Source organism: Ruegeria sp. AD9 (genome assembly GCF_056542305.1).
On the sequence record NZ_JBQFZP010000006.1, the window covers coordinates 112,778 to 223,893 of the forward strand.

Here is a 111,116-nt window from a genome sequence, read left to right on the forward strand (position 1 = left end):
TTTTCACCAGGCGGACGAGGTTTTCATGTCCGGCAATATGAGCAAGATCTCACCGGTGACTGCGCTAGAAGACACACAGTTTCAGGTTGGTCCAATTGCCCGCCGTGCCCGCGCACTTTACTGGGACTGGGCTGCAAGCGAACGCTAGTAATCGACATGAACGTGTCCGAGTTGCCAGCACGCAAACGCTCGGGCATGATCTCTTAAAATTGAAGAGGACACCCATGCGTAAGTTCTTAGTTGTTCTGGATGACAGCCGTGAATGCCTGAACGCAATGCGGTTCGCCGCGATGCGTGCCGCGCATACAGGTGGCGGCGTGACGATCTTGTCGGTTATTCCGCCGGACGAGTTCAATCACTGGATCGGTGTTGCCGAAACCATGCGCGAAGAAGCCCGGGAACGTATCCATGCCCATTTCGAAGTCTTCGCCAAATGGATGCGCGACAAACAGAATGTAGAACCTGAACTGGCCATTCGCGAAGGTGATCCGGTGCCGCAGATCATCGAACATGTTCAGTCTGACCCTGAGATCGGCGTTCTCGTTCTTGGGGCGGGAACTGACAAGAAAGGCCCCGGCCCGCTGGTGACCCAGCTCACAAAGAACTCTGGCAGCCTGCCGATCCCGATAACGATTGTTCCCGGTGATCTGAGCAAGGAAAAGCTGGAAGAAATCACCTGAGGATCGAACGTGGCGAAGACGTTGCAGTTCTGGTTCGACTTCGCCTCGACTTATTCCTATCTCAGCGCGATGCGAATCGAACAGGCCGCACGGGGCACAGGTGTCTCGGTCGACTGGCAACCTTTTCTATTGGGGCCGATTTTCGCGGATCAGGGATGGCGCACATCGCCGTTCAACCTGTATCCGGCCAAAGGGCGCTATATGTGGCGTGACATGGAACGTCTTTGCAGCGCACGCGGGCTGCCGTTAGTTCGGCCTGACCCGTTCCCGCAAAACTCCCTCACCGCAGCGCGCCTGACTCTGGCCCTTGCGCATGGTGAGGAACGGGTTGCCTTCGCAAAGGCTGTCTTCAGCGCTGAATTCGGGGACGGACGGGACATCTCCGACGAAGACGTGCTTGAGGATTGCCTGAGGATGGCAGGTCTGCCTGCGGCAGTTGTGAAGCGCGCAAAAGATGCGAGCATCAAAGCTGCGCTGTTTGAGCAATCCGCGCGCGCAAAAGCACTTGGCCTGTTCGGCGCACCGAGTTTTGTGGCGGGGGCAGAGCTGTTTTGGGGAGATGACCGGCTGGATGAGGCGATTCGTTACTCGCTCACGATTTAGAATCGTTCCAAATATTGACTTCTCCGACCCCTGAGCGCATATCAGAAACACCTCAGACGGAGCTGCCTCATGTTCATCCAGACCGAATCCACCCCAAACCCGGCCACATTGAAATTTCTGCCCGGCCAAACGGTGCTTGAGACTGGAACCGCGGATTTCCCGACAGCTGAGGCTGGTGATAAGTCCCCACTGGCCAAACGAATCTTTGCGGTAAACGGTGTGACCGGTGTGTTTTTTGGAAACGACTTTGTCACTGTGACCAAATCCGACGAAGTTCAGTGGGATCACATCAAACCTGCAATTCTTGGCGCAGTGATGGAGCATTATCAATCCGGCCAGCCAGTCATGGGTGCCGACGCGGCAGCGGCCTCGGGTCATGCCGAACATACCGGAGAAGATGCGGAAATCGTCAATCAGATCAAAGATCTGCTGGACAGCCGCGTGCGCCCGGCCGTGGCACAGGATGGTGGCGACATTACCTTTCATGGCTTTGATCGCGGCGTGGTCTATCTGCACATGCAAGGTGCCTGCGCGGGGTGCCCGTCATCGACCCTGACACTGAAGATGGGTATCGAAAACCTGCTGCGCCACTACATCCCTGAAGTGACCGAGGTTCGACCAGTTGCCGTCTGACCCGACGATCCTGGCATTTGATACATCGGCCGCGCATTGCGCGGCCGCTTTGTTGCGTGGCGGTGTGATCGCAATGTCCCGTGTCGAAGACATGGCACGCGGCCAGGCCGAACGGTTGATGCCCTTGTTGCAAGAAGTACTGACCGAAGCCGGTTGCGTATGGGCCGATCTGGACGCAATCGGTGTTGGGATTGGGCCCGGCAATTTCACGGGTATACGCATTTCGGTCTCTGCCGCCCGGGGCCTTGCCTTGGGCCTTGGCGTCCCCGCGGTGGGTGTTTCTGGATTCGATGCTCTGATTGAACTGGCAGAAGAGAGCCAACGTCCAGCCATCCCTGCGCCGCGCGAACAGGTGTATGTACAACTTCCCGGAACCGGCCCTTGCCTGTTGCCTTTGGGCGAGGCCGAACAGCATGGGCCTTTGTATGTCTGCCCCGACCCCGCATTGCAGGTACAAGCCGTTGCCAGACTTGCCGCAAGACGATGGCACAGCGTCAGTGCGCCTCCAGCCCCGCTATATGTCAGACCTGCGGACGCGGCCCCGTCCCGAGATGTGCCGCCTGTGTTGCTGGACCAATGACGCCTTACGAGATGGCAGCGACACATGCAGCGGCGTTCACCCAGTCACGCCCATGGACTGCCGATGAGTTCGCCAGCCTTTTGGAGAACCGGTTCACTGATTACGTCGGGGATGACCGTTGCTTTGTCCTGTTTCAGGTGATCGCGGGTGAGGCAGAGTTGCTGACGATTGCGACTCACCCAGCGTTTCAAAGACAAGGGCTCGGGTCACAGGCGATGCACGACTGGCACGACCGGGCAGTCACTTTGCAGGCAAACCGCGCTTTTCTGGACGTCGCTGCCGACAATGTTGCAGCAATCGCTTTGTACTGGCGATGCGGGTATCGCCAGTGCGGTCAGCGCAAGGGTTATTATTCCAGAAAAACAGGCCCAAATATCGATGCTCTCGTGATGGAACGCCGACTGCCCTAACGGCAACCAAAGATTTTTTAGACCATTTGGTCAGAAATCAATTGACCATCACGGTTGCAAACGTCCTTAATTCCCGCCATCACAACACTTATGCTCGCTAAAAGTGGGTAAACGGGGCTAAACTTACCTCGTGCCAACAAAAAAAATGGGAGACTTAAATGACCCTGATGAAATCCTTGATGGGTGCTGCCGCTGCTGTCGCTCTGACCGCAGGTGCAACTTTCGCCGAACCGGCGCTGATCTTTGACCTGGGCGGCAAGTTCGACAAATCTTTCAACGAAGCCGCGTATAATGGCGCGCAGCGTTGGGCCGATGAGACCGGCGGCGAGTACCGCGAGATCGAGATCCAGTCGGAAGCACAGCGCGAACAGGCTCTGCGCCGTTTCGCAGAATCAGGTGCCAATCCGATCATCACCATGGGCTTTGGTATGGCCGATCCGTTGTCGGCCGTTGCAGGCGATTATCCTGAAACCAAATTCGTGGCTGTCGACGTGAACTGGCTGGACATCCCCAACATCCGCCAGATCGGCTTTGCCGAGCATGAAGGATCGTACCTGGTTGGCATGATGGCAGCGATGGCATCGAAATCGGGAACCGTTGGCTTTATCGGCGGTATGGACATTCCGCTGATCCGCCACTTTGGTTGCGGATACGCACAAGGCGCCAAAGCCGTGAACCCGGACATCAATGTTGTCGCCAACATGACCGGCACCACCCCTGCGGCATGGAACGACCCGGTAAAAGGTTCGGAACTTACAAAAGCACAGATCAGCCAGGGTGCTGACGTGATCTATGCCGCGGCTGGCGGTACAGGTGTTGGCGTTCTGCAAACGGCAGCCGACGAAGGCATCCTGTCGATCGGCGTGGACAGCAACCAGAACCACCTGCATCCGGGCAAGGTCCTGACGTCGATGCTGAAACGTGTGGACGTCGCGGTGTATGACGCGATGAAAGCAGGTGACGCCGTAGAAACCGGCGTGTTCACCATGGGATTGGCCGAAGAAGGTGTAGGCGTCGCCATGGACGATAACAACAAAGAGCTTGTTTCGGTCCAAATGAACGATGCGGTGGAAGAAGCCCGCAAAGCCATCATCAACGGCGATATCACCGTTGTCAGCTATTACGAGAACGACAGCTGCCCCGCACTGCAGTTCTGATATCGCGCGGGGCGGAAGGAACCCTTCCGCCCCGCCATCCACTCTGCCATCCGTGCCACCTGCCGGATGGGCTTTTCGGCAGTTGAGGGTAAGACATGACCGTCCCCGCCATTGAGCTCAAAGGGATCTCCAAATCCTTTGGGCCGGTTCAGGCCAACAAAGACATCTCAATCAGCGTCGCCCCCGGTACGATCCATGGGATCATCGGTGAAAACGGTGCGGGCAAATCCACGCTGATGAGCATCCTCTACGGCTTTTACAAAGCCGACAAAGGTGAAATTTGGATCAACGGGACAAAGACCGAAATCCCTGACAGCCAGGCGGCTATCGCCTCGGGCATCGGGATGGTGTTTCAGCACTTCAAGCTGGTGGAGAATTTCACTGTTCTGGAAAACATCGTTCTGGGTGCCGAAGATGGCGGCCTTCTGGCTCCGTCTCTGGCCAAGGCCCGCAAAGAACTGAAAGAACTGGAAGAAGAATACGAACTGTTCGTTGACCCCGACAAACGCATTGATGAGATCGGTGTGGGGATGCAGCAGCGTGTCGAAATTTTGAAGGCATTGTATCGCAAGGCCGAGATTCTGATTCTGGATGAACCGACTGGCGTTCTGACCCCGGCAGAGGCTGACCAGCTGTTCCGTATCCTGGATCGTCTGCGAGCCGAAGGGAAAACGATCATCGTGATCACCCACAAGCTGCGCGAAATCATGGAAAACACCGATACCGTTTCGGTCATGCGCCGTGGGCAGATGACGGCTACGGTGAAAACTTCAGACACCAGCCCTGAAGAACTGGCCGAACTGATGGTAGGCCGTAAGGTTTTGCTGCAAGTCGACAAGGTGCCTGCTACGCCGGGCAAACCCATCCTTGAGATCGAAAAGCTGAGCGTTTTTGATTCCGCTGGTGTTGAACGGGTTAAAGGTATCGACCTGACCGTTCGTGCCGGTGAGATCGTTGGCATTGCCGGTGTGGCGGGCAATGGACAGTCGGAGTTGCTAGAGGTTCTGGGCGGGATGCGTCCGGGACAAGGCTCGATCAAGCTGAATGGCGAACCGCTGGCACTAAGCGGTGCCGGATCAGACGGTCAGGCGCGTCGTGCACAGCGCATCGCGCATGTGCCCGAAGACCGTCAGCGCGAAGGCCTGATTATGGATTTCCACGCGTGGGAGAACGTGGCCTTTGGCTATCACCGGGACCCCGCTTATCAGCGTGGCCTGTTCATGGACAATTCCGCGCTGCGCGCTGATACCGAAGCCAAGATCGAGAAATTCGATGTTCGGCCACCGGATCCTTGGCTTGCCGCCAAGAGCTTTTCGGGCGGGAACCAGCAGAAAATCGTCGTTGCCCGCGAAATCGAGCGAAACCCTGACCTGCTGCTGGTCGGCCAGCCGACACGTGGCGTTGATATTGGTGCGATCGAGTTCATTCACAAGCAGATCGTTGCCCTGCGCGACCAAGGCAAGGCGATCCTGCTGGTTTCGGTTGAGTTGGAAGAGATCTTCTCGCTGTCCGACCGGATCGCAGTGATGTTCGACGGGCATATCATGGGCGAACGCCTGCCCAGCGAAACAGATGAAAAAGAACTTGGCCTGCTGATGGCCGGTGTTGCAGGAGAGGCCGCGTAGGATGGAAAAAATGCCTAAATGGGCCGATGTCGTTCTGATCCCGCTGATCAGTCTGTTGCTGGCCGCTTTCCTGTCTGCGCTAGTCATCCTCGCCATCGGAGAAAACCCCGTCGAAGCTGTTAAGCTGATGGTTACAGGCGCGTTGGGGTCAACCTATGGCTGGGGCTATACGCTCTATTACGCGACAAACTTCATGTTTACCGGCCTTGCGGTCGCCGTCGCATTCCACGCCCGCTTGTTCAACATTGGTGGCGAAGGTCAGGCGATGTTGGGCGGTCTTGGGGTGGCCATGGTTTGCCTGTACGTCGACTGGCCGCATTGGAGCATTGCATTGCTTGCGGCCTGCGCGGCATCAATGCTGTTCGGTGCGTTTTGGGCCGCTATCCCAGCCTATCTTCAGGCCAAGCGCGGCAGCCATATCGTGATTACCACGATCATGTTCAATTTCATTGCCGCTGCCTTTCTGAACTACATGTTGGTCAACATCATGCGCCCGCAAGGGTCGCAGGACCCGGCAACCGCGCGATTCCCCGAAACCGTCCATCTGCCAACTTTCCAGTCAATGTTCTCGACCGCAGAAAACGTGGTGTTCCGGGGGGCTCCGGTAAACATTACATTCTTCATCGCGTTGCTGGCCTGTGTCGTCGTCTGGGCGCTGATCTGGCGGACCCGGCTGGGATATGAAATCCGAGCTTATGGCCACTCTGAAACCGGCGCGGTCTATGCCGGTATCTCACCGGTTCGCATTACTATTGTTGCGATGCTGATCTCGGGTGCGCTGGCAGGTTTGATGGCCATCAATAACGTCATGGGCGAGGCGGAGCGCCTTGTCCTGAACTCGACCGAAGGCGCTGGGTTCATCGGAATTGCCGTGGCCCTTATGGGGCGCTCACATCCTTTCGGCGTATTGCTGGCCGCGCTTTTGTTCGGGTTCCTGTATCAGGGCGGGGCCGAGCTGGCACTGTGGGCATCGATCCCGCGCGAGCTGATCGTGGTCATTCAGGCGCTGGTGATCCTGTTCACCGGTGCGCTGGACAACATGGTACGGATGCCGCTTGAGAAACTGTTCCTTGGTATGCGGAAGAGGGCAGAGTAATGGACTTCTTTGTAACCCTCATCCAGGTTCTGGATTCGACCATCCGCCTATCCACGCCTCTTTTGCTGGCCTGTTTGGCCGGTCTGTATTCGGAACGGGCTGGCATTTTCGACATCGGGCTGGAAGGCAAAATGCTGGTGGCCGCGTTCTTTTCTGCGGCCGTCGCGGCGGTTACGGGTTCAGTCTGGCTGGGCTTGCTGGCTGGCATCGGATCCTCATTGGCGCTGTCAGGGCTGCACGGGTTGGCATCGATAACCTTCCGGGGCAACCAGCTGATTTCGGGTGTTGCAATAAACTTTCTCGCCTCGGGCCTGACAGTGCTTGTCGCCCAAAGCTGGTTCCAACAGGGCGGTCGTACGCCCTCGCTCTTTGGTGGCGGCCGGTTCGAGTCTATCAACTTTCCATTTGCCGATGCGCTTGGAGGGGTTCCGATTGTCGGCCCTATCTATTCCGAACTGCTCTCGGGCCATTCGATCCTTGTTTATGTGGCATTCCTGATGGTTCCAGCAACGTGGTGGGTGCTTTTCCGCACACGGTTCGGCCTGCGCCTGCGGGCTGTGGGTGAAAACCCGGCAGCCGTCGACACGGCAGGTGTATCCGTGGTTGGCCTGCGCTTCGCAGCCGTCGCGATCTGTGGCGTACTTTGTGGTATCGCGGGCGCTTATCTGGCGACGGCTTTGCAGGCGGGGTTCGTCAAGGAAATGACCGCTGGTCGTGGCTTTATTGCGCTGGCCGCCTTGATCTTTGCCAAATGGCGCCCGTGGCACGCCATGTGGGCCTGTTTGCTGTTTGGCCTGCTTCAGGCGGTAGCACTTCGGTTCCAAAACATCGATCTTGGTGGTGTAGTGATTCCGGTCCAGGTGATGGACGCCCTGCCCTATATCCTGACAGTTGTTATTCTGGCCGGTTTTGTCGGCAAGGCCGTGCCACCACGGGCAGGCGGAGAGCCCTACATCAAAGAGCGCTGATAAGGCCAGTTCCGAATGGAGTTTCAGTCCTGTTCGCTGCAAGGCGGCATGCAGAGTTGATTTTGCATGCCGCAACCGTTCTAAGAGGGTATGCACGTATACCTTCCCATAGCCGAAGTTTCTGTCAGCCCATTCCTGCTGTTGGGGATCGGTGGGGTCGTCGGTGTTTTATCTGGCATGTTCGGTGTCGGCGGAGGATTTTTGATCACTCCGCTACTGTTTTTTATCGGCATTCCCCCGGCGGTTGCCGTTGCGACATCAGCCAATCAGGTTGTCGCTTCTTCCATTTCGGGATTGTTGGCGCATCTCAGGCGCAAGACCGTGGACCTGAAAATGGGAAGCGTTCTGCTGACCGGAGGGTTGTTTGGCGCGGCCCTGGGTATGGTGGTTTTCAATTTTCTCAAGCATCTCGGACAGGTCGATCTGGCTGTACAGATTTGCTATGTCGTATTTCTGGGGGCCATCGGAACCCTGATGTTCATCGAAAGCCTTGCCGCCATCCGAAAAGCCAGAAAGTCCGGGTATCAACCTGCCCCCAAGCGACGCCAGCGTACATGGGTTCACGCACTGCCCTTCAAGATGCGGTTTCGGGCATCAAGCCTTTACATCTCGGTCATACCACCTGCACTGGTCGGGTTTGGTGTTGGCATCCTGTCGGCGATCATGGGTGTCGGCGGCGGGTTCATCATGGTACCCGCGATGATCTATGTTCTTGGCATTCCGACCAAAGTGGTTATCGGGACATCCCTGTTCCAGATCATTTTCGTCGCCGGTTTCACAACCATGATACATGCGTCGACAAATTTCAGCGTCGACATAGTGCTTGCCCTGTTCTTGTTGCTTGGCGGCGTTCTGGGCGCGCAATTGGGGACGCAGATCGGTGCACGTCTGAAAGCCGAACAGCTGCGCATTTTGTTGGCGTTGCTGGTCATGGGCGTTGCCGGAAAGATCGGATTTGACCTTCTATTGCCGCCGTTGGAGATCTTTTCTCTGGCAGAGCCTGGAGGGGTATGATGTTGTTTTCCCCGTACCACGCGACAATAACCGGTCTTGAATTCGAGTTTGATAGAAGGCAAGCAAAGACCCAGCGCAAAGTGACGGTATCATGCATATTTACCTGCCCATAGCCGAAGTCTCGGTAAATGCATTTCTACTCCTTGGTCTGGGTGGAATGGTTGGAATTCTGTCGGGGATGTTCGGGGTCGGCGGCGGGTTTCTCATGACGCCGCTGCTGTTTTTCATTGGCATACCACCGGCTGTTGCGGTTGCGACAGAGGCCAATCAGATTGTTGCATCGTCCTTTTCCGGGGTGCTGGCCCATTTTCGACGAAAGACCGTTGACCTCAAGATGGGTACGGTTTTGTTGACAGGCGGTCTAGTCGGGGCTGCATTGGGCGTTGTTGTCTTTAACTATCTAAAAAGCCTAGGCCAGGTCGACCTTCTGGTAACCCTTTGTTACGTGGTCTTCCTTGGTATCATTGGCAGCCTGATGTTCATCGAAAGCCTGAGGGCGCTGCGCAAAGCCAAGAAAGGCGGGGCAGCGCCAGCCAAGCGCCGCCAACGTGGCTGGGTTCATTCGATGCCCTTCAAGATGCGCTTTCGCACATCAGGTCTTTATATCTCGGTCATTCCACCGGTTGTAGTTGGTCTAAGCGTCGGGGTCTTGTCCGCGATTATGGGGGTCGGTGGCGGCTTCATCATGGTCCCGGCGATGATTTACCTGCTGGGAATGCCCACGAAAGTCGTTGTCGGCACATCGTTGTTTCAGATAATCTTCGTAACCGCATTTACCACGATGCTGCACGCGACCACCAACTATACAGTGGACATTGTCCTGGCGGTATTGCTGCTGGTCGGGGGCGTCATTGGCGCCCAGATCGGAACCGTAATCGGTTCGCGCATGCCGGCAGAACAACTACGCGTTCTGTTGGCGGCGCTGGTTCTGGTCGTCTGCGGCAAGCTGGCCCTTGATTTGCTTCTTGAACCATCCGAGCTTTATTCGCTTGGCAACAGCGGGGGGCATTAAGAATGCTGCGCTATGTCTTTGCCGCTTTGTGCCTGTTCTGCCTGCCCGCCGCAGCCGATGAAGAGCAGGTCGTCCTGGGCCTCAGCCAGGATCGTGTTGCGATCACTGCCGACTTTGACGGGTCTGAGATCCTCATTTTCGGGGCCATCAAACGGGAATCACCCATTCCGCCAGGCCCACCAGTCGCGGTTATTGTAGCGGTTGCAGGCCCGTCCGAGCCCGTAACGGTTCGCCGCAAAGAGCGAAAGCTTGGGATTTGGGTAAACACCGATAGCGTTCTGGTCGACCTGGCACCAAGTTTCTACGCAGTTGCCACCAGCGAACCGTTGGATCAAATTCTGACCGATACCGAAGACCTGCGTCACCGCATTTCGATCGAACGCGCGATCCGGTCGGTCGGAGCGGCGATGCACATCCGTGGTGCTCAGGATTTTGCAGATGCCGTGATCCGTATCCGTGAATCTGAACAGCTGTATTCCATCCGCGAGAACACTGTGGCCGTGGACGAACAAACCTTGTTCCGGACGTCAATTGACATGCCTGCGGACCTGACCGAAGGGGATTACTCAGCTCGGATCTTCCTGACCCGCGGAGGAGAGGTTGTATCGCAATACGAAACCAAAATCGACGTCCGCAAAGTCGGGTTGGAGCGGTTTCTGTACAATATGTCCCGTCAGCAACCCGTTTGGTACGGGCTGATGTCATTGGTTATCGCGATTGCCGCAGGTTGGGGCGCGTCGACAGCGTTCCGACTGTTGCGGGAAAACTGACACTCACCCCCTGCCGATATAGGGCATGGTCGTGGCCATGACCGTCATGAACTGCACATTCGCCTCGGGCGGCAGGGTGGCCATATGCAGAACGGAACGCGCGGCATCTTCAACCGCCATGGTTGGGTCCGGCGTCTGGCCTGCCGCCTGCGCCGCATCCACCAGATCCTGAACCATCTGCGTGCGTGCGTTGCCGATATCGATCTGACCACATGCAATTCCAAAGGATCGTCCATCCAGTGAAAGGCTGCGCGTCAGCCCCGTAATGGCATGTTTGGTCGCCGAATAATGTACAGAATTCGGACGCGGAACATGCGCTGCAATCGAGCCGTTATTGATGATCCGCCCGCCCTGCGGGCTTTGATGACGCATGATCCCAAAGGCCTCACGCGCGCATAGAAACATACCGTTCAAGTTGACGTTGACGGTTTGATACCAATCGTCCAACGCGATTTCGTCGATTGTGCCCCCGCGGGCAAAAATACCAGCGTTGTTAAACAGAACATCAAGTCGCCCTGTCCGATCCATGAAGGCGTGGAACGCTTGTTTGACTGCGTCCGGGTCGGTCACATCGGCGGGCATTGCTATGGCCGCCGGGTATTCTTGCGCGAGGGCATTCAGCTTGTCCGCGCTGCGCGCCAGCAGCCCGACCGTCCAGCCCTGCGCCAGAAAAAGCTCGGCGGTGGCCCGACCGATGCCAGAGCTTGCACCAGTTACGATTATGGAACCCATGTCTCTTCTGCCTCCAGTGCGAGTGAAACTGCAGGGACCGCGCGCAAATCATCTATCTGCAACGGGTGGGTGGGTTTTGACAATCGATTGCGAACCACCCAGATCAAACGCTCCTGTGCGCGGGTGATCGCGACATAAGCCAAACGCTTCCACAAAGGCTGCCCGGCCTCAGTACGGCCCATCCGGGCGGCGGCGTAAATGTCAGGGGCAAACACCTGAACCGTGTCCCACTGTGATCCTTGTGCCTTGTGTATCGTCACCGCAGCCCCGTGCAAAAACGTCGCCCCCATACGGGCGGCAAAAGGAATGAAGGGCTCTTCCTCATCCGGTTTTTCGATCTGGACAATCGACGCGGCGCTGACCTGTGGGTCTTCGGCCCCGATCACATGCAAGCGAGAAAACCCCGGCTTGCGACCGGGACCAAGATAGACAACCTGGGCCCCCTTGATCAGGCCGCGCGCCTCAAGATCCAACCGCTTTTTGCGGTGCTTCAACGGCAACTCGATCCCGTCGCAGATCAGCGGCTCACCTTCCAAAAGCTCCGTATCCGGTGCGCCATGAACTTGCCTGAACGCCTGTATCAAACGAATGCGCGTGGCGTTGCGCCAGACCAGAACCGGGCTGCGCGCCATCAGATCAACTTCGACCCGCTGCCCCCAAACGACCCTGTCATCCCGGCGGGCGGTGTCTTCGACCAAACGCTCAAATTCTTCAAATCCCATCGACGGATTGGCAAGAGCGTGCGCCAGATCCAGGATCGGGTTATCCGCGTCTTGCCGATGTACCCGCTGAAGCGTCAGCTTTCGTGGTTCGGGCAAGGCTTCAAACACCATGCTGCCGGACTGATTGACCGGAGCCAGCTGTGCGGGATCACCGAACAGCAGAAGGGTCGGGAATATCTCTTTCAGGTCTTCGAACTGACGATCATCCAGCATCGACGCCTCGTCGACAAACCCGATGTCCAGCGGTTCCTCGCGGCGTTTCCAACCTGTAATGAAGTCAGATCCGCGCAATCCGGCAGCGGCCAGCGCTCCGGGAATCGATTTGTTGTTACGATAAAACGCAGCAGCACGGTCCAAAGCTTCGTCTGTCAGACCTTCGATCTCGGGGCGCTCGTCATTTCCGGCCAGCCATTCGGCGATACGCTCGTATTCCGGGTCATAGACCGGCGTATAAAGGATGCGGTGAATTGTGGTTGCCGGAACACCTCGAAGGCGCAGAACACTTGCGGCTTTGTTCGTAGGGGCCAGAATAGCAAGGCTGCGCTTGTCTCTGGATTTACGACTTTCGTAGTCGCCGGACACGACCTGAACACCGGTCTCAGCCAGCGCTTTGTAAAGTTTGGCCAACAGCAACGTCTTGCCGGACCCGGCCTTGCCGATCACAGCCATCACGCCAGACTTCCCTGCCCCCGGCAGTTTCAGAAGGGCATCGTCCTCCAGGTCGACACCGGCTGAGCGCAGCATCTCGGCGATGCTGTCATACGCGGCGGCCTGATCATCTGAGAAGGTCACATTCGGCAAAGACATGGCGCGACCCTACAGGGCCGCGCCAACCATCACCAGATGCGGATTTGCGTTTTCCGGTCCTTAGGCAGACAGGGCAAATCGGTGCAGTTTGGATCGCCCGAAAGCTGCATTGAACCACATGCGCGAAAGCTCACGCGGGATGCCCGCCCGTTCGGCCACGCGGTTGCAATCATCCGCTGAATAGGGCCATAGCCCGACCGAGATCTGGTCACGCCCTGTGCCTTGGGTTCCAAGAACCTCGGGGGACGACCCGATCAGACGATAGATCCGGATCATGCGGGCATCAAATACACCGGCAATATGCGTCAGGCCAAAGCCCTCCATCATCTCACCGCCGCTGAGCATGATGGCCCCGGCAGTGTGCGGGCTGGCTGTGCGGGACAGGCAGAACCGGGTCACCTCCCAGATCAGAGGGCTGCAAATCGGCTTTCCACCGTTGAGATGCCCAAACACCTCATTGATCATTACCCGGCCGGTTGTCGGCAATACCCGCATTGACCCACCATGGCTGCCATCCGGTTCTTCCCAGATGACATAAAGCGGGTTGAGGTCGTCGTACTCATCCCGCTCTTCTCCTTTTTTGTTGACATGGACGTCCCACCCCAACCGGGTTTTGAACTGATCTGCGCGATCCTTGAACATCCCCTCAGCCAGAGTCGGAAATCTGTGTAACTCATCGGCATATAGATAACGCAACATGACTTTTCCCCTTGTCGTCCTGTGCAGGAACGAAGGGGGTACAGAGTCGTGGTTAATATTGCGTTTTGAGGACGCTTTGCCCTTAAACGACTATTAATCCCCGGCTGAGTGCCGTTGCGATTGCGTGGGTCGTGTTAAGGGCTCCGAGTTTCGATCGGGCGCTTTCAATGTAAACGCGTAACGTGTGTTCGGAAATCGACAGGGAATGCGCCACCTGAGCGCGGCTGTAACCCAGTGCCAAAAGGGTAATGGCGTCGATTTCACGGGGCGACAGGCTGCGCGTTGCATCCGGTTGCCTGTCTTTTTCAAACTCCAGCGCTTTGCGATTGATATAGTGCGCAACAAGAATCAACTCGCGCCCAAAGGTCGAGATGAAGGTCTGCCAAGTTTGATCGTCGCAACTATGGTTAACGGTAAAAAGAGCGAACTGGCCGTTTGGCCCTCGGATCGGGATCGAGTATCCCTGATTGCCGACCCCATGGTCGTGGGCATCCTGAAGGAATGATTTGGCCACCTTGCTGGACCAGTCCAGAGACTTCCAGTCAACCGGGTGAAATCGCTGGAAACACCCCAGAATTACAGGATCAATACGATGATAGTTTTTTTCCCTGTATCGTTCGTCCCAGGCGTCTGAGTAGGTCGTATAGCCGTATTGGTCCCCCGCGCCGTCAACCCAGTGATATGTCAGATGTGCGACCTTCAAAGTGTCTCGCAGACATTCGGCAACGGTACTGAGCTCTTCAAGCGTGCTGGTGTTTTCCAAATCCTGAAGGATTTGACCCAAATCGGTTTTCGTTCCCATCCGCGGGCGCCCGTGCCTCGTTCTTTAGGGACGCGATCTCGGCCGCCGCAATCAGCCTTGTATCATCAAGCTGTTCTGCAAGCGCGCTCAACCCATTCGCAACGGCAAAAGCGTTGAGGTCCGATAGTACGTCCAATATCCACTCATTTTGCGCCATCAGGGTCTCTCTGAAACAGTTAACGAAGCGTTAACACAACCATAACATGTATGATCTTTTTCGACCTATTCACCGGTTTCTACTCCCCAAAAATAGCGGGAGTAATAATCGCAAGCATTTGAAACCATGAAAAAGGTCTGCAAACAGCAAACCACCCGCGAACCGGCAGTGCGATTCGCGGGTGGTTTTTGTCTAAGGTCCTGAACTGTTTCAGCCTGCGTCCAAAACTTCTTCGAGTGTGCGCAGCCCGGTACGCGGCGCCTGAACAAGCACAGACATGTTGCCCGGCTTGTGTTCATTCCGCAGCATTTTCATATGTGCTTCCGGAAGGTCGTTCCAGGCAAACACCTCGGACATACAGGGGTCCAGGCGGCGCTCGACCATCAGCTTGTTCGCCGCTGCCGCTTGTTTCAGATGGGCAAAATGCGAACCCTGCAGGCGTTTCTGGTGCATCCACATGTAACGTACGTCGAATGTGCAGTTAAACCCGGACGTCCCCGCACAAATCACAACCATGCCGCCTTTTTTCACCACGAAGGTCGAGACCGGGAAGGTGCTTTCGCCCGGATGCTCGAACACCATGTCGACATTGTTGCCCTTGCCGGTGATATCCCAGATCGCCTTGCCGAACTTGCGGGCCTCTTTGAACCACTCGGCGTATTCGGGCGTATTGACCGTGGGCAGTTGGCCCCAGCAATTGAAGTCGCGGCGGTTCAAAACCCCTTTTGCGCCCAGACCCATGACGAAATCGCGCTTGCTTTCGTCCGAAATCACCCCGATCGCGTTTGCCCCGGCTGTGTTGATCAACTGGATAGCATAAGAGCCCAGACCGCCCGAGGCACCCCAGACCAGAACGTTCTGACCCGGTTTCAGGTCGTGCGGTTCGTGACCAAACAGCATACGATAAGCTGTCGCGAGTGTCAGCGTGTAGCACGCCGCTTCTTCCCAGGTCAGGTGCTTGGGGCGCGGCATCAACTGTTGAGCCTGCACACGTGTGAACTGGCTGAACGAGCCGTCAGGTGTTTCATAGCCCCAGATCCGCTGGCTGGTCGAGTACATTGGGTCGCCGCCGTTGCATTCTTCGTCATCTCCATCGTCCTGGTTGCAGTGGATGACAACTTCATCGCCAACCTTCCAGCGCTTGACCTTGTCACCAACAGCCCAGACGATACCCGATGCATCAGAGCCTGCGACATGGTACGGTGCCTTGTGGCCATCGAAGGGGCTGATCGGCTGGCCCAGTGCAGCCCAGACACCGTTGTAGTTAACGCCTGCTGCCATCACCAGAACAAGTACCTCATTGCTGTCCAGCGTGGGTACATCGACCACTTCCTGCTGCATCGCAGTGTTTGGCTCGCCATGGCGTTCCTTTCGGATGGCCCATGCGTACATTTGTTTCGGGACATATCCCATCGGAGGGATCTCACCCATTTCATAGAGGTCTTTTTCAGGTGCCTCATACGACGCGATACCGGTTTCGGTGTCCAAAGCCATGCTGGCCTCCTTTTTCAATACTTTTGCCGCGACGCAGAATCGCGTGCTTTATCAGATGAAATATTGGCCATCGCGAAATATTGCAACCGTTTTTGATGCTAAATTGTAATTTTATGACCCAGCGGTCGCAGAAATTATTTTGCATACGCAGAAACAGAAGGGCGCGCGGAAACCGGTACAGACGCTGCATAATACTCCAGCAAATCACCGCGTTGGCCAGATTCGGAAAGAACATGCCCCTGCCGCTTGAGTATCCGTCGTTCAATCAACTGATCCAAAGCGCTTGATATGGCCGACGCATTGTCTTGGGTCTGCTTACCGTCACGTTCCATCATCGCCTGAATACAGGACCGCAGATCCTGTTCCGCCATCGGCCCATTGTCACGTATCAGCAAACAAGCCGCAGGGGCCGGGACCAACGGGATCGCGTTCTGGATACGCTGCATCAATGTGCGCGCCAGATCGGTCATCATGTCGTCACTGCCCTCGGCCCGGAACTCTTTCAGAGAAATCGGGATTCCGTACCGGACCGATGCCAGCCCGAACCGCTTGTAGCGCCCGATCACTCGCCGCCAGAACTGTTTGAGAATCCAACGCGTGATGACCCCGATCCGGGCCCGAAAACGACGTTCTGTTCCTAACGCTGCGCGGGTCAGAATGGTGTCTTCAAGCACGCGGTCATAATTCAAAGCGACAGGAACGAATACGACATCACGCCCCTGCGACGTCGTCCCATCCATTATATACTTGAGCAATCCAAGCTTTGGGCGGGCGAGCGCTCCTGTCAGGCTTAAACCACCTTCTGGAAACATGGCTTGCGTAACACCGGCTTCGGTCGCATGGCGCACATAGGTGGACAAAACCTGCCGGTAGAGCTCGCTGCCTGACTTGCGCCGGATAAAGTAGGCCCCCATTGCCCGGATCAACCGGCTCAGCGGCCAAACCCGCGCCCATTCTCCTACTGCGTAGGATAAAGCAGAGTGCGGGGCCGCCAGATATGTAACCAACACGTAGTCCATATTGCTTCTGTGGTTCATCACAAAAACAACGGTTGCATCAGGGTCGATTGTCCTGACCGCGTCTTCGTCCTCGTAGCTAAGCCGCACCTCGTAGAACGTGTTGCTTAACAGCCGGGCTAGCCGGATCGCAAAACTGAAATAGGCGAAGGCGGAAAAGGACGGCACGATCTCGCGGGCATAGCGGCGTGCCTGTTCGGACGCAACGGCTTCGGGTATTCCAGTTTCGAGGGCGTGATGCTGAACCGCTTTACCAACCTGCGGATCATAAATCAGCCGTTGAATCATGTCGTGCCGACGGGCCAGCTTGAACGGTTGGATCGGACGTTGCAGGCGCTGGTTCAAACGCGCCACGGCACGTTCCAACCGGCGGCGGAAAAACCATCGGACTGACGGGAACAGAAAATGTGAAGCGAAAGTAACCATGGCAAAGACCACGATCAGCACAAAAAGCCAAAGCGGAAGTTCCACGGTTTGCGTCATGGCCGCACCTTGCCACCAATCGCAGCTGCTCACAATCTGAACAATTGCGGGATGCCGCAACGCAGCGAATTGACATGTCCCGAAAATTGCGCTTTAGAACCTCAGGACGTAATTTTATTGCCCACCGAAACGCGAGGCCCCTTCATGACGCAGATGCAGAAAGATCGCCCCTGGCTCATCCGGACCTATGCCGGTCATTCTACCGCCAAGGCCTCGAACGCGCTTTATCGTGGCAACCTCGCCAAAGGGCAAACCGGTCTTTCAGTTGCCTTCGATCTGCCCACCCAGACCGGATATGACAGTGACCACACGTTGGCACGTGGCGAAGTTGGCAAGGTCGGGGTGCCCGTCTGCCATCTGGGCGATATGCGGGTTTTGTTCGATCAGATTCCGCTGGAACAGATGAACACGTCAATGACGATCAACGCGACCGCCCCTTGGTTGCTAGCCCTTTACATCGCCGCGGCCGAGGAACAAGGCGCTGACGTTTCCAAATTGCAGGGCACGGTCCAGAACGACCTGATCAAGGAATATCTGAGCCGGGGCACTTATGTTTGCCCGCCAAAACCGTCGCTGAAGATGATCGCAGACGTGGCTGAGTATTGCTATTCCAACGTCCCCAAGTGGAACCCGATGAATGTGTGTTCCTATCACCTGCAAGAGGCAGGCGCGACACCGGAACAAGAACTTGCTTATGCGCTGGCAACAGCCATTGCCGTGCTGGACGAGCTGCGCCCCCGTGTTCCGGTCGAAGATTTTCCGGCACTGTGTGGTCGGATTTCGTTTTTCGTGAATGCAGGAATCCGTTTTGTTACCGAAATGTGCAAAATGCGCGCGTTTGTTGATCTTTGGGATGAAATTCTGCAACAGCGGTATAGTGTTGAGAACCCAAAGTTCCGCCGCTTCCGCTATGGTGTGCAGGTAAACTCACTGGGCCTGACCGAACAGCAGCCAGAGAACAACGTATACCGCATCCTTATTGAAATGCTGGCCGTGACGCTGTCGAAAAGCGCGCGCGCCCGCGCGGTGCAGTTGCCTGCATGGAACGAGGCACTTGGCCTGCCACGCCCCTGGGACCAGCAATGGTCCATGCGGATGCAGCAAATTCTGGCCTATGAAACTGATCTGTTGGAATTCGATGACCTGTTCGATGGCAACCCGGCTGTTGATGCCAAGGTCGAAGAATTGAAAGCAGGCGCGCGGGCAGAGCTGGCAAACCTAGATTCGATGGGCGGTGCGGTTGCGTCTATTGAGTATATGAAATCCCGCCTTGTGGATTCCAACGCCGAACGTCTGAACCGGATCGAACGCAACGAAACCGTCGTTGTCGGCGTGAACAAATGGATGGAAGGCGAGGCTTCCCCCCTTCAGACTGAAGATGGCGGCATCATGGTCGTTGATCCTGCCGTGGAACAGGAACAGATCGACCGCTTGAATGCGTGGCGGGCTGAGCGGGACGAAGCGGCTGTTGCAGCGACCTTGGCCGCGTTGCGCCAAGCGGCTCAGACAGGAGCAAACGTCATGGAGCCGTCCATTGCCGCTGCCAAGGCGGGTGTGACCACCGGCGAATGGGCCGAAGAGATGCGCAAGGTCTTCGGCACTTATCGTGGTCCGACCGGCGTTTCCGGATCGGTCTCGAACAAAACCGAAGGGTTGGATGACCTGCGCGCGGCGGTTGATGCCGTCAGCGACAAACTGGGGCGACGCCTGAAATTTCTGGTTGGAAAACCGGGATTGGACGGCCATTCCAACGGCGCCGAACAAATCGCGTTCCGTGCCCGCGACTGCGGCATGGATATCAGCTATGAGGGTATCCGGCTGACCCCGGAAGAAATTGTCACCTCAGCCCGCGACGATGACGCACATGTCATCGGGTTGTCGATCCTGTCCGGTAGCCATCTGCCTTTGGTCGAAGATGTGATGGATCGGCTGCAGAAGGCTGGCTTGTCTCACATTCCCGTGGTTGTCGGCGGAATTATTCCGGATGACGATGCCGCAAAATTGAAAGCCATGGGTGTAGCCAAGGTTTACACCCCCAAAAACTTTGAACTTAATGCGATCATGAGCGATATCGTAACACTGGTTGACCCCAAAAACCTCGCAGCCGAGTAACTGAGGTTTTAGACCCTTAATTCCCCGTTTCTTCCCTTTTGATATTTGGGATGGAATAAACCATTCGTTAGAATTACGGTGCGCACTCAAGTGCACCGTAAATAATATCCTTCGGAGATGAATGATGGGGATCAATCTTGAACAGATGTCGTGTAAAGACCTTTTGGCATTGCGTCACGATGTCGAAAAAGCCTTGGTAGGAGCCGAAAAACGCGAGCGCCGTGAGGCTTTGAAAGCCGCAGAAAAGGCTGCCGCGGAATTCGGATACTCGCTGTCCGAGCTTTCAGGCGACGCACCCCGCGCATCCAAGAACACGAAAACAAAAGAAAAATACCGCAACCCTGCCAATCCGGAACAAACCTGGACAGGTCGTGGCCGCAAGCCGAAATGGGTGCATGACGCGTTGCAGGCGGGTGCCGATATTTCCGATCTTGAAATCTGATCGGAGCGGAACAAACAATGACAATTCATATCGGCGCTGAAAAAGGCGAAATTGCAGAAACTGTTCTATTACCCGGAGATCCTTATCGGGCGAAATGGGCGGCCGAGACTTTTTTGGACGATGTGAAGCAAGTCAATAACGTTCGGGGGATGCTTGGGTTTACCGGAAATTGGAAGGGAAATCCTGTAACGATACAGGGTAGCGGCATGGGAATGCCCTCGCTCTCCATTTACGTAAACGAGTTAATTCGCGATTACGGCGCAAAAACCCTGATCCGAATTGGGTCGTGTGGCGGAATGCAGGACAGCGTAAAAATACGAGACGTCATTCTGGCAATGACGTCAACAACGCTGAGTACGCCGTCACGCGGTATCATGAAAGAACTGAACTTTGCACCCTGCGCCGATTGGAGTTTGTTGCAGGCGGCCGCAAAGGCGGCGGCTGCCAAAGCAACCCCTACCCATGTCGGCGGGATTTATTCTTCGGACGTTTTCTATGATGAGCGCCCGGACCTGAATGAACAGATGGTGCGCCACGGGATTCTCGGCGTCGAAATGGAGGCGGCCGAGCTCTATATCCTTGCAGCGCGCCACAAATGCCGTGCTCTGGCAGTTCTCACCGTTTCCGATCACCTTCTAACGGGAGAGGCTCTGCCATCCTCGGAACGTGAAAGCAGCTTTGGAGACATGGTGGAAATCGCGCTACAGGCCGCATTTCCGAGCAGCTGACAATGATGTAGTTGCCCGCTGAACCTAGCGCCCGTGCGTGCGATCATAGCCATTGCGCGCCGGGCTTTCCCAGCCATCCAGGTCTGTGACCGTCGCGGCAAATGTTTCGACCAACAAGGGAAAACACGCGGCTGTGTCCGAGGAATGTTCGGAGGAACAATCCCCACCCGGACAAGCGCTGAGATTGCCCAGCAGATCGATCTCAGCAAAGAACTCCAGATAGTCGCCGGGGCGAACGGGCGATGCTTTCATGAAATACTGACCTGTATCCCGAGTGAAACCGGTACACATGAAGACGTTCAGAACGTCGTGTACCACAGGTTCGGCCTCATCCATCGGAATACTCAGATGATCCGCCAGCGCGCGGGTCAGGTTGGAATGACAACAGTGGTGATACTGCGTGCCGGACAGCAAATTGCCCGTATATGGATCACAACGCGTGCCGATTACGTCATGAACCGATCCCCCGTATGCATCGATCCCGTACCATTCCAGTGTATCCGCTATGATCGTGGCCATCGGGCGCAGATGTGGGAAACTGGACCACATCCGCTCTCCGGTGGTCAGGTGCGTGCCATGCAAAGCCCGCGTTTTTCCGGAATAAAAGCGCTCGGATAAATCATTGCGGTTCCACAGGTTCAAATCGCCAACCTGCGGGCCTTCAACCGATGTGATGCGAAAGAAATGCCCGGCAGGTACATCAAAACAGCACGCCTCACGCGGAGGAACCAGGACTTCGCCGGTTTTGACTGCCCGTTGGCGTACAGATCTCATCCAGGGCAAATCTGGTCGCGGCAAGGCATCGTTCGGATAACAAATAACAGGGGCGACCGAACGACGGGCTTCGGCATCTTCGGGGGGGCGGGCAGTATTCTCAGAACCAGTCATGGCGTGCAGAGTGGCGGATTCTCTGGCTCGCGAAAAGCCCTATTCTCAACCATCACTTGCCTTCAGGCATCGCATAGGTTGGTCCGTCGCAGCGATTTCCGCTCCACAATAGTTGCACCGCCAGATGCCATGACGTCTGTCCTGTCGCCAGCGACAATCACGTGTCAGCGTTGAATGGCGCGAGCGCCAGAAAAAATAGGCGAACACTCCGGCGACCAACAAAAGCAGAAGAACAGGCATTCCTCTGCTTTGCCGATTGACCGAAGTTTTTCAAGGGCTGTCGTATTGGATCAGGCCGCGTTTGCGTATTCGAACAGCTCGGGCTCTTTGTCGGCTTTAACCGGTTCCGGCGTGTAGTAGGCCCATGCCTGCTCCAGCAGTTTCAGCGCCTCTTTAGCGTCGATTTTTTGGTTCGGTGTGTTTGTATTCATTGGAGTGATCCTGACTCGAACTCATCACTCCTCCCTGACCAAAAAATAAGGCAATGCGGCCTGGGCTGCATCGCCTTATTTTGCAAGATCGACATGCGCTTACCGCAATTCAGCGCAGGTGCTTATACCGCGCGTTCGACCATCATCTTTTTAATCTCGGCAATCGCCTTGGCCGGGTTCAAACCTTTGGGGCAGGTCTTGGCGCAGTTCATGATTGTGTGGCAGCGATAGAGCTTGAACGGATCTTCCAACTCGTCCAGACGCTCACCTGTGGCCTCATCCCGGCTGTCGATGATCCAGCGATATGCGTGCAGCAGAGCAGCGGGGCCAAGATACCGGTCGCCGTTCCACCAGTAGCTCGGGCACGAGGTCGAGCAGCTGGCGCACATCACACACTCATAGAGACCATCCAGCTTTTTCCGATCTTCGATCGACTGCTTCCATTCCTTTGCAGGACGGTTGGTCTTGGTTTCCAGCCACGGCATGATCGACGCATGCTGGGCATAGAAATGGGTCAGATCAGGGATAAGGTCCTTGACCACAGGCATATGCGGCAGCGGATAGATTTTCACGTCGCCCTTGATCTCATCCATGCCATAGATACAAGCCAGCGTGTTGATCCCGTCAATATTCATCGCGCACGAGCCGCAGATGCCTTCACGGCATGACCGGCGAAATGTCAGGGTCGGGTCGATTTCGTTCTTGATCTTGATCAGCGCGTCCAAAACCATCGGCCCGCACGTGTCCATATCGACAAAGTAGGTATCGACACGGGGGTTCTGTCCGTCATCCGGGTTCCAGCGATAGATCTGGAACTTTCGCACATTGGTCGCGCCATCCGGCTTTGGCCAAGTCTTGCCGGTGATAATCCGGGAATTTTTGGGCAGGGTCAGTTGAACCATGTCAATTCTCCATTCAGCACAAGGCCGCCTTTCAGCCTGTCCGGGCGCGCTGAGACGCCCCTCGGTTATAATGCCCCCAATGGGCGATGTTCACGTCAAAATCCGACGCGAGCCAGTCCGCAACGCGTTGCGGATCGTCACAGTCGATATCAAAGCGCAGGAAGCGCGGGTTGCCGTCGAAATAGGCTTCTACTTCGGCATGGTGCACATCATACATATGTGCCCAGCCGTGTTTCACTTCATCGGCCGTTTGTCCATTGGCCTTGCAGCATCGCTCAAGGTACCTACCGCCGGAATGGTTGGCACGGGATGCGATCCAGTCATCGCGATTGCGCGTGTTCAGCAAGAAAAAGGCGTCCGGGTAAGCCGCGTGCAATTCACGGAAGAAACGCGCCCCGTCCAGCATGAAGCGTGAGCTGACGAAAGCGATGTCGGTGAAGGCCCGCACCGCTCCGAACCCGTCCAGTGGTCGTCGCCCCATGGCTATGTTGGTCAACATGCGGTGCGCAAGGTTTCGGCCCTGGTCATCTTCCCAATGAACTGACGGTATCCCGCTGTTCTGGAACAGCCTGTGAAACGAGGTCGTTGCACAGCGGTTCAGCCCGATCAGGATGATCTTGGGATAGCCTGAACCGGATTGCAGGACCTCGACCGTCATGACAAGCACCGGACGCGGACCGACCACTGGCCAATGGCCATTGCGGTTTTCGTGGGTATTTGGCGCTTGCTCACCATTGCCTGCTGTCCGAGCCTTTTAGAACGTACGTGCCTTGGGTGCGATTTTCTTCAGGCTGATGCCACCTTCGTCTTCGGTCGTCAGCGGATCGACGATCACGGGACGATAGCTGAGCTCAACCTTGTTGCCTTCGACCCGACTAACCGTGTGAACACGCCAGTTTTCGTCATCACGTGCAGAGAAATCCTCATGCGCGTGGGCACCACGGGATTCCTTGCGCGCCTCTGCGCCGACGATCGTGGCCAGCGCGTTAGGCATCAGGTTGGTCAGTTCCAGCGTTTCCATCAGGTCACTGTTCCAGACCAGCGACCGGTCGGTGACTTTCAGATCGTCCATCTTCGCAGCGATTGCCGTCATCTTCTCGACGCCTTCGGCCATGGTCTTGGCGGTACGGAACACGGCAGCATCCGCCTGCATGGTTTTCTGCATCTCAAGCCGCAACTCGGCGGTCGGGATGGAACCGCTAGCGTTGCGCACCGCGTCGAACCGGTCAAAGGCCTTATCGACCGATGCCTGGTTCAGAACCGGGTTCGCAGCTTCAGGATTCACGACTTTGCCTGCCCGGATCGCCGCCGCGCGGCCAAAGACCACAAGGTCAATCAGCGAGTTCGAGCCCAAGCGGTTCGCGCCGTGGACCGAGGCGCAACCGGCTTCGCCCACTGCCATGAGGCCCGGAACCACAGCTGTCGGGTTCTCGGCCGTTGGGTTCAGAACTTCACCCCAATAGTTTGTGGGGATACCGCCCATGTTATAGTGCACGGTTGGCAGAACCGGGATCGGTTCCTTGGTGACATCCACGCCGGCAAAGATCTTGGCGCTTTCCGAGATGCCGGGCAGACGTTCTGCCAAAGCTTCGGCTGGGAGGTGACTGAGGTTCAGGTGAATATGATCCCCTTCCGCACCGACACCACGGCCTTCGCGGATTTCCAAGGTCATCGAGCGCGAGACGTAATCGCGCGGTGCGAGGTCCTTGTACTGGGGGGCGTAACGCTCCATGAACCGTTCACCTTCCGAGTTGGTCAGGTAACCGCCCTCGCCACGCGCGCCTTCGGTGATCAGGCAGCCCGATCCGTAGATGCCGGTCGGGTGGAACTGAACGAACTCCATATCCTGCAGCGCCAAGCCCGCGCGGGCCACCATACCGCCACCGTCACCGGTGCAGGTATGGGCCGAGGTCGCGCTGAAATAGGCGCGGCCATACCCGCCGGTCGCCAGCACAACCATCTTGGCATTGAAGACATGCATCGTGCCATCGTCCAGCTTCCAGCAGACAACACCCTGACACTGGCCGTCATCGGACATGATCAGGTCGATGGCGAAGTATTCGATATAAAACTCGGCATTGTTCTTCAGCGACTGGCCATACAGCGTATGAAGGATCGCGTGGCCGGTCCTGTCCGCAGCGGCACAGGTGCGCTGGACTGCCGGGCCTTCGCCGAATTCAGTGGTGTGACCACCAAACGGGCGTTGATAGATCTTACCCTCTTCGGTTCGGCTGAACGGAACGCCATAGTGCTCCAGTTCGTAAACAGCCTTGGGCGCTTCCCGAGCTAGGTATTCCATCGCATCGGTATCGCCCAGCCAATCCGAGCCTTTCACAGTGTCGTACATGTGCCACTGCCAGTGGTCGGGCCCCATGTTTGACAACGACGCGGCGATACCGCCCTGAGCGGCCACAGTATGCGAACGGGTTGGGAAAACCTTGGTTACGCAAGCCGTGCGAAGACCCTGTTCCGCCATACCCAGTGTTGCCCGCAGACCGGCCCCACCGGCACCGACAACGACCACGTCATATTCATGCGTTTCGTATTCGTATGCAGCCATTTCTTTCAGCTCCGGGAATTAAAGGGCAATGCGAGCGACGGCAAAGATGCCAGCCGCAGCCGCGCCATAAGACAAGCAGGTCAACAGAATGATCAGGACCTTTTCAAGCGTGCCGTGAACATAATCTTCAAGCATCACCTGCGCACCGTCCGCGAAGTGTTTGAAGCCAACCGCCAGCATCAGTGCTGCCACGATGGCAGGGAAAGGTCGCGAGTAGTAGTCGAGAACGACCTCGAATGGCTGGCCCAGGATCGGGCCAAAGGTGAATACAAACAACGGCACAAGGATCAGCAAAGCAACCGAGCTGACTTTCATCGCCCAGAAATGGGCAGTACCGGATTTCGCCGAGCCAAGTCCAGCGGCGCGTTTGCGGTCGGTCAGATAACGCATGTCAGGCCTCCAATCACGCGACGAGGACAAGGGTCAGAAGGGTCAAGACGACCGATCCGATAACAACAGCCCAACCCATTTTGGTCGCTGTCGGAATATCCAGACCAACTGCATTGTCCCAGATCAGATGCCGCACACCGGCCAGCGTGTGATACCAAAGCCCCCAAACGGACAGCGCCATCACAAGGTCTCCAAGCATCGAGGTTATTACCCCATTCGCTACGGCAAAGGCCTCGGGCGAGGTTGCAGCGGCCAGAAACCACCAGACGATCAACAGAGCTGCGAGCAGAAGGGCGTTACCGGTGATGCGCGTCAGGATGGACGTGATCGACGTCAGCTGCGGGCGATAAATCGACAGATGCGGCGAAAGTGGGCGATTGCCCCGATTTACATCGGCCATGGCGGCTCCTTTTCGGTTGGCTACCGAACGTTTTACTGGTTTTTGCGACACTGTCACGTGCTGCGAGTGCAAAAACCATCAAATTGCGCTCAATTATACGGATAATTCAATTATGTGATCACACAAAATAATCTCGTGATCACATATCACATTCCGCACTGTCAATGTTAGCGTTTTCAAGGCCGAAGAGATGTGATCACGAATCTCTCAAGCCGTCATTTCAGGTCTGCCGTTTGCTGCGTCACTTCGCGCAGCAGTTTTCGACGAATTCGTTCCGGGTAATCCGCGAACCCGGTGGCAGAAACGACAAAGGCACCTTCGCCCACGATGACATTCTCAAAGAAATATGCCGTCAGGTCCGGTTCGCTTTCCTCAATAGCCAGCGCGTTGACAACGATTCCCTCGGCGCGCAGGGCCGCATGTACCCGTGTAGGTTCAATCCCTTCATTGGACACACCGTCCCCTGACAGGTCAATCAGACGCCGTCGGCAGTCGGAAACCGAATCGAATGAACTCAGAGTCATTTGAAGCGCCTCGCCGATTGCCGTCGAAAAATTCCGCCAGATGCGCGGATCGGCGGCAACCTGGTCTGCAAACTGATCCAGCGAGGCAAAGCTATCAATACGGGTCCAAGGGATAGTGATCCGCTGGCGCGATGAGCCGGTCCACTGCACCAGCATCAGCCGCGCCTGCCCCCGCACCAGTGCCTCGGACACGATCGGGTCGCGCAAACCTGCGGCCAACCCATCCATCTGGATGCGATATTCGCTGCTATCGACCGAACCAGAAACGTCCACAGCCAAAGCCAAGGCCAGATCGCAGGCCTGAGCCGCCGGAGCCAGAGTGACGCTGGCCAATATCGCGCGTAGCAGGTTCATTGTGCAAACCTATCACGCCTTGCAAGCCGTGGCGTCACATATCCGTCAGATCACTTATTTGGGCATCAATGCCCAAAAGTCGAGATCCAGCAGAACGCCTGGCAGGTACCGCCCTTCTTCGTTCTTCAGCTTGAACGGATCACCGCCCTTGGTCGCGACCAGACGCAATCGCACAGCGCCTATGCCGGGAACCCCGGTTTCCGCTTTGCCCAGAACTTCGGACCATGCCTTGATCGTATCACCCGCAAAACAAGGGTTAGCATGGGCGCCACCATTCAAGCCGACAATCATCTGCGCATTTGCAAGGCCATTGAAGGACAATGCCCGCGCCATCGAGATTACATGCCCACCGTAAATGAGCCGTCCTTCCGGACGGAACGTCAGGTCGTAATGCACCTTGGCGGTGTTCTGCCACAAACGTGTGGCCAGCATATGCTCGGCCTCTTCCACGGTGACACCGTCCACATGATCGATGGTTTCACCGACCTCATAATCGCCCCAGCGGTGCGCCTCGCCCGCGAGGGCAAAATCGTAGTTTGCAAAATCGAGCCCTTCCGGCACGATCAGGTCCTGCGGATCAAGCACAGCCTTCAAATCGGGAACAACCGTCTCGGGCGCGGGTGCATCCATGTTTGCCTTGCGCACCATGACCCAGCGCACATATTCAAGAACCACCTCGTCCAACTGGTTCAACCCGCGGGTACGAACCCAGACAACACCAGTTTTTCCGTTGGAATTCTGCTTCAGGCCGATAACCTCTGATACGGATCTCAGCGTATCGCCGGCAAAAACAGGTTTCAGCCAACGACCTTCGGCATAGCCCAGATTGGCAACCGCGTTCAGAGAAACATCAGGCACGGTCTTGCCGAACACGATGTGGAACGCGGCCAGATCATCTATCGGGCTTTCCGGCAACCCACAGTCCCGGGCAAATTCATCCGAGGAGTAAAGCGCGTGACGTGCGGGATAGAGCGCGTGATACAAGCCGCGCTCTCCCTCGGTCACGGTGCGAGGTACTGCATGCTGCAACACCTGCCCGACAGAATAGTCCTCGAAAAATCGGCCCGGATTTGTTTTTGCCATTACTGCTGTCCCAGTTTCATGTCGGGGGAATAGTCGGCCTCGACCTCTTTGGTCACGGCCTGCGCGCAACGCATTACGTTGCCGTTGGCATCAAAGGCGTAAGCCGGGTCGCCATACAGCTCCCATCCCTTTGACAGGGCGTCGGACACCTTGTGACAGAAGGCCGAAGTGTCTTCTTCGGTCAGCAAGCGATAAAGCTTCGACATCAAATCAAATCCTTATGAGCCGAACGGAGATGGGCCAACCAGCCCATGGATGTACCCGATAATTCCCATCAGAACGATCGAAGCCACAACGAACATCGCATCCTTGCCGTAAGTGCCAGGCTCTGCCGGGGTCCACTCAGGTTCAGACTTGTTGATTACAATGACTTCGACCACCGCCCAGGCCAGAAGGCCACCAAACAGGATGATCGAGGCCAGATCGCCGTTCACCAACAGGTGCGCAAAAGCCCACAGTTTGAACCCGCCGAGCATCGGGTGGCGCAGCTTGTTCAGAAGCCGGCCTTTTGTGCCCGCAGGACTCATCAAATAAATCGCGATCAAAACCAACAGGTTGTTGACGTGAATCAGAAAGGTCGGCGGCGCCCAAACGTGGATGAAGTCGGTCATGCGATACCCGAAGATCATCAGAAGGATCGACGCGACCAAAGCCAGGGCAACAGCGCCTTTACCCGCGTCACCCATTGCGGCACGGCGTTCAGGTGCCACACGTTTGAACAGATGCGCCCCCCACCACAGCGCCACACCCAAGATCAGAAGAACAAAGCCCATGCTGGCCTACCCCGCTTGCAAAGCTAATATCGCCTCTGCTTTTGCCAGAATTTCGCGGGCAGTTACAACGTGCAGATTTTCGACAATCTTGCCATCGACAACGGCGACCCCTTGGCCAAGGGCCTCGGTCTCTTCAAAGGCCGAGATCTGGCGGCGAGCCAGGTCGATCTCATCATCCGATGGCGCGAAGGCGGTATTTGCCACTTCGACCTGGGCCGGGTGGATCAGCGTTTTGCCATCAAAGCCCATATCGCGGCCTTGCGCACATTCGAACGCCAGACCTTCGACATCCTTGAAGGCGTTGTAAACACCGTCGATGATGATCAGCCCTTCGGCCTTGGCAGCCAACAAGCACAGCCCTAACGAGGTCATCATCGGCAGGCGATCTGGGCGGAAGCGGGTTTGCAGCTCTTTCGCCAGATCATTTGTTCCCATCACGAATCCGGCCATCAGCGGATGCGCGGCGATTTCTGCTGCGTTCAGCATTCCACGCGGGGTTTCCATCATAGCCCAGATCGGCAAATCTCCGGTGATCGCAGCCAGCGCGTCTACGTCAGCCGCCGAATTCACTTTAGGCAACAGGACAACGTCGGCATCCATTTCGCGCACAGCCTCGGCATCCGCACGGCCCCATTCGGTGTCAAACCCGTTGATCCGAACAATCTTGACGCGTGATCCGTACCCTCCGGCAGCCAAAGCCGCCTTGAGCGTTTCGCGCGCATTGTCCTTTTCGTCGGCTGCGACCGCATCTTCCAGATCAAATATGATTGCATCTACCGGCAGAGTGCGGGCCTTTTCCAAAGCCCGATCCCGGGACCCGGGGATATAGAGAACCGAACGATAGGGGCGCTGACGAGGATCCATGGACCACTCCCATTGAAATAAAGTTGCGCGGAATGGGGCATTTTTTACCGGAAAGTTCAAGCCCAAAATTGCCGCACCGCAGCAAACACGACGCAACGTGCTTTGCCTTAATTGAATTTCGGCCCCTGCGCGGCACCCTGACCGGCAGAGGGAACCGAAAGGATTCGGGATGCGAAAGACAATGTTCAAGATGACGATGGGACTTGGGATCATGGTTCTGGCGGCACAACAGGTACAGGCCCAGGGACAAAACTGCGCACCGCGAGAGGATGTGCTGGAAAGGTTGACCGACACTTATGGCGAAACGCGCAGGGGCTTTGGTCTGGCCCAGCAAGGCGCGGTCATGGAACTTTTCGCCTCAACTCAAAGCGGCAGCTGGACCATCACGGTGACCTTGCCCAACGGGGTCACCTGCCTCGTCGCTTCGGGGCAAGCTTTTGAGGCTGTAGCCGAAGCGCTGCCCCCGAACGCCTGATCAGGTAAGTGCGTCCCAGATCAGCTTACCGCCGGTGAGGGTCAGCAGCACATAGGCAATTCCAAAGAACAGGCGTTCGGACAACATGAAATGTGCACGGACGCCCAGCCAGGCACCGAGAACAGCAAACGGTGTTAACAGAATATCGGCCCATGCCGTCTGCCACGTGAACATGCCAAGATAAGCGTAGGGTACAAACTTCGCGATATTAATCACCCAGAAAACCAACACTGTACTGGCTTGAAACTCGGTCTTTGTCAGCCGTTGGGACAAAAGATAAACGGCAGCCGGAGGGCCTCCGGCATGGCTGACAAAGCTGGTGAATCCCGCGACCAGCCCTGCAAACAGGCCAGCGGAGGGCGGCAACCGTCTGGCAAACCCGCGCACCCAGCCTTTTGACTGTGCGATGTGCCAGATCACGAACCCGACCGAGATGCCGCCTATCAGCAGGCGCAGCAGGTCATCATCCGTTGAACGGTAGAGCCATGCCCCCATTGCCACACCGGGTACAGCACCCAGGATCAGCAGGCGCGCATCCCCCCAGTTCCACCGCTTCCAATAAGGGCCCAAAGTGGCCACATCGATCACCATCAGAATCGGCAGCATCAGGGCCAGGGCCTGCCCAGGTGTTAGGATCAAGGCCAGAATCGACGATGACGCAAAGGCCACGCCCGAGCCGAAACCACCCTTCGAGATACCCGCAAAAATCACCGCCGGGATCGCCACTGCAAAAAACATCAGGTTCAATTCAAACATGCACCGGTCCCGGTTTTGGCTTGTCTCAAAGGCCCTTTAGCGCAACCACATAGGGTCTCGCAAACGGTATGCGGTTGTATGCCACGTCGCAGAACTCTTGCCTAATGCCGTTTTAGCGACTAGCACAGCCGCGATTTCAAAACCGACCGGAGATATTCCAAATGGCCAGACCCAAGATTGCGCTAATCGGCGCGGGGAACATCGGCGGCACGCTTGCGCATCTTGCAGCTGTCAAAGAACTGGGTGACGTTGTCCTGTTTGACATCGCTGACGGGTTGCCACAGGGCAAGGCGCTCGACATCGCCGAATCCGGCCCGTCCGAAGGCTTTGACGCCTCGATGAAAGGCACCAGCGATTATGCCGATATCGCCGGCGCGGATGTCTGCATCGTGACCGCAGGCGTAGCCCGCAAACCGGGCATGAGCCGCGATGACCTGCTGGGCATCAACCTGAAAGTCATGAAGTCGGTCGGCGAAGGTATCGCAGCACATGCGCCCGATGCGTTCGTGATCTGCATCACCAACCCACTGGACGCCATGGTCTGGGCGCTGCGCGAATTCTCGGGCCTGCCGCATAACAAAGTCTGCGGCATGGCTGGCGTGCTGGATTCGGCACGTTTCGCGCATTTCCTGTCGGAAGAGTTCAACGTCTCGATGCGCGATGTCACCGCGTTCGTATTGGGCGGCCATGGCGACACCATGGTGCCGTCGGTTCGTTATTCGACCGTTGCCGGTATCCCGCTGCCTGATCTGGTTGAAATGGGCTGGACCTCGCAAGAAAAGCTGGACGCCATCGTACAGCGCACCCGGGATGGTGGCGCCGAAATCGTAGGCCTGCTGAAAACCGGATCGGCTTATTACGCGCCCGCCACCTCGGCGATCGAAATGGCCGAAGCCTATCTGAAAGACCAAAAGCGTGTTCTGCCTTGTGCGGCGTACTGCAGCGGTGAGTTGGGCGTTAACGGCCTTTATGTCGGGGTGCCGACAGTCATTGGCGCAGGCGGCGTCGAGCGCATCGTTAACATCAAGCTGAACGAAGACGAGCAAGCCGGTTTCGACAATTCGGTCAACGCCGTGAAAGGCCTGATCGAGGCGTGCAAAGGCATCGACAGCTCGTTGGCGTAAAACTGCCAGACAATCCGAATTTGAGGCCGGCCCAATTATGGGCCGGTTTTCATTTTCCACCGCGGACCCCGGCCACATATGTTGGCGCAAACGTCGCAAATCCCTTTTTTCGAATGTGATTTCAAAAAACTGTGCAGGAATATCGAATCAATCGATGACACTTGAATTTTTGTGATCACACCCTAAAAACCCGTGATCACAAATGTTGAAAATCTTCGGCAATTTCCCGTCTCAGGTCAAAAAACCCTTTAAATTTGCCCGCTAGACACGCCTATAACGGTTAAACGCAGTCAGACGGGACAATTTCGATGAACATTCACGAATATCAGGCCAAGGCTCTTCTTCGCAGCTACGGCGCTCCGGTCTCCGATGGTCGCGCCGTGCTGCGCGCCGAGGAAGCCAAAACCGCAGCCGGTGAACTGGATGGGCCGCTTTGGGTCGTCAAGGCGCAGATACACGCGGGCGGCCGCGGCAAAGGATCCTTCAAAGAGGCCGATGCAGGTGAAAAGGGCGGTGTCCGTCTGACGAAATCGGTCGAAGAAGCGGCCGAAGAAGCCAAGAAGATGCTGGGTCGCACTCTGGTCACCCATCAGACGGGTCCGGCAGGCAAGCAGGTCAACCGCATCTATATCGAAGCCGGTTCCGGCATCGAGCGTGAACTGTACCTGGCTCTGCTGGTGGATCGTCAGACCAGCCGTATCTCGTTTGTCTGCTCGACCGAAGGCGGTATGGACATCGAAGAGGTTGCCGCCGCGACACCCGAGAAAATCCTGTCCTTCTCGGTTGACCCGGCCACCGGCTACCAACCCTACCACGGTCGTCGCATCGCGTTTTCGCTGGGTTTGGAGGGCGCGCAGGTCAAGCAGTGTGTCAAGCTCATGGGCATCCTCTACAAAGCCTTCGTCGAGAAGGATATGGAGATGCTGGAGATCAACCCACTGATCGTATCCGACAGTGGCGACCTGAAAGTGCTGGATGCCAAGGTTGGCTTTGACGGCAATGCGGTCTACCGCCACCCGGATATCGCCGAACTGCGCGACACGACCGAGGAAGATCCCAAGGAACTGGAAGCCAGCAAATACGACCTGAACTACATCGCACTGGATGGTGAGATTGGCTGCATGGTGAACGGTGCCGGTCTGGCGATGGCTACGATGGACATCATCAAACTGTATGGTGCCGAACCTGCCAACTTCCTCGACGTGGGTGGCGGTGCAACCAAAGAGAAGGTGACCGAAGCGTTCAAGATCATCACCTCGGACCCGCAGGTCAAAGGCATTCTGGTCAATATCTTCGGCGGCATCATGCGCTGTGACGTCATCGCCGAGGGCGTGGTGGCTGCGGTGAAAGAGGTCGGTCTGCAGGTTCCGCTTGTCGTGCGACTGGAAGGCACCAATGTCGAGAAAGGCAAAGAAATCATCAACAACTCGGGTCTGGACGTGATCGCGGCGGACAACCTGAAAGACGGTGCCGAGAAGATCGTCAAGGCGGTTAAGGGGTAAGCAAGTTGCTGTGGAGTGGGCTACAGGCCGACCCCACGGCAACTACAATCCAACTTTATCCATTTCACGCGGGAAATCGAAAGAAACAATCGATCTGATGTCCATCCCCATCTTCCTCATAGGTCTTGAATGCGCCACCGGGCGGGCGCGTTTGATGGCGCAGGAGCTGCAAAAGGCAGGCCTGTCGGCGACGCGCGTCAACGCTGTTGATTGCGACGCCGCCACCCGTGAGGATTTTCTGCGTGAATGCCGGTCCGAGGGACCTTGGGGTTATTTCCATACCAAGGACATGGCCTGCACCCTAAGCCATGCCAAAGCGTGGGAGGACGTTGTCGCCTCTGGCGCGGAACAGGCCTTGATACTTGAGGATGATGTTTTCCTGTCGCCAGAACTGGCGGATTGGTTGAACGATGCATCCTGGTGGCCAGAGGATGCCGATATCGTGCGGTTCGAACGCTGGCGCAGCACAAAGCTTTACCTCGCACTTGAGTGCAAAAGCTCATCCCATCTGGGTCGGGAACTGCGCCTGATGCACTCACGCCACCCCGGCGGTGCCGCATATGTGTTGACCCGAAATGCGGCAGAACATTTCCTGGCGCAAAAGCCCTATGACATCACGCTGGATGGCCTGTTGTTCAACCCGTCAGCCTCGGCTGCGGCGCGTCGGGTCAATGTCTATCAGGTGGTCCCTGCGATGGTCGAGCAAGGCAACGAAGCGCCGGGCGAAATCCAGATGGGTGCCTCCCGCGCACGCCCTACGGGCTGGCCGCTGGTCCGACAAAAAATCAGGCGCGCTATCGCCGAAATCAGCAGCGGCCTGCGCACGATGGCCAACCTGGTCCTTGGTCGCGCCACGCTTCAGAAAATTACCTATGCGCCGCAGGTTCTTCCAGCGGCAGAACCCCATCAATCCAACACCGCCTAGAGAAAGGGACAAAATGGCAGTCCTCATCGACGAAAACACCAAAGTGATCTGTCAGGGCTTTACCGGCTCGCAAGGTACATTCCACAGCGAACAGGCCATTGCCTATGGCACCAAGATGGTTGGCGGCGTAACCCCCGGCAAAGGCGGGATGGAGCATTTGGGCCTGCCCGTGTTCAACTCGGTCCACGAGGCCAAGCACGTGACCGAAGCCAACGCATCGGTGATCTACGTACCGCCCCCATTCGCGGCGGACTCGATCCTCGAAGCGATTGATGCCGAGATGGAAGTGATTGTCTGCATCACCGAAGGTATCCCGGTTCTGGACATGATGAAGGTAAAACGCGCGCTGGAAGGCAGCAAGTCGCGCCTGATCGGCCCGAACTGCCCCGGTGTCATCACGCCTGACGCCTGCAAGATCGGCATCATGCCCGGCCACATTCACAAACGCGGGAGCGTGGGTGTCGTTTCCCGCTCGGGTACGCTTACTTATGAAGCCGTGAAACAGACAACGGATGTAGGACTGGGCCAGTCCACCTGTGTGGGCATTGGCGGCGACCCGATCAAAGGGACTGAGCATATCGACGTGCTGGAATGGTTCCTGGCAGATGACGAGACCACTTCGATCATCATGATTGGCGAAATCGGCGGCTCGGCCGAGGAAGAGGCTGCGCAGTTCCTGGCCGATGAGGCCAAGAAAGGCCGCAAAAAGCCGGTTGCAGGCTTCATCGCAGGCCGCACAGCCCCTCCGGGCCGCCGCATGGGCCACGCGGGTGCGATTGTCGCCGGTGGCAAGGGCGGTGCCGAGGACAAGATCGAAGCCATGCGCTCGGCCGGTATCGTCGTGGCCGAAAGCCCGGCGCAGCTGGGAGAGGCTGTGTTGGAAGCGATTGGGTAAGTGATGGCTGCCGGTCGCACATGTGTGCAGAGGGCAGCGCCCGACTGCGGGTGGGTGCAACGCACCCGCCCATGGGGCGGTCGGGCGCTGCCCCGGCAGTGCCGCCGAGTAAGTGAGTGTTAATGGGGCCGAAACAAGCCATATCGACTGGTATTCGAAAAGCACTCGTCTTTTCAGGCAGGGCTACGCGAGCCGAGTTTTGGTGGTTCGGACCATTGGCGGCTATGCTGCCAATAATTGTAACTCTGCATCTTGACTGGCGTGTTTCCTTCGGCTGGGGAATCGGGCGGTTAATAGTAGTGATGGCAACCTCTATCCCTTTGCTCGCGGCTATGAGCCGACGGTTACAAGATACTGGAGAAGATGGTCATCAGGCCCTGTATCCTTTCATGCCAATTATACTCATCTGGATTGGGCACCAGGTCTTCTTGTTGTTCAGTTTATTGATAGGTGGGCCAATTTTGTGGCTGATCTTGGCATTCCTGACCCTTGGGCCGATGTTTCTAGTGGCACTCGTCGCGAGTGTGATGGTAACAGCAAATATCATCGGAATGATGCTTGTCGCGTCTGAGCCGGGGAGCAACCGGTTTGGTGTGCCAAATGGAGAAGTGACCGCATGACCTTCTCCGACGCCATACGCACCTGCTTCTCCAAGTTCTTCACCTTTTCGGGCCGTGCTTCGCGGCCCGAATACTGGTTCTTTTTTCTGTTCATCGTGATCTGGAACATCATCGCTGGGATCATCGACTGGCAGTTCTTCACGCAGGTCGCGGTGACGGAAACCGAAACCTCGAAATCCGTGTCAGCCACGTCCTCGCAACCGGTGCAGGGCATCGTCGGCCTGATTGTATTCTTTCCTCATTTGACGGTCGCTTTCCGGCGGATGCACGATACCGGTCGCAGCGGGCTGTATGCTCTGCTGCCGATCCTGTTGATCCTTGGCGCCGGAGCTGTGCTCGTTTTTGGTATCGGCCTGGCCTCTCATTTCCAGCATGGTGGCAGGCTGGATATCCTGTTCACCCGCGCCACGTTGCTCATCGTTCTTCCGACACTACTGGTACTGGTGGTGTCGCCCCTCCTGGTTCTATGGTGGCTGACACGCCCCAGCCAGCCAGGCACCAATCAATACGGTCCCAACCCAACAGAGGTAGCCCTATGACCGAACATTCGCCCAATTCCGCCTTTCATGCCTCAAGCTTCATGCAGGGGCATAATGCCGAATATCTGGAGCAGCTTTACGCGCAATACACAAAGAACCCCGGGGCGGTGGATGCCGCATGGGGCGCGTTCTTTGATGCCATGGGCGATGATGCCCCCGATGTTCAACGCGAAGCCGACGGTCCGTCCTGGGCGCGCACCGACTGGCCGCCGATGCCAGCAGACGACCTGACTGGTGCGCTGACTGGTGAATGGGCCGAGATTGACGCCAAAGCGGCGGGCAAGAAGATCAAAGACAAGGCGGCTGAAAAAGGGGCTGAGGTCAGCGACGATCAGATCAAACGCGCCGTGCTGGACAGTTTGCGAGCACTGATGCTGATCCGGGCCTATCGCATCCGGGGCCATCTGGCCGCGGATCTGGACCCGCTGGGCATGCGCGCTGCCAGCACGCATCCTGAGCTGGACCCGAAGACTTACGGTTTCACCGATGCCGACATGGATCGCCCGATCTTTATCGACAACGTGCTGGGATTGCAGGTCGCTTCGATGCGGCAGATCGTTGAGATCGTGAAACGCACATATTGCGGCACCTTTGCGCTGCAATACATGCATATCTCGAACCCGGAAGAGGCCGCGTGGCTGAAGGAGCGGATCGAGGGCTATGGCAAGGAAATCGCGTTCACCAAGGAAGGCCGCAAGGCGATCCTGAACAAGATGGTCGAGGCCGAGGGCTTTGAGAAGTTCTTGCACGTCAAGTACATGGGCACCAAGCGGTTCGGTCTGGACGGTGGCGAGGCGCTAATCCCGGCGATGGAACAGATCATCAAGCGCGGTGGCGCGCTTGGCCTCAGTGACATCGTCATCGGGATGCCGCACCGGGGTCGCCTGAACATTCTGGCCAACGTGATGGGCAAGCCTTATCGCGCGATTTTCAACGAATTCCAGGGCGGTAGCTTCAAGCCAGAGGACGTGGACGGCTCTGGCGATGTGAAATATCACCTCGGCGCCTCAAGCGATCGCGAATTCGATGGCAACAGTGTGCACCTGTCATTGACCGCCAACCCCTCTCACCTTGAGGCGGTAAACCCGGTAGTTCTGGGTAAGGTTCGCGCCAAGCAAGACCAACTGGGCGACACGGACCGTACCAGGGTCATGGCGATATTGCTGCACGGTGACGCGGCCTTTGCCGGTCAGGGTGTTGTGGCCGAGGGCTTTGGCCTGTCCGGCCTGAAAGGGCACAGAACCGGCGGCACCATGCACATCGTGGTCAACAACCAGATCGGGTTCACTACCGCGCCGCATTTCAGCCGCTCGAGCCCCTATCCCACCGATATCGCGCTGATGGTCGAGGCCCCGATCTTCCATGTGAACGGCGACGACCCCGAGGCGGTAGTTCACGCCGCGAAGGTGGCGACCGAGTTCCGCCAGAAGTTCCATAAAGACGTGGTTCTGGACATCTTCTGCTATCGCCGGTTTGGCCATAACGAGGGCGATGAGCCCATGTTCACCAACCCGATCATGTACAAGAAGATCAAAACCCATAAGACAACGCTTTCCTTGTATACCGAGCGGCTGGTCAAGGACGGGCTGATCCCCGAGGGTGAGATCGAAGATATGAAGGCCGCCTTTCAGGCCCATCTGAACGACGAATTCGAGGCCGGGAAGGACTATAAACCCAACAAGGCCGACTGGCTGGATGGGCGCTGGTCGCATCTGGACAGGAACAAGGATGATTATGTCCGGGGTGAAACAGCGATCTCGGCAGAGACACTCGCGGAAATCGGAGCCGCGCTGACCAAGGCTCCTGACGATTTCGCAATGCACAAAACCGTTGAGCGGTTGCTGGAACATAAGAAACAAATGTTCGAGACCGGTGCAGGCTTCGACTGGGCCACGGGCGAGGCACTGGCGTTTGGCTCGTTACTGACCGAAGGATATCCCGTGCGTCTGGCCGGACAGGATGCAACACGGGGCACGTTCAGCCAGCGTCACTCTGGGTTTGTTCATCAGGAAACCGAAGAACGGTATTACCCGCTCAACAACATCCGTGCCGGGCAATCCCAATACGATGTCATTGATTCGATGCTGTCCGAATACGCGGTGCTGGGTTTCGAATACGGCTATTCGCTTGCAGAACCGAACGCTCTGGTTCTGTGGGAGGCGCAGTTCGGCGACTTTGCCAACGGTGCGCAGATCATGTTCGATCAGTTCATCAGCTCGGGTGAAAGCAAGTGGCTGCGGATGTCCGGTCTGGTCACACTGCTGCCGCATGGCTTTGAAGGGCAAGGCCCAGAACACTCGTCAGCGCGTTTGGAACGGTTCCTGCAAATGTGCGGTCAGGACAACTGGATCGTGGCGAATTGTACGACACCCGCGAACTATTTCCACATCCTGCGCCGTCAGTTGCACCGGACCTTCCGGAAACCACTGATCCTAGTGACGCCGAAGTCGCTGTTGCGTCACAAGCTGGCCGTCAGCACGGCGGATGACTTCACCACAGGCTCCAGCTTCCACCGGGTGCTGTGGGATGACGCGCAAAAAGGCAACTCTGACACCAAGCTGGTGGCCGATGACAAGATCAAGCGCGTCGTCATGTGTTCCGGCAAAGTCTATTTCGACCTGTTGGAGGAACGCGATGCGCGTGGCATCGACGACATCTACCTGATGCGGATCGAACAATTCTATCCATTCCCGGCACATTCACTGATCAACGAACTCGAACGGTTCAAGAATGCCGAGATGGTCTGGTGTCAGGAAGAGCCCAAGAACCAGGGTGCGTGGACCTTTATTGAACCCAACATTGAATGGGTCCTGTCCCGTATCGATGCAAAACACACGCGCCCGACCTATGCCGGTCGCGCCACATCGGCCTCGCCCGCAACGGGGCTGGCCAGCCAACACAAAGCCCAACAAGAAGCGCTGGTAAACGAAGCGCTGAGCATTGAAGGAAAGTAAGCGATGACGATTGAAGTTCGTGTTCCCACGCTTGGCGAATCGGTCACCGAAGCCACAGTTGCAACCTGGTTCAAAAAGCCCGGTGATGCGGTCGCCATGGATGAGATGCTGTGTGAGCTGGAGACAGACAAGGTCACCGTTGAGGTTCCTTCACCCGCAGCGGGTGTAATGGGTGAAATCGTGGCAGCCGAAGGCGAAACCGTCGGTGTTGACGCCTTGCTGGCAACGATTGCGGCTGGCGAAGGCGCAGCCCCGGCACCAGCTGCAGCTCCGGTAGCGGCACCTGCCGCATCGGCCGGGTCGGTTGACGTGATGGTGCCGACACTTGGTGAATCTGTGACAGAAGCAACCGTTTCGACCTGGTTCAAAAAGGTTGGCGACAACGTCGCGCAGGACGAGATGCTGTGCGAATTGGAAACCGATAAAGTCTCGGTTGAAGTTCCCGCACCGACTTCGGGTGTTCTTGCAGAAATCGTTGCTCCAGAAGGTTCGACCGTGGATGCGGCTGCTAAGCTGGCTGTCATCTCCGGAGCAGCCGCTGGTGCAGCAGCCGCGCCGGCCCAGGCAGCGGCGGCTGCGCCCGCAGTAACCAGCACCGGAAAAGACGTCGCAAACGCGCCGTCAGCCCAGAAGGCAATGGCCGAAGCCGGACTGTCAGCTGATCAGGTCACCGGAACAGGCCGCGACGGTCGCATCATGAAGGAGGACGTGGCCAAAGCCGTTGCAGCAGTTTCGGCCCCGGCACCTGTGGCGGCTGCCCCCACCCCTGTGGCCCAAGCCCCGCGCGCCCCTGTGGCTGCCGAGGACGAGGCACGCGAAGAACGCGTGCGGATGACCCGCCTGCGTCAGACAATCGCCAAGCGTCTGAAAGATGCACAGAACACAGCCGCGATCCTGACCACCTACAACGAGGTGGACATGACCGAGGTCATGGCCCTGCGCAATCAGTACAAGGACCAGTTCGAGAAGAAGCACGGCGTAAGGCTGGGCTTTATGTCCTTCTTCACCAAGGCCTGCTGCCATGCCCTGAAAGAAGTGCCCGAGGTCAATGCCGAGATTGATGGGACCGACATCGTCTACAAGAACTTCGTGCATATGGGCGTCGCCGCCGGTACGCCGCAGGGTCTGGTCGTGCCTGTCATCCGCGATGCGGACAGCATGTCCTTTGCCGCGATCGAAAAAGCCATCGCCGAAAAGGGCAAGCGCGCCCGTGACGGCAAGCTGAGCATGGCTGAGATGCAGGGTGGCACCTTCACCATCTCGAATGGTGGTGTCTATGGCTCGCTGATGTCCTCGCCGATCCTGAACCCCCCGCAGTCGGGTATTCTGGGCATGCACAAGATCCAGGACCGTCCGATGGTCATCAATGGTGAGATCAAGATCCGCCCGATGATGTATCTGGCCCTGTCCTATGACCACCGGATCGTCGATGGCAAAGGTGCCGTGACCTTCCTCGTCCGTGTGAAAGAGGCGCTGGAAGACCCGCGCCGCCTGCTGATGGACCTGTAAGCATGGCAACGCATGTCCTCTGGCAGGCCGATGTGGCCGATTTCAATGCTTGGCTGAAAGTGTTCCGCGAGGACAAACCGATGCGCAAGGCCGCGGGTATCCGCGACCTTCATGTCTGGCGCGACCCCGACCAAAAGGACCACGCCATCGCGATGTTCGAGGTTACAAACCTGGACAAGGCCAAAGCCTTCTTTGGTTCCGAAGAATTGGCGATGCATCACGAGCGGGGCGGAATTGCCCATATCTCGATCAAGCTGCTGGAACCTGTTTGACAAAGACTATTTCCGACCCGCCAAATCGGGTCGGGGAAGCGCCGGATCGTCCGGTCGATTTAGGAGAATGTAATGGCAAATTATGACGTCATCGTAATCGGCGCCGGACCCGGCGGCTATGTCTGCGCGATCCGCTGCGCTCAACTGGGTTTGAAAACCGCCGTGGTCGAAGGGCGCGAAACACTGGGTGGCACTTGCCTGAACGTGGGCTGCATTCCCTCTAAGGCGCTGCTACATGCCAGCCATCAGCTGCACGAGGCCGAGCATAACTTTGCCAAGATGGGCCTGAAGGGCAAAGCGCCTTCGGTCGATTGGAAGCAGATGCAGGCCTACAAGGACGAAGTCATCGACGGCAACACCAAGGGCATCGAATTCCTGTTCAAAAAGAACAAGATCGACTGGCTGAAAGGTTGGGGATCAATCCCTGCCGCAGGTCAGGTCAAAGTGGGTGATGAAGTCCACGTGACCAAGAACATTATCATCGCATCCGGGTCGGAACCATCTTCCCTGCCCGGTGTTGAAGTTGATGAGAAAGTTGTCGTGACCTCGACCGGTGCTTTGTCACTGAACAAGATCCCGAAGAAAATGGTTGTGATCGGCGCGGGTGTGATCGGTCTGGAGCTGGGATCGGTTTACAGCCGCCTGGGCGCTGAAGTTACCGTGATCGAGTTCCTCAAGGAGATCACGCCGGGCATGGACCCAGAGGTGCAAAAAACCTTCCAGCGCATTCTCAAGAAACAGGGCCTGACATTTGTCATGGGCGCGGCGGTGCAGAAAACCGAAGCGACCAAGACCAAGGCCAAAGTTACTTACAAGCTGCTCAAAGACGACAGTGAACATGTGATCGACGCCGACACTGTGCTGGTTGCCACAGGCCGCAAACCCTATTCGGATGGTCTGGGACTGGACGCTCTGGGCATCGAGATGACACCGCGTGGTCAGATCAAGGTTGGTGCCGACTGGCAGACCAACGTGCCGGGCATCTATGCAATTGGCGACGTGACCGAAGGCCCGATGCTGGCGCACAAGGCCGAAGACGAAGGCATGGCCGCAGCCGAGCAGGTTGCAGGCAAGCACGGTCATGTGAACTATGGCGTGATTCCGGGCGTGATTTACACCTGGCCCGAAGTCGCCAATGTCGGTGAAACCGAAGCGACGCTCAAAGAACAGGGTCGTGCCTATAAGGTCGGCAAGTTCATGTTTATGGGCAATGGGCGTGCCAAGGCGAATTTTGCGGCAGACGGGTTCGTCAAGATTCTGGCCGACAAGGAAACCGATCGCATCCTGGGTGCCCATATCATCGGCCCCGGCGCGGGTGATCTGATCCACGAGGTCTGTGTGGCGATGGAATTCGGTGCTTCTGCCGAGGATCTGGCGCTCACCTGCCACGCGCATCCGACGTATTCAGAAGCGGTGCGCGAGGCTGCCCTGGCCTGCGGAGACGGCCCGATCCACAGCTAACACCCCTGACCCCGGCGGCGATCAGCTTGCCGGGGTCAGCCATGCATCCAGATATGTTTCCAGTCTGTCTGTGAACGTTGTCGCTGAATGCAGCGCGCAATACTGTAAGGACATGGCCTGAATGGCAAAGGCCTGCACGCCTTCTGCCAACAGCTCGGATGGTACATCCTTGCGTACCTCTGCGGTTTCAAGCCACATCATCACGACCCGGAAATACCGTTCAAAACAATAGGCAATCGGCCCAATATCTGCGATAGCCGTTGCCCCCGAGTATCTGATCAACAGATCGAACACGTACCGTTCGGACGTCATGAATTCGTGGACCGGTTCCAGCGAAGCGATGATCTCTGGTACCGTTTTGGGTGGAGTTCCGGATTGGGCCAGATCCAGACACGCATTCAGCTTGTCCGCTATCAAGATTTCCATCAGCGCGTCCTTGTCGCGGAAATGCGCAAAGAAGGTCCCCTTGGCAACACCCGCGGCCTTTACAACGTCTTCCACCCGCAAAGCTTCATATCCGCCGTGTCGGATAACCTCTTCCGCAGCTGAGAGAAGCTTGGCGCGGGTCTTGATGGTACGTTTCTGGATCGTTTTTTGCATAACGCCCAATCGCACATTTTTTGACCGTGGTCAAATTTAATATTGACCGTGGTCATTTTTTGATTCTATAAACTGACCGTGGTCATTTTTAGGAGAACCCCGATGCACCCCAAGAAAATCCTCATCCTCGATGGACATCCTGCAGAAAGCAGCTTGTCACGCACATTCGCAGAAACCTATGGCGAGGCAGCCCGCAAAAACGGACATGACGTCCGGATAGTCCATCTGAGCGACCTACAGTTCGATTTTGATTTCGGTCAGGGCAACTATCACGACTTCAAGCCGCTTGAACCGGTTCTGGAACACGTGTTGCAGGACTTCGAATGGAGCGATCATTTGGTCCTGACCACACCTATGTGGTGGGGCGGGCTGCCTGCAAAACTCAAAGGATTGATTGACCGGATGTTCATACCTGGACGGACATTCGACACCCGCAACACGACGATGGCCGGCCTGCCAGCCCCGATGCTGACCGGACGCACCGCGCGCGTTATCCTGACCTCAGATACGCCCGGCTGGTTCATGCGTCTGATGTACAGGCAAGCGCTTATTCGGCAGGTTCGCGGCCAGATCCTCGGGTTTGTTGGCTTCAAACCAACGCGGTTTACGTACTTTTCAGGCGCAAGCTATCCCAAACCGGGCAGCGTTGATCGCTGGATCAAAAAGGTGTCCAGAATCGGAGCCGCCGCAGCTTGACTGAACAGCCGTCCGTTACCTACCACATTGTTTTGGCGGCGCGTGCAGCCCAGTCTTTGTCATATTGCGCGCCGCCCTCTTCACCTTCTGACGCCTCGGACAGAAGCTGCCCAATCGTCGGAAGGTCCTTGCTTTCGTCGCCACAAGTCCAAGTTCGGGCGCGTATCAGTGCACGCGCGCACTGGCTGTAAATTTCATCAATCTGCACAACGATAACCGTCGCCGGAACCTTGCCAGCCTTTTCGAACTGGTTGCGCAATGCCGCGTCTGCGGTCAATCGGGCCGTTCCGTTCACCCGAACGACATTGTCAGAGCCCGGCACAAAGAACATCAGCGAAACGCGCGGGTCCCGAACGATGTTACGCAAGCTGTCCAGGCGGTTGTTTCCCCGCCAGTCGGGCAGCACCAGTGTTTTTGGGTTCAATTCGCGCACAACAGCTCCGTCGTCCCCACGAGGGCTTCCGTCCACACCCTCGGGACCAACTGTACTGAGAATGCAAAGACGCGAGGCTTCAATCCACTTGCGATAGAGCGGAGTTAAGTGTCGAACGACCTTTCGCAACGAAGCAGCACCCGGCGTTCCGTACAACGCCTCGAGATCTTCTACTTTTTCAATGAATTCCATCAGGATCAAACCCCACTTCGCGCATCAATTCGTTCGAGCGTGTTTCTATGACTTCCTCCAACCGCGCGAGGAACTCATCGCGGGCAACACCTGGTTTGATCGGCTCCAGAAAATCTACAATGGCAAGGCCGGGTTTACGCAAAACGCCTGTGCGGGGCCAGAACACGCCAGCATTCGTCGCAACCGGAACGCACGGAAAACCAAGGCCTTCATACAGAATCGCCGTACCAACCTTGTAGGGTTTCTTTGCGCCCGGCGCCACACGCGTGCCCTGCGGATAGATTACCAGCTGCCCAGGTTCAGAAAACTCTTTTGAGACGTCCTTGACCATTTTTGCCACAGCCGCACCGCGCTTGCCTCGATTGACCGGGATACAGCCAAGGCGTCGCGCATACATGCCAATAACGGGTGTGAACAACAGCTCGCGCTTCATGATAAACTTGCCGTGCGGAATGGCGTCGAAAATCATGATGATATCAAGAAACGACTGATGTTTGGCCCCGATGACCACTTCATTCGTCGGGGCATTGCCCCGCACCTCGCAGCGAATACCAACCATCCACCGGGCCAGCCACATGGTGCTTTTGGCGTAGGTTTTACACGCTTTCAGCGCACCGTTTTTAGAAAACAGAGCATAAGGCAGAAACGCGATGCCAAGGATCAGCATCCAGGCATAGATTACAATCATGAAGATGAGGGAACGAACCCACTGAATTGCCATCAACATCAGGAAAGCTCCTTCAACTTGCGTCGGGCTGCGGCCCATGTGGCAACAAAGGCAACGGCTGCCCCAAGGACGGGGATAAGAACCGGCAACACCCAGTCTTTACCCTGAAATCCAACTCCGGTCAGAAATCCGCCCGCGTCCGAAGCTTCGGGCAAAAGCAAGACACCAGTCATTCCCAGCAGGGTCCCAACCGAGGCGCCGAAAAACGCTCGATAGGTAAACCGCCGCACAAAAGCACCTGCGATGAAACCATCCTCCGCGCCAACCAATCGCAGAACTTCGATAATCTGCGCATTGGCCGCAAGTGAGGCGTTGGCTGCAAGGGTAATCATCGCAGCGGTCGCACCGCCAATCAGCAGGATTGATATCCACCCCAGACGACGCAGGGACATCGCAGCATCGACCAGCGGTTCGCGCCATCGCGTATGATCATCCAGAACCGCGCCGGGTACCTCGGCCCCCAATCGCAATCGCAGCCCGAGCGCATCCAGACCGGGTTCGCCCTCGATGATCTCGATCAGCTGTGGGATTGGCAAAGTATCCAACGGCAGGTCCGGCCCGAACCAAGGTGACAGCAACGCGGCTTGTTCATCTGCGCTAAGCGCACGGGCAGACGCGACACCGGGTGTCTGGCTGAGGACGGTCAATGCCGCTTCTGTTTGGGCAGCAAGCTGCTCGGCCGGTGCATTGATGCGTAAGGTTGCGGCGCCTGCCAGTTCCGAAGCCCACCGATCCGCGATGCGGCCAGAGGCGAGGGACAAAGCCAAAGCGAAAACAGCAAGAAATGCCATGGCACCAGCGACAAACAGGGTCAGGTGGGCAGTGTAGCCGGTTGGCGGAACAACGCGGTCAGCACGGGTATCGCCGCGCAGCAGGTTTCGGATATCAGCCCCAGTCACAGGTCTGCCCCCGCCAGATGCAGCTTTCGCTGCGAAATCCGCAAAACACGCGCCTGAACATGGCTTTTTGCAGCTCGGATCAGGCTCAGGTCATGGGTGGCAATCAGAACGGTCTTTCCCATGCGGTTCAGTTCAACCAGAAGGTGCAACAAACGTTGCGACATCTCCCAATCGATATTGCCCGTGGGTTCATCCGCCAATATGACATCGGGCGACAGGATGACGGCACGCGCCAGAGCTGCTCGTTGACGTTCACCGCCGGATAATTCCGGTGGCCGTGCTTCGAGACGTGCACCAAGCCCCACCCAGCTAAGCAGTTCGGTCAGATTGTCTTGCCCGGACGATTCCCCGCGCCCGGACACCATCAGTGGCAAGGCGACATTTTCAGCAAGCGTCATATGGTCAAGAAACTGGCAATCCTGATGCACAACGCCGACACGGCGGCGCAGCACGGCCAGCTGATCCCGATCAAGGGTCGAGACGTCCTGATCAAACACGCTAAGACGCCCTGAGGTCGGCAACAGCGCCCCGTAACACAACTTGAGCAATGTCGTCTTGCCCGCCCCTGACGGCCCGGTCAGAAAATGGAACGACCCTGGCTGTAATTGAACCGAGACATCGCTCAGCAACTCGCCGCCACCGTAGGTATAGCTGACATTTTCCAGCTCGATCACACGTGCCCCCAATATTTTGCCGCTCTTCTTGCCCGAGCAGGGCGACGGTTTCAATGGCTCTACCGAGTCCAATTGGTGACACTTGACCTATGAAACCGAAAACGCCCTTTGCTGTTGGGTCTTAACGGAATATCATCCCTGAAAAAACTATTATCGGCCCTTCACCCGGTCGAGGAGGCAGTATGCGTCTTACATGTCCGAATTGCACTGCGCAGTACGAAGTTCCTGACGAGGTCATCCCCGAGGAAGGCCGCGACGTGCAGTGTTCGAACTGCGATCAAACCTGGTTTCAGGCCAAGCATCCATCCGAGCCGACGGTTGAACCGAACGCGCCCGAGGACAAGCCTGTTGTGGCAGATACACCTGACACCGAGGTCGAGGCCCAGAAGGACGCCGAGCCCGCAGAAAAAACAGCGCCAGAGGCTGAAAAACTTGCTGCATCCACAGGAAATGTTGCCCCATCAGTCGCCAGTATCCTGAAAGAAGAAGCCGCACGAGAAGCAGAGTTGCGCGCGCAGGAAGGCGGCGGCCTGGAAAGCCAGCCCGATCTGGGCCTAGAAGCCCCACCAGAGCCAAAGGTCAGGCCCAAACGCCCTGCAACTTCGGAAACCGCCGTTGATGCCGGGCAAAAGGATGCACTGCCGGATGTCGATGCCATCAACTCGAGCATGCGGTCCGACCCCGCAGAAGATGTGGCGCAGGCGCCCCGCAAGTCCGGTGGGTTCTTGCGTGGTTTTGCGCTGATGCTGATCATCGGCGTGGTTCTGTACCTGATCTACGGGAATGCCCGCCAAATCAGCGAGGCTGTACCGCAGGCCGATCCGCTGCTCAGCTCATATGTGTCGCTGGTGGATCAGGCGCGAATCTGGCTCGAAACTCAGGCAGGATCTGGAGCGCAGAACTGAGAGCTAGAACCGCTCCAGCAACCGCTTGAGGTATTCCAACTCGATCTGGGGACGGTCTGTTTCACCGGTCCGGCGACGGATTTCATCCAGCAACTCGCGGGCCCGGCGATAGACATCTTCGCCTTGCAACAGGTTCTCGTCGGTTGAAATCGAACCCGCAGCACCCGGGTTTCGGCCCAGCGGATCGCGGTTGTTGGCCTGCATGTCGCCGTCTTGTGTTCCCTGCCCCGGTTGGTTCTGCTGTTCCTGCGCCATAGCTTCACCCAGCGACCGCATCCCTTCGCGCAACGCTTCCATCGCTTCGGACTGACGGTCGATAGCTTCGGCGAGATCATCGCCACGCAGGGCCTGCTCGGCCTCGTCCATGGCACGCCCGGCCCGATCCAGCGCTTCGCGGGCGGCGTCACCTTCGGGTGTGCCGACACCGGGCAATCCCTGTTGCTGGCGACCCAGCTCGTCTCTCAACGCTTGCTGTCGGTCGGCGAGCGAACCTTGCCCCTGCTCACCGTCTCCGGCCTGATCCGAACCTTCACCCTGTCCGCCCTGCCCTTCGTGGCTTTGCCCCCGACCTTGACCACCGTTGCGGCCTTCGTTCCCTTGGCTTTCACCTGATTGCGCGCCGGGGTTGAACTGTTCCTGCAAATCACGAAAGGCCTGATCACTAAGACCCTGCTGTTCGCGCAGGGTTTCGGCAAGACCTTCCATGGCCTGCTGGCCTTCGGATTGCTGCCCTTGGCCCTGACCCTGAGTTACACGCATGTTCTCCATCATCTGCTGGAATTCTTCCAGCGCCTGCTGAGCTTCGGCCATGCGGCCTTGTTCCATCAGTTCCTGAATGCGGTCCATCATGCGTTGCAGGTCATCATGCGTCATTTGCAAAGATTCACCATTCTGGCCGGGCTGACGCTCGCCGTCTTCACCATTTTGCTGTGCCAGCCGTTGTAATTGCTGCAGGTAATCCTGCGTCGCCTCGCGCAATTCCTGCATCAACTCCGCTATTTCTTCATCGCTGGCCCCGTTCTTCATCGCTTCGGTCAGACGTTCCTGCGCGCGGCGCATTCGTTCCAATGCATCCGCCAGCGTCCCGTCCTCGATCAGTACGGCAAGGTCCCACAGGGCCTGTGCAATCTCTTCTTGTTGTTTGGGTTTCAACCCGTATCGATGAAAAGTTTCCAATCGCCGCAGAACAACCCGCAGACGCAGATAGGCTGTGTCAGAACGAAACAGTTCCTCAGGGCGGTGCGACACAGCCCTCAGGACTTGCGAGACACGAGGCGCATTGGATCGCGACCAAAGAAGATCGCGCCTTTGCTCAATCACGGCTGCCGCGAGGGGATCAAAGAAGCGCCGTGCTGGCAATGCCGTCGCATAGGGATCCGAAGACGTTTGCTGATCCGCTGCATCCGTTGCCATCAAGGTAACCCTGACCGGCAGATGCGCCCACGGATGTTGCGAGAAATCCTCGATCAGGTCTTCGGTGAAATCTGCGCGGTCGCCGGTGATCGGCATTGGCAATTCGATTTCGATCACCTCGCGCGGCTCTGGCTCGACCGCCAGTCCGTACCGACGGTCAATCGCCGCCTGATCCAACTCGATCCGGGCCAAGCCCGAAACCACGCCGTAATCATCGCTGGCGGAAAATGGCAGCTTCATCTGCCCGCCCGCTTCAGACTCGGCGGTTCCGGAAACCGCGATCTTCGGAGCCGCGTCATCAATGACCAGCACCGACCAGTCCTGCCCCGCCGGTCCATCTATGCGCAACTGACCCGAGCGTTCGGCGACAAACTCCAGTTCCGGGTCTGTTGCCGCCTCGGTTCCGCTGGCAGAACTGCTCTCGGTCAGACTATGTGCGCCGACCTCACCGTACAGTCTCAAGGTGATGCGACTGCCCTTGGGAACAGAAAGCGCCGCCCCCGTTTGGTCGGCAAGATATAAGGTCGGCAAACCTGTGTATCTGGGGGGTTCCACCCATCCTTCCCAAGTTGGACCCTGTCCAGCCACGGCCGTGCCCGGGGTCATGTCCGCCACTGAACCCACACGCCACAACGATCCAAAGATCAGCGCCACAACAAATGCCAGCAGAGCGGCATAGCGCAACGCATACGGGTCGCGCGACGCAAGCCGAAGATCTGGTTTCACAGCCTCAGCAGTGGCCGCACGCTGTGCCATGCGGGCTTTGTGCGCCTGCCACAAGGCAACCGAGTCCCCATCGTTGGCACCGATTGCCTGATCATCGAGCAAAGCCTGAATCGGTCGACCGGGCAGAGCCTCATCCAGCCGCGCCAGCGCATCAGCGCGGGACGGCAGTTTGAATTTCGTGACACCCCGGACAGATGCTGCACCAAAAGATATCAACGACAGCGCACCAGCACCCCAGACAATTTCAACGGGCAGATGATCCTGCAACCCCAGCATCAGAGCGGCGAGCAAAGCCAGAACAATCGAGAACGCAGGCCAGAACGCGCGCAGCACCTGTTCAGCCACCATACCGAGATGGGTTAGCCACAGGGACAGGCGCGGAATGGGTAGGTTCGTTCTGTTGGTCAAGACGGGCCTCCGGGACGGGCCCGCGCGGTTATCGCGTCAAAGCCACGATGGTATGGTATCGCGGTTTATGATTTCGTCAAAGCTTGGCCGTTCACGAATGACTGCAAATTGATCGCCATTCACCAGAACTTCGGGGATCAACGGGCGGGTGTTGTATTCGCTGGACATCACCGCACCGTATGCACCCGCGCTGCGAAATGCGACCAGATCACCCGATTTCAGCGGCGGCATATTGCGCTGCTTGGCAAAGGTATCCCCGGATTCGCAGACCGGACCGACAATGTCGTAAGGGCGCTGTTCCACACCGGCGACAGGTTCCTGCACCGAAACGATATCGTGGTAAGCTTCGTACATTGCGGGGCGGATTAGGTCGTTCATCGCCCCATCAAGGATCAAAAAGTCGCGACCTTCGCCTGATTTCACATAGATCACCTTGCTGACCATGATCCCGGCGTTGCCCGCGATCAGGCGTCCGGGCTCAATCTCGATCTCACAGCCCAGATGGCTCAGAGTTTTCTTGACCAGCGCACCATATTCAATCGGCAATGGGGGTGCGTTGTTCGACCGGGTGTAAGGAATGCCCAGACCGCCACCCAGATCAAGACGCCGAATGTTGTGACCTTCAGAGCGGAGTCGTTCGGTTAGCTCGGCCACCTTTGTGTAGGCCAGCTCATACGGTTCAAGTTCGGTCAGTTGCGAGCCAATATGAACGTCGATGCCGATCACCTCCAGCCCCGGCAGGCTGGCGGCGTGGGCGTAAACTTCCGAGGCACGGGCAATCGGAATGCCAAACTTGTTCTCAGACTTGCCGGTGGCAATCTTAGCGTGCGTCCTGGCATCGACATCCGGGTTCACCCTGACGGTGATCGGCGCGATTACGCCAAGCTCAAGCGCAATGGCGTTGATCACTTCTATCTCGGGCTCGGACTCGACGTTGAACTGGCGAATGCCACCGCTCAGCGCTATGCGTATCTCGTCCGCTGTTTTCCCCACACCTGAGAACACGATTTTGTCACCGGGAACACCAGCCGCCTTCGCCCGCAGATATTCTCCGCCCGAGACCACGTCCATCCCAGCGCCTGCTTGGGCCAATGTCTTAAGGATCGCCTGATTGCTGGCCGCTTTCATCGCGTAGCAGATCAGGTGATCGGTGCCGTCCAACGCGTCATCGAACAGTTTGAAATGCCGCAACAATGTAGCCGTGGAATAGACGTAGAACGGTGTTCCAACCGCGGCTGCAATTTCGGAGACGGGGACATCCTCGGCGTAAAGCGCGCCGTCGCGGTACAAAAAGTGATCCATGCTTGCGCGCTTAGACCATAAAAGGACTTCGGATCAATGGATTCCGTATCCTTGGTCGCGGTTTAGTTTTGAGTTGAAACACCAACTCGGCCATAGCCAGAGATAGAAATGCCGGTGCCCGATTGTTTTGGTTCGGCCGCAGGTTCCGGGCGTCGCGCTGACGAAGGCTCACAGGCCGCCAAAACCGCAAGTACACAAACCAGTCCCAGAATTCTCATCTCAATACCATTCCTTTGTGTGACAGGTGATCGATACGCGCGCGCAACATGAGGTGTCAGGACCGGAGGCGCAACACGCAAAGGGGTCAGAATCCAAGATAAATGCCCAGCGGCCCGCGACTTAGGCCGACACCTCCGCCGACATACGCACCGCTTGATCCAACCCCGATTGTGGCACTGACCGTGGGCTGAGGGGCAGTTGGTTGGTCAGGCTCGCCATCAGCCCCGCACCCGGCCAGTACCAGGCCGGAAACCGTAATCAGGATCGCACGTAGCGCGGTCGTCATACCATTGCCTTCCATCGTTCGATCTGGACCCGCACCTGATCGGGGGCGGTACCGCCGTAGGACTGGCGCGAGTTTACCGAATTGTCGACGCCAAGGACAGAGTAGACGTCATCCGAAATTTCACCATGGACCGATTGCATATCGTCCAGTGTCAGGTCGGGCAGGTCACAACCCTTACCCTCGGCCATGGCCACCAGTGATCCGGTGACGTGATGCGCATCCCGGAACGGCAGGCCCAGCACGCGTACCAGCCAGTCGGCCAGATCCGTCGCGGTCGAGAAACCCGAGCCGGCGGCGGCGGCAAGGCTGTCGCGGTTGGCGGTCATGTCCTTGACCATCCCTTCCATCGCCGCTAGCGCCAGCATCCAGTTGTCGGCGGCGTCAAAGACCTGTTCCTTATCTTCCTGCATGTCCTTTGAATAGGCCAGCGGCAGGCCCTTCATCACCATCATCAGCGCGGTGTTGGCCCCATAGATGCGCCCAACCTTGGCGCGGATCAGTTCAGCTGCATCCGGGTTCTTTTTCTGCGGCATGATCGACGAGCCGGTCGAAAACCGGTCAGACAGGGACACGAAACGGAACTGGGCCGAAGACCAGATCACCAATTCCTCGGCAAAACGCGACAGGTGCAAGGCGCAGATCGAGGCGGTCGACAGGAATTCCAATGCAAAATCGCGGTCGCTGACGGCATCCAGCGAATTGGCGGCGGGACGATCAAAGCCCAACGCCTGCGCCGTCATATGACGGTCAATGGGGAAAGATGTGCCCGCCAGCGCGGCAGCCCCCAACGGGGATTCGTTCATGCGCGCGCGCGCATCGCGGACTCGGCTCAGGTCGCGGCCAAACATCTCGACATAGGCCATCATGTGATGCCCCCAAGTTACGGGTTGCGCAGTTTGCAGATGGGTAAAGCCCGGCATGACCCAATCGGCGCCTGCTTCGGCCTGCGCCAAAAGCGCGCGGATCAGGGCCAGAATACCGGACTCCGCCGCATCAAACTGATCCCGGACCCACAGTTTGAAATCCGTCGCCACCTGATCGTTACGCGAACGCCCTGTGTGCAAACGGCCTGCCGGCTCGCCAATGATCTCTTTCAGCCGCGCCTCGACATTCATGTGGATGTCTTCCAACGCGGTCGAAAACTGAAACGTGCCGCTCTGGATTTCTGACAATACGGTGAGCAGCCCTTCCCGAATGGCCTGCGCATCACTATCACTTATGACGCCTGTGGCAGCCAACATGGCCGCATGGGCGCGCGAGCCTGCGATGTCCTGGGCTGCCATCCGCTGATCGAACCCGATCGAGGCATTGATCGCCTCCATGATCGCGTCTGGACCGGCGGCAAAGCGGCCGCCCCACATCTGGTTCGAGGATTGATCGGTCATGTAAGAAAACCCGGAGTTGATATGCGCTTATTTCGTTTGATCCCCCTTTATATGGCCCTTGCGCTGGGTGCAAACGCCGCTTTTGCGACCGATGCAGAAACGCTGGCTCCTCTGCGTGAAGACAGCCTGAAACGTCTGATCCTGCACAAGGAGCCCAAACCGGCAAAAGTGATCGAGTTTCAGCTGGAAGATGACGGGGGTGTCGGCACGCTGGCCGATTATGAGGGTAAGTATGTTCTGCTGAACTTCTGGGCCACCTGGTGTGCCCCCTGCCGCAAAGAAATGCCGCAGATCGCCGAATTGCAGGACGAGTTTGGGGGTGACAAGTTTCAGGTCCTGACCCTTGCCACAGGCCGCAACTCGCCAGCAGGGATCAAGAAGTTCTTTGAAGAGAATGGCATCTCCAACCTGCCGCGTCATCAGGACCTCAGCTCGGCTGCCGCGCGCGAGTTTGGCATCATCGCGTTGCCCATCACGGTCATTCTGAATCCCGAAGGTCAGGAAATCGCGCGGCTGATCGGTGATGCTGAATGGAACTCGGATAGCGCGAAGGCGATTATCTCGACGCTTGTTGGCGCAGAAAACTGAGGAAATAGCCTTAATATCAGCAAATCTTGATTTCCTCCGGGCATTCAACTCGGAGGATTTTTGATGAATTCTATTGCAGGAGTTGCCGCGATGGCGGGTGTTTTTTTGGATGGCCACCGATGCTGCTACCACCAAAGATGTACGCAAGAGAGGCAAGGGAGATCAAGTAACCTACATGATCTCCGACTAGTATTCCTGCTTGTCGGATGGCTGCGATCAAAGCCTTGGTTTTGGAACACAGCTGACGCGACGCCACCTTTGACAGTGTTTCGACTCCTTTGCACTCTGCGCTCAGGAGGACGGAATGCCGCTGGAAATTCTATTGGTGCTGGTCGTTGGGGGCATAGCCGGGATTACGCTGTTGCTGCATCTGACGGGCAAGTCGCAGTTGCATGTGCTGACGCCGGACACGGCGCCACGCCAGTGGCTGCGGCATTTTCCCGATGACACGGTGATCGACGTGACAATCGCCCATGACGGTCACGCGGCGCTGGTGCGGACACAGAATGGGGCCGGGTTGATCTGGTCCTTCGGCGCCGACACCGTCGCGCGGCAACTCCAGGATTTCGACTGGCTTGAAACCGCCAATGGCATCGAAGTTCGGTTTCACGACTTCAGCACCCCGCGCGCCACCCTTCACCTTGACCAGACTGAACGCCAGCACTGGCAACACTTGATGAGGCCCGCATGACAGACCAGGTAAGCTTCCCCGATGCGGTGCAATGGGCCGTCCCGTTTTTCATCGCTGCTATTCTGGCAGAATTCCTGTGGATCGCAGTCAAAGGCAAAGGCGGGCGGTATGAAACGCGCGATGCTGTGACCTCGCTGATCATGGGGGCCGGGAACATCGCGTCGGGCTTTTTGCTGGGCTTTATTGCCTATGCGTTTTTCATGTGGCTGTGGCAGATCACTCCTCTGGATCTTGGCACGTCAATTCCCGTTATCATTCTGTGCTTTGTTCTGGATGATCTTCGCTATTACTGGGTACATCGTTTTGGGCATCGCATTCGCTGGGTCTGGGCCAGCCATGTCAACCACCACAGCTCGCAGCACTACAATCTGACCACAGCGTTGCGGCAAACTTGGACCTATACCTTTACGTTCATGATGGTCGTTCGCGCGCCCCTGATCCTGCTGGGTTTCCATCCGGCCATGGTTCTGTTCGTTGGCGGATTGAACCTGATCTATCAGTTCTGGATTCACACCGAGGCAATCGGCAAGATGCCCCGATGGTTTGAGGCGGTCATGAATACCCCCAGCCATCATCGCGCGCATCACGGCCGGAACGCACGGTATCTGGATTGCAATTACGCCGGAGTTTTCATCATCTGGGACAAGATGTTCGGGACATTTGTGCCTGAACAGGAAAACGACCGGGTCGATTACGGGCTGGTTCACAATATCGGCACCTTCAACCCTTTGCGCGTTGCGTTTCACGAATGGGTCGGCATCTGGCACGACGCCACGCAGTCCGGCCTGACACTGCGGCAACGTTTGGCCTATTGTTTCGCGCCTCCGGGGTACAGCCACGACGGCAGCCGCGACAACTCGGAACAGATAAAAGCCAAGCACCTGGCTCGCCATCCCGAGGACCGGGGAGCGCCCGGTTTTGAGCAGGTCGACAAGATCCTGCCCAAAGGACAGGCAGAACAGGCCTGACACAGCCGTCAGGCCCCGATACGACTTGAACTCCGGTCTTTGCGCTCCATACCGGTCATTGAATGTGGCGCATAACTGAGCGAGGGGCGGCATGAAACGTTTGGCAACCATTTCGACCTTCGTCGGGTTATTTGGCCTGTTGCTGGCCATGCTTGCCGCGCTCGGCAGCTTTGTTGGCACGCTGATCGCACTGGGTTTTGTCCTGATGATTCTGGGTGCGACAGGAGCCCTTCTTGGAGCCGCGGCATCACTGGCCCGTGCCGGGCATTCCACGCGCTGAAACCGCATTAAGCAACTTCTTCTGACGCTTTAACCGCAGATTCATCTGTTTGCCCCGAAACTGTGTCAAAACACCTGTTTCGGACACACGAGAATCTGCGCCTATGGGAAACAAAAAGCTCGCCAATCTTCCCGAAGGGTTGGACACCCCTTTGAATGCAGCAGTGTCAACACGGGATCGTTCGGTGGTTCAGATGGCAACCGATGCTGTGAAGCACAAGCAATGTCGGTTGGCCTTTCAGCCAGTTGTTCAGGCGCACCCGCCGCATGGCATCGCGTTTTACGAAGGGTTCATTCGCGTGCTGGATGAAACAGGGCGTGTTATACCCGCCCGCGAATTCATGCCGCAGGTTGAAAACACCCCGATCGGACGTGATCTCGACTGCGTCGCGTTGGAACTTGGTCTGCGCACGTTGGTAAAGAACCCCCAGATCCGCCTGTCGATCAACATGTCCGCCCGCTCGATCGGTTATTCCAACTGGTCCGGTATTCTGGACCGGTTTCTGAAACGGGACCCGCAGTTGGGCGAACGGCTGATCCTAGAAATCTCCGAAAGTTCTGCCATGCAGGTGCCGGAATTGGTGGTCGACTTCATGGACCGCCTACAGGATCGCGGCATCGCCTTTGCGCTGGACGACTTTGGTGCCAGCAACTTCAGTTTCCGCCACTTTCGCGAGTTTCTGTTCGACGCCGCCAAGATCGATGGTCAGTTTATCAGGGGCATCAGCAACAGCCCCGACAACCAGGCTTTGGTGCGGGCCCTGATTGCCGTGGCGCGTGAGTTTGAAATCCTGGTCACTGCCGAATCGGTCGAAACTCAGAAGGATGCAGCATTTTTGCGTTCGAGTGGCGTGGATTGCATGCAGGGCTTTTTGTTTGGCGCGCCCAGTGTTTCACCCCCGTGGAAACAGGAAAAAAATTCAAAAACAGCAAGTTGATCTGTGGTTGATCGACATTTTTCCGCCATTTCCCAAGCTGAGACAAGCTGCCCGTTGCTGCAAGTGCAGCATTACGCTATTGCAGAAGTACTTGAGCGGGGGATAACGGGGCGCTCTTGTTTCGAGAGGGAAACTCTCGGCCTGCGCCGTCAGACATTCCGCCAGATAATGACGGTAAAGGACTGATCATATGACCAACGTAGTAATCGCATCCGCCGCACGAACAGGTGTTGGCAGCTTTAGTGGTTCGTTTGCGAACACCCCCGCACATGATCTGGGCGCGGCCGTCCTGGAAGCAGTTGTCGAGCGCGCCGGGATTGAAAAAGGCGAAGTCAGCGAAACCATCATGGGTCAGGTTCTGACTGCGGCTCAGGGCCAGAACCCGGCTCGGCAGGCGCATATCAACGCCGGTTTGCCGCAGGAAAGCGCCGCCTGGGGCATCAACCAGGTTTGCGGCTCGGGCCTGCGTGCCGTCGCATTGGGCGCTCAGCACATCCAGCTGGGCGATGCCGATATCGTCGCCGCTGGTGGTCAAGAAAACATGACCCTGTCACCCCACGCCGCCGCCCTTCGCGCGGGTCACAAGATGGGCGATATGAAATATATCGACACCATGATCCGCGATGGTCTGTGGGATGCCTTCAACGGCTATCACATGGGTCAGACGGCGGAAAATGTTGCCGAGAAATGGCAGATCAGCCGCGACATGCAGGATGAATTCGCTGTCGCTTCGCAGAACAAGGCCGAGGCGGCGCAAAAAGCTGGCAAGTTTGTCGACGAAATCGTGCCCTTCACCATCAAGACCCGCAAGGGCGACATCGTGATGGACAAGGACGAATATATCCGCCACGGCGCTACAATGGAAGCCATGGCAAAGCTGCGCCCCGCCTTTACCAAGGACGGATCGGTCACAGCTGCAAACGCTTCGGGCCTGAACGACGGCGCCGCCGCAACCCTGTTGATGTCGGCTCAAAACGCAGAAAAGCGCGGAATCGAACCTTTGGCTCGCATCGCGTCCTACGCAACTGCCGGGCTGGACCCGTCGATCATGGGCGTTGGCCCGATCTACGCTTCGCGCAAGGCATTGGAAAAAGCAGGTTGGTCCGTCGACGATCTGGACCTGGTTGAAGCCAACGAAGCCTTTGCCGCGCAAGCCTGCGCAGTGAACAAAGACATGGGCTGGGACCCGTCGATTGTGAACGTGAACGGCGGCGCAATTGCCATCGGCCACCCGATCGGTGCATCAGGTTGCCGCGTTCTGAACACGCTGCTGTTCGAAATGAAGCGCCGCGACGCAAAGAAAGGTCTGGCCACTCTGTGCATCGGCGGCGGCATGGGTGTCGCCCTGTGTGTGGAGCGCGACTAAGTGCGTGAATAACCAAATAGAAAAGGGCGTCCACGGGACGCCCTTTTTTGTTAAACTGGGGTCGTACCCCTTAGATGCGACGATATTGCCATCCGAAATAAACACCTTAACGACGAAACAATATTGCGCACAAGCATCTCTCAAAGTAACAGCATTACCAAGGCGACTAAAATTGGAGGAGTCCTAAATGGCACGTACAGCACTCGTTACCGGCGGTTCCCGCGGCATTGGCGCAGCAATTTCCAAGGCGCTCAAAGCCGAAGGATATAACGTTGCGGCCACCTATGCAGGGAATGACGAAGCCGCCGCGAAATTCACCGAAGAGACCGGCATTAAGACCTACAAGTGGAACGTCGCAGATTATGACGAATCCAAAGCAGGTATCGAAAAGGTTGAGGCCGAGGTTGGCCCCATCGATATCGTTGTCGCCAACGCTGGCATCACCCGTGATGCACCTTTCCACAAAATGACACCCGATCAGTGGAAAGACGTGATCGACACCAACCTGACCGGCGTGTTCAACACTGTGCACCCTGTCTGGCCTGGCATGCGCGAGCGCAAGTTTGGCCGTGTCATCGTCATCAGCTCCATCAACGGTCAGAAGGGCCAGTTCGCTCAGGTGAACTATGCTGCGACCAAAGCTGGCGATCTGGGCATCGTGAAATCTCTGGCACAGGAAGGCGCGCGGGCGGGCATCACGGCCAACGCAATCTGCCCCGGTTATATCGCAACCGAGATGGTGATGGCGGTGCCTGAAAAGGTACGCGAATCGATTATTGGCCAGATCCCTGCCGGTCGTCTGGGCGAGCCTGAAGAGATTGCACGCTGTGTGACCTTCCTGGCCTCGGACGAATCTCAGTTCATCAACGGCTCGACCATCTCGGCCAACGGTGCTCAGTTCTTCGTCTGATCCAGGCTTGTGAACAAAAAAACGGGCCGGCCCCTTTGGACCGGCCCTTTCTGATCCCGTAAGAACGCGCGCGCTGCGATCAGCGGGAACCCAATACCCAATTCCACATCTGCCGGACCACCTTGCCACGCTCTTCATGAGCGCGCAGGATCGCCACTTGGGCGGCGGGATTTGTTGTCATCTCGATCATGGCAGCCGCCTTTCAATTCAGTTTTGCTTGACCTGACGTGAATATGAAGGTCACCTAAAGCCGTGACAAACGAAGTTTCCTGAATCTTCAGTTAAGAATTTCTTGGCTATGAGTGATTATCTGCCCCCACTTACCGCGCTTCGGGCTTTTGATGCCGCGGCCCGGCACATGTCCTTCGCGAAAGCGGCGGAAGAGCTGCACGTGACGCCAGCGGCCCTGTCCTTTCAGATCAAATCGCTTGAGGAGCATCTGGGCCGCCCTCTGTTCCGCCGTCTGAACCGCGCTGTGGAACTGACCGATGCGGGCCGCGCCCTGGCCCCCGGCGCGGCAGAAGGCTTTGCCACCTTGCAAGCCGCGTGGCGTGCCGTACGCAGGCAGGAGGATGACACCGGACTGACCGTCACCGCAGGTCCGGCGCTGACCGCAAAGTGGCTGGCGCCTCGCCTTTACGAGTTTGCCCGTGCGCATCCGGAAATCGATCTGAAATTCTCGGCCACGTTGCGCAATATGGATCTGGAGCGGGATGATGTGGATGTTGCCATCCGGTTTGGCAATTCCGCCGATGAGGGGCTGTATTCCGTACCTGTAAGAAAGGAGTGGCTGACTCCGGTCATGACCCCGGAGCTGGCGGAACAATTCACCACGCCAGACAGCCTGCGCGACGCACCGTTGATCCACGACGATTCGATCAACTTTCTGACCCCACCCTGCGACTGGCCTGCCTGGTTCCGCGCTGTGGGTATCGATTTCACACCCACTCATGGGGCGCATTTTTCCAACGCAGATCACGCGATTGACGCCGCTGTCGCTGGTGTTGGTGTCGCCCTTGGACGGCGTGCCATGATCCTCAAGGACTTGACCGAAGGTCGGCTGGTTGCCCCCTTCAAGGTCGCGCTGGAAACGCAGGGCCGGTTCCGATTCCTGTGCCTTCCGGGGGCCGAGAAACGTCCTCAGATCGCAGCATTTCGGGATTGGTTCCTGACCGAGATTGAAAAGACCGCGCATATTTCGGATGAGTTCGACATTATTCCGATCGAAGAGGTTTCCGGATCATGACCAAAACGCGCGCAACAGCCATCGGTTTTGGGGCCGTACTATTATGGGCTTTGCTGGCGCTTTTGACCGTCGGCTCTGCACCTACACCGCCTTTGCTGCTGAACACGATCTGCTTTTCGATTGGTGGTACACTTGGGTTGATCTGGACAGCCGCAACCGGTGGGTTCAGCGGGTTGAAACAGATCCCTTGGACGACCTACCTGTTCGGTTCATTGGGCCTGTTCGGGTACCACGCATTGTATTTTTCAGCCCTACGCATGGCCCCCGCGGCCGAGGCCGGACTGATTGCCTATCTCTGGCCCCTTCTTATCGTTCTGTTTTCCGGCCTGCTACCGGGCGAGCAGCTTCGCGCTGGTCACTTGATTGGGGCTTGCCTTGGCTTTGCTGGGGCTGCTTTGATCATCACCGGAGGCGGGAGCGCAGGTTTTCAGGCGCAACATCTGCCAGGATACACATTGGCCCTGCTTTGCGCGATGACATGGTCAGGCTATTCAGTTCTGTCACGCAGATTGGGCGATACACCGACCAGTTCGGTTGCGGTCTTTTGTCTGATGGCTGCGTTGGCTTCGGGTCTGCTGCATCTGGCCATGGAAGACACCGTGCTGCCCGACTCGACACTAGGGTGGGTTTCTGTACTGGCACTTGGCCTTGGGCCCGTTGGGCTGGCCTTTTACGTCTGGGATATCGGGGTGAAGCAGGGTGATATTCAAATGCTCGGGACCTCATCTTACGCGGCCCCGCTATTGTCGACACTTGCTTTGGTGATGGCCGGGATCGCTGCCCCATCCTGGGGGCTGGCGATCGCGGCTTCTCTGATTACCGGCGGGGCCTTGATCGCGGCCCGTTCCAGTTTGAAATCTTAAGCAGACAGTCGCTCGATCTCTTCCTTCAGCTTGAGCTTCTGTTTCTTCAGCTGGGCTATGTGGAGATCATCGATGCCTGGCGAGCGTTGGGCTTGTTCTACTTCTAGACCGAGAGATTCATGCTTTTTCTTCAGTTCTGTCAGATGTGCGCTCACGCTCATTGCGATCCTCCTTTTATACGTGTCTGTATGTCACGTAAGAAGTTGATCACATCGTTTCCACCCTGTCACGCTGCAGACGCACAGAATCTGAAGCAAATCCGACAAAATCGGCTGGACATTGCCGGTCGTCGTCAGAACCCGGGCAGGGCAACGGCCTTCCGAAGCACAGCCGAAACCGCATCCGTATAGCTTTCGCCGTCTTTTTTGTGACGTTCACCCGCGTGCAGAATCAAAGGTGGGTGGAGGCGAAATGCCGCACGCCCTCCTTTGCGGGCGCGCAGAATGATCAGTTCAGCCTCTCGCCCTGTCCGTGGGCTTAGCGGCAACAACTCTACCGATCCCAATCTCCCTTGGCACGCTGCCAGCATGTCGGGCAGTCGATCGGCTTTCTGGATCATGTGCAGGTACCCGTTTTGCGCAAGGCGTCTGGCAGCCACTGCAATCCAGTCGGCCAACTGGGTGTCTTCGCTCAGGGCCACACTTCTTCCAGCATCCTTTGCAGGGCTATGCGCCCCCGCCCGATAATAGGGCGGATTCGCAATGACGTGATCGAACTGGCGCTGCCGAAGCGCCTCGGGCAAAGCGGTCAGGTCAGCTTCGACAACTTCCAGCTCTATCCCGTTGATTTCCGCATTTCTACGGGCCAATTCCGCATAGGCGGGCTGGAGCTCGATACCTGTCACGTGCAAACCTGGCACTCGTGAGGACAAGCAAAGAATGGCGGCACCGGCACCGCACCCCAGCTCCAACACAGACTGACCTGCCCTGACCGGAACGGATGCGGCAAGCAATACCGGATCGACCCCGGCACGATAACCCGACTGAGGTTGCAGCAACCGGATCCTGCCCCCCAGGAAATCATTGCAGCTGAGTTCACTATCGGAAAACCGGTTCATCGGCCCAGCGGAATTTCATTGTCGCGCATCACACGTTCGGCACGGGTCAGGTCTTCGGCGCGAACCATCAGTCGGCGGGGAAAGATCCCGATCCCACCTTCGAGGATGCTCATATTTACGTCCATCTGAAAGCAGTCTATATCCTCGCCTTCAAGGAGAGCGGATGCAAAGGCCAGGATCGTCGGATCGGTACTGCGCAATAGTTCTTTCATGGGGATGGATGTAAGGGCAAGGCGGGGCGGAAGTCGAGCCTTGTATCAGGAGTGTGATGACCGTCGGCATGATCTCAAAACCGCATGAGCGCCTCGCTGAAATTCTGGCGGGTGAAATGGAGGCTGTGAACACGTTGATCCGCGCCCGGATGGCGTCGGACCATGCCCCACGTATCCCCGAAGTGACCCAGCACCTGGTCGAGGCGGGCGGAAAGCGCCTGCGCCCAATGCTGACATTGGCAGCGGCGCGGCTGTTTCGCTATTCAGGTGAGCACCACGTGCGCCTTGCTGCCACGGTCGAGTTCATCCACACCGCCACCCTTCTGCACGACGACGTTGTGGATGAGAGCGCCCAACGGCGCGGACGCCCGACCGCAAATCTACTTTGGGACAACAAATCCAGCGTGCTGGTCGGTGATTACCTGTTTTCCCGCAGCTTCCAATTGATGGTCGAAACGGGTTCGCTGCGGGTTCTGGATATCTTGGCCAATGCCTCAGCAACCATCGCCGAAGGCGAGGTGCTGCAAATGACCGCTGCAACTGACCTGCGTACAGATGAATGCGTTTACCTACAGGTCGTGCGCGGCAAGACAGCAGCTTTGTTTTCAGCTGCGACCGAGGTGGGTGGCGTGATCGCCGGTGCATCGGAAGAACAGATCAAAGCTCTGTTCGATTATGGTGACGCATTGGGGATCGCATTCCAGATTGCGGACGACCTGCTGGATTATCAGGGTGACAGCAAGACAACCGGCAAAAATGTGGGCGATGATTTCCGCGAACGAAAGCTGACCCTGCCTGTCATCAAGGCAGTTGCACAGGCCACGCCCGAAGAACGCGCGTTCTGGGAGCGTACGATCGAAAAGGGCCGCCAACAGGAAGGCGATCTGGATCATGCGCTGGGCCTGATGGACAAATACGCAACGCTGGAAGAAACCCGGCAGGACGCATTGGGCTGGGCGAACAAGGCAAAGGCATCTTTGGATGTTCTACCTGATCAAGAAATTCGCAGCCTGCTGCGCGAACTGGCCGATTACGTGGTCTCGCGCCTTAGTTAAGCTGCGTCGCGCGGCACCACCAATCAGGATGCGCCGCACCGATCTCATAGGCCGCGAAATGCGCGTCTTTCATTGTGGGGTACAGCGCATAACAGGTCGAGCCGGAGCCCGACATGCGCGTTACAAGGGCACGATTGGTCATGTTCAACTCGTCCAGAACCTGCTCGATCTCAGGTGCAACGCCCATGGCAGGTACCTGCAGGTCATTGCGTTGATCACGCAGCCACAGGGCACAGACTTCAGCGTCTACAAAATCTGGGACTAACTCAGGCATCGGCGGATTGTCTCTGGACGACAATGCGTTGAATACGGCATCTGTCGGCACCGGCACATTCGGGTTGACCAAAAGGGCGGGTAAGTGCGGAAGGTTCACCGCCGCCAAACGATCGCCAATGCCTTGCATTCTGATCGCCCGGCTTTCCAGGCAAACGGGCACATCTGCCCCCAGTGACAACGGCAAGTCAGGCGGGACGTCACATCCCTGCCCTGCCAATGTCCAAAGCGTGGCGGCCGCATCCGATGACCCACCCCCTATACCTGCGCCGTGGGGCAGCGACTTGATCAGGTCTACATGCCCGGTCCAGCCGACGCCTTCGGCCGCTTTCCAGACCAGATTACGGTTGTCCGTGGGCACGCCTTCAGCAAACTCCCCAATCACGTCCATAGACAGCTCGGGGCCGGGTGTGAATGTCAACTGATCGCCCAGATCAGCAAAAACCACTAGCGAATCCAACAGGTGATAACCGTCCTTACGACGTCCGGTCACATGGAGGGTCAGGTTGATCTTGGCGGGCGCAAACGCCTTAATTTCCATTTGCGACTTTCAAAGGTTCCGCACCTTCTTCGGCCAGAACGGCGCTTAGTCCGATTTCGATCTTGCGTCGAATGCGATCCGGGTCAGCCTCGCCATCCGTGTCTTCGGGGTCAACGAAGGACAGAGCCCGTTTCCACTGGAACTCGGCCTCACGCGCTCGTCCAACAGCCCAATAGACGTCCCCCAGATGATCATTGACGACCGGATCAACGGGCATCAGCTCGACCGCGCGCTCCATATGCTCGACCGCTTCTTCGTAACGACCCAGACGGAACAAAACCCAACCCAGACTATCCACGATGTAGCCACTATCCGGGCGGGCCTCGACCGCGCGCTGGATCATGTCCAGCGCTTCATCCAGCTTTTCTTTCCGTTCTACCAAAGAATAGCCCAGATAGTTCAGCACCTGCGGCTGATCCGGATTCAACTCCAGCGCCCGGCGGAAATCGGTTTCAGCCTGATCCCACTGCTTCAGCCGCTCGTGGCTTATACCGCGCGCGTAGTGCAGGAACCAATTCCCGCCTGCCTGACTGTCCGTCAAACCAATCGCAGTGTCATAAGAGGCAACCGCAGCCGCATAGTTTTCCTGACGACGTTGAAGATCTGCCAGAGAAACATGGACGCTGGGCAAATCAGGATTTTGCAGCGCCAGGTTTTGCAGAACTTCAATGGCCGCATCGGTTTTTCCGGACTTGTCCAGGATTTCGGCCCGCCCAAGTTCTGCGGCATGGTGGTCATTGCTGCCGGCCGGGACCATGCGATAGGCGGCAACAGCCAGATCATACTGTTGCAGCTTGTCCAGCAATTCCGCGCTCAGCAGAATGGCGTCCACGTGGTCAGGGCGCAGAAAACTCGCCAGTCGTGCGTAAAGCAGGACGTAGTCAGCCGAAGCCTCGCTGTTCAATGCGGCACCAACGGTAAAGAATATTTCCGCCATTCCATCCAGCGCAGAGCCCGCGTGAGTGAACGGAAGCGTCTCGCCCGCAGTCAATTGGCCGGTATAGGCTTCAATGGTCGGATCGCTACCGGAAACAAACACATCGTCCAGAAACTGTATGGCGTCTTCGTTGCGATCCAGCTGTGACAGCACCTCTGTACGGGCCAGCGCGGCCCGACGCGAGAACCGCGCAACCGCGCCGTTGTTATCCGCAAAAATCACCTCGGCACCTTCGAAATCGCCGATAGAGGCCAGTGCCATGGCTTTGTGATACAGCGCAAATTCCCTGAGGCCTTCCTGCGTTGCCACGGCATCGAACTGATCCATGGCCTTTGTCATTTCACCTTGCCCCAGATGGGCCCATGCGATCATCAGCCCATCAACCAAAGGACCGATCCCCTGCGTTTCAGGGTCACGCGCCAGAAGTTCGTCAAACTTGCCGTCTGCGATCAAATTGGCCGAAATCGCCATGCGCGCGGCCTGGCTGGGAATGTTGGCTTCCTCGATCTGCTTTGCAACAGGCAAAGCACGGGCAATTTCCCCCAGCGCAAGGCGGGCGACAACAACGCTTTCCAAGAGCAGCGCGTTTTCCGGATCAAACCTGAGAGCCTGGGCGTAGTATCTTTCCGCCGCAGAATAGTCGCTTTCGTAGATCGCCTGACGCCCGGCCAGATAAGAACCGGCACCCGATTCTGAAAAGGCCGGAACTGCGACCGACGACATGAGCAGCACGGACAATGCCGCGCGACGAACCAGGGAAACCACCGAAATCCTGCCTTGCTATCGTTGACTGACGGTTAAGCTAGGGCTTCGGTCGGCAAGAGGCAATGGCAGAGCCTTCACGACCCTGCCATTGCCGGTTTTTTGCTTACATGTTCGGATAGTTTGGTCCGTCGCCACCCTGCGGCGTGGTCCAGGTGATATTCTGGCTTGGATCCTTGATGTCGCAGGTTTTGCAGTGAACGCAGTTCTGGAAGTTGATGACGAATCGCGGACCGTTGTCATCCTCGACCATTTCGTACACGCCTGCCGGGCAATAGCGCTGCGCCGGTTCGTCGAACTTGGGCAGGTTGACCTTGACCGGGATATCCGGGTCCGTCAGGCGCAGGTGGCAGGGCTGGCTCTCCTCGTGATTGGTTGCCGCAAAGGACACGTTGGTCAGACGGTCAAAGGACAGCGTCCCATCGGGCTTGGGATAATCGATCGGCTTGTGCTTGCTGGCTTCCTCAGTCGACTGGGCATCGTTCTTGCCGTGTCCCAGCGTACCAAAGAACGAAAAGCCCAATGTGTTGGTCCACATGTCCAGGCCACCCAGCACCAGCGAGGGGATCATGCCCCACTTGGACCACATCGGCTTGACGTTGCGCACCTTCTTCAGGTCCTTGCCAATCGCGCCATTGCGAACGTCGGCCTCGTAAGCGGTCAGCTCATCGCCCGAACGGTCAGCCTTGATCGCGTCATAGGCGGCCTCGGCGGCAGCCTTGCCCGATAGCATCGCATTGTGGTTGCCCTTGATGCGCGGCACGTTGACCATGCCCGCTGAACAGCCCAGCAGCGCTACGCCCGGCGCCACCAGCTTGGGCATCGACTGAAGACCACCCTCGGTGATCGCACGGGCACCGTATGCCACGCGCTTGCCGCCTTTCAGCAGCTCGGCCACCATCGGGTGATGCTTGAAGCGCTGGAATTCCATATAGGGGTACAGGTGCGGGTTCTTGTAGTTCAGGTGAACCACAAAGCCGACATAGACCTGATTGTTTTCAAGATGGTAGATGAACGATCCGCCGCCTGCGTTGCCGCCCAGAGGCCAGCCCATTGTGTGCGTGACCGTACCTTCCTTGTGCTTGGCCGGGTCAATCTCCCAGATCTCTTTCATGCCGACGCCGTATTTCTGCGGCTCTTTGCCGACAGACAGGTCATATTTGGCGATGACTTCCTTGGACAGTGAGCCGCGCACACCTTCCGACAGGAAGACGTATTTGCCGTGCAGTTCCATGCCCGGCTCAGTATTGGGGCCATAAGAGCCATCCGCTTCCAGACCAAAGACGCCGGCCACGACGCCTTTGACTTCGCCATTGTCGCCGTAAACCAGCTCGGAACAGGCCATGCCGGGGAAGATTTCCACGCCCAGTTCCTCGGCCTGTTCAGCCATCCAGCGGCAGACATTGCCCATCGACACGATATAGTTGCCATGGTTGTTCATCAGTGGCGGCATCGGGAAGTTGGGGATTCGGATTTTGCCTGCCTCACCCAGCATGTAGAAATTGTCTTCATGCACCGGCACGTTCAGCGGAGCACCTTTTGCCTTCCAATCCGGGATCAAAGCGTCCAGCCCGCAGGGATCGAGAACTGCGCCAGACAGGATATGAGCGCCCACTTCTGAGCCTTTTTCCAACACGACAACATTCAGATCCGCGTCCAACTGTTTCAGTCGAATGGCCGCCGACAGGCCCGCAGGACCTGCGCCTACGATCACCACGTCATATTCCATTGCTTCGCGTTCAATCTCGGCCATCGCGGGCTCCCTAGCTTACTTTCCGAATTGGCGCTGTCACTGCAGGATCTGCGCAATTTTGTTTCACGGCTGATTACATGGTCAGAAAGACTTTGGTCAATCGAAACACGGCGTAACAAGGGCGCTATTCGACACATCAGTCCTCTGGTGCATCACCCATCAGGTATCTGGGACCGCTACCATGGGATTTTGCCCTGTCATCGGGGTTATAAAGCTTGCATTTCGGCAAGCTGAGGCATCCGCATCCGATGCAGCCGTCCAGATTGTCGCGCAATCGCATCAGGATATCGATTCGCTGGTCCAGATGAGTGCGCAACCGCACGCTTATGGCTTTCCAATCCTGTGGTGTCGGTGTTCGCTTTCCCGGCAAGCCCGACAAGACCTCGCGAATTTCAGGTAAGGTCAGGCCGAACTGCTGCGCGATCATGACAAAGCTCAGCCGCCGGATATCTGCCCGCTGGTAACGTCGCTGCCCACCCGCATTGCGCCAGGGCGCAATCAAACCCTGTGCTTCGTAATACCGTATCGCTGAAACGGCCAACCCCGTACGTCGGGCCAATGCCCCGATTGCCAACCCTTCTGAAACAGCCATGTCACCCTCGAAGAAATACCTTGACCTAAAGTTAGGTTTAGAAATTACGGTGAGTCGAAACAAGCCAAAAAGGAGATCCCATGATGGCAACGCTTGAGCATACCAATTTCACTGTCAGCGACCCACAGGCCTCGGCCGCCTGGATGCAGCAGGTCTTTGGCTGGAAAACACGGTGGGAAGGACCCGCAATATCAGGCGGATATACAGTGCATGTCGGATCGGCCCACACCTATCTTGCGCTTTACAAACCCGATGCGCCGAAACCATTGGTCGAAAGCAGCTACGATGTCGTCGGCGGGCTGAACCATGTTGGTGTTCTGGTCGAAGATATCGACGCAACCGAGGTCAAGGTGCGCAAGGCGGGGTTCGAACCCCATAATCATGCCGATTACGAACCAGGGCGTCGGTTCTATTTCAGGGATGACAACGGCATCGAGTTTGAAGTGGTTCAATATGATTGAGATGCTGTGGCTCTGCACGCCTTCGAGGCGATGGTGCAAGGGCGGGCAACCGGACCATCGCCACAGGCCACACCCGAAACAATCCAGACGGCACGATGTTGCGAATTGATCGCTGCACCTGCTGACACCTCTTGCAATTCACGTGGTATTTGGGTCAGGTAATCGTCAACCTAGGACTCGCCCCGACGCTTCTGTGCGGCGGGGCGAGTCAGTTTATGCGTGGACGTAGAGAGTATGGAAAAGATCCCTATGACGCCTGCGGGCAATGCCGCACTCGCAGCTGAGCTGAAGAACCTCAAATCCGTTGAACGCCCTGCGATCATCGAAGCCATCGCATCGGCGCGTGAACTTGGCGACCTGAAAGAAAATGCCGAATACCATTCAGCCCGCGAAAAGCAGGGGTTTATCGAAGGCCGCATTAAAGAACTGGAAGGTATCCTGTCGCTGGCGGATGTAATTGATCCAACAAAACTGTCCGGCGCAGTCAAATTTGGCGCAAAGGTTACTTTGGTTGACGAGGATACCGACGAAGAAAAGACGTGGCAAATCGTCGGTGAATATGAAGCCAATATCGAAGCCGGCCTTTTGAATATCAAATCCCCCATCGCCCGCGCCCTGATCGGCAAGGACGAAGGTGACAGTGTCGAGGTGCGCACCCCTGGCGGCGTGCGTTCTTATGAAATTCTGAGTATCAAGTACGCCTGACCGGAGCGCATGTAATGTCGGGGCCCAAACCTGACCCGGAAACTGAAAGACCGACTTCGCTGGGCATCTATGACCGCCCAAAGGCATCGTCTGTCACCGAGATTGAGATTGCCGCACTGGTGCTCAGCCTGATTTGGCTGGTGGTGTCGGTTGTTTTTCTGGTGTTGCCAGATAAGGCGCAAAGCGGTGGTTTTGTTGTCACCTTTCTGGCCGTTTTCATGCCTGTGGCGATGATCTGGGTCGCGGCCACTGCCATGCGTGCCAGCCGCGTGATGCGCGAGGAAAGCGCGCGGCTGCAAACTGCGATTGACGCGATCCGTCAGGCTTATGTGGCGCAGCAGCAGCGCGCATCCAGCACCTACGAACCGGCAGTGGCCAAGAAACTGGATGAGATCGCAGCCGCGACGCGGAAAACCGAAAGCACGCTGGCAACATTTTCGACCAAGCGCACAACGCCCCCTTATGCCCCGGCAAAACCACTCGTTGCGGGTGCTCAGACCTCGCTTGAACTCGGCACATCTGCCGAAGAAATTGCGCCACCGCTGAGCACCGATATCTTTATCCGCGCCTTGAATTTTCCGGAAACTCAGAATGACACCGAAGGGTTCAACGCCCTGCGCGTGGCGCTGAAAGACCGCAAGACGGCACAGATCGTGCAAGCCTCGCAGGATGTTCTTACACTGCTCAGCCAGGAAGGCATCTATATGGACGACTTGCGCCCTGACATGGCCCGGCCCGAAATCTGGCGCCAGTTCGCGCAGGGCGCGCGGGGTCGCGCCGTTGCCGCGCTGGGGGGTGTACGGGACAGGTCCTCGCTGGCACTGACAGCTGCGCGGATGAAACAGGATCCGATTTTCCGCGACGCCGCCCACCATTTTCTCCGCCGCTTCGACAAGATGATGGCCGAATTCGAGCCCACCGCAAGCGATGCAGAACTGAGCGCTTTGGGTGAGACCCGCACGGCGCGGGCGTTCATGTTGCTGGGGCGCGTGGCCGGGACGTTTGATTAGTCCGATTTGACGACCCAAGACATCTTGGTCGCGCTGCTGAAACCAAACACGTAACTTAAAGGTCCGGTTTTTTCTTCACCCACAGGCCGAAATCCTTCGCGCTCATATAAAGCGCGGGCGCGGGGGTTTGTGTCGATAACGTCAAGCTGAACGACTGACATGTTTTGTTTCCGCGCCTCACGCTTAACGGCATCCAGCAAGGCCGTACCAACACCTTTGCCACGCGAGCCCGCGGCCACAAATATGCCATCCATCTGAAACACGCCGGGTTTCAGTTCGCGCTCCAAAATGCTGAGGATGAGGGCGCGCCAAATGGCCCCAAACCAGCCATAGACCTTTGCTAGGTCTGACATTCTGCCTCCGGCCAATGCACCATCGCGTGTCTTGAAACCTGCAAGCCCCAAAACCCGGTCTTCCTTGTCCCGTGCAACCAGCGCATAATCCGGGTTCAACGAAGTTTCGAAGAAAGCCAGCCCCTTTTCATCCGGGCCCATGACTTTATTCAGTTTCGCCGAAAATGCCTGCCAGAACAGGATCGCCACCAGTGGGCGTTCCGCATCAGAAAAACCGCGTGAGACTGTAATTTTCACAACCCAAAACTGCCATACGGGATAAACCGAACCATATCACCGGGTTGGATATGCCGGGCGCCATCTTCAATTTCGACCAGCCCTTCGGCCCAGCTGAGCCCGCTGATCCGGCCCGATCCTTCTGACTTGAAGACTTCAACCCGGCCTTCCCGCATGCGCGCGCGCAGGTATTCGCGGCGGCCCGGTTTCTTGCGCTTTTCAAAGGCCGCGGGAACTTCGAATCCTTGCGGTTCGATCCAGCCTTCGCCAGACATCAGGCCCAGCGCCGGTCGCGCAAAGATCAAGGTGCAGACCAAGGCGGCAACGGGATTGCCGGGCAGTCCAAAGACAGGGGTTCCGGACCACAACCCCAAAGCCAGAGGGCGACCGGGTTTCAAGGCGATCCGCCAGTGTTGCATCGCCCCCGCCTGGCGCAGCAAGGCAGATACGTGGTCTTCGTCACCAGCAGATGCGCCACCACTCGTCAGTATCACATCTGCCTGTTCCGCAGCCTGATCCAGCCGTTCCTGCAGGGCGTCCCGATCATCTGAAACACGCCCCATATCCACAGGCACAAATCCCAGCCTTTCGACCAGAGACAAAAGCATCGGGCGGTTGGCGTCGAATATCTTACCCGGTCCGGCGCGCGCTCCGGCGTCGACCAGTTCATCACCGGTCGATATCACGGCGACACGCAGCGGCTTGCGCACATTCACCTCGGCAATGCCCAAAGCGGTGAGCAGCGCAAGATCAGCCGGTGTCAATCGGCGTCCTGTAGGCAGGGCCAGATCGCCTGCGGCCACATCCTCGCCCGCTTGCCTGGTATTCGCCCCCTTTTTCAGCGGACCATGGAACGCGATATGCCCGTCTTTAACTGTGACATCTTCTTCCAGAATAACCGTATCCACCCCGTCAGGCAGCGCCGCACCCGTCAGAACGCGCAATGCCTGGCCCACGGGAACGTCACCTTCAAACGGGATACCGGCTGCTGCGCGCCCATCGACCAGCGGCAGGATCTGTGGCCCATCTGAAACCGGACCAGCGAACCCGAACCCATCCACGGCTGTATTCGGTTGCGGCGGGTTGGAACGTTGGGCTGTAACATCTTCTGCCAGAATGCGCCCACTCGCCTTATTCAGCGCGACCGTGTCAACCGAGGTAATCGGATGCAACCTGTCGCGCAAATAGGCCAAGGCGTCATCAACCGGCGTCCACTCCACACCCGCTGGCAGCGCAAAACAATCGTTGCGCAACGGTGGCGGGGCTATGTTCGGCTTGTTCTGTGTAACACCCAATATCCAGCCTTCCTCTGCCGCAGAAACATCTAATTGCGCATTCAACTCCTGCTCTGTCAAACGCGACAGAGTCAAGGCGACCTGTTCGACTTGCCAAGCATCCTTGATCCGCCCATCTGGTTGCGCTCCCAAGGTGAGCGACGGCCAGATCTCCACAAAGGCGACGGGTTTATCCAACGGCTCGAACGGCCAGACCGCGACTTGTCCGGCAAAGCGATGGCGGAGCCTGCTTAGGACTGGAAGCCCCATCATCACCTGCCCACCGACCGCGCCTGCACCCGCCATCTGCCAGCAGGTGAAACTGCCTTTTGCCGAGGCTTCAACCGCACGACGGTCGGAAAACGGATTGGAATAGCCCGTCTTGGTTCGCGGCAAGCCATCAATTTCGCGCCCAAGGCCATTCATCCAAAATGGGCCTCTTCCTCCGAATTGTCGATTGATCCGGCCTGCCAAGTCGAAACGATTGTTCGTTTTCGGACCGTCCTCGACATGCTGTTCGAACCAATTCCACAAGACCAAGGGGTCATCCGTTCCGGTCATCGCGCGGGCAAAACCCTTCGGGTATCCAAAAGGGAAGTCAAACCCCAGAAATAGGCGTCGGCCTGCTTTCAGTTCGGTGTGGATCAGGGCATCCAGCCACGCCTCGGCAAGCGCCCGGTTGCGTAGGTATTCAGGTCCCTGTGCCCGCCCTTCACACGCAATACAGACCCAGATCGCGTCTTTGCGCGGTGTTGGTCCGGTGTCATTTCCACCAGACCAGTCCACCATGGCAAAGGTCTGGAACAGGGTCACAAACCGACCTCATCCAATATGAAGTCCGCGATCCTGACAGTATCTTTCAAGTCGAAAACCGGGCAATCCAGTTCCAGCGCCGTGTCGCTGGCAACGGCTCGAACGGTATCGTTTTCAATCGCGATCAAAGGGTTTCCCGCCTCGGCGCGAAACGCTTCGATCTTTGGGTGGCCTTCCCGCTTGAAGCCTTCGACCAGCACCAGATCAACCGGGGAAAGCCGCGCCAGCAATTCGGCCAAAGTTGGCTCGGGCGCACCGCGCAGCTCTTGCATCAAGGCAACGCGCTGCCCCGACGCAAGCAACACCTCGCTGGCACCAGCAACGCGGTGGCGATGACTGTCCGTGCCCGGCTGGTCCACATCGACGCCGTGATGCGCATGTTTGACAGTTGAGACGGTAAAACCCCGCCCCGTGATCTCGGTCACCAGCCGTTCCATCAGCCCGGTTTTGCCTGCGTTTTTCCAGCCAATGACACCGTAGACTCTCATACCTGCTCCAACAGTGTCCGGGCGCGGTCCAAATCGTCAGGTGTATTGACGTTGAAGAACGGATCAAACGGGTCAGCCTGGAACATAGCCTCGCGTCCGTCATGTTTATCAGTCCACAGCACGACCTTGCGCAACCCGTCCGTCAGAGCCGCCCGCAGATCATCGCGTAGAGCCACAGGCCAGAGCCCAAATGTCGGGTGCCGGTTAACCCGCCTGCCCCCTCCGGATTTCAGCGCTTCGTCGCCCGTTCGCGGAGTAGTGGCCAAGACCAGAGGATGCACCTGCCCCTCTGCCGCCTCTTGCAGGCGCGCCACCAAATCACGCGGGAAGAACGGTGTATCTGCGGCAGCCGTTACGATACTGTCGGCCCCCTGATCTGCCGCCCAGTCGAGCCCCGCCAGAACACCGGCCAAAGGGCCAGCGAAGCCTTCAATCGTGTCAGGCAGAACGGGTAGCGTCAAATCGCTGAAACGCTTGGGGTCGCCATTTGCATTCAGGGCCAAACCATCGACTTGAGGAGACAGCCGATCAACCACATGGGACAGCAGGCTCCGCCCGCCAATCTGCAATAAACCTTTGTCACCACCGCCCATCCGGGTGGCCTGCCCGCCTGCGAGGATGACGCCGAGAGGTTTTTTGTTTTCATCACTCATTGGCTACTCTTCCGCCGGTGTTTCCTGTCTTCGGCCATAACCGTCGACGGGTCCAGATCGCGAACCAACCGTTCCTCACCGGAAAGACAAACAAAGCGCTGTCCGCGCATCCGGCCGATCAGCGTAAGGCCGACCCCACGCGCGATCTCGACACCCCAGGCGGTAAAGCCGGAACGGGACGCCAACACAGGAATACCCATCATCGCCGTTTTGATCACCATCTCGGATGTCAGGCGACCGGTGGTATAGAGGATCTTGTCCTCCGCCGTCGCCCCCTCGGAAAGCATCCAGCCTGCGATCTTGTCGACGGCATTATGGCGACCCACGTCTTCCATATAAACCAGCGGACGGTTTTCGCGGCACAATACAGTCCCATGAATTGCCCCGGCCTCAAGATAAAGCGACGGGGTGCGATTGATCTTGGCCGCCAGTTCGTAAAGCCACGAGGTACGCACCTGCACTTGCGGCAGCTGAACGCCCTCAAGACCCTCCATCATGTCCCCGAACACCGTTCCCACAGCGCAGCCACTGGTGCGCGTCTTTTTCTTCAGCTTGTCCTCGTACGAAGTCGCGCGTGCGGTGCGGACAACAACGGTTTCAAGATCATCATCGTAATCGACACGGGTAATCTCATCATCGGCCAGCAACATGCCCTGATTTCGCAGGAAACCCAGCGCCAGATATTCGGGATAGTCGCCAATCGTCATCGCCGTCACAATTTCCTGCGCGTTGAGGAAGATCGTCAGTGGGCGCTCTTCAACCACTGAAATCTGACTGACCTCGCCATTCTGGTCCACCCCCTCGACGGCACGGGTCAAGCGGGCCGCGCCCGGATCAGGAGCGATTACATAGTCTGACACGTCGGTTTCGGTGACCAATTGCAACCCCTCCACAAGACCGATACTGCTGCTGGCGTCACCATAGGATTTAGCCATGGCCTCTGCCACATCCAAGTCTTACTTCTGGAAAGGTTTTCGCGACGGCACGCCGTTTGTCTTCGTGGCTGTGCCTTTTGGCCTGTTGTTTGGTGTCTTCGCGACAGAAGCCGGGCTGAATATCGTGCAGACCATTGCCTTCTCCGTCACCGTTTTTGCAGGCGCGGCGCAGTTCACAGCTCTGCAACTTCTGCAGGATGAAACGCCTACAATCATCGTTTTGATTTCGGCGCTGGCAGTGAACCTGCGGGTTGCGATGTATTCCGCATCGCTGACGCCGTTCTTGGGTGCCGCCCCCTTGTGGCAAAGAGCATGTGCGGCTTACCTGATCGTGGATCAGTCTTACGCCTGTTCAATCGTGCAGTTCGAAAAAGAGCCTGATCTAACGATCCCCCAGCGAATGGCCTATTTCCTGGGTTCGGTCACTCCGATCACACCGCTGTGGGTTCTGGGAACCTGTCTGGGTGCCGTGCTGGGCGCTCAGATCCCAGAGAGTTGGGCGCTGGACTTTGCCCTGCCGATCACCTTTCTGGCGATGATCGGGCCAATGATGCGTACGCTGGCCCATGTCATCGCCGCCCTGGTCGCCATTGTCGTTGCCCTGCTGACCGTGAGTGTGCCGTTCAATCTGGGCCTGCTGATCGCAGGCGCGGCAGGGATGACGGCCGGCGCGCAGGCGGAATTGATGCTAAAGCGGAACACGCCATGAACCAGATCGATCAGACAACAATATGGATCATCATCGTGGGTCTTGCGGTGGGCAGCTATGCTTTGCGCTTTACCTTTATCGGTCTCGTCGGTGATCGCCCAATGCCGCCCTGGTTGTTACGTCACCTTCGATATACAGCCGTGGCCATCCTGCCCGCACTGATCGCACCGCTGGTGGTTTGGCCTGCGGCCACCGAAGGACAACCGGATATACCCCGTATGTCGGCCGCAGCGGTTGCATTGTCTGTGGGCATTCTAACCAAGAACGTGCTGGCGGCCATTTTTACCGGGGCGGCAACACTTTACACATTGCTGTATCTAGTTGGATGAAGCCGCGTCCAGCTGGTTCAGGCGCGCATTGTTGAACGCCAGTCCCTTTTGCAGGTCCGCGTCGTCGTTTTCACGGTATTCCGCCGTTTGAACACCTTGCAACGCTCCAAACTGATCCGACAGTTTGACCGGATAGAATGTAGTTGTGATCTGTTCGAACCCCGGAACCTGCTGCAACAGTTGCGAAGTAGAGTTCGCACAGAAAGCACCAGCCACCGGGCCCATCTGCTTGGCCAGTTGCAATGCGATTTCGGCTTGCTGCAGAGAGACCTCGATCGTCTGGATGCGCGCATAATGTGTTTCGCGGGCGTGGCTGCTGCGATACGCACGTTCGACATTCGGGGTAATACCGTACAGCACATCGTTCTTGATCGGTACAACATCCGCCCGGAACGATCCTGCCGGGTCGAAAATAACCCGCTCGCTGCCGCTGATCATCAACGACGTATGCGCGCCCGAACCGGTCCGGGTGCTGATCATCGTGTACAAGGTCAGGGTCGATGGCCCCGGATCGCGATAGGAGCGGGACGTAATTTCAGTCTGATCCGCTTGCGGGCGCTGTGATGCAGCGCAACCAGCCAACGTTGCGGCCACAAGGCACGCAGTCAATATCCTGAGCAAAGCCGCCCCCGAGTTGCTTACGAGGCGAAAACTGCCAGGAACAGGCACAACAAGGCGATTGCAACCACACACCAGGTGGTGGCTTTGATGAAACCGTTGAAAGTTTTGGTTTGAACATCGATGTTCATTTCGCCGTGCTTGTATTCAGCCATGAGTCTCAGAATCCCAATTCGCGTGTTTGACTTGTTGGATAATGGAAAACAAAACGCCTGTCACCACGTCATTCGCGCGCAGGGCGCGCTTACTTGAGGACCGAGCATCCGGGATAACCGAACCCCCATCGCCAGGGCAGACCGCTGCACGGCCCGCCACCGAAACGAACCGCCCCATACATGGCATCCGCGGTGATCGCGTGAATGGTGCGGATCTGGTCAGGTTCCATATCATAGCGATCCGCGTATTCGTCGGCATACAGATCTCCATGCGCCGCAACACAGGCATGCAGGGCATCATCCGCCGCCAAACGCGCGTCATAGCTTTCCTCGGCCGAATCCGCGCCGTCGGCATTGTGATATGCCCGGTCGTGGACCACACAACAGTTTTCCCAAGGCGGACGTTCTTCAAAAAGCTCGCCAACCTGCGGGAACTGCTTTGCCACCCAGCGCCAGCTTGCGGACAATCCACCCGAACACCCGTCTGTTTCGAATGGTTGCAGCTCGGCGCTTTCGCTCTGGTCCATCAAGGCGCGATGGGCAGGCATTTCGAACCGGCGCATCAAGTCCTGTGCCAAGGCGGCGTGCGGAATAACGAGCAACAGCAGCGAAAGATTAAGGGCTTTCATCGCGCATCGCCTTGGTGTCGACCTGCAATCCGAAAGTCGTGGCCAACCACAACATCAGCCGCTCTGCTGGTCCCATTTCGGCACGCACGCGCAGAACCTCATTGGCCATGGCCGGGCGGTCGGTGATCAGACCATCAACGCCCATAGACGCCATTTTGGACATTTGCAGCGGATCGTTCACTGTCCAGACATAGATATCCTTACCGGCATCGTGAACCTTTCGGATCAGGCCCGGAGTTGCCATCCCTGCATTGATTGCGACAAACTCGCCCTCCAACCCCGACAGATCACCAATGGCTGTGGCCGCCAATACACCCGAACGCCAGTCCGGGCGCAGTTTCTTCATCTTTTGGACGGCCGGATATTTCAACGACATGGTGGCGACCTCGTCCTGCATCTCCAACTCTTCCACCAGATTGATCACCCGGTTTTCCAGATCAATATCATGGCCATAGTATTTCAGTTCGATAAGAACCCTGGACTTGCCTTTGGCCGCCTCCAGCACATCACGCAGAGTTGGCGTTCGTTCCGAGGCGTATTCCGGATCAAACCAGCTGCCGATGTCGATATCTGCCACATCCGCCATCGTTGCATCCCAGACCTTCAGGTTAACACCCGCCAGCTTCATGAAATCGCTGTCATGGGCCACGATGATCACATCATCCGCAGATTCCTGAACGTCGATTTCAACCCAATCCGCGCCGTCCTCGATGGCTTTCAGAACCGAGGCCATCGTGTTTTCCGGCCGCAAGGCCGCTGCACCCCGGTGGCCAATGACCTCGGCATGATCCGGGGCCTGCACACGTTCCAGCAGACTTTGACCTGACCAAAGGCCAATAACCAACGCGGCAAGGGATGCGCCCACTGTCACAAATACAGGCGCCCGAATTTTCCGGGGTTCTGGGTGGGCGATCTTTTTTGCGTCAATATCGAAAAACCCGTCCAACAAGACGGCCAACGCGCCCAGCGCCGTTGCCGCCAGAACCAGCCCCGCCAATGACCACAGCCCTGCGACGACAAAACTGAAGGTCAGGGCCAGCTTGAGGTTGCTGCCGTCCTGCACGGGTACGAAAGTAAACAAAAGGCTGGCCACTGCGGCAATCAAAGCGGCGATGACAAGGCGCATCCCCAGCCAAAGGGCAAGTTCGATCTTCAACCGCCCGCGCTTGCCTTCCATCTTCTGCGCACTTTGGGCAAACGCCGCTCTGGGCGCAGTGCCTTCGAAAAGGACCAGATGCAGGGCCAGCGCCCAGGCTGACAGACGGCGGATCAAAAGCCACGCCAGTACAAGAACAACCACTCCGATCAGAAGAACCGCCACCTTGAAGGCGGGGGGGCGGAAGGTCAGGTAATAGTTGATGTCGTATTCAGTCAGCGTCCACCAAGCGATCAGGCCAGCGACAGCCACGAATGGCAGGGCAAGCAACAGGACACGCAGGATGAAACGCACGGCAAATCCGAACAACGCCGGGAAACGGGACAGGATCAACGCGAGCGCCGCACTGCCAGCGCGCCAGGGATCTTGTTCGCCCATACGCAGCGACCCGGCCATGACCGAGAACACAAAGACCTCGGCCAGCAGAAACAGGCTCAGAACTACAACAGACGAGATAAACCCGACCGGAGACAGCAGGAACATGGCAATGTCCTGATCCGTCAAGGCCGTCTGGTCAGACAGCGAGACTGCCAGATTGACCGTCAGGGCCACCCCTGGCGCAATCAGCGCAACAAGCAGTAATCGCACAGCGATATAAATTGGCACAAAAACCCGACGCCGGGCCCAAGCCCCCGCGTAGGCATGTGTTACGGCATGGAAATATCTGTTCACGCGGTCGCCTCCGAACTGATTCATTCATTCAAAGGCGCGCAAACGTGAATTGCAAGTCAGCCGTCTTTCAGGTCCGCAGCCAGGCGGAACCCGATGCGGTTGGCTGGCTTGTCTTCAACCGATTTGGGAAGCGCACGCAACATCACGTTCAACTGGCTGACATGTTGCACCAGTTGCGTGCGGGCTCCGGTCCCGTCGGACCCGTAAAAGGTTATCATGTCGGGGTCGAAATAACCCATCCCCTCGATCCGCATCACGCCTGCATCGCCGCCAGTGAAACCCATGGCGACCTCATGATCGCCGTCCAATGTCTGTTCGAAATTCTGGATATACAGGATTAGCCGCTCGTAGGCCCATTGTGCGGGGCTTTTGCTGGCCACCGGTTTTTTCAACGTCTCTGGCAGTTTTTTGGTTCCGGATTCGGCTTTCGGATCAGCGTGCACCTCGTAACACCTTGGCAACGCTGCGGCTTCTGCGGCCTCGGCCGAGGTTTCGATCTGGTCCTGCATTCGTCTACCCTTTGCGCTGATACAGCCATGCCCCATCCGCGCGTTGCGTCCGGGTTACTGCACCAATGTGGTAGAGGTGATTTACATGTGCAACCGCCTCAACCAGCGCAAGGCCATACTCACCCTCTTGGATTGTACGTTTGAACAGCGGCATAAAGCAGTCAGCGGCAGATTTGGGCTGATCCAGATGATTCAGCAACCGTTCCAGCGCGCCATGGTGGTTGTCAATCAACTGCTTCATGCGCAACGGCAGACCGGTGAAGGGCAATTTGTGCCCGCCTAAAACCAGATGATCGGGACGGGCGAGTACCTGAAGCCTCTCACAGGCCTCCATCCATCCTGACACCGGATCTGCCATGGGTTCGGTCGCATAGACACCCAGATTGGGACTGATTGAACTGAGGATCTGATCACCGCTGAGTACCAGATTGTCATCGCGGCTCCAGAAGGTGGCGTGTTCCGGCGCATGGCCATTGCCCATATGAACGTCCCAGTCACGTCCACCCATACGGATCACGTCACCCTGCTTGATCCCGGTAAAACCCAGCGGCATGGGATAGACCGTGTCGGCAAAATTAAAGGGCCGGTCCGCCATCCGTTTGTTCAGAACTTCGGATGCCATGCCCGCACTGCGATAGAATTCCAGCGTTTCTTGCGGCCAGGTTTCCTGCACATCCAGCGTCAGCATCCGCGCAAACAGCCACGAGGTGCGGCTTGTCACCAGCTCGGCGCCGTGTTCCGTCTGAAACCATCCGGCATTGCCAACATGGTCGGGATGATGGTGAGTCACCACAACCCTTCTGATCGGCTTGCCTGCAAGTGGCCCGGCCATCAACGCTTCCCAGATGCGCCGCGTCTTGTTCGAGGACAGCCCTGTATCGATCACGGTCCAGCTGTCGCCATCGTCCAGAGCGTATATGTTTACATGGTCCAGCGCCATCGGCAGGGGCAGGCGCATCCAGAGAACACCTTGGGCAATCTTGGTGGCTGCGCCCTGCGCGGGCGGTTCAGCCCACGGATATCTGATCCCCAAGACTTGATCCCCATCCATCAGGCTGCAAACTCGTCCGTGCTCAGCGCGAAAAGGTCATCCGCCCCGTTCTGCGCCCGCGCCAAAAGGCCCGAATGTTCGGGCAACAGGGTGTTGATATAATATCGCGCCAGTTTCGCCCGCGGTCCCTCTGGGTCGGCAAGGGCTGCGGTCAGGTGATAATGCCCGCCCAGCACCCGGGCAAAAGCCTGCAAATAAGCAACTGCGCCTGCAAAGCGGTTATTCAAATCGTCCTGTGCGACCAGCCACTCTGTCGCCTCGCGCAGTGTTTCGGTGGCTTCCCAGACCGGACCCGCCAGATCAGGCAGCATTGCACGGGCGCGTTCGGCCTGGTCTTCGATCTCATCCAGCAAGTTCGAAGCAGCCTCGCCCCCGTCCATCATCTTCCGCGCAACAAGGTCCATCGCCTGAATACCGTTGGTGCCCTCGTAGATCGCGGTGACACGCGCATCGCGATAGAACTGTGCCGCGCCGGTTTCCTCAATATATCCCATGCCACCATGCACCTGGACCCCGGTTTCAGCCACACGCATCCCGGTCTGAGTACCAAACGCCTTGCTGATCGGCGTCAACAGCGCGGCCCGCGCAGCCCAATCGGCGTCACCAGTGGCCTCTGCCATATCGATCGCAACCGCATTGGCCAACAGGATCGCGCGCGCGGCATAAACATCAGCACGCATATCCAAAAGCATGCGGCGCACATCCGCATGATCGATGATCGTCCCGGACGGCGTTTTGCCTTGTTTCCGTTCCAGGGCATAGGCCAACGCGTGCTGGTATGCACCTTCGGCCACGCCCACGCCCTGTCCGCCCACACCAAGACGCGCATTGTTCATCATGGTAAACATGGCAGCCATACCGCCATGTTCGGCACCCACCAGCCAGCCTTTGGCTCTGTCATATTGCATCACGCAGGTGGGCGATCCGTGCAAACCCATCTTGTGTTCCAGCGAAACCACTTTTAGATCATTGGCCGCGCCCGGGTCACCATTTGCGTCAGGCAGGAATTTAGGGACAAGGAACAATGAAATCCCTTTGGTGCCGGGCACCCCATCGGGAAGGCGAGCCAGTACCAGATGGCAGACATTCTCGGTAAAATCGGTATCGCCCCACGAGATGAATATCTTTTGACCGGTGATCGAATATGTCCCGTCACCGTTCGGCTCAGCCTTCGCAGACAGCGCGCCAACATCCGATCCGGCCTGAGCTTCGGTCAGGTTCATGGTGCCCGACCATTCCCCCGTCATCATCTTAGGCAGATACAGCGCTTTCAATTCGTCGCTGGCGTGATACTCCAACGCCTCAATCTGGCCCTGAGACATAAGCGGCGCAAGTTGAAGCGACAGGCAAGCAGCACTCATCATCTCGTTGACCGCCGTGGTGATGGTCATAGGCAGCCCCATCCCCCCGTATTTAGGATTGCCACTGATCCCGATCCAGCCACCTTCGGCAATTGCCTTCCAACCGTCTGCATATCCCGGAGAAGTTCGCAGCACGCCATTTTCAAGTCGTGCAGGTTCCAGATCACCGGGGCGCTGCAGAGGGGCCATCACCTCTTCGCACATTTTTCCAGCTTCGGTCAGGATCGCATTGACCACATCCCCGCTGGCATCAACAAATTTATCCGTCGCAGCGACCTGGTCGAACCCGACCACATGGTCCAGCAGGAACTGGTAATCTGAAATTGGGGTGCGATAGGGCATGATCACTCTCGAAGGCTAACAATTCAGAACATATCGGCAGGCTTGGAATTGTGGGCAAGCGCCGGTAAGCGTATGAGCTTGGATCAATTACCTACTGTCCCTTATGTTTCAAGCAACCAAAACGCGGCGTCACCAGTTATGATCTCAACCGGCACTCAGGAATTGACGGCGGATCCCGGCGGTATCGCGCGGGCTGCAGATATGTTGCGACAGGGCCTTCTGGTCGCCTTCCCGACCGAGACGGTCTATGGCCTGGGCGGCGATGCACGCAACGGGCAGGCGGTGGCGTCGATCTACGAGGCCAAGGGGCGGCCCAGTTTCAACCCCCTGATCGCACATGTCGCATCGGTCGCCGCGGCGCAACGGTATGTGCTATGGTCAAATCAGGCCGAGCATCTGGCGCAGGCCTTTTGGCCCGGTCCGCTTACCTTGGTTTTGCCCTTGCGCGAAGGGCACGGGATTTCTTCGCTAGTGACGGCAGGTTTGGACACGCTGGCCGTGCGCGTTCCGGCACATCCGACAGCGCACGCGCTGCTGGCCGAATTTGATGGCCCGGTTGCTGCGCCATCTGCAAACCCGTCGGGTCAGATCAGTCCGACCAAGGCAAGTCATGTCTGGTCAGGTCTTGGCGGCAAGATCGCGGCTGTTCTGGATGACGGGCCGTGCGGTGTCGGGCTTGAATCCACCATCATCGGTCTGGCTGGGGAACCCGCGCTTTTGCGTCCAGGTGGCATCGCGCTGGAGCAAATCGAAGAGACGCTGAAAACACACCTACATCTGCATCAATCCGGTGACCTTCTGACCGCCCCCGGCCAGTTGCAATCGCATTATGCGCCGGATGCTCCGGTCCGTTTGAATGCCGGAACCCGTCAGGGTGACGAGGTGTTGCTGGGATTTGGACAGGTTGAGTGCGACCTGAACTTGTCCGCCATTGGCGACCTGACCGAAGCGGCGGCAAATCTGTTTGCGTTTCTGCATCAACTGAACGAAACCGGGCGACCGATTGCCGTTTCTCCGATCCCAGGCACGGCATTGGGGGCGGCAATCAATGACCGGCTGCGGCGCGCTGCAGCACCTCGCGACAGCTGATCAGGCCCGCCCTGCGCTGGCAGAAAGGGTCAGCGGGTCCACGCCCAAAGTAGCCAACGCTGCCTCCCATTTCGCATCATCGGGCACATCGAAAACAAGCTTGGGTGTCGCGTCGGTGGTCAGCCAACCGTTCATGGCAATTTCATCCTCAAGCTGACCGGGCCCCCAGCCGGAATAACCCAGCGCCAGCATCGAGTTCAGCGGCCCGCTGCCTGACGCCAAATCCTCGAGCACATCAAGTGTCGCCGTCATGCTGAAGTCCTCAGAAATCTGCATTGAATGCAGGTTGGCCTCGTAATCGGCGCTGTGAAGGACAAAGCCGCGCGACATCTCGACCGGCCCACCGAAATGCACAAGGCGCTCTCCGACAATCGGAATACGGCAGGCGATGTTCAGTTGACCCAGCAAGGTCTTTATCCGCAGGTCCGAGGGCTTGTTCACAATCAAACCCATGGCTCCATCGTCGCCGTGGCTGCACACATACACCACCGAATGGTCGAATCGCGGATCCCCCATACCGGGCATCGCAATCAACAGTTTTCCGGTCAGGTCCATGGGCCGCCATCTCTTTCTCAGAACACCTCAACAATGGCCCCGCAGCATGTCTATTGGCAAGAGAACAACGGGTATTTTGGCGGATATCATCCCAGTGAACAGAACGTGACTTGGAATCCGGGCCAACGCCGCGCATTTAAGAGGGATGAAGATGTCGATGAAACACACTGCTGTCGCCGCACTTGCTTGCCTGCATCTGTCCGCCCCGGTTGCCGCACAGGGTCTGGATGGTGTCGTTCAGCTGGATGTTCTGGATGGTGGCCGGACTGCAAACGGCACTTATCTTACCGCCTTAAAGCTGACGCTCGAGGATGGTTGGAAAACCTACTGGCGCGCGCCCGGAGACGCTGGCATCCCGCCGGAAATCAACTGGAAACGGTCAAGCAATGTCGGGCGGGTTGAGATCACATGGCCTGCCCCCGATGTCTTTGATCAGAACGGGTTGCAGTCGATCGGTTACAAGAACCAACTGGTCCTTCCTATTGAGATTACGCCGCGCAACCCTGCCAAGCCGGTCCGATTGCAGGGCGAAATGGATCTGGGCGTCTGCAAAGACGTTTGTATTCCGGAACGTCTGGGCTTTGACCACACGCTCGACGCCAATGCCGGGCGCCATCCCGCGATTGCCGCGGCACTGGCGCAACGTCCCTATTCCGCGCAGGAAGCTCGCGTGTCCAGTGCCACGTGTCGTCTGACGCGAACGAAAGATGGTATGCGTATCGAAGCACGAGTGACCATGCCATCGGCAGGTGGTCATGAAGTTGCTGTGATCGAACCCGGCAATCCCACCCTCTGGGCTTCGCAGCCGGTTGCGCAACGGCAGGGCGATACGTTGGTGGCCGAGGCCGAGATTATCAATGCATCGGGTACACCCTTTGCGCTGGATCGGTCTGATATCCGGATTACAGTTCTGGGCGCCAATCACGCAGTTGATATTCAGGGTTGCAGCGCAGGCTGAATTCATGACCCAATCGCCAAAAATCGGTGCCCTGGCCGTTGTTCTGCATCAGGATCAGGTTCTTCTGGTTCAGCGCAGCAAGCAGCCCGACGCCGGGCTGTGGGGGTTTCCCGGTGGCCATGTCGAATGGGGTGAAACCGTATTGGAAGCGGCGCAACGCGAATTGCTGGAAGAAACCTCGGTGATCGCGCAACCGTCACATTATCTGAACAATCTGGACCTTCTGCGCCGAACCCCAGATGGGCTGGTCGTGTCCCATTACCTGCTGGTCGGGGTCGCATGTCAGTATCGCTCGGGCACGCCGAGGGCCGGTGACGACGCACTTGATGCCCGGTGGTTTCCCATCGATCAGATACGCCAGGGCAACCTGCCCATGAGCGCGCGGGTCATTGAGCTTTTGGAATATGCCTTGCTTGCGGTTTAAGTACCTGCCGATTTCGTGAGGCGACCATAGAGTATACCTGAGGCAGCAATGCTTAGAATCACAATCGGTACAGCGCCGGCAACAAACGCGCCCAGCCCCATTTTCAATGCGGCAATGCCATCATCACCGGGATAAAGGCTTTGTAGCATGGCAAGCGGTGCACCGTTGACAGCGGGCCAGATCATCGTCAAGGCAAACCAGATCCCAAGTATCACGCCGGTTCCGGCCAACGCGCCACGAACAACCTTGTCAGGGGCCCGTGCAGCACGGCGCATGGCTGTCATCGGACGTGCCACGTCATTAAGAATTCCCAGCAAGGCAGGTACAAGAACCAACACCAGCAACATTCCGAAACCAAGCCCGTATACCAGTGTGATTACAGTCGGTTTCAAGAATTGCGCCTGTTGAGAGCCTTCATATAGTAAGGGCGCAAGGCCAAGAACCGTCGTCAGCGTGGTCAGCATCACGGGGCGCAACCTGTCTGCCGTGCCATCCAGAATAGACGGAATCAACCCGCGATCCTGCTGGTATGCGTCGATCGTAGTCACCAAAACGATCGAATCGTTGATGATGATCCCTGTCATGCCCAACAACCCGACAACCGTGAACATGCTCAGCGGAACCTCCCAGATGTAATGGCCCCAAATTGCCCCGACCAGGCCAAAGGGAATAATCGCCATAACCACAAGGGGTCGTGTCCAGCTGGCAAAAACCCAGGCCAGTACAAGATAAATACCGGTCAGGCACAGGATCAGACCGTTGCGGGCCTCGGACAGGAATTCGTTTTCCTGTTCGCTCAGACCCGACATGCGCCACTCAACCTGCCTTTCGGCCGCGATATTGGGAAGGATCTCGTCCTGCATCACGCGTTCAATTTCGGCGGCCCGTGCCGGATCGTCTTCCGAAATATCGCCTGTTACCGAAACCACCCTCAGGCCGTTTTCACGCCGAACCGTCGAAAACCCGGACTTGCGCTCGACCGAAACGATATCAGCCAAAGGTACGTAGACCCCATCAGGAGAACGCATCAGAGTTCGTTCCAGAAAATCTGCTGTCAGTTCACCTTCGGGCAGTTCGACACGGATCTCGGCACTGCGCGGCCCGTCAGGGAAGGTTGCGGCCTCAATCCCGTTCAAACGGTTGCGCAAAGCCCGCCCCAGCGTTTCGATCCGAAAGCCCAGCGCCTGACCCTGCGCCGTCAGGTCAAGAAGAAACTCTTCCTTGTCATATGCCAAAGTGTCCTCAAGTGCCGAAACTTCAGGAAACTTCGACAGCGCAGTTTGCAGATCTTCAGATGCGGCTTTCAGGACATTTACGTCTGAGCCATAAAATTGCACATCGATTGCATCGCCGCCGGGGCCGGACCGCCAACCGCGGAAGCTGATCACTTCGACCTTGGGGTGACGCGGTACGAAATCCTGTAGCTCGCCCACAAACTCAAAACTCGAATATGGGCGCAGATCGGCGTCGATCAATTCAATCGAAATACCTCCCAGCACACTGCCGTCCTTGCCGTCAGCCGCAGCAAGCGCACGCCCGGCATTGCCACCAACTTCAGCCAGGACATAGTCAATTGGATTTCGGCCATGACGCTCTTCGTAAATCCGGCCCAGTTCGTTGGTTGCATCCTGTAGAATGCGCATCATCTCAAGTGTATCTGACCGGGTCGACCCTTCGCGCATAATAAACCCGCCGCTGACCGAACTGCGTTCAGGCGCGTTGAAGAACCGCCAGTTCACGTCGCCACGAATGAACAATGCGACCTGACTGGCCAGGATGGCGATCATCAGCGCGGCCACCACATAACGCGCCCAGATCACCCAGGCGATCAGCGGACGGAACAAGTGATCCCGAACCCAACGAAAGCCACGATTGACGACACGGTTCGGCAGATCGTACCAGTGTTCCTTGGCCGAATGCGCAATTGCATGCGCCATGTGATTGGGCAGGATCAGGAAGCATTCCACCAGCGATGCAACCAGAACTGCGATCACCGTGAAAGGGATATCGCGGATCAGCTCTCCGAAACGTCCTCCAACCAACGTCAGGCCGAAAAACGCAATCACCGTCGTTACCGTGGCGGCCAGAACCGGCATTGCCATTCGACGCGCGGCGCGCTCTGCGGCTTCCACTGGTGTCTCGCCCAATCGGCGGGAGCGAAAATCAGCGTGCTCCCCCACGACAATGGCATCATCTACAACGATCCCCAACGTAATGATCAGACCAAACAGTGAAACCATGTTCAGCGACAGACCGCCCAGATACATCAGCGCAATCGCCGCCGACATCGCCACCGGGATACCCGCAGCAACCCAAAACGCAATGCGCGCATTGAGAAATAGGAACAACAGGATGACAACAAGCCCCAGCCCCATCAGCCCGTTATCCACGAGGATGTTCAACCGGTCGGTAATTGCTTGCGCCCGGGTGCGGATCAGATCAATTCTCACACCTTCAGGCAGGCTGGCCTGCATCTCGCGGGCAACGTCCTCCACCGTGTGCTGAATACCTATCGCATCGCCCAGGTTCGACCGGTCCACTCTGATCGACATGGCGGGATTGTCGCCCACATAATAGCTGCGGTCGCGGGTGACGCCTTCTACCCAAATTCTGGCAATGTCACCAACCTTCAGTTTCGACCCATCTTCGTTCGTCCGCAGAGCGATGCCTTCGATCTGTTCTGGCGTGCGTTTCTCAGTTCCCGCCCGGACACGAGCACCCGCACCTTCGACATTGCCAGCGGGGTCCGTATTGACTTCGGCACCTATCGCTGCCGCGATTTCGGCCATCGTTATATCGTTTGCGATTAACTGAGCGGTGGTGACCTCGACAACGATGCGCGGTGCGGCAATACCCCGGATTGTCGTGCGGGTCACACCTGATGCGAATAAACGATTGATAAGCTCATCCGTCAGCTTAGCCAGCTGAGCAGTATCGGTCGGACCGGTAATCACCACATCCGTCACCCGATCACGCCACGCACCGCGTTGAATCTTGGGCTCCTCAGCGTCTTCCGGCAGATCTGTGACAGCGTCTACGGCGGTCCGGACTTCCTCAACAGCGCGGGACACATCCCAGTTGGGTTCGAATTCCAGCCTGATACGGGTCCAGCCCGGATGCGAGGAAGCCTCGGTACTGGTCACCCCTTCGACGGCCAGCAGCGCAGGTTCCAGCAACTGCACGATCCCGGCGTCCATGTCCTCGGGCCCGGCACCATCCCAGGTTACGGATACATCGACGCGTTCCAGAATGACGTCCGGAAAGAACTGTGCACGCATGTTCGGGATTGCCGCCGCGCCAAGAACCAGCATGACAAGCAACAGCAGGTTGGCAACTGTCCGATGCCGCGTGAAATAACTGAGAAGGCCACCCGCCGCGCCAGGTATCTCGCGCATCATGGCGTTTATCCCCCAGCCCTGGTTTCAATACTGCGCACCAAAGATGTCGGCACACGAGCTTCGCGCAGCCGGGTTAGAACCTTCGTCTTTTCCTTCGGTGGCATTGCACTGTTCGCCTCGACTTGAGCTACAAGTTCGGCGCGTTTCTCGTCCGTCAGCTCGACCATTCCGGAGTCTGCACCCGCCTCAAGCCGCAGGGGCCGAACACGCACGCCCGACCCAAGCAGGGGGGTTCGTCCGACGACGACCTCACGCCCTTCCAACCCGTCGCCCCGCAGCAGAACTTCGTCCCCCTGGCGGCGGATGAGCTGAACCGGCAGATTTTCCAATCGGTCATCAGGGCCAAGAACCAGAACTGTTCCGGATGCATCAAGGACCGAAGACGGCAGTCGGTAAACTCCGGCAAGGGGCTGTTCCTGAACTGAAACCGTAACGAAATCTCCAGGTTTAAACCCCGATGCCTCTTGCAGGCGGGCATAGATCAACCGCCCGGTCTGGCCTTCACCGGCAGACCCGCTATCGCGGCTAATCTGGCCAATTGCGGTCAGATCGGTCCCTGTGACTTCAAGAGATATGGTGACCGGCGCATTGATCAGACGATCGCCGCCATCCAGAAGCCGCACATATTGCGCGGTCGACACCCGAAACGCCACCTCTAAGTCGTTGGGATCAACCAGTTCAGCAAGCTTTTCATTTGCAGATACCAGCCGCCCTTCCACAAGCGTAACATCCGTTAAAGTGCCGCCAAAGCCCGCCCGGATTGTCATGTCGCCCAGATCGCGCTCCGCAGCTTCCAGTGCTATCATGGCTCGGGCAAACAGGGTTGATGCCTGATCCACACGGGATTCAGCCTGTGCCAGCGCAATACGCCGCGCCAGAACGGCCTGTTGCGATGATGCTGCGGCCAGTTCGGCCTCTTCCACGCTGGCGGCGGCCCCCACGCCCCGTGATTCCAGATCCCGTTGGCGTTGCAACGCCCTTTCCCGCAGTTCCGCCTGAGCCTCGGCCGATTTCAGCTCGTCCTGCGCCAGCAGCAACGAGCGTTCTGCATCTCGCTCTTCAAATTGGGCGTCCAAGAGATCGGACTTTGCCCGATCCAGCGCGGATTGCGCATCTGCCGGATCCAGTTCGACCAGCACTTCGCCAGCCTCAACAATTCCACCATCTTCAAAGTCTTCTGCCAGCGCGACAACGCGACCTCCAAGCGCCGCACGCAGCTCCAGCCTGCGGCGGCTTTGAACCTCTCCGAAAGCTTCAAGATATGGGGTGACGGTTTCCGCCTCGGCAGGCCGAACCGCAACAGCAAAGATCCTTTCTCGTGAGGGCGGTGTCGCGTTATCGTGCGTCAAAGCCTCCTGAACGGCCCCCACGATCATCTGCACGGCAACGAACAACAAAGCCAGCGCCAGAAACGCCAGAAAAATACCGACAAGACTATGCCGCAGAAATCGCATCAATCACTTACCCCGGTTGCACCACGCTGCCGTCCACAACATGTAGCTGGATCAGGAAATATGCCAAGCCACAAGGCGGTTATACGGAACGGAACGTATGACCAGTCTACTTCCGTCGCAGATGTTCGTCCAATCTGGGCATTATTTCCACAAAATTGCACGGGCGATGGCGATAATCGAACTGTTTTTCTAATATACCGTCCCACGCATCCTTGCAGGCTCCCGGGCTGCCGGGCAAGGCGAACAGGTATGTCCCCCCGGCAACGCCCCCCGTCGCCCGCGACTGCACCGCCGAAGTTCCAATCTTCTCCATCGAGATGATCGTGAAGACGGTGCCAAAGGCTTCTATCTCTTTCTCATAGACATCGCGATGCGCCTCGACGGTGACATCGCGCCCGGTCAGGCCCGTTCCACCGGTCGAAATCACAACGTCGATCTGTTCGTCCGCCACCCACGCGCGCAACTGATCTGCGATCTCTCTGCGCTCGTCCCGAATTATCCTCCGATCGGCGACGACATGGCCTGCCTTTTCGATCCGGTCCACCAATGTCTGACCCGAGCGGTCCTCTTCCATCGATCTGGTATCCGAGATTGTCAGAACGGCGATCTTAACCGGGATGAACTCCATTGTTTCGTCAATGCGCGACATGTGGTGTCAGGCCCTTTCCAGGATGGCAAGCCGGACCGCAAGGGCCGCAAAAATGCCCCCTGTAATCCAACCCAAAATACGTGAGGCGCGCGGATTCGAGACCAGATGACGCCCCGCGCTTCCGGCGAAAACACCTACCAGCCCGTTCACGACGAACCCACCGATGCCGATGATTGTGCCGAAGATCAAAAACTGCATCAGGACCGACCCCCGCGACGGGTCTACAAATTGTGGGATAAAGGCCAGAACGAACAGAATAACCTTGGGGTTCGTCAGATTGACAAGCATCCCATCCCGAAAGGACAACCGGGCCGGTTTGACAGGGGCCTCGGCCGACACTGCGCCATTTCGAATGGCACACCAGGCCAGATACAACAGGTATGCAACACCAACCCAGCGAATGACATCGAACAGCGATGGCACGGCCGTAACCGCCGCGCCAAGGCCCAGCCCAGCCAGAAGGACCTGTATCATTCCACCCGCGGAAATCCCGGCACTTGCGGCAATTGCAGCACGCGGACCTGATCGCAAACCCTGACCGAAACAGAACATCATATCCGCCCCCGGTGTCAGGTTCAGCGCCAGCGCAGCGGGAATGAAGGCAAGCAGCGTTACCGTCTCGATCATACGGCGACCTCGAACCAGTTTACCTTGGGACCGAGATTGGCGATCCGGGTGCGGCCAATCGAGCCGCGATAACCCCAGCTGTCGTGAATATGGCCGCAAAACGTGAAACGGGGCTGTATCCTTTCGATCGCGTTCCGGACAGCGACCGAACCAACAGCCATACCTTGCGAGGTCACATCCCCATGACCCTTGGGCGGTGAGTGCGAGATCAGGATATCCGCTCTGTCACAGCGCGCCAGCAGTTCGGCGGCCTCACCCTCGGTCAGATCACAGGACCAATCACCAAACGGTGTGGGTGGAACACCGTAGCCGAGTCCGAACAGGCGCAATCCATCCACTGTCATTCCCGTTCCATGCAGAACATGCACACCCTCGGGCACAGCTTTGCCCAGATCCTCTGCGCTTTCGGCATTCCCGGGTATCAGGACCAGGGGCGCTGAAACGCCCGAAAGCATCTGCATCGCTTCGTCCAGACCCAGACGCATGTTACAATAATCCCCGGCGCCAATAACCAGGTCGGCATCAGCGCTGGCCGCCACCAGATCAGCGGCGCGATTGCGCGCCATGTGAAGATCGGAAAACGCCAAGACCTTCATGACTCACCTCGCAGCCGGGCTTTCAACTCCAGCAGATCAGCCCAGGCCTGACGCTTCATTTGCGGCTGGCGCAGCAAATAAGCTGGATGAAACATCGGGATCACAGGCAGGTCCAGCGCCTGATCCCACTGGCCGCGCAATCGGGTAATCCCGCGCTTGCCCAGAACGGCCTGACAGCTGATATTACCCATCACCACCAGCACCTCGGGCCGGGCCAGCGCCACGTGACGTTCCAGGAACGGCTTCATCATCCCGATTTCTTCGGGCTTTGGGTCACGGTTCTGTGGGGGCCGCCATGGCAGCACGTTTGTGATATAGACGTTCTGCCTGCGATCCAGATCAATCGCGGCCAACATGCGATCCAGCAACTGGCCCGCGCGCCCGACAAAGGGCTTGCCCTCGCGGTCTTCGTCGCGGCCCGGAGCCTCACCAATGATCATCACCCGCGCACCGGGCGTTCCATCAGCAAAAACCAACTGCCGCGCCCCGCGCTTCAGCTCGCAGTGATCAAAAGCTTCCATCGCATCTCGCAACTGATCCAGTGACCCCGCCCCCTTGGCCACTGCTTGCGCAACCGTTACCGGGTCGGTCTGTCCGGGCTTTGACGGGATGGCTGCCGCAACCTCTGCCTTCTTGGGCTTTGGTGACGTGTCCGGCACCGAATATCGATCAACCGGAGCGTCCCCGATTGCTTCGGTCACGCCCAGTTCGACCTGCCATTCCAGCAGTGCCCGTGCAGAGTAATAGTCCAAGCCCGATTCCATATGGATAATTTACCCGCCTGAAGGCTGATGGAAAGCGAATTGGGCTTGATCGGTCGCTCTGTCGCGCCGACCATCTTGGTACGATGCTCAGAACCTTGCGAATCCTCCTGATCGGGCTTGGACTGGTGCTTTCCGGCGATCCGGCTTTGGCGACGTTCCACAACGTACAGGGCCAATGCCGCGCGGGCCAGTTCAAGTGCGGCACCACCTGCTGTTCCGGCGGTCAAAGATGCAGCTTTGATGGGCACTGCATACCGCTGGGCGGTACCTATTGCGGTGGCGGGCGCAGCTGCGGCCCGTTTGAACGCTGCGTGGCCGGAGGAGCGCGTTGTGCACCCGCAGGCGCAAACAAATGCACATCGCGTCTGGATTGCCCCGGTGACAGTTTTTGCAATGGGCGCGGCGAATGTGAACGAATTACACCAGATCCGGGTACAGCCCCTCCCACGATATGCGAGGATGGCCGCGCTTGCGCGCGCGGCTCGTCCTGCTTGCCGGGTGGGGGCTGTTCCCGCCCGGGATGGTTCCTGTGCGAGGAAACAGGCTCACAGTGCCGTCCGGGATTCAAATGCTCGGTCCATCAGGGTTGCGTGCCGATCAAAGCCATCGACTGCGGATACGGCAAATGGTGCAAACCGGGTGAACAATGTCTGCCAGAGGGTGGCTGCGAAAAACTGCCAGAGGGTTCTGATCCTTAGGTTGCTTTGCACCGCGTGGCTTTCTATAAGCGGCCCGATTGTCAGACAGGAGCCCGCCCATGCGTTTCGCCCATCGTCACCTTCTTGGCATCGAGCATCTGTCGCAATCCGATATCACCGAAATTCTCGATCTGGCCGAAACCTATGTCGACATGAACCGCCAGTCGACCAAACATTCGGATGTGTTGTCGGGGCTCACCCAGATCAACATGTTCTTTGAAAACTCAACCCGAACGCAGGCAAGCTTCGAACTGGCTGGCAAGCGTCTGGGTGCAGATGTGATGAACATGGCGATGCAGGCCAGTTCGATCAAAAAGGGCGAGACGCTGATCGACACTGCGCTGACCCTGAACGCGATGCATCCCGACCTTTTGGTGGTGCGTCACCCGCATTCGGGCGCGGTCGACCTGCTGGCGCAAAAGGTCAACTGCGCTGTTCTGAACGCAGGCGACGGGCGGCATGAACATCCGACTCAAGCTTTGCTGGACGCGCTGACGATCCGCCGCGCCAAAGGTCGCCTGCACCGTCTGAACATCGCCATTTGCGGCGATGTCGCGCACTCTCGTGTTGCTCGATCCAATTTGATCCTGCTGGGCAAGATGGAAAACCGCATTCGTCTGATCGGCCCGCCCACACTCGTGCCGTCGCAATTCGCCGAGTTCGGGGCCGAGGTTTATGACGACATGAACGAGGGTCTCAAAGACGTCGATGTGGTCATGATGCTGCGCCTTCAGAAAGAACGAATGGACGGAGGCTTCATCCCGTCAGAACGCGAATACTACCACCGTTACGGCTTGAATGCGGATAAGCTGGCGCTGGCCAAGCCCGATGCCATCGTCATGCACCCCGGCCCAATGAACCGCGGGGTTGAGATCGACGGAACCCTGGCTGATGACATCAATCGGTCCGTAATACAGGAGCAGGTGGAGATGGGGGTCGCTGTCCGCATGGCCGCAATGGACCTTCTGGCCCGCAACCTGCGCGAGGTTGCATGAACAATCTGAAGGTCGCCCCCCATGAACGCGGCGTCCTGCGCCTGTTCACGCTGGACATGCGCCCAGAAGAGGCAAAGTTCCTGCGCGAACCGGGTGCCGCCGATCAGGTGCTTGGCGTCGACGGGCTGGACCCCGAGCAGATCGACGTCTTTCCGGTGTCCGACCTCGAGGAACTTGGGCTTTACGGCTATCTGTACGAAGGGTGTGGCGTGTCCGAGGATCAGTTGGACCGTGCCGCGCTGGCGCAGATCGGCGGATGGGTCATGGTCCTGCGCAGCGCAGCGTTCAAAGACCAGACCATGACACTTGAACCCGATCCCCGGCTGCACCTGACGGGCCTTTTCACGGAAGAGGCAACCAATTGGACCGGCGGAACGATCGAAACCGAAAGCGCCAGACCTTTCTCGGCCCCGCAAACCGCGCCGGTTGACAACAAACCGCTCCGCATAGGCTCGGCTGTTATGGCATTGGTAGTACTTTTGATCACCGGAGGGATTCTATGGCTGATCCTGTAGTCTTTGCCCCGGACAAGGGCGCGTATATCCGCACCAATGCGTGGCTTGCGGCCGCTGCCATGGCCGGTGCAATGGCTGTGTTGTGGTTGACCGGCAACCCTTATGTCTGGACCGGAGCACCTGCTGGCCTCGCCGCTATCGGCATCCGCGCGTGGTATCTGGCATCGGAAGAACTGGCCGCAAACTGGAAGATGACCGACACTTTGTTGACCGGTCCCGGCGAGCGAAAAGTTGCGCTGAATCAGATCGAGGCGGTCAAAACCATGGGCAGTTTCGTGCAAGTCGTTACCAAGGGCGGAGACAAACACCTGATCAAGTATCAGGCCGATCCCGCCGCCACGAAGGCCGCCATCGAAAGGGCTGTTCCATGAATACCGTTCTTTTCACCAACGCACGCCTGATCGACCCCGAAGCGGGAGCAGAGTCAACTGGCTGGTTGCAGGTGAACGATGGCCGGATTACCGCCCGAGGCGAAGGAATTGCTCCGAGTACGGAGGGGCATATCGTAGATTGCAACGGCAAGTGCCTCGCCCCTGGCATCATCGATATTGGCGTCAAGGTCTGTGAACCCGGTGAACGTCATAAGGAAAGCTATCGGTCAGCAGGACTTGCTGCCGCGGCTGGCGGTGTCACGACGATTGTCACCCGACCGGATACTCTGCCAGCAGTCGACACACCGGAAACGCTGGAATTCGCGACACGCCGGGCGCAGGCCGATGCGCCGGTCAATGTTCTGCCGATGGCTGCCCTGACCAAAGGGCGCGAAGGGCGCGAGATGACCGAAATCGGGTTTTTGTTGGACGCGGGCGCGATCGCCTTCACCGATTGCGATTACGTCATCACCAATACAAAGGTGTTTTACCGCGCCCTGACCTATGCGAAGTCCTGTGGCGCGCTTGTGATAGCCCATCCGCAAGAGCCGGGGCTGAGCGCCGGGGCCGCGGCGACCAGCGGCAAGTTCGCCGCATTGCGCGGCCTACCCGCAGTGTCACCGATGGCAGAGCGGATGGGGCTGGACCGCGACATTGCCCTGTTGGAGATGACCGGCGCCGCCTATCACGCCGACCAGATCACCACGGCCCGGGCGCTGCCTGCACTGGAGCGCGCCAAGCGCAATGGGCTGGACATAACCGCAGGGACGTCGATCCACCACTTGACGTTGAACGAGCTTGACGTGGCCGACTATCGCACCTTCTTCAAGGTCAAGCCGCCGCTGCGATCAGAAGACGACAGGCAAGCGGTTATCGAAGCCGTTCGCACCGGGCTGATCGATATCATCAGCTCGATGCACACCCCTCAGGACGAAGAAAGCAAGCGCCTGCCGTTTGAAGAAGCGGCCTCTGGTGCGGTCGCACTGGAAACGCTTCTGCCTGCGGCCTTGCGCCTGTATCACGCGGGCCAGCTGGATCTGCCGACGCTGTTTCGGGCCATGGCCCTTAACCCGGCCAAGCGGCTTGGACTGGACAGCGGTCGCCTGTCGAAAGGCGCGCCAGCCGATCTGGTTCTGTTCGACCCGGATGTGCCTTTTGTGCTTGATCGGTTTGCACTAAAATCAAAATCTCAGAACACTCCATTTGACGGCCAGCGGATGCAAGGTAAGGTCATTTCGACCTATGTAGCAGGTAATGAAGTGTTCCGGAGACCCTGATGCCCCCAATCGACAACTCGACTAGCGAACTGCTCCAATGGGCGGTGGTTGGATACCTGATGGGCTCCATTCCCTTCGGCTTGTTGCTTGCCAAGATCATGGGGCTGGGAAATCTGCGCGAGATCGGGTCCGGCAATATCGGGGCGACAAATGTCCTGCGCACCGGCAACAAGGCCGCTGCGGCGCTGACCTTGCTGTTTGACGCAGGTAAAGGCGCGGCGGCCGTTCTGATTGCACGTGCCTATGCGGGTGAAGATGCGGCCCAAGTGGCTGCACTATTGGCGTTTTTGGGCCATTGCTTTCCGGTTTGGCTGAGCTTCAAGGGTGGCAAGGGCGTGGCAACCTTTCTGGGGCTTTGGCTGGCACTGGACTGGCGCATCGGTGTTGCCTGCTGCCTGACCTGGCTGGTCGCGGCGGCAATCTGGCGGATATCCTCGGTTGGCGCATTGGCTGCGGCCGCGCTGTCAACGACTTGGGTGTTGTTGCTGTCAAACGGGACTACATTTATCCTTGGGATAATTCTGACACTTCTGGTCTACTGGCGGCACAGCTCGAACGTCGCGCGGATCAAGGCCGGAACGGAACCCAGAATCGGAAAGCCGTGATCGCGCCAGACGGGTTTCTGTATGCCCTTTTTGCACTGCCCTTGGGCAGTTTCACCGGAACCTCCGGCGGTCGGCGCTATGTTGTTGTGCGTCAACGAATGGCGGGTGGTAAATCCCACAAGCTGGTTGCGCACGAACTGGGCGGAGCCGACTATATCAGCCTGAACCTGTATCAGACCATGGGCAGCGGCGCGTTGCTAAGACCCTGTGAAATGTCCGCATGCAAAGTCATCGCATTTGTCCTGAACCTAAGGCCGGATGCCTGAGGCGAGATCGGCAAAAAAGAACAGTGGCTCTATCACCTGCGCACAATCACAAATCATTGTTTTGAACGTGATCAGCCCGCTTCCCAAATCGCTATCGTGACGGTCAATTACGGGCCACACAGGACAACAATCTGGGCCTTACGGCGGCAATTTTCGCGGTGTCGAACGGGCTCTTTTCACGAAAGGTGAAGCAATGAACAAGTTTAAATCTCTGATCAGTGGCGTGGCACTGTCTGTCACATTGGCAACCTCCGCGCTGGCGGCTGGTGTTGAAATCAACGCAAGCTCGACCGGTCTGGCGATGCAGGGTTATGATCCGGTGGCGTATTTCACTGCTGGCGAGGCAACCAAAGGCGACTACCGCATCACTGCGTTGCACGATGAGGCACTGTACCGGTTCTCGTCGGAAGAAAACAAAGTAGCCTTTGAAGCCAACCCCGAAGCATATCTGCCCGCATATGGCGGCTATTGTGCCTTCGGCGCGGCCATGGGCTTTAAATTCGACGGCGACCCGAACCACTGGAAGATCGTTGACAACAAGCTGTATCTGAACCTGTCCAAAGACATTCAGGAGCGCTGGGAAGGCGACATCCCGGGTTTCATCGAAAGCGCGAGCGCAAACTGGGAAACGATTGCTGAAAAATCCCCGGCAGAGCTGCAATCGCAGTAAAACCTGATTATTTCAGGCACAGCGGCGGCGGGTTTTCCGCCGCCGTATGTTATTGAAGACCTCTTGCCCTTCCCATTCAGCGCATCAAGTGTCCCAATTCAATGGGCAATATTGTTTGGATACTGCGTTACAGGTCCAGAGTTACAGGTCCAGAATTGTGCTGCCAGTCGTTTGCCGCGCCTCAAGCGCACGATGCGCATCAGCAACCTGATCCAAGGCAAAACGCTGATCGACATGGATTTTGACCTCACCCCCCTCGACTTTGCCAAACAGGCGACGCGCCATTGCCTGACACACCGCATGATCCGCGATATGAGTAAACAACGTGGGCCGGGTGATCTTGAGCGAGCCTTTCTGGCCCAGAACCCCAAGGTTGAACGGTGGAACCGGGCCCGAGGCGTTGCCGAAGGAAATCATCATGCCCAGCGGTTTCAGGCAATCCAGTGATCCTTCGAACGTGTCCGCTCCGACCGAGTCCATCACCACGTCTACGCCCTGACCCTTTGTAATCTCAGCCACGCGTTCTGCGAAATTCTCGGACCTGTAATTGATGCAATGCGCGGCCCCGTTAAACCGCGCAAGGCTGCATTTCTCGTCACTCCCCGCCGTTCCGATCAAGGTGATGCCTTCGGATTTAGCCCATTGGCATGCGATCAGCCCGACCCCGCCAGCTGCCGCATGGAACAGGACCGTATCACCCCGTTTCAATGGTGTGGTCCGGTGAAATAGGTATTCAACCGTCAGACCTTTCAGCATCATCGCTGCACCGGCTTCGAATGTGATGCCATCCGGTAGCGGGCAAACCTGCGCAGCGGGCATCACGCGCGCCTCACAATAAGCACCGGGCGGGGCTGCGGCGTAAGCGGCCCGCTGCCCCGGCTGAAGGTGGGTCACCCCATCCCCAACCGCCTCAACGGTTCCCGCCGCTTCCATGCCTAAAGCATGGGGAAGATCAAGGGGATACAGGCCGGTGCGTTGATATACGTCGATGAAGTTCAACCCGCAGGCCTGATGCCGAATACGTATCTCACCCGGACCGGGGTCACCTACAGGCCTGTCTTCGATCCGCAAAACCTCAGGCCCACCAAATTCGTGAATCACAACCGTTTTCGCTGTTTTCTGCATCCTGACCTCCTCTTGCCTGCCATCAAGCTAACATGACTGTGACACAGGGCAATCCGTCCGATGCCGGAGTATTGATCCAGATTTCGAAAATTTATGTTATACTGAGGCATGGCGTTGCCGGTTGGGCCGGCCACGGGCAACTGAATGCCGGATCCGTTCCGCGGCGCAAGTCTCGCCAGGGAAGGGTGAAGAAATGGCTAAGACAATCGGAAACCCGATCAGCTGGGCGGCCCAGGCTCTGGGCGCCACAGGTGACCACGTTACAGAAAGCGTCTCGCAACTTGGCAGTGCAGATCCAACGCAAGTGCCAATGGTGCAGACCTTGACCCTGCAAGACCTACGCGCCTGCCTGAGGGCGGGGTATCAGGATTTTCTCGAAACCCGAGCGGATGTGGTGTTCATTGTCCTGGTATACCCGGTTGCCGGGCTTTTGATGTTCGGCTTTGCCCTGAATGCCAACCTGGTTCCGCTTCTGGCCCCTCTGGTCGCTGGCTTCGCGCTGATCGGGCCAGTTGCGGCCGTGGGCCTCTATGAGATCAGCCGCAAGCGTGAACAGGGCAGCGAGGTTCACTGGCTGGACGCATTTGGTGTGCTCCGCTCGCCGTCATTCGGAGCAATTCTGGTTTTGGGGTTTTACCTTGTGATGCTGCTGCTGCTTTGGCTGATGGTGGCACAAAGCATTCACACCTACACGATGGGCCCCGAGGTTCCAGCGTCGCTCAGCGCATTTGCCACGCAGGTGTTCACGACCTCCGCGGGCTGGACGATGGTCATTGTTGGAACAGCGGTTGGATTCGTTTTTGCGCTTTGCGCACTGGCGATCAGCGTCGTCAGTTTTCCCTTGCTGCTGGACCGTAAAGTAGGCCTGCCGGTTGCTGTTGTGACATCATTCAGGGTGCTGCGTCACAACCCCGGCGTCATTCTGACCTGGGGATTCATCGTAGCGGTGCTTTTGTTCCTGGGGGCTTTGCCACTGCTGTTGGGGCTTATCGTGGTGATGCCCGTTCTGGGTCATGCCACGTGGCATCTGTATCGCCGCGCCGTTGCGTGAACGCGCGGGACTCGCCCGCGCATTCTAAACTCAACCCGCGATCTTCAGAACAATCTTGCCAATATGACCCGAGCTTTCCATGCGCGCATGGGCGGCGGCGGTTTCGGTCAGATCAAACTCGCTGTCCATCACGGGCGCAACTTTTCCGGCATCCAACAGAGGCCAGACAGCTTCGCGCAGGTCCTGCGCGATTAGCGCCTTGGCCAGATCACTTTGTGGGCGCAAGGTGCTGCCGGTCAGGGTCAGGCGCTTGACCATCATCAGGGCAAAGTTCAGCTCGACCACAGGCCCTTGCAGAAACGCGATTTGCACCAGCCGCCCATCTTCGGCCAGGGCCTTGACGTTGCGGGGGATGTAATCACCGCCGACCATATCGAGGATCAGGTTTGCCCCACCTTCGGCGCGCATGGCTGCTACGAAATCCTCATCGCGATAATTGATCGCTTTTTCGGCGCCCAGCTTGATGCAAGCCTCACATTTCTCATCCGAGCCAGCCGTGGCGAAAACGCGCGCGCCAAAGGCATTGGCCAGTTGGATTGCCGTCGTACCAATACCGCTGGACCCACCGTGAACCAGAAAACGTTCACCTGCCCTCAACCCGCCACGCATGAACACGTTGGACCAGACTGTGAAGAAGGTCTCGGGAAGACACGCTGCCTCTTTCATTCCCATACCCGCGGGCACAGGCAAACAATGAGCCGCTGGGGTCGAAACGTATTCCGCATAGCCACCGCCGGGCAGCAGTGCGCAGACCTGATCACCGACAGACAGTCCTTCGACCCCCACACCGACCGAGACCACTTCGCCCGAAGCTTCAAGCCCCGGCAGGTCACTGGCGCCCGGCGGCGGATCGTAAGCGCCCGCGCGTTGCAAAGCGTCGGGGCGGTTCACCCCGGCATAGGCCACTTTCAATACAACCTGTCCGGCCCCCGGCTTAGGGATAGGACGTTCGGTCAGCTGCAATACATCGGGACCACCCGGTTGAGTGATCTCAACAGCACGCATCATCTGGGTCATAGGCACCTCCTTTGCCCAATGCCTAACAGGCATCAGAGGCAAGGCCCAGCACCAAGACGCGTTACTTTCGGGGGTTCAACATGCCAGGCAGATCACCCCGCATCTTGGCCGGTGCCCTCACCTGACCTGCCAGCCAGTTCGGAACTGCAAGAAAGGGTTTCAACACCGGGTTGTCACGCACCTGAGCCTTGAGCTTTTCGAACTCCATGACATTTGCGATCCGGCGATCCAGAAACTCCCACGTGCGCTGATGGTCAGGGCTGTCATCACCCAGCCAGAACAGCAAGGTCGAGGAATAGACCCCCGACAAGGTTGCCCGTTTGGTATACCAGTTCACATCTTCCGACGTATCGCCCAGTGCGTCCCAGATCAGGTCACAGGTCTGCCATAAGGCCTTGGCCCCATCGGTCGCATACGCTGGCAGGGAAAACAGCGTCATGCCCCGGCGCACCAGCTCTTTGTCTTCAACAGCCTGCAACCGGAACCGGACCGCAGCGGCAATCTTATCGCGGAATTTTGGACCGCTCATGTCCTCGGACCTGAGGCGGTCCAGCATCACCTGATCGCCGCGCGCATGAAAGGCCAGTGCCAGATCAACCGCCCCGCGCGGGCAAATTGCACGTGCCAAACCGTCATCCAGACCACAATCGGAAACCGAGGCGCGAAAGCTGGTTTCCGACCAGCCGTCGAAAGGAACATGATTCAGCATCGCGTCCAAAAGCTGCCGTTTTGCATCTTCATATGTTGTGGTCATGACGGTTCTCCGGTTGTCAGGTCCAGTACTAGACAAGTTAGGGCGGCTTTGCTATACGGCCAACTCCTGCAATTTCCTTGCAACTCTATCTAGAAAGGTGGTGACAACCACATGCAGGTTAGTGTTCGCGACAATAACGTCGATCAGGCGCTTCGTGCCCTGAAGAAAAAGCTGCAGCGCGAAGGCGTGTTCCGTGAAATGAAGCTCAAGCAACATTTCGAGAAACCGTCCGAGAAGAAAGCGCGCGAGAAAGCTGAAGCGATTCGCCGTGCCCGTAAACTGGCGCGCAAGAAAGCCCAGCGCGAAGGTCTGCTCTGAGATCTTTGATTTCGTCCAGCTTTGGATGACACTATTTGACGACCCCCGAGGCATGGCCCGGGGGTTTGTCGTTTCAGGGCTCGGATACAATCCGCCGACTCGTGGTTCAGGTTGTGCGGCAAGCTGCCATTTCCGTACAGGCAGTGTTTTGCCCGGCGCTTTGCAGCGCAGCGAATCTCGTCTCGGTAGCATCGGGCCGCCAAAACTCGCCTGAATTGCGCCGCCCTCTATCACCCGCGACGTCCCCGCCTCTAAGTGAGCCCGTCCGCAAGGACACAAACACAAACGGAGGCAAATATGTCGACTGCAAGTACAAACGAACGCGAGATGCTGGCGCTGATAAACCAGGAGCGCACGTCCCGCGGTCTCAACCCGCTGCAACTTGAAACGCAGCTGAACGACTCGTCCGAAGATCACAGCACCTGGATGCTGAATACAGACACCTTCAGCCACACCGGTTCAGGCGGTTCCAGCGCAACCCAGCGGATGCAAAACGCGGGGTTCGATCTTGAAGGAAGCTGGCGCACCGGGGAAAACATCGCATGGCAGTCCGAACGCGGCGCGCCGGGTATCAGCGACGATGTCGCCCAGTTGCATCAAAACCTGATGAACAGTCCGGGTCACCGCGCCAATATCCTAAACCCGGATTTCAAATATATCGGGATCGGGATCGAAGCCGGTGACATGCAGGGCTTCGATGCGGTGATGGTTACGCAAAACTTTGCCGCAACCGACGCGGCTGTCATGCTGGACAACGGCAATACAAACGCGCCGCCCGTTCCCCCGACAACACCGGATGAAGTTGCAGAGCCCGAGGAACCGGAAACCGAAACCCCAGATACTGACGTCACCGAGACCGAGGAGCCTGGGACTGAGACCCCCGAAACTGAGGAGCCGACACCCGAGACACCGGACACCGACGTCACAGAGACGGAAGAACCGGACCCCGAATCGCCTGATACCGACGTCACTGAGACCGAAGAACCGGAACCTGAAACCCCCGGTACCGAGGAACCAACACCCGAAACACCGGATACTGACGTAACCGAAACTGAAGAACCGGAACCTGAAGCGCCCGATACCGAAGTCGTCGATGGCGGTGAGCCGGAAGCCTTCTGCTTTGACATTCAGGCCTTTCTGGATGAAATCGCCAGCTTCCTTGAAAACCTGCAAGCGCAGTTTGACGAGTTTGATTGGGCCGACGACATGAATGGCGGCACTGATGTGGCAGATGTCGACGACGTCGATATCATGCCGACCCTAGATACCACCCCGGAGACCGAGATTGAGCCTGTCGACACCGAAACAGCCGAAGACGATGGCTGCGATGTCTTCATGATCAATATCTTCACCCATGACTGCATGATGGATGCAGCCTGATCACTTGAAATTGTGCGAGGTCGGCCCTGCCGACCTCGCATGCGTTGCTCAGTAAATCTTTGGAACGTAAAGCTCGTCTGGCAAAACCCGCCGCTCGTATTCAGGATTGTACCGACGGTCCGGCAAATTGACCTTTTCCTGTGGCACGTCTTCGTAGGGGATTCTGGTCAACAGATGCTCAATACAATTCAGACGTTCGCGTTTCTTGTCATTGCCCTCAACGATATACCACGGTGCTTCGGGTATGTTGGTTCGGAACAACATGTCTTCCTTGGCCTTCGTATACGCCTCCCAGCGAATACGGGATTCAAGATCCATCGGTGACAGTTTCCACTGTTTCATCGGGTCGTGAATACGCATGAGGAACCGCAGTTGCTGCTCTTCATCCGTGATCGAAAACCAGTATTTCAGCAGAATGATCCCTGACCGGACCAGCATCCGTTCAAATTCGGGAACGTCCTGAAAGAACTGTTCAACCTGGTCCTCGGACGCAAAGCCCATCACACGTTCAACCCCTGCCCGGTTGTACCACGAGCGGTCGAACAACACGATTTCACCGGCCGCAGGCAGATGCGGCACGTAGCGTTGAAAGTACCATTGGCTCTGCTCGCGGCGACTGGGCGCTGGCAGGGCAACCACACGGGCGACACGGGGGTTCAGACGCTGCGTGATCCGTTTGATCACGCCCCCCTTGCCCGCACTGTCACGGCCTTCAAACAGGATACAAACCTTGGCACCAGTGTGCTGCACCCAATCCTGCACCTTGATCAACTCGGCCTGCAATCGCAGCAGGTTTCGGAAATAGACCTTGCGATCCAGCATTTCGGGGTGCTGGTCCCGATAGATTTTGCGGACTTCCATGGACAGCATAGGCTCGCTGAACTCGATCTCGAAATCTTCGTCCAGCGTGTCTTCCAACTCGGCCTCAAGCCAGTTCTTGGTGCCCCCATCGTTTTCGTAAGCCAAGATCAGCTCCTTCTCAGTCATCGGGTTCGAACCATATCGGGCCTGTGTAACCGCCTGATGTCATCAGGTAAATTGAAGCCGATCCGTTGCAGCAGTCTCAATCGGAAATCAGCGTCTGGACGGGTATATGGTCTTTTACCCGAATGTGTACGTCTGGCCCAAAGGATACAAGCACAAGAATTGACACAAGGCATCAGTCGCGCGCTTTCTAGTTGCTTGCATTGCCTTGTTTTTGTGCGGCATGACTGGGTCCACAATTCAGACGAGAACGCCGTGACGTTATTCTTTTCGACATTGCCTGTCATCTGGCCCTGGCTGATCCTGATCACAGCGCAAGTCGCGGCGATGGTGCGTCGAACTGGCCTTGCGTTTGCCCTGCTGGTTCTGTTCGTCAGTGTTGCTTGGGTTGCCGGGCTGATGTCACCGACAGCAATCGTGGCGGTGGCGCTTGGTCTGATCGTGGCCTTCTTCCTCCCACGCCAGACAGGTCTGCTCGCTATCGCAGGGCATACGCTGTTGATCCTGTGGTGCCTGGCATTGGGGGCACATCTGTTCCCAGGGTTCAACAATTTGAAACTGCTGGATCAGGTGCAGGCAAGTGTTTTCAGCACAAGTTTCACACTGCACCTGAATCTGGACAAACCCATGGTCTTCTTTGCTGTTCTTCTGGCCAGGCCCGGAATGCTGAACAGCGCAATCCAGACCAGAATAAGACCTTTGCTAGCGGGTTTGCTGATTTTGCCTGGCCTGTTTCTGCTGGGTCTATCGCTGGGCGCGGTGCGCTTGGACCTCTCAACCCCTTATTGGTGGATGGTATTTTGCCTGTCCAACCTGTTTCTGACTTGTCTTACGGAAGAGGCGTTCTTTCGCGGCTACTTGCAGTCGGCCATTACCTCGCGCCTTGGAGTAACAGGCGGTCTGGTCTCCGCCAGCCTGCTGTTTGGATTGGCGCATATCGGCGGAGGACCCGCGCTTGTAGTATTCGCAGCCCTTCTCGGGCTGGGGTGCGGGTTGGGATATTATGCTACCGGTCGGCTCTGGGTGCCTGTTGCGATGCATTTCGGGTTTAACCTGACCCACCTGCTGCTGTTCACCTATCCCGGCTCATTATGACGGTCAGACCGGCAAGGCCGTGGTCTTGAACACGGTACGCAACGCAAATGAGCTTTGCATCTGCGCCACCCCTGGCAAGCGCGACAGGTATTGCCGGTGGATACGCGCGAAATCTTCTGTATTTTCCGCCACAACTTTCAGAATGTAATCTGCGGTACCTGCCATCAGATGACACTCCAGCACATCCGGTATTCGGGCCACCGCCTTTTCGAACACATCCAGAACCTCTTCGGCCTGACCTTGTAACGTGATTTCGACAAAAACGGTGGTTGGCACGTTCATTTTCCGCGCATCCAGCAGAGCCACGTAGTTGCGGATATAGCCGTCAACCTCCAACCGTTGAACGCGGCGGTGGCACGCAGACGGAGACAGGTTGACCTGTTCAGACAACTCGGAATTCGACATCCGGCCATTCTTCTGAAGTGCGGCCAGAATCTTTCGATCGGTCGTGTCCAGGCTCATTCCTGCAATTCCTTTGCGAGTTTTTCGAATAGTACGGGAAATTCTTCCAAAGAAAAGTCCATTAGCACGTTTTCTTTCACAGAAATTGCGCCACGAAATGCACATAATTTAAGCAGCTTATGAACGGAGAGCCCAATGAAAATCGGTTGCCCCAAGGAAATCAAACCTCAGGAATTCCGCGTCGGGATGACGCCCAATGCCGCTCAGGAAGCGGTTGCACGCGGACACCGAGTCCTGATCGAATCCGGTGCAGGCATCGGCGCAGGTTTCGACAATGACGCCTATGTTGCAGCAGGCGCGCAAATCGTTGACACCGCAGAAGAGGTGTTTGCCACCGCTGACATGATCGTCAAGGTCAAGGAACCTCAGGCGGTTGAACGCAAGATGCTGCGTGAAGGGCAGTTGCTGTTCACCTATCTGCACCTGGCTCCGGACCCTGATCAGACGCACGACCTGCTGGAGTCGGGCTGTACCGCAATCGCCTATGAGACCGTAACGGATGCTAACGGCGGTCTGCCGCTGCTGGCACCCATGTCCGAGGTCGCCGGTCGGCTGGCACCTCAGGTTGGATCCTGGACCTTGCAGAAGGCAAATGGTGGCCGTGGGGTTCTGATGGGCGGCGTTCCCGGCGTTGGCCCGGCCAAAGTAGTTGTGATTGGCGGCGGCGTCGTCGGGACACATGCGGCCAAGATTGCCGCCGGAATGGGGGCTGATGTCACCGTTCTGGATCGGTCACTGCCGCGTCTTCGCTATCTGGACGATGTCTTTGGCGGAACTTTCAAGAACCAGTATTCGACAGCGGGCGCCACCGCTGAACTGATCCAGGACGCTGATATGGTCATCGGTGCTGTTCTGATCCCCGGCGCTGCCGCACCGAAACTGGTGTCGCGTGCTCAACTGTCGACGATGAAACCCGGCGCAGTACTGGTGGATGTCGCCATCGACCAAGGCGGGTGCTTTGAAACGTCAAAAGCCACTACCCATGCCGACCCGATCTACAATGTCGATGGTATCATGCACTACTGTGTGGCCAACATGCCGGGCGCTGTTGCGCGCACCTCGACCATCGCACTGGGCAATGCCACGATGCCGTTCATGCTGTCGCTGGCCGACAAGGGATGGAAACAGGCATGTCAGGACGATCCGCACTTGCTGGAAGGTTTGAACGTTCATGCTGGCAAACTGACCTACTATGCCGTTGGCAAGGCCCTTGGCATCGACGTCGTTTCGCCAAATGTGGTGGTCAAATCGTAAGTGCCTCCTATCCTGAAGTTGCCTGGTGATGGTAATTCTCAGGGTGGCGCGTTCGGTACCGAACCGACGGCTTTCACAAAAAAGGGCACCGCGTTTCTACGCGGTGCCCTTTTCAATACGCGGACGGTATGAAAGACTGTCAGATCATTGAGCGCCAGCCGTCACCCCTTTTTTTGAATTTCGACCGAATGTGGATACGGAATCGAAACACCTTTGGCGTCAAACGCCTCTTTCACCACTTTCGTAAGCTCGAACTTGACGTCCCAGTAATCGGCTGCCGCACACCATAGCCGCGCAGTCAGATCGACCGAGCTGTCACCCAGATTCGTGACCCGCACCCAGGGTTCAGGGTCGCTGTGAATGCGCTGGTCGGCCTTGGCCACATCCAGAATGATCTGCATGGCGGTATCTGCGCTGTCCCCGTAATCAATTCCAAACACCAGATCGACACGCCGTGTGTCATGGGCTGAATAATTGGTGATGATCGACCCCCATGCCTGACCGTTTGGAACAATGATCTGCACGTTGTCGGGGGTCACAAGCTCGGTCGTGAACAGGCTCAGGTCCATAACGGTTCCTGCCGTGCCACCGATATCCACATACTGTCCCAGCTTGTAGGGCCGGAAAACCACCAACATCACACCGGCCGCAAGATCACTCAGCGTACCCTGAAGTGCCAACCCGACAGCCAGCGAGGCAGCACCCAGAATGGCGACGATACTGGTGGCTTCTATCCCGAAGATACCCAGAACGGCGACCAGAACTATGGCCAGAATTGCCCACTTGATCACACTGGCGGCAAAATTCCCAAGTGTCGGGTCGATCTGTGGTGTTTTGTTGATCCGGCGGCGTACTACACCCGCGATCGTTCGGGCGGCGATCCAACCCAAAACAAGAACGATCAGAGCTTTCGCTGCATTCAAGGCAATGGGCAAGTATTGATTGGCCATACCAATCGCCTGCTCGGCCAAGTCGGCGGTTTGTTCCATCTCGAATTTCCTCGTGTTTTCTGTTCGGCAATTCTAATAATACAGGCTCCGCGATTTGTGCGGAGCCCGATGTCGCGATGAAACGACAGGCCTACTTCTTCAAAGCGTCCCGGATTTCCATCAGGATGTCCAATTCGCTAGGACCTGTGCGGGCTTCTTCAGCCGCTTCTTCCTCTGCTTCGGCAGCGTCTTTGACCTTGTTCACCATTTTTACCAGCATGAAGACAACCCAGGCGATGATCAGGAAATTGATGATCGCCATTATGAAAGCACCATAGGCAAAGACGGATGCGCCTGCTTCACGTGCCGCTTCAAGGCTGGCACCTTCGGCCACATCGCCTGCCAGAACGGCGTAGTTGTTCGTAAAGTCGATACCCCCTGTGAACAATCCAATAAGCGGATTGATCAGGTCGCCCACCAACGAGGTAACAATTGCGGTAAATGCGGCACCGATAATGATACCGACCGCCATGTCCATGACATTGCCCTTGGCAATGAACGTCTTGAATTCTTCCAGCATAGCATCCCTCTTGATTTTTTAAGTCCACGCCTCTGTTCACGCATGAGCGCATAGGAATTGTGCGTTAAACGCATGAAAAAGGGTATGTTTTTTTAGGGGAAAGCCACCCTACTTTTCCCCAAACGGCATTACTCAGGAGGTTTCATGTCTCAACTTACGCCTTTTTTTGTAACCGACAGATGGCCTGCGAAGGACCCCAGCGTCCTTCAACTTTACTCCTATCCAACGCCAAACGGCGTCAAAGCCTCGATCATGCTTGAGGAAACCGGCCTGCCCTATGAGGCGCATCTCGTGACACTGGCAGATGCGGATGTCAAAAGCTCCGAGTTCCTGTCGCTGAACCCGAACAACAAGATCCCGGCAATAATCGACCCCGACGGCCCGGATGGTGTGCCGCTGGCCCTGTTCGAAAGCGGTGCCATCCTTCTGTATCTGGCCGAAAAAACAGGTAAGTTCCTGGGTCAAAGCGCAGCAGACAAGCACCGGATCACCCAATGGCTGATGTTTCAGATGGGCGGCATCGGGCCAATGTTTGGCCAGCTCGGGTTTTTCTACAAGTTCGCTGGCAGCGAGATAGAAGATCCGCGCCCGCGCGAGCGTTACATCAACGAAGCCAAGCGCCTGCTGAACGTAGTGAACACGCAACTGGAAGGACAGGACTGGATCGCAGGCGAGTATTCCATCGCGGATATCGCGCTTGCTCCGTGGCTGAATGCGCTGGATTTCTATGGCGCGAAGGATGTGGTTGATTGGGACGGCTATTCCAATGTCGTCGCTTATGTTGATCGTTTCTTCCAACGCCCAGCGGTTCAGCGCGGCAAAGGCATACCGGCCCGAGACTGATAACAGTTGAAAGAAAGGGGGCGCCAAACCGGCGCCCCTTTCATCGATCAGCCAGGCAGAACACCTGTCAGCACGTAACGCAGAATTTCGACCACCTGAGCAGGTTCTTCCGCCACGGCCAGTGCGGCGGCATCA

General features: G+C 57.5%; 123 protein-coding genes (2 of these 123 running past the window's edge). 60 read left to right on the plus strand and 63 right to left on the minus strand.

All coding sequences use genetic code 11. The features are described from left to right. The 13 genes from ACR0AM_RS10955 to ACR0AM_RS11015 all read left to right on the plus strand — a co-directional run. Positions 1–148, plus strand: the final stretch of a protein-coding gene (locus ACR0AM_RS10955; RefSeq protein ID WP_480622907.1) for a branched-chain amino acid aminotransferase. Its footprint begins 716 nt before the window's first position; the window shows 148 of its 864 coding nt (coding positions 717–864); the start codon falls outside the window, past its left edge; it ends in the stop codon at positions 146–148. Between the two features lie 76 nt (positions 149–224). After that, positions 225–680 carry a universal stress protein gene (locus tag ACR0AM_RS10960; protein ID WP_267366250.1) on the plus strand — a complete coding sequence of 152 codons (456 nt, stop codon included), beginning with the start codon at positions 225–227 and terminating at the stop codon, positions 678–680. 9 nt (positions 681–689) lie between these two features. Beyond that, positions 690–1,283 (plus strand): DsbA family protein, encoded by a 594-nt coding sequence (locus ACR0AM_RS10965; RefSeq protein WP_480622908.1) that lies wholly within the window; start codon positions 690–692, stop codon positions 1,281–1,283. A 69-nt stretch (positions 1,284–1,352) separates the two neighbouring features. Next, the gene (locus tag ACR0AM_RS10970; protein WP_480622909.1) at positions 1,353–1,916 is read left to right on the plus strand and encodes a NifU family protein; all 564 of its coding nucleotides are present in this window, start codon (positions 1,353–1,355) and stop codon (positions 1,914–1,916) included. Next, positions 1,906–2,496 carry a tRNA (adenosine(37)-N6)-threonylcarbamoyltransferase complex dimerization subunit type 1 TsaB gene (gene tsaB / locus ACR0AM_RS10975; protein ID WP_480622910.1) on the plus strand — a complete coding sequence of 197 codons (591 nt, stop codon included), beginning with the start codon at positions 1,906–1,908 and terminating at the stop codon, positions 2,494–2,496. Before ACR0AM_RS10970 ends, tsaB begins: the two co-directional genes overlap by 11 nt. 11 nt (positions 2,497–2,507) lie before the next feature. Beyond that, on the plus strand, positions 2,508–2,906 hold the full coding sequence (locus ACR0AM_RS10980; RefSeq protein ID WP_480622911.1) for a GNAT family N-acetyltransferase: 399 nt from the start codon (positions 2,508–2,510) through the stop codon (positions 2,904–2,906). 158 nt (positions 2,907–3,064) lie between these two features. Further along, a complete protein-coding gene (locus ACR0AM_RS10985; protein ID WP_480486668.1) occupies positions 3,065–4,063 on the plus strand; it encodes a BMP family lipoprotein in 999 nt (332 codons plus the stop codon). A gap of 95 nt (positions 4,064–4,158) precedes the next feature. Then, positions 4,159–5,688: an ABC transporter ATP-binding protein gene (locus ACR0AM_RS10990; RefSeq protein ID WP_480475136.1), complete on the plus strand. Its 1,530-nt coding sequence runs from the start codon at positions 4,159–4,161 to the stop codon at positions 5,686–5,688. 1 nt (position 5,689) lies between these two features. After that, complete coding sequence (locus ACR0AM_RS10995; protein ID WP_480475134.1) at positions 5,690–6,784, plus strand: ABC transporter permease; 1,095 nt, start codon at positions 5,690–5,692, stop codon at positions 6,782–6,784. Continuing rightward, positions 6,784–7,752 (plus strand): ABC transporter permease, encoded by a 969-nt coding sequence (locus tag ACR0AM_RS11000; protein ID WP_480622912.1) that lies wholly within the window; start codon positions 6,784–6,786, stop codon positions 7,750–7,752. The genes ACR0AM_RS10995 and ACR0AM_RS11000 overlap by 1 nt, the downstream gene beginning before the upstream one ends. 90 nt (positions 7,753–7,842) lie before the next feature. Continuing rightward, on the plus strand, positions 7,843–8,766 hold the full coding sequence (locus tag ACR0AM_RS11005; protein WP_480483182.1) for a sulfite exporter TauE/SafE family protein: 924 nt from the start codon (positions 7,843–7,845) through the stop codon (positions 8,764–8,766). A gap of 91 nt (positions 8,767–8,857) precedes the next feature. Beyond that, positions 8,858–9,778, plus strand: a complete 921-nt coding sequence (locus ACR0AM_RS11010) for a sulfite exporter TauE/SafE family protein (RefSeq protein WP_480475128.1) — start codon at positions 8,858–8,860, stop codon at positions 9,776–9,778. Between the two features lie 2 nt (positions 9,779–9,780). Further along, positions 9,781–10,548, plus strand: coding sequence for a TIGR02186 family protein (locus tag ACR0AM_RS11015; RefSeq protein WP_480483180.1), 768 nt, complete (start codon positions 9,781–9,783; stop codon positions 10,546–10,548). Between the two features lie 3 nt (positions 10,549–10,551). Here the strand turns inward: ACR0AM_RS11015 and ACR0AM_RS11020 are convergent, their stop codons facing one another. The 6 genes from ACR0AM_RS11020 to ACR0AM_RS11045 all read right to left on the minus strand — a co-directional run bounded on the left by ACR0AM_RS11020 (position 10,552) and on the right by ACR0AM_RS11045 (position 17,460). Next, positions 10,552–11,280, minus strand: a complete 729-nt coding sequence (locus tag ACR0AM_RS11020) for an SDR family oxidoreductase (protein WP_480518475.1) — start codon at positions 11,278–11,280, stop codon at positions 10,552–10,554. Then, positions 11,268–12,809 (minus strand): ATP-dependent DNA helicase, encoded by a 1,542-nt coding sequence (locus ACR0AM_RS11025; protein WP_480518473.1) that lies wholly within the window; start codon positions 12,807–12,809, stop codon positions 11,268–11,270. Before ACR0AM_RS11025 ends, ACR0AM_RS11020 begins: the two co-directional genes overlap by 13 nt. Before the next feature lie 60 nt (positions 12,810–12,869). Continuing rightward, positions 12,870–13,508 carry an acyl-homoserine-lactone synthase gene (locus tag ACR0AM_RS11030; protein ID WP_480518471.1) on the minus strand — a complete coding sequence of 213 codons (639 nt, stop codon included), beginning with the start codon at positions 13,506–13,508 and terminating at the stop codon, positions 12,870–12,872. An 82-nt stretch (positions 13,509–13,590) separates the two neighbouring features. Further along, the gene (locus ACR0AM_RS11035) at positions 13,591–14,310 is read right to left on the minus strand and encodes a helix-turn-helix transcriptional regulator (RefSeq protein ID WP_480518469.1); all 720 of its coding nucleotides are present in this window, start codon (positions 14,308–14,310) and stop codon (positions 13,591–13,593) included. 367 nt (positions 14,311–14,677) lie between these two features. Continuing rightward, a complete protein-coding gene (ccrA, locus tag ACR0AM_RS11040) occupies positions 14,678–15,961 on the minus strand; it encodes a crotonyl-CoA carboxylase/reductase (protein WP_480475116.1) in 1,284 nt (427 codons plus the stop codon). A 134-nt stretch (positions 15,962–16,095) separates the two neighbouring features. Then, the gene (locus ACR0AM_RS11045) at positions 16,096–17,460 is read right to left on the minus strand and encodes a 1-acyl-sn-glycerol-3-phosphate acyltransferase (RefSeq protein ID WP_480622913.1); all 1,365 of its coding nucleotides are present in this window, start codon (positions 17,458–17,460) and stop codon (positions 16,096–16,098) included. Positions 17,461–17,511: 51 nt separating this feature from the next. Between ACR0AM_RS11045 and ACR0AM_RS11050 the strand changes: the two genes are divergently transcribed. From ACR0AM_RS11050 to deoD, 3 genes are all read left to right on the plus strand, one after another. Next, positions 17,512–19,572, plus strand: a complete 2,061-nt coding sequence (locus ACR0AM_RS11050) for a methylmalonyl-CoA mutase family protein (RefSeq protein ID WP_480518463.1) — start codon at positions 17,512–17,514, stop codon at positions 19,570–19,572. Between the two features lie 124 nt (positions 19,573–19,696). Further along, the gene (locus tag ACR0AM_RS11055) at positions 19,697–20,014 is read left to right on the plus strand and encodes an H-NS histone family protein (protein ID WP_480622914.1); all 318 of its coding nucleotides are present in this window, start codon (positions 19,697–19,699) and stop codon (positions 20,012–20,014) included. Positions 20,015–20,031: 17 nt separating this feature from the next. Continuing rightward, on the plus strand, positions 20,032–20,742 hold the full coding sequence (gene deoD / locus ACR0AM_RS11060; RefSeq protein WP_480622915.1) for a purine-nucleoside phosphorylase: 711 nt from the start codon (positions 20,032–20,034) through the stop codon (positions 20,740–20,742). Between the two features lie 24 nt (positions 20,743–20,766). Here deoD and ACR0AM_RS11065 read toward each other — a convergent pair whose 3' ends face one another. The 12 genes from ACR0AM_RS11065 to ACR0AM_RS11120 form a co-directional block, all read right to left on the minus strand. Further along, a complete protein-coding gene (locus ACR0AM_RS11065; protein ID WP_480518457.1) occupies positions 20,767–21,630 on the minus strand; it encodes an urea carboxylase-associated family protein in 864 nt (287 codons plus the stop codon). Positions 21,631–21,920: 290 nt separating this feature from the next. Next, the gene (locus tag ACR0AM_RS11070; RefSeq protein ID WP_480622916.1) at positions 21,921–22,061 is read right to left on the minus strand and encodes a hypothetical protein; all 141 of its coding nucleotides are present in this window, start codon (positions 22,059–22,061) and stop codon (positions 21,921–21,923) included. Between the two features lie 122 nt (positions 22,062–22,183). Next, the gene (locus ACR0AM_RS11075; protein WP_117870326.1) at positions 22,184–22,963 is read right to left on the minus strand and encodes a succinate dehydrogenase iron-sulfur subunit; all 780 of its coding nucleotides are present in this window, start codon (positions 22,961–22,963) and stop codon (positions 22,184–22,186) included. Positions 22,964–22,994: 31 nt separating this feature from the next. Next, positions 22,995–23,621: a sulfotransferase gene (locus ACR0AM_RS11080; RefSeq protein ID WP_480622917.1), complete on the minus strand. Its 627-nt coding sequence runs from the start codon at positions 23,619–23,621 to the stop codon at positions 22,995–22,997. Positions 23,622–23,717: 96 nt separating this feature from the next. Then, on the minus strand, positions 23,718–25,523 hold the full coding sequence (gene sdhA / locus ACR0AM_RS11085; protein WP_480554209.1) for a succinate dehydrogenase flavoprotein subunit: 1,806 nt from the start codon (positions 25,521–25,523) through the stop codon (positions 23,718–23,720). A gap of 18 nt (positions 25,524–25,541) precedes the next feature. After that, positions 25,542–25,913, minus strand: a complete 372-nt coding sequence (sdhD, locus tag ACR0AM_RS11090) for a succinate dehydrogenase, hydrophobic membrane anchor protein (RefSeq protein ID WP_480622918.1) — start codon at positions 25,911–25,913, stop codon at positions 25,542–25,544. A 13-nt stretch (positions 25,914–25,926) separates the two neighbouring features. Beyond that, positions 25,927–26,313 (minus strand): succinate dehydrogenase, cytochrome b556 subunit, encoded by a 387-nt coding sequence (gene sdhC, locus ACR0AM_RS11095; protein WP_480475098.1) that lies wholly within the window; start codon positions 26,311–26,313, stop codon positions 25,927–25,929. Positions 26,314–26,528: 215 nt separating this feature from the next. Beyond that, entirely contained in the window at positions 26,529–27,191 is a 663-nt protein-coding gene (locus tag ACR0AM_RS11100; protein ID WP_480622919.1) for a DUF1194 domain-containing protein, read from the minus strand. A 54-nt stretch (positions 27,192–27,245) separates the two neighbouring features. Then, a complete protein-coding gene (locus ACR0AM_RS11105) occupies positions 27,246–28,274 on the minus strand; it encodes a MaoC family dehydratase (protein ID WP_480622920.1) in 1,029 nt (342 codons plus the stop codon). Beyond that, positions 28,274–28,480: a DUF1737 domain-containing protein gene (locus tag ACR0AM_RS11110; protein ID WP_209506521.1), complete on the minus strand. Its 207-nt coding sequence runs from the start codon at positions 28,478–28,480 to the stop codon at positions 28,274–28,276. Before ACR0AM_RS11110 ends, ACR0AM_RS11105 begins: the two co-directional genes overlap by 1 nt. 12 nt (positions 28,481–28,492) lie before the next feature. After that, entirely contained in the window at positions 28,493–29,047 is a 555-nt protein-coding gene (locus ACR0AM_RS11115) for an NnrU family protein (protein WP_480494302.1), read from the minus strand. A gap of 6 nt (positions 29,048–29,053) precedes the next feature. Then, a complete protein-coding gene (locus ACR0AM_RS11120) occupies positions 29,054–29,911 on the minus strand; it encodes an HpcH/HpaI aldolase/citrate lyase family protein (protein WP_480622921.1) in 858 nt (285 codons plus the stop codon). Between the two features lie 169 nt (positions 29,912–30,080). Between ACR0AM_RS11120 and ACR0AM_RS11125 the strand changes: the two genes are divergently transcribed. Further along, entirely contained in the window at positions 30,081–30,386 is a 306-nt protein-coding gene (locus ACR0AM_RS11125) for a hypothetical protein (protein ID WP_480494306.1), read from the plus strand. Here the strand turns inward: ACR0AM_RS11125 and ACR0AM_RS11130 are convergent, their stop codons facing one another. Then, the gene (locus ACR0AM_RS11130) at positions 30,387–31,142 is read right to left on the minus strand and encodes a sulfite exporter TauE/SafE family protein (RefSeq protein WP_480622922.1); all 756 of its coding nucleotides are present in this window, start codon (positions 31,140–31,142) and stop codon (positions 30,387–30,389) included. It abuts the gene before it with no gap. A 161-nt stretch (positions 31,143–31,303) separates the two neighbouring features. Between ACR0AM_RS11130 and mdh the strand changes: the two genes are divergently transcribed. The 10 genes from mdh (at position 31,304) to lpdA (ending at position 42,943) form a co-directional block, all read left to right on the plus strand. Beyond that, on the plus strand, positions 31,304–32,266 hold the full coding sequence (gene mdh, locus ACR0AM_RS11135; RefSeq protein ID WP_267363196.1) for a malate dehydrogenase: 963 nt from the start codon (positions 31,304–31,306) through the stop codon (positions 32,264–32,266). A gap of 308 nt (positions 32,267–32,574) precedes the next feature. Next, positions 32,575–33,768: an ADP-forming succinate--CoA ligase subunit beta gene (gene sucC, locus ACR0AM_RS11140; protein ID WP_480622923.1), complete on the plus strand. Its 1,194-nt coding sequence runs from the start codon at positions 32,575–32,577 to the stop codon at positions 33,766–33,768. Positions 33,769–33,865: 97 nt separating this feature from the next. After that, positions 33,866–34,693 carry a glycosyltransferase family 25 protein gene (locus ACR0AM_RS11145; RefSeq protein WP_480622924.1) on the plus strand — a complete coding sequence of 276 codons (828 nt, stop codon included), beginning with the start codon at positions 33,866–33,868 and terminating at the stop codon, positions 34,691–34,693. Between the two features lie 13 nt (positions 34,694–34,706). Next, positions 34,707–35,588, plus strand: a complete 882-nt coding sequence (gene sucD, locus ACR0AM_RS11150; protein WP_209506539.1) for a succinate--CoA ligase subunit alpha — start codon at positions 34,707–34,709, stop codon at positions 35,586–35,588. 122 nt (positions 35,589–35,710) lie between these two features. After that, on the plus strand, positions 35,711–36,208 hold the full coding sequence (locus ACR0AM_RS11155; RefSeq protein WP_480622925.1) for a DUF805 domain-containing protein: 498 nt from the start codon (positions 35,711–35,713) through the stop codon (positions 36,206–36,208). Beyond that, positions 36,205–36,747 (plus strand): DUF805 domain-containing protein, encoded by a 543-nt coding sequence (locus tag ACR0AM_RS11160; protein WP_480558803.1) that lies wholly within the window; start codon positions 36,205–36,207, stop codon positions 36,745–36,747. The genes ACR0AM_RS11155 and ACR0AM_RS11160 overlap by 4 nt, the downstream gene beginning before the upstream one ends. After that, positions 36,744–39,701, plus strand: coding sequence for a 2-oxoglutarate dehydrogenase E1 component (locus ACR0AM_RS11165; RefSeq protein WP_480622926.1), 2,958 nt, complete (start codon positions 36,744–36,746; stop codon positions 39,699–39,701). Before ACR0AM_RS11160 ends, ACR0AM_RS11165 begins: the two co-directional genes overlap by 4 nt. A gap of 3 nt (positions 39,702–39,704) precedes the next feature. After that, positions 39,705–41,210 carry a 2-oxoglutarate dehydrogenase complex dihydrolipoyllysine-residue succinyltransferase gene (gene odhB / locus ACR0AM_RS11170; RefSeq protein WP_480622927.1) on the plus strand — a complete coding sequence of 502 codons (1,506 nt, stop codon included), beginning with the start codon at positions 39,705–39,707 and terminating at the stop codon, positions 41,208–41,210. Between the two features lie 2 nt (positions 41,211–41,212). Then, on the plus strand, positions 41,213–41,482 hold the full coding sequence (locus ACR0AM_RS11175; protein WP_480483134.1) for a hypothetical protein: 270 nt from the start codon (positions 41,213–41,215) through the stop codon (positions 41,480–41,482). A 72-nt stretch (positions 41,483–41,554) separates the two neighbouring features. Beyond that, positions 41,555–42,943, plus strand: a complete 1,389-nt coding sequence (gene lpdA, locus ACR0AM_RS11180; RefSeq protein ID WP_480518437.1) for a dihydrolipoyl dehydrogenase — start codon at positions 41,555–41,557, stop codon at positions 42,941–42,943. Between the two features lie 21 nt (positions 42,944–42,964). On the opposite strand, the gene ACR0AM_RS11185 is transcribed toward lpdA, so the two are convergent. Further along, the gene (locus tag ACR0AM_RS11185; RefSeq protein WP_480622928.1) at positions 42,965–43,543 is read right to left on the minus strand and encodes a TetR/AcrR family transcriptional regulator; all 579 of its coding nucleotides are present in this window, start codon (positions 43,541–43,543) and stop codon (positions 42,965–42,967) included. Between the two features lie 102 nt (positions 43,544–43,645). On the opposite strand from ACR0AM_RS11185, the gene ACR0AM_RS11190 reads away from it, so the two are divergent. Beyond that, positions 43,646–44,239, plus strand: coding sequence for an NAD(P)H-dependent oxidoreductase (locus tag ACR0AM_RS11190; RefSeq protein WP_480518435.1), 594 nt, complete (start codon positions 43,646–43,648; stop codon positions 44,237–44,239). Positions 44,240–44,258: 19 nt separating this feature from the next. Here the strand turns inward: ACR0AM_RS11190 and ACR0AM_RS11195 are convergent, their stop codons facing one another. The 4 genes from ACR0AM_RS11195 to ACR0AM_RS11210 are packed head-to-tail and all read right to left on the minus strand — an operon-like array spanning position 44,259 to position 47,164. Then, positions 44,259–44,864 carry a pyridoxamine 5'-phosphate oxidase family protein gene (locus ACR0AM_RS11195; RefSeq protein WP_480622929.1) on the minus strand — a complete coding sequence of 202 codons (606 nt, stop codon included), beginning with the start codon at positions 44,862–44,864 and terminating at the stop codon, positions 44,259–44,261. Then, a complete protein-coding gene (locus ACR0AM_RS11200; protein WP_480622930.1) occupies positions 44,851–45,591 on the minus strand; it encodes a lysophospholipid acyltransferase family protein in 741 nt (246 codons plus the stop codon). Before ACR0AM_RS11200 ends, ACR0AM_RS11195 begins: the two co-directional genes overlap by 14 nt. Further along, a complete protein-coding gene (locus ACR0AM_RS11205; RefSeq protein ID WP_480622931.1) occupies positions 45,591–46,490 on the minus strand; it encodes a cell division protein FtsX in 900 nt (299 codons plus the stop codon). The genes ACR0AM_RS11200 and ACR0AM_RS11205 overlap by 1 nt, the downstream gene beginning before the upstream one ends. Then, positions 46,487–47,164 (minus strand): cell division ATP-binding protein FtsE, encoded by a 678-nt coding sequence (locus ACR0AM_RS11210; RefSeq protein WP_480476894.1) that lies wholly within the window; start codon positions 47,162–47,164, stop codon positions 46,487–46,489. Before ACR0AM_RS11210 ends, ACR0AM_RS11205 begins: the two co-directional genes overlap by 4 nt. A 182-nt stretch (positions 47,165–47,346) precedes the next feature. Between ACR0AM_RS11210 and ACR0AM_RS11215 the strand changes: the two genes are divergently transcribed. Continuing rightward, a complete protein-coding gene (locus tag ACR0AM_RS11215) occupies positions 47,347–48,069 on the plus strand; it encodes a zinc-ribbon domain-containing protein (protein WP_480622932.1) in 723 nt (240 codons plus the stop codon). A gap of 3 nt (positions 48,070–48,072) precedes the next feature. Here ACR0AM_RS11215 and ACR0AM_RS11220 read toward each other — a convergent pair whose 3' ends face one another. The 4 genes from ACR0AM_RS11220 to argH form a co-directional block, all read right to left on the minus strand. Continuing rightward, on the minus strand, positions 48,073–50,556 hold the full coding sequence (locus ACR0AM_RS11220; RefSeq protein ID WP_480623003.1) for a TIGR02302 family protein: 2,484 nt from the start codon (positions 50,554–50,556) through the stop codon (positions 48,073–48,075). A 96-nt stretch (positions 50,557–50,652) separates the two neighbouring features. Continuing rightward, entirely contained in the window at positions 50,653–51,918 is a 1,266-nt protein-coding gene (gene lysA / locus ACR0AM_RS11225) for a diaminopimelate decarboxylase (RefSeq protein ID WP_480622933.1), read from the minus strand. 304 nt (positions 51,919–52,222) lie between these two features. Further along, on the minus strand, positions 52,223–52,423 hold the full coding sequence (locus ACR0AM_RS11230; protein WP_480475057.1) for an argininosuccinate lyase: 201 nt from the start codon (positions 52,421–52,423) through the stop codon (positions 52,223–52,225). Then, a complete protein-coding gene (gene argH, locus ACR0AM_RS11235; protein WP_480475055.1) occupies positions 52,420–53,808 on the minus strand; it encodes an argininosuccinate lyase in 1,389 nt (462 codons plus the stop codon). Before argH ends, ACR0AM_RS11230 begins: the two co-directional genes overlap by 4 nt. Before the next feature lie 21 nt (positions 53,809–53,829). Here argH and ACR0AM_RS11240 point away from each other — a divergent pair, with 21 nt between their 5' ends. The 9 genes from ACR0AM_RS11240 (at position 53,830) to yddG (ending at position 61,657) form a co-directional block, all read left to right on the plus strand. Further along, positions 53,830–54,396 (plus strand): TlpA family protein disulfide reductase, encoded by a 567-nt coding sequence (locus ACR0AM_RS11240; RefSeq protein WP_480475053.1) that lies wholly within the window; start codon positions 53,830–53,832, stop codon positions 54,394–54,396. A gap of 304 nt (positions 54,397–54,700) precedes the next feature. After that, positions 54,701–55,087 (plus strand): hypothetical protein, encoded by a 387-nt coding sequence (locus ACR0AM_RS11245; RefSeq protein WP_480622934.1) that lies wholly within the window; start codon positions 54,701–54,703, stop codon positions 55,085–55,087. Further along, on the plus strand, positions 55,084–56,055 hold the full coding sequence (locus tag ACR0AM_RS11250; protein ID WP_480622935.1) for a sterol desaturase family protein: 972 nt from the start codon (positions 55,084–55,086) through the stop codon (positions 56,053–56,055). Before ACR0AM_RS11245 ends, ACR0AM_RS11250 begins: the two co-directional genes overlap by 4 nt. Before the next feature lie 91 nt (positions 56,056–56,146). Further along, the gene (locus ACR0AM_RS11255) at positions 56,147–56,335 is read left to right on the plus strand and encodes a hypothetical protein (RefSeq protein ID WP_480622936.1); all 189 of its coding nucleotides are present in this window, start codon (positions 56,147–56,149) and stop codon (positions 56,333–56,335) included. A gap of 103 nt (positions 56,336–56,438) precedes the next feature. After that, positions 56,439–57,272 carry an EAL domain-containing protein gene (locus ACR0AM_RS11260; protein ID WP_480622937.1) on the plus strand — a complete coding sequence of 278 codons (834 nt, stop codon included), beginning with the start codon at positions 56,439–56,441 and terminating at the stop codon, positions 57,270–57,272. A gap of 190 nt (positions 57,273–57,462) precedes the next feature. Then, entirely contained in the window at positions 57,463–58,638 is a 1,176-nt protein-coding gene (locus ACR0AM_RS11265) for an acetyl-CoA C-acetyltransferase (protein ID WP_480475041.1), read from the plus strand. Positions 58,639–58,825: 187 nt separating this feature from the next. Continuing rightward, on the plus strand, positions 58,826–59,548 hold the full coding sequence (phbB, locus tag ACR0AM_RS11270) for an acetoacetyl-CoA reductase (protein ID WP_209506587.1): 723 nt from the start codon (positions 58,826–58,828) through the stop codon (positions 59,546–59,548). Between the two features lie 298 nt (positions 59,549–59,846). Then, complete coding sequence (locus ACR0AM_RS11275) at positions 59,847–60,794, plus strand: transcriptional regulator GcvA (RefSeq protein ID WP_480622938.1); 948 nt, start codon at positions 59,847–59,849, stop codon at positions 60,792–60,794. Continuing rightward, positions 60,791–61,657, plus strand: a complete 867-nt coding sequence (gene yddG, locus ACR0AM_RS11280; protein WP_480475037.1) for an aromatic amino acid exporter YddG — start codon at positions 60,791–60,793, stop codon at positions 61,655–61,657. The genes ACR0AM_RS11275 and yddG overlap by 4 nt, the downstream gene beginning before the upstream one ends. On the opposite strand, the gene ACR0AM_RS11285 is transcribed toward yddG, so the two are convergent. The 3 genes from ACR0AM_RS11285 to ACR0AM_RS11295 all read right to left on the minus strand — a co-directional run bounded on the left by ACR0AM_RS11285 (position 61,654) and on the right by ACR0AM_RS11295 (position 62,926). Next, positions 61,654–61,818 carry a YdcH family protein gene (locus ACR0AM_RS11285; RefSeq protein WP_083445267.1) on the minus strand — a complete coding sequence of 55 codons (165 nt, stop codon included), beginning with the start codon at positions 61,816–61,818 and terminating at the stop codon, positions 61,654–61,656. The two genes, yddG and ACR0AM_RS11285, sit on opposite strands and share 4 nt — an antisense overlap. 131 nt (positions 61,819–61,949) lie before the next feature. Beyond that, positions 61,950–62,714 carry a tRNA1(Val) (adenine(37)-N6)-methyltransferase gene (locus ACR0AM_RS11290; protein ID WP_480622939.1) on the minus strand — a complete coding sequence of 255 codons (765 nt, stop codon included), beginning with the start codon at positions 62,712–62,714 and terminating at the stop codon, positions 61,950–61,952. Continuing rightward, positions 62,711–62,926: a putative signal transducing protein gene (locus tag ACR0AM_RS11295; protein WP_050604033.1), complete on the minus strand. Its 216-nt coding sequence runs from the start codon at positions 62,924–62,926 to the stop codon at positions 62,711–62,713. Before ACR0AM_RS11295 ends, ACR0AM_RS11290 begins: the two co-directional genes overlap by 4 nt. A 56-nt stretch (positions 62,927–62,982) precedes the next feature. On the opposite strand from ACR0AM_RS11295, the gene ACR0AM_RS11300 reads away from it, so the two are divergent. Next, a complete protein-coding gene (locus tag ACR0AM_RS11300) occupies positions 62,983–63,981 on the plus strand; it encodes a polyprenyl synthetase family protein (protein WP_480622940.1) in 999 nt (332 codons plus the stop codon). On the opposite strand, the gene ACR0AM_RS11305 is transcribed toward ACR0AM_RS11300, so the two are convergent. The 4 genes from ACR0AM_RS11305 to soxR all read right to left on the minus strand — a co-directional run bounded on the left by ACR0AM_RS11305 (position 63,974) and on the right by soxR (position 68,839). Beyond that, a complete protein-coding gene (locus tag ACR0AM_RS11305; protein ID WP_480622941.1) occupies positions 63,974–64,795 on the minus strand; it encodes a 4-(cytidine 5'-diphospho)-2-C-methyl-D-erythritol kinase in 822 nt (273 codons plus the stop codon). The two genes, ACR0AM_RS11300 and ACR0AM_RS11305, sit on opposite strands and share 8 nt — an antisense overlap. Next, entirely contained in the window at positions 64,785–66,497 is a 1,713-nt protein-coding gene (locus ACR0AM_RS11310; protein WP_480518407.1) for a tetratricopeptide repeat protein, read from the minus strand. Before ACR0AM_RS11310 ends, ACR0AM_RS11305 begins: the two co-directional genes overlap by 11 nt. 103 nt (positions 66,498–66,600) lie before the next feature. Then, a complete protein-coding gene (locus tag ACR0AM_RS11315; RefSeq protein WP_480518405.1) occupies positions 66,601–68,247 on the minus strand; it encodes an electron transfer flavoprotein-ubiquinone oxidoreductase in 1,647 nt (548 codons plus the stop codon). Positions 68,248–68,383: 136 nt separating this feature from the next. Continuing rightward, positions 68,384–68,839: a redox-sensitive transcriptional activator SoxR gene (soxR, locus tag ACR0AM_RS11320; protein WP_480554230.1), complete on the minus strand. Its 456-nt coding sequence runs from the start codon at positions 68,837–68,839 to the stop codon at positions 68,384–68,386. An 80-nt stretch (positions 68,840–68,919) separates the two neighbouring features. Between soxR and ACR0AM_RS11325 the strand changes: the two genes are divergently transcribed. From ACR0AM_RS11325 to ACR0AM_RS11335, 3 genes are all read left to right on the plus strand, one after another. Continuing rightward, the gene (locus ACR0AM_RS11325; RefSeq protein ID WP_480518401.1) at positions 68,920–69,300 is read left to right on the plus strand and encodes a VOC family protein; all 381 of its coding nucleotides are present in this window, start codon (positions 68,920–68,922) and stop codon (positions 69,298–69,300) included. 234 nt (positions 69,301–69,534) lie between these two features. Next, positions 69,535–70,005 (plus strand): transcription elongation factor GreA, encoded by a 471-nt coding sequence (gene greA, locus ACR0AM_RS11330; protein ID WP_480518399.1) that lies wholly within the window; start codon positions 69,535–69,537, stop codon positions 70,003–70,005. Between the two features lie 14 nt (positions 70,006–70,019). Beyond that, positions 70,020–71,015 carry a hypothetical protein gene (locus ACR0AM_RS11335; protein ID WP_480622942.1) on the plus strand — a complete coding sequence of 332 codons (996 nt, stop codon included), beginning with the start codon at positions 70,020–70,022 and terminating at the stop codon, positions 71,013–71,015. On the opposite strand, the gene ACR0AM_RS11340 is transcribed toward ACR0AM_RS11335, so the two are convergent. The 5 genes from ACR0AM_RS11340 to ACR0AM_RS11360 are packed head-to-tail and all read right to left on the minus strand — an operon-like array spanning position 71,012 to position 75,747. Beyond that, positions 71,012–71,605 carry a GNAT family N-acetyltransferase gene (locus ACR0AM_RS11340; protein WP_480622943.1) on the minus strand — a complete coding sequence of 198 codons (594 nt, stop codon included), beginning with the start codon at positions 71,603–71,605 and terminating at the stop codon, positions 71,012–71,014. The two genes, ACR0AM_RS11335 and ACR0AM_RS11340, sit on opposite strands and share 4 nt — an antisense overlap. Continuing rightward, the gene (locus ACR0AM_RS11345; protein WP_480622944.1) at positions 71,602–73,671 is read right to left on the minus strand and encodes a molybdopterin-binding protein; all 2,070 of its coding nucleotides are present in this window, start codon (positions 73,669–73,671) and stop codon (positions 71,602–71,604) included. Before ACR0AM_RS11345 ends, ACR0AM_RS11340 begins: the two co-directional genes overlap by 4 nt. Further along, the gene (gene mobB, locus ACR0AM_RS11350; protein ID WP_480622945.1) at positions 73,668–74,159 is read right to left on the minus strand and encodes a molybdopterin-guanine dinucleotide biosynthesis protein B; all 492 of its coding nucleotides are present in this window, start codon (positions 74,157–74,159) and stop codon (positions 73,668–73,670) included. The genes ACR0AM_RS11345 and mobB overlap by 4 nt, the downstream gene beginning before the upstream one ends. Continuing rightward, complete coding sequence (mobA, locus tag ACR0AM_RS11355; RefSeq protein ID WP_480622946.1) at positions 74,156–74,812, minus strand: molybdenum cofactor guanylyltransferase MobA; 657 nt, start codon at positions 74,810–74,812, stop codon at positions 74,156–74,158. Before mobA ends, mobB begins: the two co-directional genes overlap by 4 nt. Then, complete coding sequence (locus tag ACR0AM_RS11360) at positions 74,809–75,747, minus strand: formate dehydrogenase accessory sulfurtransferase FdhD (protein ID WP_480622947.1); 939 nt, start codon at positions 75,745–75,747, stop codon at positions 74,809–74,811. Before ACR0AM_RS11360 ends, mobA begins: the two co-directional genes overlap by 4 nt. Between ACR0AM_RS11360 and ACR0AM_RS11365 the strand changes: the two genes are divergently transcribed. Then, on the plus strand, positions 75,746–76,456 hold the full coding sequence (locus tag ACR0AM_RS11365) for an AzlC family ABC transporter permease (RefSeq protein WP_480622948.1): 711 nt from the start codon (positions 75,746–75,748) through the stop codon (positions 76,454–76,456). The genes ACR0AM_RS11360 and ACR0AM_RS11365 overlap by 2 nt on opposite strands. Further along, positions 76,453–76,785 carry an AzlD domain-containing protein gene (locus ACR0AM_RS11370; RefSeq protein ID WP_209506607.1) on the plus strand — a complete coding sequence of 111 codons (333 nt, stop codon included), beginning with the start codon at positions 76,453–76,455 and terminating at the stop codon, positions 76,783–76,785. The genes ACR0AM_RS11365 and ACR0AM_RS11370 overlap by 4 nt, the downstream gene beginning before the upstream one ends. On the opposite strand, the gene ACR0AM_RS11375 is transcribed toward ACR0AM_RS11370, so the two are convergent. From ACR0AM_RS11375 to ACR0AM_RS11405, 7 genes are all read right to left on the minus strand, one after another. Next, the gene (locus tag ACR0AM_RS11375; protein WP_480622949.1) at positions 76,774–77,406 is read right to left on the minus strand and encodes a hypothetical protein; all 633 of its coding nucleotides are present in this window, start codon (positions 77,404–77,406) and stop codon (positions 76,774–76,776) included. The genes ACR0AM_RS11370 and ACR0AM_RS11375 overlap by 12 nt on opposite strands. Positions 77,407–77,423: 17 nt before the next feature. Then, positions 77,424–77,558, minus strand: coding sequence for an aa3-type cytochrome c oxidase subunit IV (locus tag ACR0AM_RS11380; protein WP_267364539.1), 135 nt, complete (start codon positions 77,556–77,558; stop codon positions 77,424–77,426). A gap of 89 nt (positions 77,559–77,647) precedes the next feature. Beyond that, a complete protein-coding gene (locus tag ACR0AM_RS11385; protein WP_480622950.1) occupies positions 77,648–78,187 on the minus strand; it encodes a hypothetical protein in 540 nt (179 codons plus the stop codon). Continuing rightward, the gene (locus ACR0AM_RS11390; protein ID WP_480622951.1) at positions 78,174–80,015 is read right to left on the minus strand and encodes a glycerophosphodiester phosphodiesterase; all 1,842 of its coding nucleotides are present in this window, start codon (positions 80,013–80,015) and stop codon (positions 78,174–78,176) included. The genes ACR0AM_RS11385 and ACR0AM_RS11390 overlap by 14 nt, the downstream gene beginning before the upstream one ends. A gap of 56 nt (positions 80,016–80,071) precedes the next feature. Then, entirely contained in the window at positions 80,072–80,524 is a 453-nt protein-coding gene (locus tag ACR0AM_RS11395) for a DUF6173 family protein (RefSeq protein ID WP_480622952.1), read from the minus strand. Positions 80,525–80,528: 4 nt separating this feature from the next. Beyond that, the gene (locus ACR0AM_RS11400; protein ID WP_480622953.1) at positions 80,529–81,557 is read right to left on the minus strand and encodes an MBL fold metallo-hydrolase; all 1,029 of its coding nucleotides are present in this window, start codon (positions 81,555–81,557) and stop codon (positions 80,529–80,531) included. 17 nt (positions 81,558–81,574) lie between these two features. Continuing rightward, a complete protein-coding gene (locus ACR0AM_RS11405; RefSeq protein WP_480622954.1) occupies positions 81,575–83,278 on the minus strand; it encodes an acyl-CoA dehydrogenase family protein in 1,704 nt (567 codons plus the stop codon). Between the two features lie 138 nt (positions 83,279–83,416). On the opposite strand from ACR0AM_RS11405, the gene ACR0AM_RS11410 reads away from it, so the two are divergent. Continuing rightward, the gene (locus ACR0AM_RS11410) at positions 83,417–84,367 is read left to right on the plus strand and encodes an L-threonylcarbamoyladenylate synthase (protein WP_480622955.1); all 951 of its coding nucleotides are present in this window, start codon (positions 83,417–83,419) and stop codon (positions 84,365–84,367) included. On the opposite strand, the gene ACR0AM_RS11415 is transcribed toward ACR0AM_RS11410, so the two are convergent. Then, on the minus strand, positions 84,368–84,922 hold the full coding sequence (locus ACR0AM_RS11415) for a YqgE/AlgH family protein (RefSeq protein ID WP_480474992.1): 555 nt from the start codon (positions 84,920–84,922) through the stop codon (positions 84,368–84,370). Positions 84,923–85,079: 157 nt separating this feature from the next. Here ACR0AM_RS11415 and ACR0AM_RS11420 point away from each other — a divergent pair, with 157 nt between their 5' ends. Beyond that, entirely contained in the window at positions 85,080–85,880 is an 801-nt protein-coding gene (locus ACR0AM_RS11420) for a protein-disulfide reductase DsbD domain-containing protein (protein WP_480622956.1), read from the plus strand. A 4-nt stretch (positions 85,881–85,884) separates the two neighbouring features. Beyond that, positions 85,885–86,304 carry an NUDIX hydrolase gene (locus ACR0AM_RS11425; protein WP_480474988.1) on the plus strand — a complete coding sequence of 140 codons (420 nt, stop codon included), beginning with the start codon at positions 85,885–85,887 and terminating at the stop codon, positions 86,302–86,304. On the opposite strand, the gene ACR0AM_RS11430 is transcribed toward ACR0AM_RS11425, so the two are convergent. The 7 genes from ACR0AM_RS11430 to ACR0AM_RS11460 form a co-directional block, all read right to left on the minus strand. Continuing rightward, positions 86,301–89,702, minus strand: coding sequence for an efflux RND transporter permease subunit (locus tag ACR0AM_RS11430; RefSeq protein ID WP_480622957.1), 3,402 nt, complete (start codon positions 89,700–89,702; stop codon positions 86,301–86,303). The genes ACR0AM_RS11425 and ACR0AM_RS11430 overlap by 4 nt on opposite strands. A 5-nt stretch (positions 89,703–89,707) precedes the next feature. Beyond that, positions 89,708–91,156, minus strand: coding sequence for an efflux RND transporter periplasmic adaptor subunit (locus ACR0AM_RS11435; RefSeq protein WP_480623004.1), 1,449 nt, complete (start codon positions 91,154–91,156; stop codon positions 89,708–89,710). Positions 91,157–91,262: 106 nt separating this feature from the next. Then, positions 91,263–91,805 (minus strand): molybdenum cofactor biosynthesis protein B, encoded by a 543-nt coding sequence (moaB, locus tag ACR0AM_RS11440; RefSeq protein WP_480604684.1) that lies wholly within the window; start codon positions 91,803–91,805, stop codon positions 91,263–91,265. A gap of 6 nt (positions 91,806–91,811) precedes the next feature. Beyond that, positions 91,812–92,432: a LysE family translocator gene (locus tag ACR0AM_RS11445; protein ID WP_480622958.1), complete on the minus strand. Its 621-nt coding sequence runs from the start codon at positions 92,430–92,432 to the stop codon at positions 91,812–91,814. Continuing rightward, a complete protein-coding gene (locus ACR0AM_RS11450) occupies positions 92,429–93,028 on the minus strand; it encodes a metallophosphoesterase family protein (protein WP_480622959.1) in 600 nt (199 codons plus the stop codon). The genes ACR0AM_RS11445 and ACR0AM_RS11450 overlap by 4 nt, the downstream gene beginning before the upstream one ends. Next, positions 93,025–93,792 (minus strand): uracil-DNA glycosylase, encoded by a 768-nt coding sequence (locus ACR0AM_RS11455; protein ID WP_480622960.1) that lies wholly within the window; start codon positions 93,790–93,792, stop codon positions 93,025–93,027. Before ACR0AM_RS11455 ends, ACR0AM_RS11450 begins: the two co-directional genes overlap by 4 nt. After that, the gene (locus ACR0AM_RS11460) at positions 93,726–94,040 is read right to left on the minus strand and encodes a hypothetical protein (RefSeq protein WP_480622961.1); all 315 of its coding nucleotides are present in this window, start codon (positions 94,038–94,040) and stop codon (positions 93,726–93,728) included. The genes ACR0AM_RS11455 and ACR0AM_RS11460 overlap by 67 nt, the downstream gene beginning before the upstream one ends. Positions 94,041–94,549: 509 nt before the next feature. Here ACR0AM_RS11460 and ACR0AM_RS11465 point away from each other — a divergent pair. From ACR0AM_RS11465 to ACR0AM_RS11495, 7 genes are all read left to right on the plus strand, one after another. Next, entirely contained in the window at positions 94,550–95,485 is a 936-nt protein-coding gene (locus tag ACR0AM_RS11465) for an aspartate carbamoyltransferase catalytic subunit (RefSeq protein ID WP_480622962.1), read from the plus strand. Beyond that, complete coding sequence (locus tag ACR0AM_RS11470) at positions 95,482–96,000, plus strand: hypothetical protein (protein WP_480554246.1); 519 nt, start codon at positions 95,482–95,484, stop codon at positions 95,998–96,000. Before ACR0AM_RS11465 ends, ACR0AM_RS11470 begins: the two co-directional genes overlap by 4 nt. Further along, complete coding sequence (locus tag ACR0AM_RS11475; RefSeq protein ID WP_480474974.1) at positions 95,985–96,371, plus strand: hypothetical protein; 387 nt, start codon at positions 95,985–95,987, stop codon at positions 96,369–96,371. Before ACR0AM_RS11470 ends, ACR0AM_RS11475 begins: the two co-directional genes overlap by 16 nt. Further along, positions 96,368–97,648: a dihydroorotase gene (pyrC, locus tag ACR0AM_RS11480; protein WP_480622963.1), complete on the plus strand. Its 1,281-nt coding sequence runs from the start codon at positions 96,368–96,370 to the stop codon at positions 97,646–97,648. The genes ACR0AM_RS11475 and pyrC overlap by 4 nt, the downstream gene beginning before the upstream one ends. Beyond that, the gene (gene plsY / locus ACR0AM_RS11485; protein WP_480585434.1) at positions 97,648–98,253 is read left to right on the plus strand and encodes a glycerol-3-phosphate 1-O-acyltransferase PlsY; all 606 of its coding nucleotides are present in this window, start codon (positions 97,648–97,650) and stop codon (positions 98,251–98,253) included. The genes pyrC and plsY overlap by 1 nt, the downstream gene beginning before the upstream one ends. Next, on the plus strand, positions 98,250–98,519 hold the full coding sequence (locus ACR0AM_RS11490; protein ID WP_480483043.1) for a hypothetical protein: 270 nt from the start codon (positions 98,250–98,252) through the stop codon (positions 98,517–98,519). The genes plsY and ACR0AM_RS11490 overlap by 4 nt, the downstream gene beginning before the upstream one ends. A 193-nt stretch (positions 98,520–98,712) precedes the next feature. Further along, positions 98,713–99,189, plus strand: coding sequence for a YHS domain-containing (seleno)protein (locus ACR0AM_RS11495; RefSeq protein ID WP_267365535.1), 477 nt, complete (start codon positions 98,713–98,715; stop codon positions 99,187–99,189). A gap of 141 nt (positions 99,190–99,330) precedes the next feature. On the opposite strand, the gene ACR0AM_RS11500 is transcribed toward ACR0AM_RS11495, so the two are convergent. Next, a complete protein-coding gene (locus ACR0AM_RS11500; protein ID WP_480604668.1) occupies positions 99,331–100,314 on the minus strand; it encodes a quinone oxidoreductase family protein in 984 nt (327 codons plus the stop codon). 193 nt (positions 100,315–100,507) lie between these two features. Between ACR0AM_RS11500 and ACR0AM_RS11505 the strand changes: the two genes are divergently transcribed. Continuing rightward, complete coding sequence (locus tag ACR0AM_RS11505) at positions 100,508–101,365, plus strand: DUF2189 domain-containing protein (RefSeq protein ID WP_480474962.1); 858 nt, start codon at positions 100,508–100,510, stop codon at positions 101,363–101,365. Positions 101,366–101,395: 30 nt separating this feature from the next. Here ACR0AM_RS11505 and ACR0AM_RS11510 read toward each other — a convergent pair whose 3' ends face one another. Further along, entirely contained in the window at positions 101,396–102,382 is a 987-nt protein-coding gene (locus tag ACR0AM_RS11510; RefSeq protein WP_480622964.1) for an NAD(P)H-quinone oxidoreductase, read from the minus strand. A 61-nt stretch (positions 102,383–102,443) separates the two neighbouring features. Then, on the minus strand, positions 102,444–103,136 hold the full coding sequence (locus tag ACR0AM_RS11515) for a COQ9 family protein (protein ID WP_480622965.1): 693 nt from the start codon (positions 103,134–103,136) through the stop codon (positions 102,444–102,446). A 111-nt stretch (positions 103,137–103,247) separates the two neighbouring features. Here ACR0AM_RS11515 and rpsU point away from each other — a divergent pair, with 111 nt between their 5' ends. Together rpsU and ACR0AM_RS11525 are read left to right on the plus strand one after the other, a co-directional pair. Further along, entirely contained in the window at positions 103,248–103,454 is a 207-nt protein-coding gene (rpsU, locus tag ACR0AM_RS11520; protein WP_005614280.1) for a 30S ribosomal protein S21, read from the plus strand. A 297-nt stretch (positions 103,455–103,751) separates the two neighbouring features. Beyond that, on the plus strand, positions 103,752–104,834 hold the full coding sequence (locus ACR0AM_RS11525; RefSeq protein WP_480622966.1) for a CAP domain-containing protein: 1,083 nt from the start codon (positions 103,752–103,754) through the stop codon (positions 104,832–104,834). Positions 104,835–104,882: 48 nt separating this feature from the next. On the opposite strand, the gene ppk2 is transcribed toward ACR0AM_RS11525, so the two are convergent. Then, positions 104,883–105,800: a polyphosphate kinase 2 gene (gene ppk2, locus ACR0AM_RS11530; protein WP_209506639.1), complete on the minus strand. Its 918-nt coding sequence runs from the start codon at positions 105,798–105,800 to the stop codon at positions 104,883–104,885. 273 nt (positions 105,801–106,073) lie between these two features. On the opposite strand from ppk2, the gene ACR0AM_RS11535 reads away from it, so the two are divergent. Next, a complete protein-coding gene (locus tag ACR0AM_RS11535) occupies positions 106,074–106,913 on the plus strand; it encodes a CPBP family intramembrane glutamic endopeptidase (protein ID WP_480622967.1) in 840 nt (279 codons plus the stop codon). Positions 106,914–106,916: 3 nt separating this feature from the next. Here the strand turns inward: ACR0AM_RS11535 and ACR0AM_RS11540 are convergent, their stop codons facing one another. Then, complete coding sequence (locus ACR0AM_RS11540) at positions 106,917–107,375, minus strand: Lrp/AsnC family transcriptional regulator (RefSeq protein ID WP_209506641.1); 459 nt, start codon at positions 107,373–107,375, stop codon at positions 106,917–106,919. Between the two features lie 135 nt (positions 107,376–107,510). On the opposite strand from ACR0AM_RS11540, the gene ald reads away from it, so the two are divergent. Beyond that, positions 107,511–108,629, plus strand: a complete 1,119-nt coding sequence (gene ald / locus ACR0AM_RS11545; RefSeq protein ID WP_480474952.1) for an alanine dehydrogenase — start codon at positions 107,511–107,513, stop codon at positions 108,627–108,629. A 161-nt stretch (positions 108,630–108,790) separates the two neighbouring features. On the opposite strand, the gene ACR0AM_RS11550 is transcribed toward ald, so the two are convergent. Both ACR0AM_RS11550 and mscL read right to left on the minus strand, forming a co-directional pair. Next, positions 108,791–109,579: a mechanosensitive ion channel family protein gene (locus tag ACR0AM_RS11550; protein WP_480604882.1), complete on the minus strand. Its 789-nt coding sequence runs from the start codon at positions 109,577–109,579 to the stop codon at positions 108,791–108,793. 130 nt (positions 109,580–109,709) lie between these two features. Next, on the minus strand, positions 109,710–110,138 hold the full coding sequence (gene mscL, locus ACR0AM_RS11555; protein ID WP_480622968.1) for a large conductance mechanosensitive channel protein MscL: 429 nt from the start codon (positions 110,136–110,138) through the stop codon (positions 109,710–109,712). Between the two features lie 144 nt (positions 110,139–110,282). Between mscL and ACR0AM_RS11560 the strand changes: the two genes are divergently transcribed. After that, the gene (locus ACR0AM_RS11560) at positions 110,283–110,981 is read left to right on the plus strand and encodes a glutathione S-transferase N-terminal domain-containing protein (protein ID WP_480622969.1); all 699 of its coding nucleotides are present in this window, start codon (positions 110,283–110,285) and stop codon (positions 110,979–110,981) included. Positions 110,982–111,028: 47 nt separating this feature from the next. Here ACR0AM_RS11560 and ACR0AM_RS11565 read toward each other — a convergent pair whose 3' ends face one another. Beyond that, a protein-coding gene (locus ACR0AM_RS11565) for a YtoQ family protein (RefSeq protein WP_480622970.1) crosses the window boundary here: on the minus strand, positions 111,029–111,116 show its 3' end. Its footprint extends 362 nt past the window's final position; the window shows 88 of its 450 coding nt (coding positions 363–450); its start codon lies off the right edge, out of view; its stop codon occupies positions 111,029–111,031.

Bases quoted from the DNA above. Each gene is read 5' to 3' on its own strand.
- ACR0AM_RS10960 (WP_267366250.1), top strand. From the start codon at position 225: ATGCGTAAGTTCTTAGTTGTTCTGGATGACAGCCGTGAATGCCTGAAC.
- ACR0AM_RS10970 (WP_480622909.1), top strand. From the start codon at position 1,353: ATGTTCATCCAGACCGAATCCACCCCAAACCCGGCCACATTGAAATTT.
- ACR0AM_RS10980 (WP_480622911.1), top strand. From the start codon at position 2,508: ATGGCAGCGACACATGCAGCGGCGTTCACCCAGTCACGCCCATGGACT.
- ACR0AM_RS10985 (WP_480486668.1), top strand. From the start codon at position 3,065: ATGACCCTGATGAAATCCTTGATGGGTGCTGCCGCTGCTGTCGCTCTG.
- ACR0AM_RS10990 (WP_480475136.1), top strand. From the start codon at position 4,159: ATGACCGTCCCCGCCATTGAGCTCAAAGGGATCTCCAAATCCTTTGGG.
- ACR0AM_RS10995 (WP_480475134.1), top strand. From the start codon at position 5,690: ATGGAAAAAATGCCTAAATGGGCCGATGTCGTTCTGATCCCGCTGATC.
- ACR0AM_RS11000 (WP_480622912.1), top strand. From the start codon at position 6,784: ATGGACTTCTTTGTAACCCTCATCCAGGTTCTGGATTCGACCATCCGC.
- ACR0AM_RS11005 (WP_480483182.1), top strand. From the start codon at position 7,843: ATGCACGTATACCTTCCCATAGCCGAAGTTTCTGTCAGCCCATTCCTG.
- ACR0AM_RS11010 (WP_480475128.1), top strand. From the start codon at position 8,858: ATGCATATTTACCTGCCCATAGCCGAAGTCTCGGTAAATGCATTTCTA.
- ACR0AM_RS11015 (WP_480483180.1), top strand. From the start codon at position 9,781: ATGCTGCGCTATGTCTTTGCCGCTTTGTGCCTGTTCTGCCTGCCCGCC.
- ACR0AM_RS11020 (WP_480518475.1), bottom strand. From the start codon at position 11,280: ATGGGTTCCATAATCGTAACTGGTGCAAGCTCTGGCATCGGTCGGGCC.
- ACR0AM_RS11025 (WP_480518473.1), bottom strand. From the start codon at position 12,809: ATGTCTTTGCCGAATGTGACCTTCTCAGATGATCAGGCCGCCGCGTAT.
- ACR0AM_RS11030 (WP_480518471.1), bottom strand. From the start codon at position 13,508: ATGTTGCGTTATCTATATGCCGATGAGTTACACAGATTTCCGACTCTG.
- ACR0AM_RS11035 (WP_480518469.1), bottom strand. From the start codon at position 14,310: ATGGGAACGAAAACCGATTTGGGTCAAATCCTTCAGGATTTGGAAAAC.
- ccrA (WP_480475116.1), bottom strand. From the start codon at position 15,961: ATGGCTTTGGACACCGAAACCGGTATCGCGTCGTATGAGGCACCTGAA.
- ACR0AM_RS11045 (WP_480622913.1), bottom strand. From the start codon at position 17,460: ATGACGCAAACCGTGGAACTTCCGCTTTGGCTTTTTGTGCTGATCGTG.
- ACR0AM_RS11050 (WP_480518463.1), top strand. From the start codon at position 17,512: ATGCCGCAACGCAGCGAATTGACATGTCCCGAAAATTGCGCTTTAGAA.
- ACR0AM_RS11055 (WP_480622914.1), top strand. From the start codon at position 19,697: ATGGGGATCAATCTTGAACAGATGTCGTGTAAAGACCTTTTGGCATTG.
- deoD (WP_480622915.1), top strand. From the start codon at position 20,032: ATGACAATTCATATCGGCGCTGAAAAAGGCGAAATTGCAGAAACTGTT.
- ACR0AM_RS11065 (WP_480518457.1), bottom strand. From the start codon at position 21,630: ATGACTGGTTCTGAGAATACTGCCCGCCCCCCCGAAGATGCCGAAGCC.
- ACR0AM_RS11070 (WP_480622916.1), bottom strand. From the start codon at position 22,061: ATGAATACAAACACACCGAACCAAAAAATCGACGCTAAAGAGGCGCTG.
- ACR0AM_RS11075 (WP_117870326.1), bottom strand. From the start codon at position 22,963: ATGGTTCAACTGACCCTGCCCAAAAATTCCCGGATTATCACCGGCAAG.
- ACR0AM_RS11080 (WP_480622917.1), bottom strand. From the start codon at position 23,621: ATGACGGTCGAGGTCCTGCAATCCGGTTCAGGCTATCCCAAGATCATC.
- sdhA (WP_480554209.1), bottom strand. From the start codon at position 25,523: ATGGCTGCATACGAATACGAAACGCATGAATATGACGTGGTCGTTGTC.
- sdhD (WP_480622918.1), bottom strand. From the start codon at position 25,913: ATGCGTTATCTGACCGACCGCAAACGCGCCGCTGGACTTGGCTCGGCG.
- sdhC (WP_480475098.1), bottom strand. From the start codon at position 26,313: ATGGCCGATGTAAATCGGGGCAATCGCCCACTTTCGCCGCATCTGTCG.
- ACR0AM_RS11100 (WP_480622919.1), bottom strand. From the start codon at position 27,191: ATGAACCTGCTACGCGCGATATTGGCCAGCGTCACTCTGGCTCCGGCG.
- ACR0AM_RS11105 (WP_480622920.1), bottom strand. From the start codon at position 28,274: ATGGCAAAAACAAATCCGGGCCGATTTTTCGAGGACTATTCTGTCGGG.
- ACR0AM_RS11110 (WP_209506521.1), bottom strand. From the start codon at position 28,480: ATGTCGAAGCTTTATCGCTTGCTGACCGAAGAAGACACTTCGGCCTTC.
- ACR0AM_RS11115 (WP_480494302.1), bottom strand. From the start codon at position 29,047: ATGGGCTTTGTTCTTCTGATCTTGGGTGTGGCGCTGTGGTGGGGGGCG.
- ACR0AM_RS11120 (WP_480622921.1), bottom strand. From the start codon at position 29,911: ATGGATCCTCGTCAGCGCCCCTATCGTTCGGTTCTCTATATCCCCGGG.
- ACR0AM_RS11125 (WP_480494306.1), top strand. From the start codon at position 30,081: ATGCGAAAGACAATGTTCAAGATGACGATGGGACTTGGGATCATGGTT.
- ACR0AM_RS11130 (WP_480622922.1), bottom strand. From the start codon at position 31,142: ATGTTTGAATTGAACCTGATGTTTTTTGCAGTGGCGATCCCGGCGGTG.
- mdh (WP_267363196.1), top strand. From the start codon at position 31,304: ATGGCCAGACCCAAGATTGCGCTAATCGGCGCGGGGAACATCGGCGGC.
- sucC (WP_480622923.1), top strand. From the start codon at position 32,575: ATGAACATTCACGAATATCAGGCCAAGGCTCTTCTTCGCAGCTACGGC.
- ACR0AM_RS11145 (WP_480622924.1), top strand. From the start codon at position 33,866: ATGTCCATCCCCATCTTCCTCATAGGTCTTGAATGCGCCACCGGGCGG.
- sucD (WP_209506539.1), top strand. From the start codon at position 34,707: ATGGCAGTCCTCATCGACGAAAACACCAAAGTGATCTGTCAGGGCTTT.
- ACR0AM_RS11155 (WP_480622925.1), top strand. From the start codon at position 35,711: ATGGGGCCGAAACAAGCCATATCGACTGGTATTCGAAAAGCACTCGTC.
- ACR0AM_RS11160 (WP_480558803.1), top strand. From the start codon at position 36,205: ATGACCTTCTCCGACGCCATACGCACCTGCTTCTCCAAGTTCTTCACC.
- ACR0AM_RS11165 (WP_480622926.1), top strand. From the start codon at position 36,744: ATGACCGAACATTCGCCCAATTCCGCCTTTCATGCCTCAAGCTTCATG.
- odhB (WP_480622927.1), top strand. From the start codon at position 39,705: ATGACGATTGAAGTTCGTGTTCCCACGCTTGGCGAATCGGTCACCGAA.
- ACR0AM_RS11175 (WP_480483134.1), top strand. From the start codon at position 41,213: ATGGCAACGCATGTCCTCTGGCAGGCCGATGTGGCCGATTTCAATGCT.
- lpdA (WP_480518437.1), top strand. From the start codon at position 41,555: ATGGCAAATTATGACGTCATCGTAATCGGCGCCGGACCCGGCGGCTAT.
- ACR0AM_RS11185 (WP_480622928.1), bottom strand. From the start codon at position 43,543: ATGCAAAAAACGATCCAGAAACGTACCATCAAGACCCGCGCCAAGCTT.
- ACR0AM_RS11190 (WP_480518435.1), top strand. From the start codon at position 43,646: ATGCACCCCAAGAAAATCCTCATCCTCGATGGACATCCTGCAGAAAGC.
- ACR0AM_RS11195 (WP_480622929.1), bottom strand. From the start codon at position 44,864: ATGGAATTCATTGAAAAAGTAGAAGATCTCGAGGCGTTGTACGGAACG.
- ACR0AM_RS11200 (WP_480622930.1), bottom strand. From the start codon at position 45,591: ATGTTGATGGCAATTCAGTGGGTTCGTTCCCTCATCTTCATGATTGTA.
- ACR0AM_RS11215 (WP_480622932.1), top strand. From the start codon at position 47,347: ATGCGTCTTACATGTCCGAATTGCACTGCGCAGTACGAAGTTCCTGAC.
- ACR0AM_RS11220 (WP_480623003.1), bottom strand. From the start codon at position 50,556: ATGGTGGCTGAACAGGTGCTGCGCGCGTTCTGGCCTGCGTTCTCGATT.
- lysA (WP_480622933.1), bottom strand. From the start codon at position 51,918: ATGGATCACTTTTTGTACCGCGACGGCGCGCTTTACGCCGAGGATGTC.
- ACR0AM_RS11230 (WP_480475057.1), bottom strand. From the start codon at position 52,423: ATGACGACCGCGCTACGTGCGATCCTGATTACGGTTTCCGGCCTGGTA.
- argH (WP_480475055.1), bottom strand. From the start codon at position 53,808: ATGACCGATCAATCCTCGAACCAGATGTGGGGCGGCCGCTTTGCCGCC.
- ACR0AM_RS11240 (WP_480475053.1), top strand. From the start codon at position 53,830: ATGCGCTTATTTCGTTTGATCCCCCTTTATATGGCCCTTGCGCTGGGT.
- ACR0AM_RS11245 (WP_480622934.1), top strand. From the start codon at position 54,701: ATGCCGCTGGAAATTCTATTGGTGCTGGTCGTTGGGGGCATAGCCGGG.
- ACR0AM_RS11250 (WP_480622935.1), top strand. From the start codon at position 55,084: ATGACAGACCAGGTAAGCTTCCCCGATGCGGTGCAATGGGCCGTCCCG.
- ACR0AM_RS11255 (WP_480622936.1), top strand. From the start codon at position 56,147: ATGAAACGTTTGGCAACCATTTCGACCTTCGTCGGGTTATTTGGCCTG.
- ACR0AM_RS11260 (WP_480622937.1), top strand. From the start codon at position 56,439: ATGGGAAACAAAAAGCTCGCCAATCTTCCCGAAGGGTTGGACACCCCT.
- ACR0AM_RS11265 (WP_480475041.1), top strand. From the start codon at position 57,463: ATGACCAACGTAGTAATCGCATCCGCCGCACGAACAGGTGTTGGCAGC.
- phbB (WP_209506587.1), top strand. From the start codon at position 58,826: ATGGCACGTACAGCACTCGTTACCGGCGGTTCCCGCGGCATTGGCGCA.
- ACR0AM_RS11275 (WP_480622938.1), top strand. From the start codon at position 59,847: ATGAGTGATTATCTGCCCCCACTTACCGCGCTTCGGGCTTTTGATGCC.
- yddG (WP_480475037.1), top strand. From the start codon at position 60,791: ATGACCAAAACGCGCGCAACAGCCATCGGTTTTGGGGCCGTACTATTA.
- ACR0AM_RS11285 (WP_083445267.1), bottom strand. From the start codon at position 61,818: ATGAGCGTGAGCGCACATCTGACAGAACTGAAGAAAAAGCATGAATCT.
- ACR0AM_RS11290 (WP_480622939.1), bottom strand. From the start codon at position 62,714: ATGAACCGGTTTTCCGATAGTGAACTCAGCTGCAATGATTTCCTGGGG.
- ACR0AM_RS11295 (WP_050604033.1), bottom strand. From the start codon at position 62,926: ATGAAAGAACTATTGCGCAGTACCGATCCGACGATCCTGGCCTTTGCA.
- ACR0AM_RS11300 (WP_480622940.1), top strand. From the start codon at position 62,983: ATGACCGTCGGCATGATCTCAAAACCGCATGAGCGCCTCGCTGAAATT.
- ACR0AM_RS11305 (WP_480622941.1), bottom strand. From the start codon at position 64,795: ATGGAAATTAAGGCGTTTGCGCCCGCCAAGATCAACCTGACCCTCCAT.
- ACR0AM_RS11315 (WP_480518405.1), bottom strand. From the start codon at position 68,247: ATGGCCGAGATTGAACGCGAAGCAATGGAATATGACGTGGTGATCGTA.
- soxR (WP_480554230.1), bottom strand. From the start codon at position 68,839: ATGGCTGTTTCAGAAGGGTTGGCAATCGGGGCATTGGCCCGACGTACG.
- ACR0AM_RS11325 (WP_480518401.1), top strand. From the start codon at position 68,920: ATGATGGCAACGCTTGAGCATACCAATTTCACTGTCAGCGACCCACAG.
- greA (WP_480518399.1), top strand. From the start codon at position 69,535: ATGGAAAAGATCCCTATGACGCCTGCGGGCAATGCCGCACTCGCAGCT.
- ACR0AM_RS11335 (WP_480622942.1), top strand. From the start codon at position 70,020: ATGTCGGGGCCCAAACCTGACCCGGAAACTGAAAGACCGACTTCGCTG.
- mobB (WP_480622945.1), bottom strand. From the start codon at position 74,159: ATGAGAGTCTACGGTGTCATTGGCTGGAAAAACGCAGGCAAAACCGGG.
- mobA (WP_480622946.1), bottom strand. From the start codon at position 74,812: ATGAGTGATGAAAACAAAAAACCTCTCGGCGTCATCCTCGCAGGCGGG.
- ACR0AM_RS11365 (WP_480622948.1), top strand. From the start codon at position 75,746: ATGGCCTCTGCCACATCCAAGTCTTACTTCTGGAAAGGTTTTCGCGAC.
- ACR0AM_RS11360 (WP_480622947.1), bottom strand. From the start codon at position 75,747: ATGGCTAAATCCTATGGTGACGCCAGCAGCAGTATCGGTCTTGTGGAG.
- ACR0AM_RS11370 (WP_209506607.1), top strand. From the start codon at position 76,453: ATGAACCAGATCGATCAGACAACAATATGGATCATCATCGTGGGTCTT.
- ACR0AM_RS11380 (WP_267364539.1), bottom strand. From the start codon at position 77,558: ATGGCTGAATACAAGCACGGCGAAATGAACATCGATGTTCAAACCAAA.
- ACR0AM_RS11385 (WP_480622950.1), bottom strand. From the start codon at position 78,187: ATGAAAGCCCTTAATCTTTCGCTGCTGTTGCTCGTTATTCCGCACGCC.
- ACR0AM_RS11395 (WP_480622952.1), bottom strand. From the start codon at position 80,524: ATGCAGGACCAGATCGAAACCTCGGCCGAGGCCGCAGAAGCCGCAGCG.
- ACR0AM_RS11405 (WP_480622954.1), bottom strand. From the start codon at position 83,278: ATGCCCTATCGCACCCCAATTTCAGATTACCAGTTCCTGCTGGACCAT.
- ACR0AM_RS11410 (WP_480622955.1), top strand. From the start codon at position 83,417: ATGATCTCAACCGGCACTCAGGAATTGACGGCGGATCCCGGCGGTATC.
- ACR0AM_RS11415 (WP_480474992.1), bottom strand. From the start codon at position 84,922: ATGGACCTGACCGGAAAACTGTTGATTGCGATGCCCGGTATGGGGGAT.
- ACR0AM_RS11420 (WP_480622956.1), top strand. From the start codon at position 85,080: ATGAAACACACTGCTGTCGCCGCACTTGCTTGCCTGCATCTGTCCGCC.
- ACR0AM_RS11425 (WP_480474988.1), top strand. From the start codon at position 85,885: ATGACCCAATCGCCAAAAATCGGTGCCCTGGCCGTTGTTCTGCATCAG.
- ACR0AM_RS11430 (WP_480622957.1), bottom strand. From the start codon at position 89,702: ATGATGCGCGAGATACCTGGCGCGGCGGGTGGCCTTCTCAGTTATTTC.
- ACR0AM_RS11435 (WP_480623004.1), bottom strand. From the start codon at position 91,156: ATGCGATTTCTGCGGCATAGTCTTGTCGGTATTTTTCTGGCGTTTCTG.
- moaB (WP_480604684.1), bottom strand. From the start codon at position 91,805: ATGTCGCGCATTGACGAAACAATGGAGTTCATCCCGGTTAAGATCGCC.
- ACR0AM_RS11445 (WP_480622958.1), bottom strand. From the start codon at position 92,432: ATGATCGAGACGGTAACGCTGCTTGCCTTCATTCCCGCTGCGCTGGCG.
- ACR0AM_RS11450 (WP_480622959.1), bottom strand. From the start codon at position 93,028: ATGAAGGTCTTGGCGTTTTCCGATCTTCACATGGCGCGCAATCGCGCC.
- ACR0AM_RS11455 (WP_480622960.1), bottom strand. From the start codon at position 93,792: ATGGAATCGGGCTTGGACTATTACTCTGCACGGGCACTGCTGGAATGG.
- ACR0AM_RS11465 (WP_480622962.1), top strand. From the start codon at position 94,550: ATGCGTTTCGCCCATCGTCACCTTCTTGGCATCGAGCATCTGTCGCAA.
- ACR0AM_RS11470 (WP_480554246.1), top strand. From the start codon at position 95,482: ATGAACAATCTGAAGGTCGCCCCCCATGAACGCGGCGTCCTGCGCCTG.
- ACR0AM_RS11475 (WP_480474974.1), top strand. From the start codon at position 95,985: ATGGCTGATCCTGTAGTCTTTGCCCCGGACAAGGGCGCGTATATCCGC.
- pyrC (WP_480622963.1), top strand. From the start codon at position 96,368: ATGAATACCGTTCTTTTCACCAACGCACGCCTGATCGACCCCGAAGCG.
- plsY (WP_480585434.1), top strand. From the start codon at position 97,648: ATGCCCCCAATCGACAACTCGACTAGCGAACTGCTCCAATGGGCGGTG.
- ACR0AM_RS11495 (WP_267365535.1), top strand. From the start codon at position 98,713: ATGAACAAGTTTAAATCTCTGATCAGTGGCGTGGCACTGTCTGTCACA.
- ACR0AM_RS11500 (WP_480604668.1), bottom strand. From the start codon at position 100,314: ATGCAGAAAACAGCGAAAACGGTTGTGATTCACGAATTTGGTGGGCCT.
- ACR0AM_RS11505 (WP_480474962.1), top strand. From the start codon at position 100,508: ATGGCTAAGACAATCGGAAACCCGATCAGCTGGGCGGCCCAGGCTCTG.
- ACR0AM_RS11510 (WP_480622964.1), bottom strand. From the start codon at position 102,382: ATGACCCAGATGATGCGTGCTGTTGAGATCACTCAACCGGGTGGTCCC.
- ACR0AM_RS11515 (WP_480622965.1), bottom strand. From the start codon at position 103,136: ATGACCACAACATATGAAGATGCAAAACGGCAGCTTTTGGACGCGATG.
- rpsU (WP_005614280.1), top strand. From the start codon at position 103,248: ATGCAGGTTAGTGTTCGCGACAATAACGTCGATCAGGCGCTTCGTGCC.
- ACR0AM_RS11525 (WP_480622966.1), top strand. From the start codon at position 103,752: ATGTCGACTGCAAGTACAAACGAACGCGAGATGCTGGCGCTGATAAAC.
- ACR0AM_RS11540 (WP_209506641.1), bottom strand. From the start codon at position 107,375: ATGAGCCTGGACACGACCGATCGAAAGATTCTGGCCGCACTTCAGAAG.
- ald (WP_480474952.1), top strand. From the start codon at position 107,511: ATGAAAATCGGTTGCCCCAAGGAAATCAAACCTCAGGAATTCCGCGTC.
- ACR0AM_RS11550 (WP_480604882.1), bottom strand. From the start codon at position 109,579: ATGGCCAATCAATACTTGCCCATTGCCTTGAATGCAGCGAAAGCTCTG.
- mscL (WP_480622968.1), bottom strand. From the start codon at position 110,138: ATGCTGGAAGAATTCAAGACGTTCATTGCCAAGGGCAATGTCATGGAC.
- ACR0AM_RS11560 (WP_480622969.1), top strand. From the start codon at position 110,283: ATGTCTCAACTTACGCCTTTTTTTGTAACCGACAGATGGCCTGCGAAG.